The following is a 113282-nucleotide window of genomic DNA, read 5'->3' as shown; positions in this document are numbered from 1 at the left end:
TCGACACCGTGGCGCCGAAGATGCTCAAGGTGGATCACCCGAGCCCGTTCATGACCTTCACCTTCGAGGTGAACGAGGAGTGGAAGGAGCGCGTCGGCGAAGTGGTGCACGAGGACGGCACCTCGCGCGCCCAGGTGCTGGAGCGCCAGTACAACCCGCGCTGGTACGACCTGATGCTGGAGCTGGAGAAGCTCACCGGCAACGGCGTGTCGCTGAACACCTCGCTCAACCGCCGCGGTGAACCGATGATCTGCTCGCCGACCGATGCGCTGAACATGTTCTACGGCTCCGACCTGCAGTACCTGATCATGGAAGACATTCTCGTGGTCAAGGATGGCAAGGATTGGTATGACCACGTCTGACCAGGCACATGGCGAGACCGAGCGTTGGGTGCTGCAGTTTTGTCACGGCTATGACGGCCCCTTCCTGGATTGCGCACGGCAATACGCCGTGCTGTTCAAGGGCACGCCCTACAAGGTCTGCACGGTTTACCTGACGGGTAAACCGAGTGCCGAGGTCGAGCGCGGCTCGGCCTCCGACGAGGTAATTTTCCTCGACTACTCCAGCGCTCAGGTGCGCGGCCTCAAGCTGGGGGCGATCCGCGATTTCCGGCGGATCGCTGCTTCGCGCGACTTCGCCCTGTGCATCGCCCACCGCTTCAAGCCGATCTACGTAGCACTACTCGGCAGCAGCCTGCCGGTGATCGGCGTGCACCACGCCTTCGGTGACTACAAGCGTCGTTCCCGACAGCTGTTCGGCAACTTCTTTCGCAAGCGCCTGGCGCTGCTCGGTGTGTCCAACGCCGTACGCGACGACATGCGCGCCTGCCTGCCCGATTGGCCGGCCGAACGCATCGAAACCCTCTATAACCGCATCGACGTCGAGGCCGTGCAGGCCGAGCAGGTATCCCGCGAAGTCGCGCGTGACTATCTGGGTCTGCCCCAGGATGCCTGGGTAGTCGGCAACGTCGGTCGTCTGCATCCGGATAAGGACCAGGCCACCCTGATCCGCGGCTTCGCTCTGGCCTTGCCGCAACTGCCGGCAGGCAGCCTGCTGGCGATCATGGGCAGCGGCCGCCTGGAGGCGCAGCTCAAGGCGCTGGCGGCTGAGCTGGGCGTCAGCGAGGCGGTGCGTTTTCTCGGCCAGGTGCCGAATGGTCGTCGTTATTTCAAGGCGTTCGACGTGTTCGTGTTGACCTCCGACCACGAGCCGTTCGGCATGGTGCTGCTGGAAGCGATGGCGGCCGGAGTGCCGGTGCTGGCGACCGATTGTGGCGGCGCTCCCGAGGTGGTGGGCGAGCCGCAAGCGCTGTTTGCACTGGGTGACGATGCAATGTTGGCATCTCGCCTGTCGGCTCTACCGACCACCGAGCGCAAAGGTGCCGAGCATGCGGTGAAGGACTGTTTCACGGACGCGGGTGCCCATGCTCGTTTCTGGTCGCTGGGCCTGATGCCATCGAGGAAGTCATGATGCCTGAGCGCGTATCCAGGCAACTGGTCTATCTGGTTTACGGAGGTAAGCCGGAATATCACCAGGAGGCCAAGTACAGCATCCTCTCGGCCCTGCATCATGTGCAGGGAGCCTGTCCTCGAATTCTGCTGTACACCGACGAGCCTGGGCAGTTCCAAGGTTGGCCGGTCGATTTGATTGCGCTCGATGCCGATACCTTGAAGGACTGGACAGGTCCGGCGAGCTATCTGCATCGCCGCAAGGCTGCTGCCATCCGCGATGCAATGCAGTATGCCGAGCAGAGTATCTTCATCGATACGGATACCTTCTTTCTGGACTCGCCAGTGAGGCTCTTCGAGCGACTGGCAAAAGCGCCCTGGCTCGTCGATGAAATCGAGGGTGTCTGGAAAGAATACAAGGGCGACGCCCTGCATGATGCTTTGGCACCCTATTTGGCAGAGCGGCATGGTGTCGATCAGCAGATGTTGTTGATCAATTCAGGAGTTCTGGGCTTCCAGAATGATGCTTCTGGTTTGATGGATGAGGTGCTGAGTCTCATCGATGTCATGCATCCGATGGTTCCCAAGATTCATATCATCGAGCAATTCGCCGTTGGCGTCGCGGCCAGGCACCTGGGGCGACCTGCGGAGTCTCGCGGGGTGATCAAGCATTATTTTTCGGGAAAGAATTATTGGCGTCACCTGGTGGCGGCGTTCTTCCAGCGTCATGGTGAGGCGTTTTCAGCACTTGCCGTGCAGGCGGTGCGTGAGATGCCAACTACAAAGCCCAGGCCTGCCTGGTGGCATCGTTTGAACTTTCGTTTGCGAACTCTGTTCCTGCCCTCTCGAGTCCGCTCTCATGCCAAGCTGGCTTACTACGCTGCGGTGATGCGCACCGATCCTTATGCTGAGGCCTGTGGCCGTGGGTATGCAGAGGAACTACGGCGCAAAGCTATGCCTAAAGGCGAAAGTCTCAATGGGCAGCCTTGGAGCAAGGTGCTGAGCGGGCCCCAGAAGGAGCATCTGGCCAGGCTGTTGGGTGAAGCTGTTTCAGGGAGCTCTCGTGATCTTTCCTAGTCGTGTTTTCGAGGTGTTCCGGTGAACGTGCTTTTTCTGGTCCAGGCCGAGCAGCGGGCAATACTGGATCGACTGTATGACGGTATCGCGCAAGCGTGCGATAGCTGTGACATCCGCTGGCTGAGCAGCGATGAGCAGGCCCATCTGCAGCGTTACTTCCATGAGCATGTGGACGTATCGCGTTACGACAGGATTCTGTTCTTTCTACGTTTCAAGAAAGAAATGCGGCAGTGGCGTTTTATTCGCACCCTGCCCAATCTGGTGATTCTGGAGCACGACGCCTACCAGAACTACATCCCCTGCAAGTACACCGGAAAGTTCAGTGCGCACTACCGGCGGATGCCTTGGGCGCGCATCATCAGTTCAGGCGCCCAGGTCAGTCAGCGCCTACGCGAGGAAGGATTTGACGCCTGTTTCGTGCCCAAGGGTTATGACCAGGCCCTGCTGTCCTACCAAGGCCGGGAGCGGGATATCGAACTGGCCTTTGTTGGCAGCACCAAGAGCGTGGCCTACAGTGGGCGCAAGGCGTTGCTCGAGGAGCTGGGGCAGCTGGAGAACCTGCTCGTGACCAAGACCAAGTCGGGGGCGGAGTATTGCGATACCCTGAACCGCATCCGCTTCTTCGTTAGCGCGGATGTTGGCATGGGCGAGTACATGATCAAGAACTTCGAGGCGATGGCCTGTGGTTGTGTGCTGCTGGCTTATGACCATGGTGAAGTGGAGAACTCGGCGCTGGGCTTCGTCGACATGCACAATCTGGTCCTGTATCGAAACGTCCCGGAGCTGCGCGAAAAACTTAACCTGCTGCGGCAGGATCCGCAGAGGGCTGCCGCTATCGCAGAGGCGGGGCGTCAGCTGGCCGAACAGCGCTATGGCTTTGGCGCTATCGGGCGCCAGATTGTCGAGACCATGCGTCCGCCGTTACGTCCCGCACGACAGGCATCCTGGCTGCAGCGACAACTGCGCAAGATCGGTGTTTACTACTGATGCAGACGCAGGTGGATGTCCTCAACATCATGTGGGGGGGCGGCTCGGCCTTCGCCTCCGTGCACAAGGTGCACCGTGACATCCTTCGACTCGTCGGGACCGGCATGGTTGTTAACAGCCTTTTGCTGCAAGGTGGAGAGGCTGAGCCGCTGGCGGAGGCCGGCGAGGTCTTCAGTCTGGGATTGTCTTCGACACGCATCAAGGGGCGCGGGCTTGCCGCGTTGAGACGCTGGTTCGATCGCCGCAGTCTGGCCAGGTGGCTGGCAGCGCGTCGGCCGCGGTTGGTGCTACTTGATGGCATCGGCGTGGCAGCCTACATCCTTCCGCTGCTGGCTGCGCTGAGCGAGGTGCGGATCATTGTGCTGTTTCATGGGCACAAGCGCCTCAAACCTGAGCACATCAGGCTGCTGCAACGCTTCCCTGCCGAGAGGCTGGAGCTGGTGGCGGTTTCCGAGACGCTGGCGGGCGATCTTGAGCGCCAGATCGGGCGCAAGGTCGTGGGCGCTCGCATCGCCCTGGAGCCGGTTGCTCTGGGCGCGGCCCTCAAGAGCAGGGAAGAGGCCAGGCGTATTCTCGGCCTATCGGTACCTGTGGAAGGGCGCGTCATCGGGGCTGTTGGCCGGTTGGTCAAAGAAAAGGGGTTCGGCCTGCTGATCGAGGCGGCATCAGGGTGGTTGAAGGCGCATCCCGCTGACCGGTTGGTCATAGTCGGCGAGGGCTCGGAACGGCAGGCGCTGTTGGCGTTGGCGCATAAACTCGGTATAGCTCATCAGGTGCATTTGCCAGGTCACGTGGCAGAGGCTCCTCGCCTTTACCGGGCCTTCGATTTGTTGTGTATCCCCTCGCGACAGGAAGGTTTGGGCCTGGTGTTGCCCGAAGCCGTGATCGCCGGCGTTCCGGTGCTGGCGACGGACCTGCCGGTTTTCCGCGAACAGCTGGCGGGCAGCTCTGGTTTGGTCGCCTTGGATCAAAAGGCCGCCTGGGTGGCAGCCTTGAATGAGCATCTGCAGAGTGATCCCCACGCATTGGCGCGAGTGCAGCGCGCGGGTCTGGATCCCGAAGGAGCCTGGTTGCGCTTCCGTGAGCGATACGGTGCGCTGTTGCGTTAGTCCTCCAAGACGGCCGATGTCAGGGCGGCCAGCGGGAACTGTTCGGCGAGGCCGAGATTTTCCAGCAGGCGCGCAAAGTGGGCGAGATTGCGCCGGGCTTTAGCTTTCGATAACGGCCGGCGCTGAAAGCTCAGGTCGGCGATGTCGATCAGGCCCAGCGAGCCTTCCGGCGTCAGCACGATATTGCCCAGGTGAAGCGAGCGGAAATAGATTCCACGGCGATGCAGCGTACGAATGAAGTCGGTCAGGATTGCCAAGTGTTTGGCGAACGCATCCGGTTCATCCAGATAGATGTCTTTAAGCGTTTTTCCCTGCAGCGGACTGTACAGCACCGCGCTGAGGGAAGAGTCTTCTAGCCGATACAGTTCCAGCGGTGTGAGAGTGGCAATGCCCAGTTCCTTCAGTCGCACGGCGTTGAGCCAGAATCGATCCGAATAGGGAACGAACAGCGCCGAAGAGATCAGACGCTTGCGTCTGAAGAGCTTGAGAAAGTTGCCATCGGCCAGTCTGTAAACTTTGGGGCCGAGGCTGTCCTCCTCCAGTACCTGCGCGCCGGCCGTCAGGGTGGCCAACATGTCATTGTTGAGTTTGGTTTTGATGGGCATGGGTCTTGAGGCGTGCATGTGGAGTCGGGTTGGCGAAGAGCATGCCGCCGAGCAAGCGGCGTTTTCGTCTTCGTCGAGTTTTCGTGCTCGCATCGGTCATTGGTGTTGCTTAGGCCACTGCAGACGAGCCCCGCTTGAGCGGCTGCTAAGCCGAGTTCCGAGAGGTGTCGCGCGGCGGGCCAGGGTTGACCATGGTGCGCAATTGGATCTTTGTGATTCCAGTCGTCCTGAAGAGCATCGATATAGAATATCAGGTCGACCGCGCATATGCCGGAGCGGAACAGCCTGCCAATGAACTGTAGAATACTCGCCTCTCATTACGGGCCGTCAGAATGTGGCCCATCTTATTGGAGCGAAGATGGTAGGGGTTCGTGTCGCAGGCGTGACCAGTGTTCTGTGTCTGGGTTATTTATGGTTCCTGATCGGCATCGTTTGGATCCCCACCAACAAGCTGTATCAGCAGGGGCTGGTAGTCTTGCTTTGGCTTCCAGCCCTCGCGGCTGCTGTGCTTTGGCGGGAACGTCTGACCGCAGCATGGCGATCTGAAAAGCTGCTCCTTTGGTTGGTCTTGCTGCTGTTGGTCTGGGCTGGGCTGAGCGTGACCTGGACGGAAGCCGGAGAGCCCTTAAGAGAGCTTAAACGCGTTCTTTATGTCGGCCTGTTTCTGGGCTCCTTCGTTTTGCTGGCACTGGAGAGGCCTGCTTTCGTGTGGAAAGGCTTGGGGCTGGCCTTCGTTCTCTTGGCGCTGTCCTGCCCCATCAGTATCTATCTGTTTTACGGGCTGGACACTCACCCCCTTCATGCGAGGCTCCGGGGGATAGGGCAGGCAGGTCATCCTATTCTGGGCGCCTACGTGATGGCGCTGGCGGTAGTGTGGGGGCTGCAGTGCCTACCTCGTATCGGCTGGCAGCGCATCGTATGGGGTGCTCTGCTCGCCATGCTCATGTTGTTTATCGCATTGGGGCAAAGCCGCGGGGCCATGCTGGCGCTGGGCCTGGCAGCCATTTCGATGCCTTTCTGGGGCGGCGGTCGGGGGGGGTGGCTGGTATTCCTTTCTGCATGCTTGATAGCCCTTGGAGGTTTTTTCTTTTTTGCTCCTTTCATCCTTGAGCGCGGCCTCTCCCACCGTCCGGACATCTTCTGGTCCAGCGTGGATATGATCTCGGCGAAGCCCTGGCTGGGTCTGGGTATAGGGGCGGATTACCGTGTAGTGACAGCCCACTTTCCCAGGGGAGCCGACCATTCCCATAATGTGTTCACCCACGCCGCGATTGAACTCGGGATGCCGGGGCTGGTGCTATGGGCTGCGTTGTGGCTAACGGCGTTCAAGGTGGCATGGGGGGCGCGTCATTCACGAGAGGGGCGCATTCTGCTAAGCAGTCTCCTGGTTTCGTTTGTTGCACAGCAGTTCGACGCTGCCAGCCTTTGGGGAAGCCCTAGAGCGGAGTGGTTCGTGACTTGGCTGCCGATAGGCCTTGCCATGGCGCTCGCCATTCAGCGTGGTCGATTAGATGTACATGGTGTGACCAGACGCCCCTGAACATTTTGCCGCGTCATCTCCAACGCAAGCGTATTGGGCGGGGCGAGGAAAACTTGTAAGGTTGCTGACGTGTGTAATAGGCACGTGCTGGTACAATCCGCCCCTTGCTAATCCTGCCAGTGCGTGAGGCGAGCCGAATGGGCAATTCCAACCAGCAATCCAGCATGAAGGTGTATCTGCGGTTGCTGCGCTACGTGGTCCCCTACTGGGGGCTGTTCACCATCAGCATCCTCGGCTTCCTGATCTTCGCTTCCACCCAGCCGATGCTGGGTTACATCCTCAAGTACTTCGTAGACGGCCTGTCCAACCCAGACGCCAGCTTGTTCGCAGGCGTGCCCTGGTTGCTAGAGCATGCGTCCTGGGTGGCACATCTCAAGCTGTTGCAGGCCGTGCCGTTGCTGATCGTGCTGATTGCCCTGTGGCAGGGCATCGGTTCCTTCCTAGGCAACTACTACTTGGCCAAGGTCTCCATGGGCTTGGTGCAGGACCTGCGCGTGGCGCTGTTCAACAACCTGTTGACCCTTCCCAATCGCTATTTCGACAACCACAACTCCGGGCACCTGATCTCGCGAATCACTTACAACGTGACCATGGTCACCGGCGCCGCCACCGATGCGATCAAGGTGGTGGTGCGTGAGGGCATGACGGTGCTTTTTCTGTTTGCCACGCTGCTGTGGATGAACTGGAAACTGACTCTAGTTATGGTGGCCATCCTACCGGTCATCGGCGTGATGGTAACCAGCACAAGCAAGAAGTTTCGTAAGCAAAGCAAGAAGATCCAGGCCAGCATGGGTGATGTGACCCACATTACTTCCGAGAGTATTCAGGGCTATCGGGTAGTGCGCAGCTTTGGTGGTGAGGACTATGAGAAGCAGCGTTTCCTCAATGCCAGTGAGCAGAACAAATTCAAGCAATTGAAAATGGTCAAGACCAATGCGGTGTACACCCCGAGCTTGCAGTTGGTGATCTACAGCGCCATGGCGGTGCTGATGTTCCTTGTGCTGCTGCTGCGAGGCGATGCGTCGGCGGGCGATCTGGTCGCTTACATCACACTGGCCGGTTTGCTGCCCAAACCGATCCGCCAGCTGTCGGAAGTCAGTTCGACCATTCAGAAAGGTGTCGCTGGCGCTGAGAGCATCTTCGAGCAGCTCGACGAGCAGCCCGAGATCGACACTGGCACGCTGGAGCGCGACTCGGTCAGCGGACGTCTGGAAGTGCGCAACCTCAATTTCGTCTACCCGGGCAGCGACAAGCCGGTGCTGCACGACATCAGCTTCACCGTGGAGCCCGGGCAGATGGTCGCGCTGGTCGGTCGGTCCGGCAGCGGCAAGTCGACACTGGCCAATCTGATCCCGCGTTTCTACCACCATGAGACCGGCCATATCCTGCTGGACGGCGCGGACGTCGAGTCCTACACGTTGCGCAACCTGCGCCGGCATATCGCCTTGGTGACGCAGCAGGTTACCCTGTTCAACGATACCGTGGCCAATAACATCGCCTACGGCGATCTGGCTGGCGCGCCGCTGGACAATATCCGCCGTGCAGCGCGCGACGCCTACGCCGACGAATTCATCGAACAAATGCCCGAGGGCTATCAGACTCTGGTCGGGGAAAACGGCGTGCTGCTGTCCGGTGGACAGCGACAGCGCCTGGCGATTGCTCGTGCACTACTCAAGAATGCCCCCGTGCTGATTCTTGACGAAGCGACTTCGGCACTGGATACCGAGTCCGAGCGGCATATCCAGGGGGCTCTGGACCATGTGATGCAGGGCCGCACCACGCTGGTCATCGCTCACCGCCTGAGCACAATCGAGAAGGCCGATCTGATCCTGGTGATGGAGCAGGGCCGCATCGTCGAGCGTGGCACCCATGCCGAGCTGCTGGCGGCGAACGGTGCCTACGCGAGGCTTCATGCGACGCAGTTTCAGGACGACGTATCGGACGAGCAGGGCGTCTGATGCTGCAGTTTCTGAAAACCTGGCGTGAGCGCGGCTGGTGCGAGATCGATGCCGACACCTATGCGCAGATCTGGCAGCGCTACGGCGGCAGCGTTGCCACTCACCCGGCCGTCGTCGAGCGCTTGGCCGGTCTTGCGGGTATTCCGGTGCGCTATCTGGCCTGGGAGCGGCAGGGCGAGTTGATCGCCGCGGTTCCCTGCTGGGGGCGCCATCTGGCGCTGTCCAAGGACGTATTGAAAAAGACCGGCAAGCGCGGGCTGTTCGATCTGGGCAATGCCGAGATCATTCTGCCCGTCGCTGAGCAGGCGGCGATTCCGGTCCGCCAGCGCATGCGCTACGTGTCAGAGCTCAATGCAGGCGCGATCAGCACCTTGCGCGAGCAACCGGAGGGTCTGGCGCTGGCGCGCGAACCGGAGGCGTACTCGAAGAAGTTTCGATACAACCAGCGCCGCGAACAGCGTTTGCTGGAAGAGGCGGGCGGTGCGCTTCGCCCCGTGCTCGATTTCTCTGCGGCGGAGCAGGCGACGATGTACGCCGAGTTGTTTCAACGGCGCTGGAATTTCGAGGCGCCGGGGAGGGCGCATCTGCACGAGGTGTTCGAGCTGCTGCGCGAGTTCATGACCGGCTCGGTGGTGCTTCTCGACGAGCAGCCGATCGCCATCCAGGTTCTCTATCGGGTCGAGTCGCCGAAGTGGGTGTCCGTCGAGTACATCAATGGCGGTGTCGACCCGGTGCAGCGGGACTTCAGCCCAGGCAGCGTGCTCAGCTTCGTCAACACCCAGACGGCCTGGGCCGAGGCGCGGGCGTTGGGCAAACCGCTGCGTTACTCCTTTGGCCGGGCGGATCGCGAGTACAAGGATCGCTGGTGCCACCGAGTTCCGGTCTATCAGGTGTGAGCCATGAGTGCACGCAAGCAGCAGTTGCTTAGACGCCACCGCAAGCACAAACGCATCGCCCTGCTGGTCGCGCTGGTCGCGCTGCTGCTGCTCGGCGCGCTGGTTGCTTGGTGGTTGGTTCCGCTCTTGCTGGTGTTGGGCTGGATCGCTCATGAGGCCTGGTTTGCCGACCACCTGTTCTACAGCCCTCAGGACGATTACGACTATGTATTCCCGGATGATGCCCAGCGTTATCCGGTGCGGATCGACGGCGGCCGAATCACGGCGCCGGAGCGCTTCGAAGCCGCGGATACGCTTATTCTCGAGATCGAGCTCAAGGCCAGCTGGCTGGGGCGGTGGCTTGATCCGCAGGTGTGGGTCGGTGACGACCGTCAGGATTTCGAGCGGGGCGTTGCCGGCCGGCGCTATCTCAACCTGTCCGGCCAGCATGGGCCGCTGAGTGGCGGTGTGCTGCGTGTCAGCGGGCGCTTCTGTCGCCTGTCCGGCGAGGCGACGCTCTTTGCGATGCGCAACCCGGATTATTCCGAGCGCCGCGTGCTGATCGTCGCCCCGCACGCCGACGATGCCGAGCTGGCCGCTTTCGGTCTGTACAGTCGGGCACGCGATGTGGCCATCGTGACCCTGACCCAGGGTGAGATCGAAGCCGACAGATACCGTCGGCTGGGTCTGGACGATGCATCTGCCGCCAGGCTCAAGGGGCGGTTGCGCACCTGGGATAGCCTGGCGGTGCCGTTGTGGGGCGGCGTGCCGCAGTCGCGGTGCGTCCAGCTGGGCTATTACTGCCTGCAGCTGCCCGCCATGGCTGCCGACCCGCAGACGCCGTTCGGTTCGCGCGAATCCGGTGAACAGGACGTGCGCAGCGTGCGCCGGCACAATCCGCTGCTGTTGCCCGCGGACGTGGACGGTGTGCCCAGTTGGGACAATCTGCAGGCCGATCTGCGGGTTCTGCTCACCCATTTTCGCCCTGAGGTGGTGGTCACACCGCACCCCGAACTGGATCCTCACGCTGACCATGTGGCTGCCACCCAGGCCTTGTATCAGGCCATGGAGGAGGGCGACTGGCTGCCGGAAACACTGCTGTTGTACGCCAACCACCTGCACGATAATGACCGCTGGCCGATGGGTCCGGCTGATGGCGGCGTGGCTTTGCCGCCCGCCATCGAGCCGCTGCCGGCCGATCGCCTATGGAGCCCGACGCTGGATTCCGAGGCTCGGCTGAACAAGGCCATGGCGCTGGCGATGCAACACGATCTGCAGGGTCCTTTGCCGCTCAAGAAGCGCCTGCGCCGCCTGATCCAGGCCGCCCTCGCCGGTCGCCGCTGGCCGTCCACCGGCGATGACGAGTTTTTCCGCAAGGCAGTGCGCAGACACGAGCTATTCTGGGTGCGCAAGCTTTAGCAGCGTTGACACACTGGCCGGATCAGCACGGCCCGCATGTTATGATCGCCGCCGTTTTCTGTCAGTCATCGGAGCCCCAATGAAGCTGTCCATGCCCCGTTTCGACCAAGCCGCCGTTCTGGTGGTCGGTGACGTCATGCTCGATCGTTACTGGCATGGCGGTACGTCGCGGATCTCGCCCGAGGCACCGGTGCCGGTGGTGAAGGTCGAGCAGATCGAAGATCGCCCAGGCGGTGCGGCCAACGTCGCGCTGAACATCGCGGCGTTGGGGTCTGCCGCGGCGCTGGTGGGTGTGACCGGCGAGGACGAGGCGCGTCAGAGCCTGGCTGACAGCCTCGCGGCTGCCGGTGTGCAGGCGCATTTCCAGTGCATCGATGACCAGCCCACCATCGTCAAGCTGCGGGTGATGAGTCGCCATCAGCAACTGCTGCGCATGGATTTCGAGGAGCCGTTCAACACCGATCCGGCCGCGTTGCTGGCCGAAGTGGAAGGGCTGCTGGCCGGGGTCAAGGTGCTGGTACTGTCGGACTACGGCAAGGGCGCGCTGAAGAACCATCAGGCGCTGATCCAGGCGGCGCGGCAGCGTGGCATTCCGGTGCTGGCCGATCCCAAGGGCAAGGATTTCGACATCTACCGCGGTGCCACGCTGATCACGCCGAACCTGGGCGAATTCGAGGCGATCGTCGGGCATTGTGCCGACGAGGCCGAGTTGGTCAGCAAGGGGGCCGAGCTGATGAGCCGGCTCGAGCTGGATGCGTTGCTGGTCACCCGTGGCGAGCACGGCATGACCCTGCTGCGCCCTGATCACGCACCGCTGCACCTGCCGGCCCGTGCCCGCGAGGTGTTCGATGTCACCGGTGCCGGCGATACCGTCATCTCGACGCTGGCCGCTGCGATTGCGGCTGGCGAGGAACTGCCACAGGCCGTGGCACTGGCCAACCTGGCCGCCGGTATCGTGGTCGGCAAGCTGGGCACCGCCTGCATCAGCGCGCCGGAGCTGCGCCGCGCGGTGCAACGCGAGGAAGGCTCCGAGCGTGGCGTGATGACCGTCGAACAGCTGCTCACCGCAGTCGAGGATGCCCGCGCCGAGGGCGAGAAAATCGTCTTCACCAATGGCTGTTTCGACATCCTGCACGCCGGTCATGTGACCTACCTCGAGCAGGCCCGCGCCCAGGGCGACCGGCTGGTGGTGGCGGTGAACGATGATGGCTCGGTGAGCCGCCTCAAAGGCCCGGGCCGGCCGATCAACTCGGTGGATCGACGCATGGCGGTGCTGGCCGGTCTGGAAGCGGTGGATTGGGTGGTGTGCTTCGCCGAGGACACGCCGGAAACCCTGCTGGCCCAGGTCCGTCCCGATGTGCTGGTCAAGGGCGGCGACTATGGCGTCGATCAGGTCGTCGGTGCCGATCTGGTCAAGTCCTACGGCGGTGTGGTGAAGGTGCTGGGGCTGGTGGAAAACAGCTCGACCACCGCCATCGTCGAGAAGATTCGCAGCCGCTGAGTCCTTTGGATACGCCTATCGCGTATCGCGTCAGTAGGTGGATAGCCGCTTTGCGCGGCTACCCACTACGCGTTAACGGGCGGCTGCCATCGGCCGTGCCGCCCACCAATCCCGCCAGCGAACGCGCTCGTCGCGCACTACCCAGCCTTCCTGCGGCGCAAAGCTTTCCGATAGCCACAGGCCGCGAGTGTTCACCGGGCTGAATTGGCCATTGCGCAGTTGCAACAGCTGATCCTGCGGCTGGCCCTGCTGCAGCGGTATCAGGTAGATGTCGGGCCGGCTGCGCTCCAGGCGCGCAACCAGTTGTCCGTCTTCCAGGCGCTCGTCGACGTGGAACAGGCTCAGCTGACGCGCCTCTTTCGGTAGTTCCATGCGCATGTCATAGACCAGCTGCAACGATGCGGTCGGCAGGTGCACATAGGCGCGAGGACGCTCCATCAGCACCATGTTGCCGCACTGTACCGGGCGCGTGGCGCCGGATTGCGAGGCGAGCTTGAAGTGCACCGCATCGCGGTAGTGCAGGCTGGCCTGGTACGGCGTGGGCAGCCAGGTATCGCCGAAACGCCCGGCGAGCCAGCCTTCAGGAGTTTCCAGCAGGCATTCTTCGGCAATTTCCTGGATGGCGGTAAGCAGCGGCAGGTTCAGCTCATGGGCCGGGATGTAGCCGGAGATCAGCTTGAGTACAACGTCGCCGCGGTCCGGCCGCTGCTGACGGACCAGTACCCAGTATTCGCGGCCCTGCCAGCTCATGGTCAGACGCACCGAGACGCCGAGATTGGCCAGTTCAATGGCAAAACGGCCCGGATCGGACACCTCCACCGGGCGGCGGCGCTCGATCACTTCGCTGAAGTTCAACGGCCGGCCCAGACTCTGGTAGCTCAGGTTGTCCTGGCTGGCCTCGACGTAGAGAGGCAGAGTCTTGAATGCGGCAGGGCTCTTGCGCACCAGAACTCTTGGCATTCGGTTTCTCCTTGCGGCGAAGAAAGTAACCGCGCGGCATCAGCGCAATGCGCTTCCGCGCAGCGGATGAACGTTGCCGCCAGGACCGTTTCAGTTGCCGGTCAGAACGGCAGCAGCAGTCCGTACGTTAGCCGTCAAATGCTGCGGATTGATAGTGCCGATGATCGCGCCGCTGACACCTGGGTGACCGAACAGCAGCTCGAAACTGCGGCGGACCGGGTCGTCGCCTGGCTTGAGGCAGGCATGACCGCTGGCCAGGGCTTTCTTGATCAGGATGCCCTTGCCGTGTGCAGCAGCGTAGTCGAGGACCGGTAGTTCGGCCTGCTCGTTGAGGTTGTAGGTCACCATCGCGCAGTCGCCCTGCTGCAGCGCAAGCAGCCCACCATCGACCGTCTTGCCGGACAGGCCGAAGGCGAGGATCTTGCCCTCGCGCTTGAGTTCGGCCAGGGCCTGGTAGACCTCGGTGTGCTGCAGGATATCGAGGTCGTTGCCGTCCGAGTGCACCAGCACCAACTCGATGCGGTCGGTACGCAGGCGCTTGAGGCTGCGCTCCACCGAGAAGCGCGTGTGGGTGGCAGAAAAGTCGAAGCGCGACTGGCCGTTCTCGAACTCCTCGCCAACCTTGCTGACGATCACCCAGTCCTCGCGCTGGCCTGCCAGCAACGGGCCGAGCCGTTCTTCGCTGACCCCGTAGGCCGGCGCGGTGTCGATCAGGTTGATACCCAGTTCGCGGGCCAAGGTCAGCAGCTGGCGGGCCTGGTCATCGTCGGGGATGGCGAAGCCGCTGGGGTACTTCACGCCCTGGTCGCGACCCAGCTTGACCGTGCCCAGACCCAACGGCGAAATGCGCAGGCCGGTGCTGCCCAGCGGGCGGTGCAGGTCATGCAGCGTTGCGTTCATGGCAGCAGGCCCTCCCAGAACGGGCCGGTCAGCGGTGGTCGCGGCAGTTCCGGTAACGCAGGATGTTGGCCTGGGCGAATGCCGTCACGGGCGAGGGCGGCTTCGACGCGGTCGGAAAAGTCGGGGGACAGGGCCAGCTTGGTCGGCCAACCGACCAGCAGCCGGCCCTGCTCGGCAAGGAAGGCGTTGTCCGGACGGGCGAGCGCCGATTGCGCAGGCTCGGCGCGGTCGATACGCAGCGTGGCCCACTGCGCGGAGGACAGGTCGATCCAGGGCACCAGTTCGGCCAGTTCCTTTTTCGCGACCGCGATCTGAGCGGCTTCGTCGCGTGCCACGCCATCGGCTTCGGCCAGGTCGCCGCCGAGATACCAGACCCACTCGCCGTCCGCTGTCGGATGGCTGGTGACCGTGATCCGCGGTTTGGTGCCGCCGCCCAGGCAATGGGCATAGAGCGGCTTGAGCGTGGGCGCCTTGACGATGACCATGTGCAGCGGACGGCGCTGCATGGCCGGTTGTTGCAGGCCGAGCGACGCGAGCAGCTCGGCAGTCCCGCCACCAGCGCTGAACACGATGCGCTGGGCGCGGATCTCGCGACCATCGACGCGCAACCCGACCAGCTCGTTGTCGTCGAGCAGTGGTTCGATCTGCTGGCAGGCCAGCAGGCTGTCACCAGCCAGCTCGGCCAGGCGGGCGATCAGGCTGGGCACGTCCAGCACCAGCTCGCTGAGCCGATAGACCTTGCCCTTGAAGCGTGGATGCTGCAGCGCAGGCGGCAGCTCATCGCCCTTGACCTGGCCGACCCGCGAGCGCACCGCCTTGCTGGCGAAGAAGCTGGTGAGGTTGCCGGCCAGGGTGCCTGGCGACCACAGGTAGTGCGCATCGGACAACAGACGCACGCCGCTGAGGTCCAGCTCGCCCTTGCCTTCGAGCGCTTCGCGCCAGCGCCGCGGCATGTCCGCAATCGCCTCGGAGGCACCGGTGAGCGCACCGCTCAGCGCGTACTTGGTGCCGCCATGGATGATGCCCTGGGACTTCACGCTCTGCCCGCCGCCCAGTGCTCCCTTGTCGGCCAGCAGGGTGGCAAAACCCAGTCGGCGCAGGCGCGCGTTCAGCCAAAGGCCGGCGACGCCGCCGCCAACGATCAGGACGTCGGTGCTGAGGGATTCGGGCATGTGCAGACCTCATTGGGTAAACGGTCGCGCAGTATAACTGCAGTCCGCCGGCAGCTTAGTGGCCTGCGCTGCGGGAGAACAACTGGATGACCACCACACCGGCGATGATCAGCCCCATGCCCAGTACCGCCGGCAGGTCCAGGTACTGACGATAGAGCAGCGCCGCGGCGACGCTGACCAGCACGATGCCGAGCCCGGCCCAGATGGCATAGGCGATGCCCACCGGGATGGTCCGCACCACCAGCGCGAGCATCCAGAACGACAGGCTGTAGCCGGTCACCACCAGGAGCAGTGGCAGCGGGCGACTGAAGCCGGCCAGCGCCTTCATCGAGGTGGTGGCGACCACCTCGGCGCAGATGGCGATGGCCAGGTAAACGTAGCCGGACATGGCGAGATCCTGATTATGGGCGGGCAACTTCGTTCGGTTCCGACCTCGCCAACAAGTTCGCCGGCAGGGCGGTTATGGCTCGCGAGCAGGCAGCTTGCTAAGCTCCGCGCCCATGAATCGCACCCTCTATACCCTGTTGTTTCACCTCGCCCTGCCGCTGGTGTTCCTGCGCCTGCTGTGGCGCGCCTGGCGCGCCCCGGCCTACTCCCGTCGTATCGGCGAGCGTTTCGCCTTCGGTTTGCCGCGGTTGCGTCCGGGTGGCATCTGGGTGCATGCGGTCTCGGTGGGCGAAAGCATCGCCGCGGCGCCGATGGTCCGTGAGCTGATGGCACGCTACCCGCACCTGCCGATCACCATCACCTGCATGACCCCGACCGGCTCCGAGCGCATCCAGGCGCTGTTCGGAGACAGCGTGCAGCATTGCTACCTGCCCTATGACCTGCCCTGGACCGCGGCGCGCTTTCTTGATCGCCTGCAGCCGAAGCTGGCAGTGGTGATGGAGACCGAGCTCTGGCCCAACCATATCCATCAGTGCGCCCGGCGCGGCATACCCGTGGCGCTGGCCAACGCGCGGCTGTCCGAACGTTCGGCCCGCGGCTACGCGCGCTTCGCCCGGCTGACCGCGCCAATGCTGGCCGAGCTGAGCCTGATCGCCGTGCAGACAGAGGCTGAAGCCGAGCGTTTTCGCCAGCTCGGCGCACGCCACGAATGCGTCGAAGTGACTGGCTCGATCAAGTTCGACCTGACCATCGACCCGGCACTGCTGGCGCGGGCGACCGATTTGCGCGATCAATGGGCGGCGCGGGATCGGCCGCTGTGGATCGCCGCCAGCACCCATGCCGGCGAGGACGAAATCATCCTGGCCGCGCACCGACGCTTGCTGGAGCGGTTCCCGCAGGCCCAGCTGCTGCTGGTACCACGGCATCCGGAGCGCTTCATCTCGGTGTATGAACTGGCGTGCAAGGAAGGCTTTGCCGCGGTGCGCCGCTCGACGGGCGAGGCTGTTGGCGCCGGCACGCAGGTGCTGGTCGGCGACACCATGGGCGAGCTGCTGTTTCTCTATGCCCTGGCCGACGTGGCCTTCGTCGGTGGCAGCCTGGTGCCCAACGGCGGGCACAACCTGCTGGAGCCTGCAGCGTTGGGCAAGCCGGTGCTCAGTGGCCCGCATCTGTTCAACTTTCTCGAAATCTCCGCGCAACTGCGCGATGCCGGCGCCCTGCGCGAAGTACAGGATGCCGGTCAGCTGGCTGATGCTGTCGGTGAGATCTGGCGTGATCCGGCTGCCGCGCAACGGATGCGTGACGCCGGGCTGGGCGTGCTCAAGGCCAATCAGGGGGCCTTGCAGCGTCTGCTGACGGGGCTGGCGAGGCTGCTCGGCTAGCAGGTGCGTCTGGCCTTGCGTGGAACAAAACGGGTCGATTGCCGGCGCGGGCGATAGCCGCCATCCAGGTGTAAGAACCCGGTGGGCTAAAACCCACCCTACCGACTAAGCGTTCGGGTCGTAGGGTGGGCTTTAGCCCACCAAGCCACGGTTCAAGCGAGCCCCCTGCTCAATAATCCACCCGTACCGGCTGACCGATGGTCTGTGGCAGATCCGGCGGCAGGAAGTCGGTGTCCGGGTTGTAATCGGGTTTCAGGTAGGCCGCCAGCTGCTGCAGGTCGTCCGGGTTCAGCGTGCCGGCCGCCTGCTTCAGGCGCAGGTTGTCGAGAATGTAGTCGTAGCGGGCATTGTTGTAGTCGCGCACGGCGGCATACAGGCGCCGCTGGGTGTCGAGCACATCGACGATGTTGCGGGTGCCGACCTGATAGCCGATCTCGGTGGCTTCCAGCGCACTCTGGTTGGAGATGATCGACTGCCGGCGGGCCAGAACCTGTTCGATATCGGTGTTGACCGCACGGTGCAGGTTGCGCGTGGCTTCCACCACCTGGCGGCGCAGGCTTTCGCGCTGCTGCTCACTCTGACTCAACTGGTAATAGGCCTCGCGGCTCTGCGACGTGGTCAGCCCGCCGCTGTAGAGCGGGATGTTCAGCTGCAGGCCGATGCTGCGCTGCTCGACGTCGCCGGTGTAGCGCGGCATGTCGAAGCCCGGGATGCTCTGGCTGTTGCTGAAGCCCAAGGCGTCGTTGTCGCCCTTGCGGTAGGAGGCCACGGCGTCGAGCGTCGGCGCATGGCCGGCGCGGCGCTGGCGCAGGGTCTCCTCGGCGGCGGTCACGGCGTAATTGACCGCCAGCAGATTGAGGTTCTGCCGCGTCGCCGTATCGACCCAGGCCTTGGCCTCGTTTGGCACTGGCGCCAGGACCGGCAAGGTGTGGCGGATGCCTTCCAGCGCCAGGAATTCGCGGTTGGTCAGGGTGTACAGTGCCTGGAAGGCATCCTCGACCTGGCGCTGGGCGATGGAGCGATTGGCGCGTGCGGTATCGAAACCGGCCTGGGCCTCGAGTACATCGGTCTTGTCGGAAAGGCCGACCTCGAAGCGTTCGTTGGCCTGATCGAGCTGGCGCTTGAACGCGGCTTCCTCGGCTTTGACCGCCGCCAGGTTGTCCTGCGCGCGCAGTACGGCGAAGTAGGCCTGGGCGCTCTGCAGGATCAGGTCCTGCTCGGCGATGGAGTATTCGATTGCGGCCTGCTCGCTCACGGCTTCCGCGGCCTTGAGCTGGAACCAGCGGTCGGCACGGAAGATCGGCTGGCTCAGCGTCGCCTGATAGACGGTACCGCTGCGCGACAGCGAGGTGGAGCCCATGCTGGTATCGACGTCCGTTTCGGTGTCACTCAGCTCGGCACCGGCGCTGAGATTGGGCAGCAGGCCGGCGCGGGCCTGCGGCACGACTTCCTGGCGCGCGCGAAACTGCGCGCGCGCTGCAGCCAGGTCGGCGTTGTTGTTGACGGCTTGCTGATAGACGCTGACCAGATCGGTCTTGCTGGCGAGGGGGATGGTCTCCTGCGCCCAGGCCCCTCCGGCAGTGAGGGTGGCCACGGCGAGAGCCAGGGGGAGTCTGCGCAGCATGTTGGGTCCATCCTGAATAGAGCTGATGGGCAAGGCTAAGCGGCAGCTGTCAGAGGGTCAAGGCGCGCGTGCGCCTGCTGTGTGGTGCCCGTGGCGGCCCGGTCAAATGACCGAACGGTCGACTAGTTTCGCCATTGCCATGGTGTTCGCCCAAGGTCTTGATTAGACTCGACGGCGTTCTTGTCGGGGTGCCTTGAAGCGAAGGCTGAGATCGGAAAGTTCCGGATCCCGTTGAACCTGATCAGGTTAAGGCCTGCGTAGGGAACAAGATGTCCTCGTCTAGAACGTGACGAGTCTCTCCACCGCAGTTGCGGTGCCCGACGCCCTTGATCCGCCGTGTTGCTCAGGTTCGCTCCGACACATCCCAGGAGAAGCCGATGAGCGTGCAAAGCAACAAGAACCTGAGTGAATCCGCCCAGGTCGACCAGCAGTCCATTCAACCCTTCCCGCGTTCGCAGAAAATCTATGTGCAGGGTTCACGTCCGGACATCCGCGTACCCATGCGCGAGATCAGCCTGGACGTGACACCCACCGACTTCGGCGGCGAGATCAACGCGCCGGTCACCGTCTACGACACCTCCGGCCCTTACACCGACCCGAACGTCACCATCGACGTGCGCAAGGGCCTGGCCGACGTGCGCAGTGCCTGGATCGAGGACCGCGGCGACACCGAGAAGCTGCCGGGGTTGTCCTCCGAGTTCGGCCAGCGCCGCCTCAACGATGCCGAACTATCCGCCATGCGCTTCGCCCATGTGCGCAACCCGCGCCGCGCCAAGGCCGGGCACAACGTGAGCCAGATGCACTATGCGAAGAAGGGCATCATCACTCCGGAGATGGAGTACGTCGCCATCCGCGAGAACATGAAGCTCGCCGAGGCGCGCGAAGCCGGCCTGCTGGCCGAGCAGCATGCCGGGCAGAGCTTCGGCGCCGCGATTCCCAAGGAGATCACCCCCGAATTCGTCCGCTCGGAAGTCGCGCGCGGCCGCGCCATCATCCCGGCCAACATCAACCACACCGAGCTGGAGCCGATGATCATCGGCCGCAACTTCCTGGTGAAGATCAACGGCAACATCGGCAACTCGGCGCTGGGCTCCTCCATCGAGGAAGAAGTGGCCAAGCTGACCTGGGGCATTCGCTGGGGCTCGGACACCGTGATGGACCTGTCCACCGGCAAGCACATCCACGAGACCCGCGAGTGGATCATCCGCAACTCGCCGGTACCGATCGGCACCGTGCCGATCTACCAGGCGCTGGAGAAGGTCAATGGCATCGCCGAGGATCTGACCTGGGAGCTGTTCCGCGACACGCTGATCGAGCAGGCCGAGCAGGGCGTGGACTACTTCACCATCCACGCCGGCGTGCTGCTGCGCTACGTGCCGCTGACTGCCAAGCGCGTGACCGGCATCGTCAGCCGCGGCGGCTCGATCATGGCCAAGTGGTGCCTGGCGCATCACCAGGAGAATTTCCTCTATACCCACTTCGAGGAGATCTGCGAAATCATGAAGGCCTACGACGTCAGCTTCAGCCTCGGCGACGGCCTGCGTCCGGGCTCGATTGCCGACGCCAACGACGCCGCGCAGTTCGGCGAGCTGGAGACCCTCGGCGAACTGACCAAGATCGCCTGGAAGCACGACGTGCAATGCATGATCGAAGGCCCCGGCCATGTGCCGATGCACATGATCAAGGAGAACATGGACAAGCAGCTCGAATGCTGCGACGAGGCGCCGTTCTACACCCTCGGCCCGTTGACCACCGACATCGCCCCGGGCTACGACCACATCACCAGCGGCATCGGTGCGGCGATGATTGGATGGTTCGGCTGCGCCATGCTCTGCTACGTGACGCCGAAGGAGCACCTCGGCCTGCCGAACAAGGATGACGTGAAGACCGGCATCATCACTTACAAGATCGCCGCGCACGCGGCGGATCTGGCCAAGGGCCATCCGGGTGCGCAGATTCGCGACAACGCCCTGTCCAAGGCGCGCTTCGAGTTCCGCTGGGAAGACCAGTTCAACCTCGGCCTGGACCCGGACACCTCGCGTGCCTTCCACGACGAGACGCTGCCGAAGGAATCGGCGAAGGTGGCGCATTTCTGCTCCATGTGCGGACCGAAGTTCTGCTCCATGAAGATCACCCAGGAGGTGCGCGAGTACGCTGCCGAGCACGGCCTGACCGACGAGCAGAAGGCCATCGAGGCGGGTTTCGCCGAGCAGTCCTCGCGCTTCAAGGACGAGGGTTCGGTGATCTACAAGCAGGTGTGACCGGCGGGGTGTGATCGGCGAGGTGTGACCGACTGCCTGTAGGCGAGTCGAAGCGGGCCGGCGGATGCCGGCCCGCTTCGTATCCTCAGAGATATTCGGCTTTCAGAATGCCCTTGAGCTGTTCGTGGGGAATGAACAGCTCCGGGTGACCGCTGGAGTAGGGCGCGATGCTGTAGACGTCGTACTTGAGCAACACGCTGTCCTTCAGCAGCGCAATATTCGGCGTCTGCTGGAAGGGCCAGAAGTCGACGAACTCGGCGTCCTGATCGTGTTCGTTCTCCACCAGCCAACGCTGGTGCGCCTGGCGTGCGACGCGCCAGAAGTTACCTTCCTGCCCCGGAATCAGCAGGTCTTCCAGGCGCAGCTCGCGGTTCTGCTCGCGATCGTAGTTGATGAAGCCACGCCCGGGCATGCCGTGGGCGCCGCCGACATACAGGTAGCTGGAGAACTCGACCACCAGGATGTCGCCGTGCTGCTCGCGCAGCTTGGCCTGCAGGTAGCTGCTCCAGCCCGGCTCGGCGGTGCTCAGAAAGCGCTGCTGGTAATCCTCTAGCGACGCGGGCAGACGGTCATCCGGGCCGTTGATGGTCATCCGCCGCAGCCGTGCATCGATCAGGCGGTCGAGTACAGGTTCGTCGGCAAAGGTCAGGGTATCGATGTTCACCAGTGGGCAGCTGTCGCCCTCGCAGCCTTGGGGGCGATGCTCGGTGACGATTTGACGGACTTCGACGGGGCGTTCGGCGACCAGGTGCTGGCAGCCGCCGAGCAGCAGGAAAAGGCTGCCCAGCAGGATGAGGTGGCGGATGGATGCGATTGAATACATGGTTGGTCCAGGGATGACAGTGCGCTTTCGATCGCCGCGCTTGCGCGAAGTTCGTGCGCTGGCGCAGTGGAGCGTTCTTCGGTTACGGCGGTCTGCAAAGGGCTGCGTCAGAGACGATGCCGCGTTAGGATGGCCACAAAGCCGCTCACGACGTGACGGTTGCAGTCATTCGCCGCCGGCAAGGCGCGAATCAAACCGATATGAGTGGTACCCATGAGCGAGACCTTCAAACCCGGTCCGGATGATGTCCAGATCCTCCGTCGAGAGCAATGCTTCAGCGGTTTCTATCGGCTGGAGCGCGTCCACCTGCGCCACCGTCAGTTCAGTGGTGCCATGGGCGCCGAGTTGAGCCGCGAACTGTTCGTGCGCCACGATGCCGTATGCGTGCTGCCCTACGATCCGCTGCGCGACCGTGTGGTGCTGATCGAGCAGTTTCGTGTCGGGGCGCTGGGCAAGGTCGACAATCCCTGGCTGATCGAACTGGTCGCCGGGCTGATCGACAAAGACGAGGCGCCGGATCAAGTCGCCCGTCGCGAGGCGGTGGAAGAGGCCGGGCTGGAGCTGGGCGAGTTGTGGCCGATTACGCGTTACTTTCCATCGCCGGGCGGCAGCGACGAGCGCGTACACCTCTATATAGGCCGCTGCGACAGCGAAGGGGTCGATGGTGTGTTCGGGCTGGCCGAAGAGGGCGAGGACATCCGTGTGCATGTCTGGTCGTTGCAAGAGGCACTGCGCGCCATTTCCGACGGTCGAATCGACAACGCGGCCAGCATCATTGCACTGCAGTGGCTGGCCTTGAATCGAGAGCAGGTGCGGGGGGCGTGGACATGAGAAAGACGCGCGAGCGATACCGAGTCGATCTGCTCGAACTGCAGGCGGCCTGCGAAGCCAACTATCTGCGTCTGATGCGTCTGTTGCCGGGCATGCGCAGCGGCTGCGAAGCGCGGCGCATCGCTATCAGCCAGGGTGACCTGCTGCTTGGCGTACTGGTACTCGAAGTGCTGGAGAGCTGCCCTTACACCACCACCGTGCGGGTGAGCCAGGAGCACTGCCTGACCTGGTTGCCTGTGCCGAAGATGGAAGTGCGCGTCTATCACGATGCACGCATGGCCGAAGTGGTTCGTGCCGAGAATGCCCGGCGCTTCCGCGGCATCTATCACTACCCCAACGCGCAGATGCACCAGCCTGATGAGAAGAACCAGCTCAATCTCTTTCTCGGCGAGTGGCTGGGGCACTGCCTGGCCTGTGGCCATGAGCTGGAGCCCGTGCTCTGAAGCCGTTGATCGATTGACGAAGCAGGCACACGGGCATCGCAACGCGGTTCTGTGACCCAGGCCCACAACCCGAGGTTTACCCTCCGGATGGGCTCCTACCATAATTCCGTTGCGATTTCGCTCAAGGAGAAGGGCCTTGCCTGGTGCGCCCCTGACTGCTGTTGAAGATTCGGTTCTGCTGGTGCAGCTCACCGATAGCCACCTGTTTGCCGAAGCGGACGGCAAGCTGCTGGGCATGAATACCTGTGACAGTCTGAAGCGGGTGGTCGAGCTGGCCATCGAAGAGCAGCCGCGCATCGACCTGATCCTGGCTACCGGTGATCTGTCCCAGGACGGCTCGGTGGCGTCCTACCAGCGCTTCCGCCAGTTGGCCGGGCGCATCGAGGCGCCAGCGCGCTGGTGTCCCGGCAACCATGACGATCTCGGCGCCATGCGCGAGGCCACCCGTGGCAGTGAGCTGATGGAGCCGGTGCTTGAGATCGGTGGCTGGCGCGTCGTGATGCTCGACACCCTGGTTGCAGGCTCGGTGTATGGCATGCTGCGCGGCGATCAACTCGAGCTGCTGCATCGCGCCCTGGGCGAGGCGCCCGAGCGGCATCACCTGGTTTGTTTGCATCACCATCCCGTATCCATTGGCAGCCGCTGGATGGACAGCATCGGGCTGCGCAATCCCGAGGCGCTGTTCGAGGTGCTGGACCGCCACGACAACGTGCGTGCGCTGCTTTGGGGCCACATCCATCAGGCGTTCGATCAGTCGCGCAATGGGGTTCGGCTGCTAGCCACGCCGTCGACGGGCGTGCAGTTCACGCCGCAGAGCGAGGACTTCCAGGTCGATAGCGCGGCACCGGGTTATCGCTGGCTCCGTCTGTATGCCGACGGGAGACTGGAAACGGCTGTGTCGCGGGTCAGCGGCATCGCCTTCGAAGTGGATTACAGCGTCAAGGGCTATTGAGCGTACAGCAGCTCGCGCTGCATAACGTTTGGTCGGCGGATCGGTTCGGGGCAGGCGTAAGTGGCGTTCGTCCCGGGCGGTTCGCTTGCAGTCGGCGGTATGCGCCTTGTAGCCTTGCGGTTTTTCAACGAACTGTATTCATGTCCAGTTACCCGCCCTCGATACTCTATCTCCATGGCCTCAACAGTTCGCCGCTTTCGCAGAAGGCGAGCCAGCTGTCCGCTGCGTTGGACCAGCTTGGCCTTGCCGATCGGCTGCGGGTGCCGGCGCTGCATCACCACCCGCGCCAGGCCATCGCCCAGCTCGAAGCCTGCATCGCCGAGCTCGGCCGGCCGTTGCTGGTCGGCAGCTCGCTCGGCGGCTACTATGCGACCCACCTCGCCGAGCGCCATGGCCTCAAGGCGCTGCTCATCAATCCGGCGGTGATGCCGCATCGCCGCTTCGACGGTTATCTCGGGCCGCAGACCAATCTCTACAGTGGGGAAGTCTGGGACCTGACCGAGGACCATGTGGCCGCACTGGCGGAGCTGGAGACCTCGTCTCCCGAGGACGCCGAGCGCTATCAGGTATGGCTGCAGACGGGCGATGAGACGCTGGATTACCGTGACGCGGCGCAGTTCTACCGTGGCTGTGCGCTGCGTATCCAGGCGGGTGGCGACCACGGTTTCCAGGGGTTCGAGGAGCGCCTGCCGGCATTGCTGGCCTTCGCCGGTTTCGACCCGCAGCTTTGGTTGGGGCGGCTCTGACAGCGTGTCGCGGCGGCAACGGTAGCGCGAGTGCGCACTGGCGATACCGCATGACTCGCCGATTATTCGTGGCTCGCATGGGCCGATTGTTCAGAACATAAGGACAGTGCCAGACAGATGTCTTATACCGCAGAAGCCATCGAGGTTCTTTCCGGCCTCGATCCGGTGCGCAAGCGCCCCGGCATGTACACCGACACCTCGCGGCCCAACCACCTGGCCCAGGAAGTCATCGACAACAGCGTCGACGAAGCCCTCGCCGGCCACGCCCGCTCGGTCCAGGTGATCCTGCATCAAGACAATTCGCTGGAAGTGATCGACGACGGCCGTGGCATGCCGGTGGACATTCACCCGGAAGAGGGCGTGCCGGGCGTCGAGCTGATCCTCACCAAGCTGCACGCGGGCGGTAAGTTCTCCAACAAGAACTATCAGTTCTCCGGTGGTCTGCACGGCGTCGGCATCTCGGTGGTCAACGCGTTGTCGACGCGGGTCGAAGTGACCGTCAAGCGCGACGGCAACGAGTACCGCATGAGCTTCGCCGATGGCTTCAAGGCCACCGACCTGGAGGTCATCGGCAGCGTCGGCAAGCGCAACACCGGTACCAGCGTGCGCTTCTGGGCCGATCCGAAATACTTCGATTCCCCCAAATTCTCCATCAGCCGGCTCAAGCATGTACTCAAGGCCAAGGCTGTCCTCTGTCCGGGGCTGAGCGTCAGCTTCGAGGACAAGGCCAGCGGTGAGAAGGTGGAGTGGCATTACGAGGATGGTCTTCGTTCGTACTTGGTGGACTCGGTCAGCGAGTATCTGCGCCTGCCGGACGAACCCTTTGTCGGCGCCCTGGCCGGCAATACCGAGGCGGTGGACTGGGCGCTGCTGTGGCTGCCGGAAGGTGGCGAGAGCGTTCAGGAGAGCTACGTCAACCTGATTCCCACGGCTCAGGGCGGTACCCATGTCAATGGCCTGCGCCAAGGCCTGCTGGACGCCATGCGCGAGTTCTGCGAGTTCCGCAACCTGCTGCCGCGTGGGCTGAAGCTGGCGCCGGAAGACATCTGGGAGCGCATCGCCTTCGTCCTCTCGATGAAAATGCAGGAGCCGCAGTTCTCCGGGCAGACCAAGGAACGCCTGTCGTCCCGCGAGGCCGCCGCCTTCGTCTCCGGCGTGGTCAAGGATGCCTTCAGCCTCTGGCTCAACGCCCATCCGGAGCTGGGCATGCAGCTGGCGGAACTGGCGATCAGCAACGCCGGGCGCCGGCTCAAGGCCGGCAAGAAGGTCGAGCGCAAGAAGATCACCCAAGGCCCGGCGCTGCCCGGCAAGCTGGCCGACTGCGCCGGGCAGGACCCGATGCGCGCCGAGCTGTTCCTAGTCGAAGGCGACTCGGCCGGCGGCTCCGCCAAGCAGGCACGGGACAAGGAGTTCCAGGCGATCATGCCGCTGCGCGGCAAGATCCTGAACACCTGGGAAGTCGACGGCGGCGAGGTGCTCGCCAGCCAGGAGGTGCACGACATAGCCGTGGCCATCGGCGTCGACCCGGGCGCCACCGATCTGGCCCAGCTGCGCTACGGCAAGATCTGCATCCTCGCCGATGCCGACTCCGACGGCCTGCATATCGCCACGTTGCTCTGCGCCCTGTTCGTTCAGCATTTCCGCCCTTTGGTCGAGGCCGGCCATGTCTATGTCGCCATGCCGCCGCTGTACCGCATCGACCTGGGCAAGGACATCTTCTATGCGCTCGACGAGGCCGAGCGCGACGGCATTCTCGAGCGGCTGGTGGCCGAGAAACGCCGCGGCAAACCTCAGGTGACGCGCTTCAAGGGCCTTGGTGAAATGAACCCGCCGCAGCTGCGGGAAACCACCATGGACCCCAATACTCGCCGCCTGGTACAGCTGACCCTGGATGATTTCGAGGGTACCCGCGAAATCATGGACATGCTGCTGGCGAAGAAGCGCGCCGGCGATCGCAAGAGCTGGCTCGAGTCCAAGGGCAACCTGGCGGAGGTGCTGGTTTGATCCGTCGCTGGCTAGCGCTGCTGAGTCTGGCGTCGGCACCGCTCTGGGCCAACGAGCCGGCGCCCGAGCTGAAGCTGTTGAGCGAGCATCCGGTGGCGGGTATGAGCGGTGGCAACCTGTCCGGAATAGCCTGGTGTGGCGATGCGCTGTGGGCCGTTTCCGACCGCGAGGATGACGTTCTCTATCGTCTGGATACCAGCGTATCGCCCTGGCAGGCGGAGCCTGAGCGCTTCGAAGCCGGCCCTCCGCCGGATAGCGGTTTGCCTTGGGGCATGCGCATGCGCACCTGGCTCAGTGGCCACGTACGCGGTGGTCACCTGGATTTCGAAGGGCTGAGCTGCGACAGCCTGGGCAATCGCTATCTGGTCAGCGAGGCGCATGCCGCCGTGCTGCGGGTGAGCCCGGCGGGCACGGCGGAGTGGCTGCGCCTGCCCGAATCGCTGGTGCGCCAGGCGCGGGCCAGCGGCATGCTCTGGCATTTCAATGCATTGTTCGAGGGCATCGCCGTCGATCCGAAGGCAGAGCGCCTCTGGCTCGCCGCCGAGCGTGAGCGCCGAGGGCTGCTGGTACTACATCGCCAGCAGAGCAGTTGGCAATGCACGGGCGGCTGCGTGCTGATGGCCGAGGGTGGCGATCAGCCGCCGCCCCCTGCATTGGGCGATGCACCACTGCCGAAAAGCTTCTCGGCGGTGGCGTTCTTCGGCGACAAGGTCTTCGTGCTGGAACCCTCGGCCTACCGCGTCTGCCGTCGCAGCCTCACCACTGGTGCGGTCGAGCGCTGCTGGTCATTTGCCGAGGAGGCGTTGACCGAGGAGCGCCGTTACGCAGAGCCCTACGGTAATGCCGAAGCGCTGTGGATCGACGAAGAGGGCGCCTGGATTGGCGTCGACAACAACGGCAAGGCTCGCGGTGACGGCGAGAAGCGTCCCATTGTCTGGCGATTCTCCGCGCCGAAAGGCGGCTGGGGTGCGAAGCCTTGAGCCAGACGGCCGGGCGTCGTGCCGGGCGGGTGATGCTGGTGCTCGCCTGGGGTATCGGGCTGTTCCTGGCCACACGCTTCTTTGCCGCCTGGGAGGCAGATCGCGTCAACCCCAACCGCCAACCGGTATCCCAGCTGGAGGGCGAGCAGGTCGAGGTGCAGCTGGCTGGCAACGTCCAGGGACATTTCGTTGCCAGCGGCAAGATCAACGGCGAGGCGGTCATCTTTCTGCTCGACACGGGCGCCACCGATGTCGCGGTGCCGGCCGAGCTGGCCGAACGGCTGGGGCTGGAGCGTGGCGCACCGGTGATGCTGCACACCGCCAATGGCCAGACCACCGGCTATCGCACCGTGCTGCCAAGTCTCGAACTTGGCGAAATCAGGCTGCGCGATGTGCGCGCCATCGTCGCCCCCGGCTTTCGCAGCGAACAGGTTCTGCTCGGCATGAGCGCCCTGAAACAACTTGAATTCACCCAGCGCGCCGGCACCCTGGTGCTGCGCCAGCATGTAACGGATCGACCATGAGCGAATCCCTCGACCTGAGCCTCGATGGCGTGGAGCGGCGCTCCCTCGCCGACTTCACCGAGCAGGCGTACCTCAATTACTCCATGTACGTGATCATGGATCGCGCGCTGCCGCATATCGGCGATGGCTTGAAGCCGGTGCAGCGGCGCATCGTCTATGCCATGAGCGAGCTCGGCCTGAATGCCGACGCCAAGCACAAGAAGTCGGCGCGCACGGTCGGTGACGTGCTCGGCAAGTTCCATCCGCACGGCGACAGCGCCTGCTACGAGGCCATGGTGCTGATGGCGCAGCCGTTCAGCTATCGCTACACGCTGGTCGACGGTCAGGGCAACTGGGGTGCGCCGGACGATCCCAAGTCCTTCGCCGCCATGCGCTACACCGAGGCGCGCCTGTCACGCTATTCCGAGGTGCTGCTGTCCGAGCTGGGGCAGGGCACGGTGGACTGGGTACCGAACTTCGACGGCACCCTCGACGAACCGGCGACCCTGCCGGCGCGGCTGCCCAACCTGCTGCTCAACGGCACCACCGGCATCGCCGTGGGCATGGCCACCGACGTGCCGCCGCACAACCTGCGTGAAGTCGCCGCCGCCTGCGTGCGTCTGCTCGACGAGCCGAATGCCAGCGTCGAGCAGCTCTGCGAGCATGTGCAGGGGCCGGATTTCCCGACCGAGGCGGAGATCGTCACGCCGCGCGCGGACCTGCTGAAAATCTACGAAACCGGCCGCGGCTCCGTGCGCATGCGTGCCGTCTACCGGGTCGAAGACGGCGACGTGGTGGTCACCGCGCTGCCGCACCAGGTGTCCGGCTCCAAGGTGCTCGAGCAGATCGCCGGGCAGATGCAGGCCAAGAAGCTGCCGATGGTGGCCGACCTGCGTGATGAATCGGACCACGAAAACCCCTGCCGCATCGTCATCATCCCGCGCTCCAATCGGGTCGATGTCGAGGCGCTGATGCAGCACCTGTTCGCCACCACCGATCTGGAGTCCAGTTACCGGGTCAACACCAACGTCATCGGCCTCGATGGGCGTCCACAGGTGAAAAACCTGCGCACCCTGCTCAGCGAGTGGCTGACCTACCGCATCGGTACCGTGCGCCGTCGTCTGCAGTTCCGCCTGGACAAGGTCGAGAAGCGTCTGCACCTGTTGGAAGGCCTCTTGGTGGCGTTCCTCAATCTGGATGAGGTGATCCACATCATCCGGACCGAGGATCAGCCCAAGCCGGTGCTGATGGCGCGTTTCGAATTGTCCGAACTGCAGGCCGACTACATCCTCGATACCCGCCTGCGCCAGCTGGCGCGCCTGGAAGAGATGAAGATCCGCGGCGAGCAGGACGAGCTGGCCAAGGAACGCGAGAAACTGCTGGCGCTGCTGGGCAGCGAAAGCAAGCTGAAGAAGCTGGTGCGCAAGGAACTGATCGAGGACGCGGAAACCTACGGCGATGACCGTCGCTCGCCGATCGTCGAGCGTGCCGAGGCCCGTGCGCTGTCGGAAAACGAGCTGCTGCCGTCCGAGCCGGTCACCGTGGTGATCTCCGACAAGGGCTGGGCGCGCTGCGCCAAGGGCCACGATGTCGATGCCGGCGGACTGTCCTACAAGGCCGGGGATGGCTTCAAGGCGGCTGCGGCCGGGCGCTCGAATCAATATGCGGTGTTCATCGACTCCACTGGACGCAGCTATTCGCTGGCGGCGCACTCGTTGCCTTCGGCACGTGGCCAGGGCGAGCCGCTCACCGGCCGGCTGACCCCGCCGCCAGGCGCCAGCTTCGAATGCGTGCTGTTGCCCGACGACGAGGCGCTCTATGTGATCGCCTCGGATGCCGGCTATGGCTTTGTCGTCAAGGGCGAGGACCTGCAGGCCAAGAACAAGGCTGGCAAGGCACTGCTCTCGCTGCCGACCGGCGCCCGCGTCGTCGCCCCGCGCCCCCTGGCCAATCGCGAGGAGGACTGGCTGGCTGCCGTGACGACCGAAGGCCGTCTGCTGGTGTTCCCGGTGCGCGATCTGCCTCAGCTGGGCAAGGGCAAGGGCAACAAGATCATTGGCATTCCTGGCGAGCGGGTGGCCAGTCGCGAGGAGTATCTGGTCGATCTGGCGGTATTGCCCGCCGGCGCGACGTTGCTGTTGCAGGCCGGTAAGCGCACGCTGTCGCTCAAGGCCGAAGACCTCGAGCATTACAAGGGCGAGCGCGGGCGGCGCGGCAACAAGCTGCCACGCGGCTTCCAGCGTGTCGAAGGGCTGCAGGTTGAGGTCTGACCAGCGCATTGGCGCTGGAATCGACGGCCGCTTTCACGGAAGATAGCGGCCTTTCCAGCCTGCGGCATGTCGCCGGTGCTTTTCTTCCGCGTCGCTTATTCGTTTTCCGGCGCGCTACATATGCACGAGGCATTGCTGGCCGTAGGGCCGCAGGCGGCCAGAAGAATTTTGGTGTTATGACGGTAATGAAGAACTTGCTGCGTGTTCCGACTGTTTTGTTGCTGGCCAGCATTGGCTTGACTGGCTGCACCGGGCTCAAGCCGGCGCCGATGTATCGGCTCGACAGCGGTACGACCGAGGTGCCTGAAAGAACCGATGGAGCGTCCGTGCTGCTGGCGCCGGTGGCGTTGGCCGACTACCTGCAGCGCGATGCTCTGCTGCAGCGCCTGGCCGATGGCAGCCTGGCTGCCGATGATCAGCAGGCACGCTGGGCGGGCAGCCTGAAGGGTGATATCGAGCAGCTGTTGCTGCGTCAGCTGGCCTGGCGCCTAGACACCCAGAGCCTCGTGCTCGGCCCGGCTGAAGAGGGGTTCGCGGCGGAGGTACAGATCGAGCTGTCGATCTCGCGTCTGGATTCCGGTCCGCAGTACCCGGCGGTGCTCGAGGCGCAGTGGCGGCTCAGGGACAAGGCGGGCAAGCATCTGGGCACTCGCCTGGTGCGGCTGCAGGAGGAGCATCAGGGCACGGCAACAGACCAGGTACGTGCGCAGAGTCAGTTGCTTCAGCGACTGAGCGAGATGTTGGCGCAGGCGGTTGAGCCGACCCTAGTGGCGAAGATGGCGCCCAAGCCTGCGCCAGCCAAGCCGCCGGTCAAATCTGCCGAAGCGCCGGCACCGCGGATCCCGGCCGCCGAACCTATCCGCACCGACATGGAAGTGTTTCGCTTCTGACCCTGTTGCGGCGGCTGTTGCAGCCCGTGCTATGACAAAGCCCGGCCAGCGATCTGGTCGGGCTTTTTCGTTCTCTCGGGCTGGTTGCCTCTGCGGGCATGCTCGCCGCGCGACTCGCTTGAAAGCGATCGTATGGCTTGCGTCAGTGAATGCGGCTGCGTAGCTCGTGCATGCGCGTGAGCTGACGCTCCAGCAATGACGGGTACGGGTCGAGCAGGCGCTCGACGCAGCAGGCGCCTTCCGGGCTGGCGATGGGGCGGATGCGGGCACGTTGCTGGATCAGGCGGTCGTCGCTGATGCTGCGCTCGACCAGCAGCAGATTACGGCTGTGCAGCGACATCTCCAGTGCAGCCTGTGCCGCTTCGCTGAGCAGCAGGTCACCCTGGCCGAGATCGAACAGGTTGTCGCCCTGGGTCAGGCCCAGTTGCAGCTGCAGGGTGATACCACTGTCGGCGAGGTCGATCTGCAGGGCATGGCCAAGCGCGCGCATCAGCTCGCCGCAGCAGATGGCATGGGTGAGGTAATTCTGCTCGTCGTCCTGACTATGGAACAGCATCAGACTGCTGCCGTCGTTGAGCGTATGCAGCTCGGCCTGGTAGAGCGTCGCCGCCTGCTGGAGGCAATCACGGTAGCGTTGCAGCAGTTCGGTCAGGCGCTCGCGCGGCAGGCGGCGCAGCTGATCCTGATTGCCGAGCTGGATGGCCAGCACGGCGCTGCGCGTCGAGCGTGGCGCGGCCGTCGGCTGCGGAGCCCGGCTGGCGGGAGCGGGGCTGTCGAATGGCGGTTCGTCGTCCGCTATCTCCAGATCGTCGTCGCTGTTTGCCGACAGCCGCACCTGACGCTGCGGCTGGTCTTCGTCCAGGTCGGCCTCGAAGCGCTCGGGGCGAGACAGGCTCGGGCTGTCTTGGGCGGAGCGATCTGCGTCCTGCTCGAAATAGTCCTCGTCCAGTGCATCGCTGAGGTCAAGCTCCGGCTCTGGCTTCTCCGGTACCAGACGCGCCTGCAGTTGCCGGGCGAGATCGCCGATTTCGTCCTGCCGCCCGGCGCCCGGTGCCGGATCGTCCGGGTCGCGCAGCCAGAGGCGCATCTGCATCAGCGGCGTGGATAGCTGGCGGCCGAGGCGCATGCTCAGGGTCAGGGTCAGCGCCAGCAGAATCAGGCTGAGCAGGCCCATGCTTTGCAGGCTGATGGTCATCGGCTGCTGGAACTGCTGCATGTCGAGGCTGACACGCAGGTGCCCGGCGATCACCTCCTGAAAGCTGATCGGCGTCGAGTAGAGGCCATTGTCGTCCCCTAGCAAGCCCTGCTGTGGGCGCGTGCCGGACTCGGCCAGCACGCGATTGTCCACGCTGTAGATCGCCGCATGGGCGACCAGCGGGTTCTTCACCAGATTGCTCAGCAGCACGTTGAGGCTGAGGATGTCGTTGGCCACCAGCAGGTCGGTGGCCGACGCCGCCGTCTGTGTCACCAGACTCTGGCCGAGGGCATCGGCCTGCTGTTCCATGGCGTGCTTGAACTGCATGCCGATCACCCAGGCATAGATGATCAGCGCCAGCGCCACCAGCAGCAGCGTGTGGCTGGCGATACGCAGCACCAGTGGCACGCGATGCTGGCGCACTGCGCGGTAGAGCATGAGAAAGAAGTTGTCGGGCTTTACGGATGCGGGCCGGTTCACAGAGCGCGGCTCTTCTCGTCGGGAAATTGCCGAGCAGTATACGGAAAGCACGGTGGGCGCTGAAGGTCTGCAGCTATCAGCTGACGAATTGCGTGGGAGCGTCTAGCTAAAGAGGACGCGGCACGCAGGGCTTGCAGGCGAAGTCGTAGGACGCTGTCCTGGCGCACGGCGAGCTGATGTAGAATGCCGGCCTTCATTGCCTGTCATGGGAGCTGCGCCTTGCGCGAAATCGTCCTGATCAACATCACCGGTGAAGACCGTCCGGGCCTGACCGCGGCCATCACCGGCGTGCTCGCCCAGGGAGGCGTGAACATTCTCGACATCGGCCAGGCAGTGATCCATGACACCCTGTCGTTCGGCATCCTGATCGAGATACCCGACAATGAGCGTGCCTCGTCAGTGCTCAAGGACGTGCTGTTCATGGGCTACAAGCACGACCAGCAGGTGCGCTTCACGCCTGTCTCCGAGGCCGATTATCAGCACTGGGTGGCCGGCCAGGGCAAGGCTCGGCACATCGTCACGCTGCTGACTCGCAAGGTCACCGCCGAGCAGCTGCAGCGGGTCAGTTCGATCACCGCCAAGTATGGCCTCAACATCGATCACATCGATCGTCTGTCCGGACGCATGCCGCTGGACATGCCCGAAGAACAAGGTAAGGGCTGCATCGAGTTTTCGGTGCGTGGCGAGCCTGCCGACACCGCCGCATTGCGCGCCGAGTTTCTCAGCGTGGCTCAGGAGCTGAACGTCGACATCGCCTTCCAGCGCGACTCGGTCTACCGGCGCAACCGCCGCCTGGCCGTGTTCGACATGGATTCGACGCTGATCGAGGCTGAGGTCATCGACGAGCTGGCCAAGGCCGCTGGCGTCGGTGAACAGGTGTCCGAGATCACCGAGCGCGCCATGCGCGGCGAACTGGACTTTCGCGCCAGCTTCAAGGAGCGCCTGGCGCTGCTCGAGGGGCTGTCAGAGAACGTCCTCGCCGATATCGGCGCCAGCCTGCGGCTGACCGAGGGTGCCGAGGTGCTGTTCGCCGAGCTCAAGCGTCTGGGCTACAAGACCGCGATTCTGTCCGGCGGCTTCAGCTACTTCGCCAAGCAGCTGCAGGCCAAGCTGGGCATCGACTACGTATTCGCCAACGAATTGCAGATCGAGAATGGCAAAGTCACCGGCGTGGCGGTCGAGCCCATCGTCGATGCCCAGCGCAAGGCCGATCTGTTGCGTCAGCTGGCCGAGCAGGAAGGGTTGTGTCTGGAGCAGACCATTGCCGTTGGCGATGGCGCCAACGATCTGCCGATGCTCGGTCTGGCCGGCCTCGGCGTCGCCTTCCGCGCCAAGCCGCTGGTCAAGCAGTCGGCCAAGCAGGCGATCTCCACGCTGGGGCTGGACGGCATCCTCTATCTGCTGGGCTTCCGCGATCGCGAAGGCTCCGAGTGACGGCGACGGGCTGATACTGCGGCATCAGCCCGTCGCCGTCAGGCCTCAGGGCTTGATCGCTACCTTCAGCACCCCGTCGCGCTGGTTGGCGAAGAGATCGTAGGCGTCATTGATATCGGCCAGCGCATACTGATGGGTCACCAGCGGGCCGAGATCGACTCGCCCTGAAGCCACCACGTTGAGCAGCCGGCGCATGCGCTCCTTGCCGCCGGGGCAGAGCGAGGTGACGATCTTGTTGTCGCCCAGGCCGGCGTGGAAGGCGCCGAGCGGAATGGTCAGGTCACTGGAATAGACGCCGAGGCTGGACAGCGTGCCGCCCGGCTTGAGTACTCGCAACGCGCTCTCGAATGTCGATTGCAGGCCCAGCGCCTCGATGGAAGCGTCGACGCCGCGGCCGCCGGTCAGCTTGAGCACCTCGTCCACCACGTCGACATTGCGGAAGTTGAGCGTCACATCCGCACCCATCTTGCGCGCGATATCCAGCCGCGCATCGACGCCGTCCACTGCGATGATGGTGCCAGCGCCACGCAGTCTGGCTCCGGCAGTAGCACACAGGCCGATGGGGCCTTGGGCGAAGATCACCACGATGTCGCCGATCTTGATGTTGGCGGCCTCGGCGCCGGCGAACCCGGTGGACATGATGTCCGGACACATCAACACCTGCTCGTCGGTCAGGCCGTCCGGCACCGGCGCCAGGTTGGCCTGGGCGTCGGGCACCAGCACGTATTCGGCCTGGGTGCCGTCGATGGTGTTGCCGAAACGCCAGCCGCCCATGGGCTTGTAACCGTGGCACGAGCAGCCGCCATCCTGCGACGGCAGGCCGTCCTGGCAGGCGTAGGAGGTGAAGCTCGGGCAGATGGCGCCGGCGATCACGCGCTGGCCCTCCTGGTAGCCCCTGACATTGCTGCCCAGCTTTTCGATGACGCCCACCGGCTCGTGGCCAATGGTCAGTCCTGGGGCAACCGGGTACTCGCCCTTGAGAATGTGAACATCGGTGCCACAGATGGTTGTCGTGGTGATCCGCAACAGCGCATCGTTCGGGCCGATCTCGGGTATGGGTTTGTCCTGCAGTTCGATGCGCCCGGGTTCGACGAACACGGCGGCTTTCATCATGGCCATGGCACGACTCCTCCTGAAAGTGAAGACGTCCGGACACTCTAGCCCAACGTTGCGGCCAGCGGATGACCACGATCAACTCAGGGCGAGTTGGCAGGAGGAGTCTGTCTTGGCCGCTGGGCCAGCCGGGCTCACTCCTCGTCGGAGGAGAAGTCGTAGTCCATCGACTGGCTGGGGCCCTGCAGGTAATGCCCCTGGATATAGCTGACGCCGGCCTGCCAGAGCGTGGCGAGTACCGTGGCGCTTTCGACGAAAGGCACGATGCTCTGCTTGCGCTGCTCGTGCAGCTCGGCCAGCAGCGTCTTGAGCGCTTCCTGATTTTCCTGGCGGCTCAGATCCTGGGTATAGGAGCCGTCGACCTTGATGAACTCGGCATCCAGGTGCTTGAGCGTGTTGAAGGGGTTCAGCACGCAGCCGAACTGGGCCAGGGCAATTCGGCAACCGAGGCCGCTCAGGCCCTGTGCTAATGCCTTGGCTGGTTTGAGATAGGTGACGGCATCGGCTTCGCCGAACTCGAAGGCCAGTGAGTCGCCGGGCAGGCGCGAGGCCTTGAGTACGACGCCGAGCCAGGGCAGCAGACTGGCGTCCTGGATGCTGGCCGCGGACAGGTGCAGGAACAAGCGGGTGCTATGGCCCTTGGCGCGATGTTCGGCGAGCAGCTTGATGGAATTGAGAATGACCCAGCGGTCGATCTTGCTGGCCAGGCCGGCCTCGCTGGCGGCGCTGAGAAACTCGTTGGGCGGTACCTCCGCGCCTTGGGGGTCGAGCAGTCGCAGCAGGACTTCGTAATGCTCGAAGTTGTCGCCGCGCAGGCTGATGATCGGCTGGAACAGCAGCCGGAAGCTGTTGTTCTCCAGTGCCTGCTTGAGCATGGCGGCGATATCGCCGCGGTTCGCCGCGGCGGCCAGCTCGTCGGCGGGGTTATAGATCTTCAGCGCATTGCCGTCGCTCAGCTCATCGGCGCAGCGGTGCGCGCGCTCGATGGCGTCCTGGGCCTTGGCGGTCTTTTCGTCGAGGCCGGCGACACCGATGCTGAGGGTGACCTGCACCGTGCGCCCGCCTACATCGAGCAGATGCCCTTCGACCTTGCCAAGCAGCGCACGCAGTTCCGCTTCGGCCTGCTGCGGTATGACGCCGGGTTGCAGCACGGTGAACACATCATCGGCGAAGCGCGCCAGCTGGGTGTCGCTCGGGAAGTGCCCGCGCAGCAGGGTGGCCAGCTGGCTGAGCAGCTGGTCGGAGTCGGTCAGGCCGATATCGGCCTGCAATGCAGCGAAACGGTCGATGCGGATGTATGCCAGGGTCGCGCTCTGGCCTGCGTTGACCGCGCGCTCGACCGCGGTATCCATGACTTCGACAAAGCTGTTGCGGTTGAGCAGGCCGGTCACTGGATCCTGGCTGCTGATCTCGCGGAGCTTCTGCAGTTCGGCGCTGTCGCTCTCGGCGCGGATCACCACCTGGATGCAAGGCTCGCCGTCATAGGCGGCTGGCGAGAAGCTCATGCGCATCTTCAGCGCTTCGCCGTCGGCGCGAACCCCGCCGCAGGCCAATTCGGCGCTGCCTTCGAGGGTCTGGTAGTTTTTCAGGAAGGTCTTGAACCGGCTCTGGTCGGCACCGCCGATCAGGTCGATCATCGGCATGCCTTCCAGATCCTCGACGTCGTCGTAGCCGAACAGCTCGAGGTAGGCACGGTTGGCATAGATATGCATGCCGTCGTGAACGTAGGCGATGGCGTCGACGGAGCTGTCGAGCAGCAGCTGGCAACGTTTCTCCGCCTCGCGCAGCGCGACTTCGGCCGAGCGTCGGGCGCGTCGCTCCTCGAGGTTGGCCAGTTCGCGGTTGGCTACCAGCAGCAGCCATTCATCCTCGCCCTGTGGCAACGCGTCCTGGGCGCCGAGCATCAGCGCATCGGTGATCGCTTCGGCGTCGTTGCCGGCGGTCAGCTGGATGATCGGGATGTCCTTGGCTTGCCGGCGAATAGCGCTGATCGCCTCGCTGGGGTCGAGATTCTCGCTCTGCGGCGCACTGATCAGCAGATCCCAGATTTGTGTCAGGGCTTCGGCCAGATCGTCGCTGGAGGTGAGTCGATGCACCCGGGTCGCCTGTCCGGCATTGCGGAAGAGGCTGACCAGGCGCTCGGCTTCGTTCTGCGAGTCTTCAAGAATCAGCAGGCGGATGGTTTTCTTTTGCAGGGCCATGGCAACAGCTTAAGTGCGCGCCGGTGCGGCGCGGGCAGGCAAGAATGCGAGAATCGGCAATCTACAGCGACTTCCAGAGTGAGTCAAAATCTTCATCCCCGCCGCTCGTGTGGGCTTTCCAGCCTGTGAACGAGGTCTCTCGCTCCGGTGCCAGCTGGCCAAGTGAGCGATACTCGAACTGGTTGTAGTTTCCGCTGCTGCCACGGCGTCGGTGCAGAATGGCGCGCTGTTCCTCGCCGTTGTGATTGATCAGGACCTTGTGCCCCTCCTGGAAGGGCAGGCGTGGCGCAATCAGCATCGCTGGCTGGGAGATGGCGCCGATCTCGGGCAACAGCAGGGCACGAAGGTACTCGCTGCCCTGATCGACCTTGCGCAGCAGGCGCAGGCCGCAGGGTTGGGCCTGCGGTGCGATCAGCTGGACCCCCATCTGCGTGACGCCCCCGCGGACTTGGCGAATCCAGCGCACCACGGCGATGCTCCAGCTCTGCCCGTCACCTTCGCGCAGCCCCAGCAACTCGCCAGTCTGCAGCAGGCCGGGGACTTCGCCTTCCCAGGCCAGGCAGTAGCCGCCCGGGCTGTGATCGACCAGCTGGACCTGATGAATCGGGTGGCTTTCGCATGTTGTCGATCTGCTTGTCGGGACCGGATCGGTGTTGTTTGCGCGAGCCGCTAGAGTGGGAGTGGCGCGTACGCGGGTAGGGCTGATGAACTCGATATGATCCTGGTCCGGCGGCAGCTCGGTAGCGGTGCTCTGGGCGTCGAAAGCGCTGGCCCAGACATCTGTTGCGCCATTGTGCAGCTTGAATACCGCGCGGTTCGATGCGTCGGGCTGCTCCAGCACCTCATTGAAGGATCGTTGGCCGGCTAGCTGAAAATGCAGCGCGGTCATGCCGATGCACAGGCTGAGTACACCCTGTGCCGGGGTGCGCTGGAAGGTGCGTTCGGAAATCGCGCCCCAGGCCGAGCTCAGATGGCGCAGCAGATCGTCATCGAGACCGTTGGCCGCCGGGAGGTTGGTCAGCTGGCGGTTTTCCGCAGCCAGGCGCAGGTGTTCCTCGATCAGGTCGACCAGTGGACGGGTATCGATACCGAGCAGATGCAGCTGTTGTGCATCTGGCAACAACGAGCGATAGCGTGGTGGGCCGTCTACCGTCGGGGAAAACAGGAACAGGCTGCTGGCCAGGCTGCCGGCCTGGATCAATGGCAGCGCGCTCCAGGCTTCGAGCGCCGCGGCCAGCTTGATGATGTTTTGCTGACGCATCTGGTTGCAGCGCGCACAGCCGAGCAGCAGCGCGGCGATATAGCTCTGCTCGGTGCTCAGGCCGGGGCCGTGCTGCGCCAGCGGATCGCGGACCAGGAGACGCTCGACGCCGTGTTCGACCGCCAATTGATAGAGCTGATGCATCTCCAGCCAGAGACCGGGTGCGGGCGGCCCGTAGAGTTGAGTCGAGCGCACGAGCAGCGCGCCCAGGCTGTGAACGGCACGCTGCAGTGCGACGGAAAACAGCTGGTGGCGGTCGCGGTTGGGTTGGGAGACCACGCGAACGACGATCAGCTTGTAGCCGACCGCCAGGTGGTTCTGCAGTGCCTGGCAAAGGCCGGCGACCTTGCGCGGGCGCTCGGCCAGCACGATTGGCTGGTTGACGTAGTGCTTTTCCAGCTGCCGGCAAACGAAGTGCACGTCCGGGCGCAGCAGCTCGAGTATCTGCAGCCTGGTTTCGGACCCAATGCGAAGCTGGTTGAGCTCGATCAGGGCCTGATACAGCTGACGTGCGGTCTCACCGATGTTGGCTTTGGGCAGCCCGGCGAGCCAGGCGGATACGCCGCGCACGCTGGCATCGCAGAAGGACAGGCTCTGCCGAGTCGGTGCGGGTGCGCGCAACAGCAGATGATGGCTCTGTCTATCCAACGATGGCTCCGCAGCGATTTAAGGCATGAGTAATGAGAACTCTATCAATATCTGCCGCAGCGGGCAGAACTGAATAATGGCCTGGTGATATTAGCCGACATTCGGTAGCAGCTGCCGGCCGAACGTCGGCTGAGGCCGTTAGAGCTGGTCGAGCGGCTCGGCGACCACTGCGCTCGATTCCGCCTGCCCCAGGGCCTGGCCCATGCACACGGGACTTAGCGGGCCGAGCTGCTCGGCCCAGCGGACACGGTCCGGACCGAACAGCAGGATGACGGTCGAACCAAGCTTGAAGCGCCCCATTTCCGTACCCTTTTCCAGGTGGATCGGCGCGCGCGCGGCTTCGTCGTAACGGAAGGTCCGGAGGCTGCGCTTGGGCGGCGTGACCAGTCCGGCCCAGACCGTTTCGATGCTGGCAACGATCATCGCGCCGACCAGCACCATCGCCATCGGCCCATGCTCGGTATCGAACAGGCAGACCACCCGCTCGTTGCGCGCGAACAGCTCCGGTACCCCCTGGGCGGTAACGGTGTTCACGGAGAAAATCCGTCCCGGTACATAGACCATCTCGCGCAGCGTGCCGCTGACCGGCATATGCACACGGTGATAATCCTTGGGCGACAGGTACACGGTAGCGAATGCGCCGCCCATGAACGGCGCCGCGCGCTCATGATCGCCGCCGAGCAACTCCATGGCGCTGAAGCTGTGCCCCTTGGCCTGGAAGATGCGCCCCTGCTCGATGCGGCCTAGCTGGCTGATGGCCCCGTCGCAGGGGTTGAGGATGGCGCCAGGCGTGGTGTCCAGCGGGCGCGCGTCGTCTTTCAACGCGCGGGTGAAAAAGGCGTTGAAATGTTCGTAGGCCGTAGGTTCTTCCGTCTGGGCCTCGCGCATGTCGACCTGGAAATGGCGGACGAACCACTTGATGAAGGTGTTCTTCACCCAGGGCAGCCGGCATTCGGCCAGGCAGCCGGCCAGTCGTGAGATCAGGTGATGCGGCAGCAGATACTGGCTGGCGACGAACAGGCGTTCTTTCATGTTGGTCCTTTTCATTGCTGCACCGGGGTGTCAGGCAGGTTGCCCCATTCGGCCCAGGAGCCGGCGTAGCCTTTGACGCGCGGATAGCCCAGCGCCTTGGCTATCAGGTAGGTGAGGCCTGAGCGATGGTGGGTTTGACAATGGGTGATGATTTCCTTCTCCGGCACGATCCCGAGTGCCCGCAGGTGCTCGGCGATGTCCTCGCGGATGCGCAGCGAACGTGCTGGGTCCATGGCGGCGGTCCACTCGAAGTTGACCGCCCCGGGGATGTGGCCACCGCGGGCGGCGAACAGCTTTTCGCCGCGGTATTCAGCCGGTGAGCGAGCGTCCCATATAGCCAGATCGTCCGCGCCGAGGCGGCTCTCGATGTAGGTGCGGGTGGCGGTGGGTGCTTCGTCGAGCGTCAGGCTCGGGTGGCCGGCGGCGGCCGCGGGTACCTGCTGGGTGAGTGACCGACCCTCGGCCAGCCAAGCGTGCAGGCCGCCGTTGAGGTAGTGGTAGTGGTGATGGCCGATCACATCCAGCAGCCAGACGAAGCGCCCGGCCCAGCCGCCGCCCTCGTCGTCGTAGACCACATAGACCGCGTCGGGGCGATGTCCCAGTGCGCCGAACAGCTGCTGCAGCTGCGCGATGTCGGGAAGCAGGCCGGGCGCTGGCGGTTGGCCGAGCTGGGTCTGCTTGGGGTCGACGAAGCGAGCACCCAGCAGATGGCCTTCGGCATAGCGAGCGGCGCTCGTCAGATCGACCAAAATCAGTTCCGGCGCATCGAGGCGAGCGGCCAGATCGGCAGGCTCGATCACCAGCGGCAGGTGGGAAAAGACGGACACGGCGGGCCTCGACTCAGTCATGGAAGGGACGAAGTCTAGCGAAAAAGATCAGCCCCCGCGCCTGCTGAAGTTGCTCAGTGCGCGCTCGATGCACTGGGATGTTTTAACGAATGTTTGCAGTACCGCGTCCGACATGGGCGCGCCGTTCTGATCGGCAACGATGAGCATCAGCACTCGCCCGTCGACTCCCAGCGAGCGCAACAGCAGGTGCTCGCCGGCGAACAGTTTCTTGAGCGTGCCGGGCAGGAGGGCCGAGAACTGCGCCATGTTGGATGGTTGCAGTCGCAGCTGGGCAGGTTTTTCCAGCAGGCGCCGAACAATCTGGCTCTGCTCCGGAGCGAGCGTCAGGCGCGCGGCATCGGCAGGCAGGCCGTTGCCCTGCTGGCTGAGCAGGCGATTCTGCTTGCGGTCGACCAGCATCACCAGTGAGCGCTGAAGGCCGGCGCAGTTCAGTGCGCGGCTGGCTGTGGCAGTCAGTTGCAGGATGTTGCTGAACGGTGAGGGATCGCCCAGCAGGCGGCGACATTGGTCGCGCCACTCTGCCAGGTCGGCCGCGCTCGGGGTCGGTGCTTCGCGCAGGGTCTGGAAGCGGCTGCCGGTTGGCCACAGCAGGCCCTGGGCCGGGTGCCAGAGGTCGGTCGGGCCGAACTCGCGGGCACTGATGACCGCTTGCTGGTGCACCATTTGTTGCATCTCGTCCAGTGGCACCTGCAGGTACAGTCCGGCCAGCCGCTGCCAGCGCAGGCTGTGCACGCCGCTCCAGCTGTGGTGTGCCGATAGCGCCAAGCCGTTGGCCAGCACGATGGTGTTGCTCGGCAATGTAAGCCAGCGGCGTAGCTCGGGGTCGGCGTCGAGCATCTGCTGCTGGTGCAGCGGGTGTTCGTTGTCGTGGGCGATATGTAGGGCCCTGATCAGCCGGCGCCGATCGGCACCGAGCAGGCGATAGCCCTGAGCGATCCAGTCGGGTAGACGCCAATGCTCGGCAAGCCTGAGGCACAGCTCCAGCAGGGAAACGCCGAGCAGTTCGCGCTCGACGCGGCTGGCTGGTTCGCCCTTGACCAATACCCGCTGTTCCCAGCTTTCCAGCAGATGCGGATAGGTGCCGATCAGTGCCCAGGCCGGCGCCAGAAACAGCAGGCTGCCCCAGTGGATGTCCTGCCACAGCCGGGCCAGGCGGGCGGCGAACAGCCCGTTGGCCTGCTGGCTGGCATGGCGACTGATCAGCACCAGTTGCCGCAGCGGTCGCGGCATGTCGGCCGCCTCCATCGCCGGAATGCGCGCCAGCAATGCTTCGGCGCGCTGCACGCCGATGCGGCTGAGTGCGACCTCCAGGCTTTCGGCCGGCTGGCCATCGCCGATGCCGCGGTTGGCCTCCTGAATGAAGCGCAGCGCCAGCACCGGGCTGTCCTGGATGAGCTCGGCGATCTGCCGCATCGACTTGCTGCTGTCGCGCAACGCCAGGCGAACCCGTTCATGAACGGCAGCAAAGGCAGGCAGGGGAGCATCGTCGAGTGCCTTGATCCAGGCGGGCAGGGTGCGTGGTAGCGGGGGCGTGGTGGTCATGGCCGAACTAGCTTTTCATCGGGATGGCCTTTAGTCTGGCGCAAAAGTTCCGATAACCAGAACAATTCTTCCAACATTCCTTTTGCAAGGTCGTCTGGTAACGACTCGGGGCGCTGTTTTGCCCTGATCCGGACGGCTCGTAACCAGGTTTCAGACGTACCTCCTATGGTCAAGATAATCGGCATCATCGTGGTGTTCGCCAGTGTGCTGGGCGGATTCGTGCTTTCGGGCGGCAAGATCGGCGCACTGATCCATCCATTCGAGGTGATGATCATTGGCGGCGCCGCCCTGGGCGGCTTCCTGCAGGCCAACCCCGGCAGTACCACCAAGATCGTTTTCAAGAAGTCGCTGAAGATGTTCAGCACGCGCTTCACCCATACCTATTATCTGGAAGTGCTCAGCCTGCTCTATTCGATCCTGAACAAGAGCCGCCGCGAGGGCATGATGGCCATCGAGGCCGATCTTGAGGATCCGGCTGCCAGTCCATTGTTCAGCAAGTACCCCGGCTTCCTGCAGGACGAGCGGATGACCGCCTTCACCTGCGATTATCTGCGCATCATGTCCTCCGGCAACATGGCGCCGCACGAACTCGAAGGCTTGTTCGACATGGAGCTCAACAGCCTGAAGGAAGAACTCGAGCACCCATCTCACGCCGTCAGCAAGGTCGCTGATGGTTTGCCGGCGATGGGTATCGTCGCGGCGGTACTGGGTATCGTGATCACCATGTCGATCCTCGCCGAGGCGGATAACGCCATGATCGGCTACAAGGTCGGCTCGGCACTGGTCGGTACCTTCCTTGGCATTCTTGCTTCCTACGGATTCTTTGGGCCGCTGGCCGCGGCGTTGGAGCACGACGCCAAGGAAGAGCTCAACGTCTACGAGGCAATCAAGGCGACATTGGTCGCCTCGGCCTCGGGTATGCCGCCGACGCTGGCCGTCGAGTTCGGCCGCAAGGTTCTCTATCCGGCGCACCGCCCGAGCTTCGCCGAGCTCGAGCAAGCCATGCGTGGCAGCTAAAGGTTCGCCATGGACAATACCCAACCGATCATCGTCAAGCGGGTCAATAAGGTCGCGGGCGGTCATCACGGTGGCGCCTGGAAGATCGCTTTCGCCGACTTCGCCACGGCGATGATGGCGTTCTTCCTGGTGATGTGGCTGATGAGTTCAGCCACGCCGGAACAGAAGAAGCTCATCTCCGGCTACTTTCAGGACCCCATCGGGTTCACCGAAAGCGCCAGCCCGCATGTGATCGACCTGGGCGGCACGCCGACGCCGTCACCGGATCGCACCCTCAACCCCGAGCTGGAGCCGGCGCAGAGCGAGGCGCAGATCGACGCGCAGCAGGCCGAGACCTTCGCCGAGCAGATCGAGCGCGAGCGGCTGGAGCTGCTGCTTCAGGAACTGCAGAACAAGGTTGACGAGAACCCCGAACTGCAGAAGTTCAAGGATCAGATCCTCTTCGAGATTACCCAGGACGGTTTGCGCATCCAGATCATGGATGCCGAGAACCGGCCGATGTTCGCCCTCGGCAGTGCCCAGCTGCAGCCTTACTTCGAGGACATCCTGCTGGCGCTGGTGGACACCATCGCCGCCGTGCCGAACAAGATCAGCATCAGCGGACACACCGACGCCAAGCCGTTTTCCGGGCGCGGCGATTTCGGCAACTGGGAGCTATCGGCCAGCCGCGCCAATGCCGCGCGCCGCACGCTCGTAGCAGGTGGGTATCCCGAGGAGCAGATTGCGCGGGTGGTGGGCTATGCCTCATCGGCACTGTTCGATCGCAAGGATCCGTTCAACCCGGTGAACCGTCGCATCGACATCCTGGTGCTGACGAAGAAAGCGCAGCGTTCGATCGAGGGCGAGCAGCCCGGCGCGCAGCCCGACGATGAGGGCGGTGCGGCGCCTGCCCAGTCTTCGCCCGGCGCGACGGCACCCGTCGAGGAGCCGTTGCAGCCCGAACAGCTGCGCGAGCGGTTGAATATCTTCGAAGACGGAGTGCTGAAGTTCAGCGAGCCCGGTGCGCGCTGATCAGCCCGTTTATCAGTAGTCCGATTCCGGCAGGCTGCTGAGAATATGTCGATAGCTGGCCATGCGCTGCGGCTGGATACGCCCCTCCTCCAGTGCCTTGAGCAGCGCGCAGTCCGGTTCGCGATCGTGCTTGCAGTCGCGGAAACGGCAGTGCCCGAGTAGATCCTGGAATTCGATGAAGCCTGCCTCCACATCGGCGCGGCTGACGTGGCCGAGGCCGAATTCGCGAATGCCGGGTGAGTCGATCAGCTCGCCGCCGCCGGGGAAGTGGAACAGCCGCGCGGTGGTGGTGGTATGCGTACCCTTGCCGGTCATTTCCGACAGCGCGCCGACACGGGTATCGACGCCCGGCAGCAGGCTGTTGACCAGCGACGACTTGCCAACTCCGGACTGCCCGACGAACACGCTGACGTGACCGTCGAGGCGCGCCTTCAGCTCGTCCATGCCGGCGCCGCCATGGGCCGAGACCTCCAGCAGCGGATAATCCAGCTGGCGATACACGTCCAGCAGGCGGTTCAGTGCTGCCTCGTTCTGCTCGTCGATCAGGTCGGCCTTGTTTAGCAGCAGCAGCGGCGCGATGCCAGCGTGCTCGGCTGCGATCAGATAGCGATCGATCAGATTGGCGTGCGGCTCGGGGAGCGGTGCGAAGACGATGACGATCAGGTCGACATTGGCCGCCACCGGCTTGAGCTGGCCACGCATGTCCGGCCGGCACAGCTCCGAATGTCGCGGCAGCTGCGCGACGATGACGCCGATGCCCTGGTTGCCCGGGCGCCAGACCACGCGGTCGCCGGTGACCAGTGCCGGCAGGTTGGCCCGCAGGTGACAGCGGAACACCTGGCCGCTGTGTTCGCCCTCCAGTGCCTCGACCTCGACCTGTACGCCGAAATGCGCGATGACCAGCCCGGTCTGTTCCGGGCCGAGGTCGCCGCCTTCCAGCTCCTCGAGGGCACGGCTCTCACGGCGTGCGGCACGGGCGGCGCGCTCTTCCTGGATCTTCTCGATGCGCCAGCTCTGCCGGCGGTTGAGTTGGCGTTTGGCCATGGGTGGGGGTTGTCTCGCAGTTTTGGTGGGCGAGTCTAGCATGCCGGCTGGCTGCGGCCTGTATGGCGCGTCGGCAGACGGTTAGACTGACCGGCCCTGGTTCGACGATCGCTGATCATGTCCGCCACCACGCTTACCCGCTTGCCTGTTCTGCGCGCGCTGCTGGCCCAGTTGCTGGCGCTGTTACTCGTCTGGCTACTGGCGTTCGGCTTGGCCTGGGGCTTTGCCGTGCGCCCGGGGCTGCTCCCCACCGCGCTCGCGCAGGGCGCTCTGGCCGCACTGATCGGGGCGCGACTCGGCCTGTCGGTCTGGTGGCTGCCGATCAACCTGCTCTTCGTGCCTGGTCTGCTGCTGTCCGGCGACCTGAATGTGCCGGCATGGGCGCCGCTGAGCGGCCTCGCGCTGCTCTTGCTGCTCAACTGGAACGCCTTCGGTGAGCGGGTGCCGCTCTACCTGACCGGCTCGCAGACCGAGCGCCGGTTGCGGGCGCGGCTGGCGGTGCTGCCGAACGATTTTCGTCTGATCGATCTGGGCAGTGGGCTGGCCGGTACCCTGGTGCGGCTGGCACGGGCATATCCGGCGGCGCGCTTCGTCGGAGTGGAAACCGCACCGCTGACCTTCGTCCTGTCCTGGCTGCGCTGTCTGTCACGGCGCAACTGCCAGGTCCAGCCGCTCAGCCTGTGGCGCGTCGATCTCGGCGAGTACGATGTTGTCTACTGCTTCCTTTCACCCGCGCCCATGGCGGCGCTGTGGGAAAAGGCGCAAGCGGAAATGCGCCCCGGCGCGATGCTGATCAGCAACAGTTTCGCGGTTCCCGGTGTCGAGCCGGCTGAAGTGCTGCCGATCGGCGACTGGCGCGGCTCACGCTTGCTGATCTGGTACCCGGCCGGCCCACCTGACGGCGCCGGCGCGAGCGGCTAAACTGCGCCGCACAGCCAAGGAGCCCCTCATGCAGAACCCGCAGAACCTGATCTGGATCGACCTGGAAATGACCGGTCTGGATCCGGACAACGACGTCATCATCGAGATGGCCACCATCGTCACCGACAGCCAGCTCAACGTGCTGGCCGAGGGACCGGTCATCGCCGTGCACCAGAGCGACGAAGTCCTCGCCGGCATGGATGAGTGGAACACCCGCCAGCACGGCGGTTCGGGGCTGACCCAGCGTGTGCGCGAGAGCCGGATTTCCACGGCGGAGGCCGAGCGCATGACCCTGGAGTTCCTCGAGCAGTGGGTGCCCAAGGGCAAGTCGCCGATCTGTGGCAACAGCATCTGCCAGGACCGTCGTTTCCTCTACCGACAGATGCCGACGCTGGAAGCCTATTTCCACTACCGCAACCTGGATGTCTCGACGCTCAAGGAGCTGGCGGCACGCTGGGCGCCACAAATCATGGAAGGTTTCAAGAAGGGTGGTACTCACCTGGCGCTGGACGACATCCGCGATTCCATCGCCGAGCTGCGGCATTACCGCGAGCACTTCATCAAGGTTTGAGCGGCCACTAAGGCTCGCGCAGGTTCGCAGGGTGGATCGCGCGGCACCGATCCGCCCGGCCGGGCGAGCCGGAAGTAAACAGCGACATCCACGCTACGCCTGCGAGCCGGCAGCAAGCCGGCCCTCGCGACGATCACGGCCAGAAGTCCGGCCGAAAGTTACTTGCCCAATTTGCGCAGTTCGTCCGACTCGACGATGCGCAGGCCGTCGCCTTCTTCCAGCGCCAGGCGCCAGAGCGCTCGCGCCAGCGTGCAGGCCTCGATTCCGTGGTACTTGCCTGGAAGCAGCTGCGACAGCGGCGCGGCGATGCGCTCGCTCAGGCGCGACTCCAGGCGTGGGCCGATGAGTTGCGAAGGGCGCGCGATGGTCAGTTGCGGCCAGTCCTGCTGCTGTAGTGCGGCCTCGGTCTCGCCCTTTACCTTGAGATAGAAGATCGAGCTGTCCGTGCTGGCGCCCAGTGAGCTGATCACCAGCAGATGGCGGGCGCCCATTTCCTTGGCGCGGCGGGCGAATGCCAGCACCAGGTCATGATCAATGGCACGGAAGGCTTCCTGGGTGCCGGCCTGCTTGAGTGTGCTGCCCAGGCAGCAGAAGGCCGTGTCGATTGCGCCGCTCAGAGTTGGCAGCACTGTTAGCAGCTCGCCGACCGGGTTTTCCAGGCGTGGGTGCGCGGCCAGCGGCTTGCGCGTCGGCGCCAGCACGCGTTCTACGGTGGGTTCGTTGAGCAGTCGATCGAGCAGGTGCTCGCCAGTGAGTCCGGTGGCGCCGGCAAGCAGAATGCGCTGTGGCGTCAAATACATGGTTGTGCTCCTGTGGCGATCATTGGGCGGCACGTCGTTGCTGCAGTTCCTGCCAGCGCTGGACGACCGGTTCCGGTGCCCATAATTGCGGTTCCGATGCCTGATAGTCGTCGGCCTGCTCGCGTTCGGCAACCTTTGCCGCCGCCAGCGTGAAGGCCTGCACGATATCGTCGGTTTCCTGCAATGCTTCGGCGAACAGCGCGCGGCCGAAGTAGGTAAAGTCGCTCTGCTCGGAGCAGCCGAACGACACCCGGTCGGCACGCGCGGCAGTCATGATCAGCGTCTGCTGGTTCTTCAGCGGCTCGATGAAACCACCGGAGTAGCAGGCGGATATCACCACCACCGCCTTGCGCCCGGCCAGCGGCGTGAGCAGCCCGGCAAGGTCGTCGGCGGGCAAGTCGTCCAGGCTCAGACGCGGCTGGCTCAACACCAGTTCGTGCTCGGCCGAGCCGTGGCTGGTGAAGTAGAGGAAGATCAGGTCTTCCTCGCCGCTGCGCTCGGCCAGGGCACGGATGGCCCGCGCCAGGTTCTCCCGGGTCGCCAGCGGGCGGTCGGCCAGGTGGTCGCGATGGTTGACCAGGCTGAGCTGGCCCCGGGCCTCGAAGCGCTCGGCGAGCAGCCGCTGCACGTAATCCGCTTCGCGCATGAACACGCTCTGGCGACCGTCGCCGGCGAACGTCAGCGTATAGAGTTCGGTCGCCGGGGTGGATGGCGGCAGTGCCTCGATGGCGCTGTCGAGCAGGTCACCCTGCTCCAGCAGGGCGATCTCCAACGGATCGGGCAGGGCGTGGCCCTGTTCGTCGCGGATGCGCCGGCCGTTGTGCCAGGTGCCGCGAAGTTCGCGGCCTACGGCATCGGTCAGCGCACCCTCGCCGGCGAAGCGTCCCTGGCGGAAGCCGCCGGTGTAGAAGCTGCCATCGGCACGGTCGAGCCGGCCCTGGCCGTGGTAGCGCCAGCCGCGGAACTGGCCGACGTAACGGCTGCCATCGCTGGCGAGGTGGCTGCCGGTGCCACTCAGTTCGCCATGGACGAAGGTACCGCTCCAGACGTTGCCGTCGCTGTCCTCGTAGCGGCCCTGGCCATGGAACTGGTCATTCTCGAACTGGCCGCTGTAGCGTTCGCCCTGGCCGGTTACGTAGCTGCCTTCGCCGTTCAGGCTGCCGGCGCTGAAATCGCCGCTGAGCTGGCCATCGACGTCGCTGCGGGTGCCAGGACCATCCGGCTGGCCTTGGCTGAACTGGCCCTGATGGACGTAGCCATCGGCATACTCGAGCTTGCCCTGGCCGTGGTAGAGGTTATTGCGGAACTCGCCTTCGTAGACCGTGCCGTCCTGGCTGAAACGGCCGTGGCCGTGCATGCGACCGGCCTGGAATTCGCCTTCGTAGACGCCGCCCTCGGCGTAGCTGAAGCGGCCGAGGCCGTCGAACAGGCCATGCTTGAACTCGCCCTCGTAGCGATCGCCGGTGGCGCCGTTCCAGGTACCGAAGCCATGCCACTGGCCGTCCTTGAACTCGCCGAAGTAGTAGCTGCCGTTCGGGTAATCGATACGTCCGCTGCCCTGCAGCAGGCCGTCGACGATCTCGCCGCGGTAGCGGCCGCCGTCCGGCAGCACTCCATCGGCAGGGGTTAGAGGCTCGCCCTCGCCGCAGGCGGTGAGCAGACCGAGTAACAGGAAGGGAAGAAGACGCAGCATGCGGACATCCGCTCAGGCAGGACGTCCGCAGTATGCCGCAAACCGGGCGGGCTGCGACAATCGCGCAGGGTTGCCGCTCAGAGGACGCACAGAGCCAGGGTTTCGGCGATGTAGGCCGGTTTCTCCGAGCCTTCGATCTCCATCACCGCGCGCGCCTTGAGCAGCCACTGACCGGGATTCTTCTCGTGGGCATCGATCAGCGTCAGCCCCAGCCGCACCCGCGAGCCGACGCGTACCGGCTGGATGAAGCGCAGGCTGTCCAGGCCATAGTTGACGCCCATCCGCGTGCCCTCCGGAACCACCATCAGGTCACCGGAGAGCATCGGCAGCAGCGACAGTGAGAGGAAGCCGTGGGCGATGGTGCCGCCGAATGGGGTCTGCGCGGCCTTCTCGGCGTCGACATGGATGAACTGGTGGTCACCGGTGCAGTCGGCAAACTGATCGACACGCTGCTGGTCGATGGTCAGCCAGTCGGAGTGACCGAGTTCCTTGCCGATGAAGTCCTTCAGTTGTGCGACGGGTACCTGTGGCATGAATCCTCCGGGTTGTTCTTGTGATTGCAGGATGAGCGGCCAGGGGCAGTGGGCGACTGCACCGGGGCTAGATCAGCACGTGCGCCAGCCACTGCAAACCAGCATCGGCAGCGCGAATGGCCCGTCATAGCGCCGCGCAGGCAGCTGGCAGCATTGGCCCTTATACTGTCCGCATTTTGCAGGAGGCTCCCATGCTGCTCAGAGGCCTGACCTGGCTGGTCGCATTCCAGCTGCTTGGCACCGTGCTGAACGTGCTGTTTCTGCCCATGCTGCCAGGCCCGATCATTGGGATGGTGCTGTTGTTCGCTGGTCTGCTGGCGCGTGGCAGGGCAAGCGAATCGCTTCAGCTGGCGGCGAGTAGCCTGCTGCGCTATCTGCCGCTTCTGCTGGTGCCCCCGGCAGTGGGTGTGATGGCCTATACCGAGGCGATCCTGGACGATTTCTGGGCCATCATCGGCGTGCTGGTGATTTCGCTGGTGATCTCGCTGGTCTTCACCGGTTGGCTGATGCAGGCGCTGATCCGGCGCAAGCAGCGCCGTCAGGAGGGGGCATGATCGAGTTGCATTGGTATGCGGCCTGGCAGGCGCTGATCCACCATCCGCTGTTCGGCGTGGGCATCACCCTGGCGGCGTTCCAGCTGGCATTTGCCGCCTACGAGAAGACTCGCTGGGTGTTTCTACAGCCGGTGCTGGTGTCGATGGCGCTGGTGGTCGGCATCCTCTTGGCATGCGGTATCGCCTACGAGGAGTACCGCATCAGCGCCCAGTGGCTGACCATCCTGCTGGGGCCGGCCACCGTGGCCCTGGCCGTGCCGCTTTACCTCAACCTGCGGCGCATCCGCGAGCTGTTCGGGCCGATCGTGGTCACCCTGCTGGTCGCCGGCATATTCGCCACGGCGCTGGGCATGGCCCTGGCCTGGGCGTTCGGCGCCGACGAGATGATCCTCATGACCCTTGCGCCGAAATCCGTGACCTCGCCGATCGCCATGCTGGTTGCCGAACAGATCGGTGGCGTGGTGGCCCTGGCCGCGGTGTTCGTGATGATCACCGGTGTGCTCGGCGCGATTATCGGTCCGGAACTGTTGCGCCGGTTTGGCGTTCAGCATCCTGCAGCCCGCGGCATCGCGCTGGGGCTGACCGCTCACGCCGTGGGCACGGCGCAGGCGCTGCAGGAAAGCGACGAGTGCGGTGCTTTCGCGGCGCTGGCCATGAGTCTGATGGGGGTGCTGACCGCGGTGCTGTTGCCGCTGGTGGTCGCCCTGCTGCTGTGATGGAGTCCGCATGAGATTGCCGCTGTTCCCGCTGGATACCGTGCTGTTTCCCGGTTGTGCGCTCGAATTACAGATATTCGAGGCGCGCTATCTGGACATGGTCAGCCAGTGCTTAAAGGCTGGTCATGGCTTTGGCGTGGTGCACATTCTGGATGGTCGTGAAGTCGGCGCGGCGCCAACGGCCTTCGCCAGCATCGGCTGCGAGGCGCATATTCGGGACTGGCAGCAGTTGTCCAATGGCCTGTTGGGCATACGCGTGGAAGGCGGGCGACGCTTCGATGTTCAGTCGTCCGAAGTGCAGGACGACCAGCTGACCGTCGCCCAGATCGCCTGGCGCGCTGAGCCCGCCCTGCAACCGCTGAACGAGCGGCACGCCGACCTGCTGGTACTGCTCGAGGCGCTCGGTCAGCATCCGATGGTCAAGACGCTGGGGCTCGGCGGCCCCGTCGACGATCAGGCCACCCTGGCCAATCAGCTGGCTTACCTGCTGCCATTCGAGGCCACGCAGAAAATCGAGTTGCTGGGACTGGACAAGCCGGAGCTCCAGCTGGAGCAGATTCAGAGCCTGCTCGAGCAATTGCAGGACGGGGCTTAGGCCTGACGCCCCGAGTGTTGGGCGACTTGACCTGGAGCCGCACCGGCCAATTGGTGTCGCTAGAAAAGGTCGGCTTTGTCAGTGCGGCTTTTGTGCCAACGACACCGTAAAGATCCCCCAATCGTCTATGCGCTGGGTGATTTTAACCAGGCCTGCCGCTGCTACCAATTGGTCCATCTCTGCTTGGGTACGCCGCCGCATCACCCATGCCTGTCCACCTCGGTGACTGGTCAGCACTCGGGCGATGAGATTCAGCTGTGGGTGCCAGGGTTGTCCTGTGTAAACGATGTAACCGCCCGGTTGCAGTGCTTCGGCGATGCCGGCCAAAGAGCGGCTGATCATCTGATTGTCGCCGAACAACTCGTAGAGTCCCGATACCACTACAAGCGTTGGGCGCGGCGAGAGTGAGGCCAGACTGGCCTGATCGAATGCGTCAGCCTTGATGAACCGAGCGACGTCTTCGAAACCCTTTGCCTGGATCAGGGCGCTACCATCGCGTACGTTGATGTCGCTGTAATCGCGTAGAACAATCGAAGCAGGGCGCTCTTCGAGACTCTGTACTGCCTCAAGAATGTAGCGACCGTGGCCGGCAGCGATGTCTACGATATGTACTGGCTGATCGGTGCTTCGCAGCCGACTTATCGCTCCGCGTAACAGCTCTTCTACATGCGCTTTTCTCGGGCGTATTGCTCGCCAGCCTATGGAATTCAAATAGAGCTGGTCGATCTTTTGCCCTAGCAGGGTCAGGCCTGCTGGTTCGTTTCTGTAGGCATAATCGAGCGTGCTGCCGGAATCGAAACCGGTCTCGAAGCCGAGCTTCATTCCATGGGAAAGCCGGGCACCAAGGCGCATTCCTGCACGCATGGCGCGCCAGTAACATTCTTGTATTGAGTTTGGGGCAACAGGGGCGGCCAGTGCTTCTGCTTCTGCTCGCATCGGGCCTATTCGGTCCGCATCTAAGAGCGATGGAGGTGCCGTTGGCGTTTCAAAGTTGTGAAGAATGAAGCGACGGGCCTGGCTTACTGCCCGTTCACGATCTCGCTCACCAAGCGTGTCGTGAAAGAAGCCGGGGAGAAGGTGTTTTTCTTTCCGTAAGCAGCCGAGTCTTTCGAAAAACATCACCTGCGGTTTGCGCTCGACGACGAAGTCTGCGCCTGAGATGAGGAGCTGCGTCGGGATTTGGATCGCCTGCGCATCTGCAACCACGCGTCGCGCCGCTTCATGCAGTCCAAGGAGCATGTTGACGGAAATGGCCTTGGTAATAAGCGGGTCCTGCTGATAGCTCTGAATCCGCGCGGGATCGTGAGTCAGGAAGCGTGCCTTGACGTAGCTGTCAACGAAGAAGTTGCCGCGAAATGCTCGTATCAGCCTCAAAGCCGCCCGTGCGAACGGTACGTACAGCTTCACGCTGAACGCCGGTGAGGCCAGTATCAGCGCGCGAACTTTGGGCGCATAGTCGTGGGCCCATGTCGCAACGACAACCGCCCCTACGCTTTGCGCAACAATGGCTAAGTCCTTCTCGTCGAAGTTGTGGGTCGAGCCGATGTGTTCAATGAACGTTTGCACATCTCGCACGCTCGTCACGAAGCTCGGGCTGTCTCCGCGAGCGCCAGGCGACAGACCGTGCCCGCGCGCATCCCAGGCAAAGAAATCACAGTCAGGAAGGTCGAGTTCATCAACGAGGTGGGCCAGTCGACCCGAATGCTCATGTCCTCGATGGAACATTACGACGGCCCGCCTTTTCGTTGTCTCTACCGGCAAGAGCGCGGGCCAATGGCGGTAGGAGAGTGCTACGGCATCGTGGCTGCTGAATGTTAGAAGGTGTGACTCTCGCATCGGTCTGATCCTAGTTCCCTGGACACTTATTGAGTTATCCGAAACTCAACGTTGGAAGGTTGCTCGCGCTAGATGCGCACCTAACCACCGGTGGTGTGATATGCGCAACGACACGTCACACATTCTTGGCTCGTGCCCAGAAAATAGCGGATCACACCTTCGCTAGATGCTCACTGATACCGATACATTTGCATCGCGGCCGGCAGCGCCCACACGCTGAACGCGCCGATCAGTCCCAGGCAGGCGGGCAGGATCAGCCACCATACCTTGGCTGGTAGTGCTGCCATCGGGGCGCGCCATTGCACCAGGGTCAGGCTGAGCGCGCAGATGCTCGCCGCGAGCAGTGCACCGGCGGTGACGTCGGTCATCCAGTGCACCCCCAGGTAGACCCGTGACAGCGCGATCGCCGTGGCCGGCAGGCTGGCCAGCACCAGCCAGGCCAGGCGTAGGCGCGGTGGTTGGTCGCGACCGGCGAGTACGCCGAGGGTGAGAAAGAAGGCAAACGCGGCCGAGCTGTGGCCACTGGGAAAGCTGTAGCTGCTCAGCGGCTCCATCAAGACCTCTGGTCGAACGCGGGCGAAGGAGGCCTTGAGCGCACCGTTGGCCGTGGCCGTGCCCAGCAGCGTGAGGATGGAAAAGATTGCTGCACGCCACTGGCGCAGCATCAGGAGCAGCACGCACAGCAAGACGCCGGCCCCGAGCTGGGTGTGGAAGTCGCCTAAGCGGGTGATGACCACCATGATGCGATCGAGCACGCTGCTGCGCTCGCTCTGGATTACCGCGAGCAGTCCTTCGTCGAGCTCCTTGAAATGTGGCCAGCCGAAAAACAGCCCGAGCAGGATCGCTATGCTGACTGCTGCCGACAGGGCACTGACCCAGCGCAGCTGGCGCAGGCTGCCGTACGCGGTACTGGCGGCCAGAACCAGCAGGCCGCCTGCGACGATCGCCGCCTCGCTCCAGAAACCTTCCTGCAACGGCAGGCGCATGGCCGCGCCAGCGCTCCAGCCGGGCAGCAGATAGGCCATCGACCAGCCAGCGGCGGCGCACAGGCTGACCAGCAAGAAGCGGCCGAAGGGCATGTCGAGCATGCCAGCGGTCATCGGTAGCATCGGTCGCAGCGGCCCGATGAAGCGGCCGACCAGCAGGCTGGCAACGCCGTAGCGCTGGAAGTAATGCTCGGCGCGCAGCAGCCACTCGGGATGGTTGCGCAGGCCGGGCAGGCGACGTATGCCCTGATGGTATCGACGGCCCAGGCCATACGAGAGCAGGTCGCCGATCAGGCCGCCAATGAAACCCAGCAGCAGGGTTTCGCCGAGCGTGAGGACGCCGTTACCAGCCAGCAGGGCGATGGAAAAGGTCAGTACGGTACCCGGGATCAGCAAGCCGACGACTGCCAGGCTCTCCATGCAGGCAACGAGCAGCAGTGCCAGGCCCAGCCAGTGCGGGTGGCTTGCCAGCCATTGAGTAAGGGGGTCGAGCCACTGGCCCATGCATGCTTCCTTGGATCGGGGTCGCCTTTCGACCTGACGAAAGGGCGGCGGGTTTCCTGTGCGCCGATAATACCCCGCTGGTGTCATGCAGAGCGGGCGCGATCGGAGCCCTTTCGCCCCGTCGTCGCTGTGCGTAGGCTGCCGGGACGGCTATAATCAGCCGCTTTCCCTTCAGTCAGGCCAGCTAGATCCATGACCGAGTCCGTACTCGACTACATGACCCGCCTGGGCCGCGCCGCGCGCGAGGCCTCGCGAGTGCTTGCGCGTGCCAGCACAGCGCAGAAGAATCGTGCCCTGCAGGCCGCCGCCGCGGCGCTCGACGCTGCCCGCGACGAGCTGGTGCGGGCCAATGAACTGGACCTGGCCGGCGGCCGTGCCAACGGCCTCGATGCAGCCATGCTCGATCGCCTGGCACTGACGCCCAAGGTCATCGACGGCATGATCGAGGGCCTGCGCCAGGTCGCCACGCTACCGGACCCGATCGGCGCGATCCGTGACATGCGCTACATGCCGTCCGGCATCCAGGTCGGCAAGATGCGCGTACCGCTGGGCGTGGTGGGCATCATCTACGAATCGCGGCCCAACGTGACCATCGACGCCGCCAGCCTGTGCCTGAAGTCGGGCAATGCGACCATCCTGCGTGGCGGCTCCGAGGCGATCCATTCCAATCAGGCGATTGCCCGTTGCATCCAGCTCGGCCTCGCCGAAGCCGGCCTGCCGGCTGCTGCCGTGCAGGTGGTGGACACCACTGACCGCGCCGCGGTGGGCGCCCTGATCAGCATGCCGGAATATGTCGACGTGATCGTGCCGCGTGGTGGCAAAGGTCTGATCGAACGCATCAGTCGTGACGCCCGGGTGCCGGTGATCAAGCACCTGGACGGCATCTGCCACGTCTATGTCGACGTCGCGGCGGATGTGGACAAGGCCATCCGCATCGCCGACAACGCCAAGACCCAGCGCTTCGCGCCGTGCAACACCATGGAAACGCTGCTGGTGCACCAGGGCATTGCCGAGCAAGTGCTGCCGCCCCTGGCCGCCATTTATCGCGACAAGGGCGTTGAGCTGCGTGGCTGCCCGCGCACGCGAGCGCTACTCGGCAGTGATGTGCTGCAGGCCAGCGAAGAAGACTGGTCCACTGAGTACAACGCGCCGATCCTGTCGGTCCGCATCCTCGACTCGCTGGACGAGGCGATCGAACACATCAATCGTTACGGCTCGCAGCACACCGATGCGATCGTCACGGAGAACTTCACCGACGCCCGTCGCTTCCTCACCGAGGTCGATTCGGCATCGGTGATGATCAACGCCTCGACCCGCTTCGCCGATGGCTTCGAGTACGGGCTGGGGGCGGAGATCGGTATCTCCACCGACAAGCTGCACGCGCGCGGTCCGGTCGGCCTGGAAGGGTTGACCAGCGAGAAGTACGTGGTCTTCGGCGACGGTCACGTCCGTACCTGATGAATCACGCAGGCGGCGCCCGGCGCATCGGCATTCTCGGTGGCACCTTCGATCCGGTGCACATCGGCCACCTGCGCGGCGCGCTCGAAGTGGCCGAGATGTTCGGGCTCGACGAGCTGCGGTTGATACCCAATGCGCGGCCGCCGCACCGCGATACGCCCAATTGCTCGGCACAGGATCGCCTGGCGATGGTCCGCCTGGCGGTGCAGGACCTGCCGCCGCTGTGTGTGGATGCACGGGAGCTGGAGCGCGAAAGACCGTCCTACACCATCGATACGCTGATTTCCTTGCGTGCCGAGCTCGGTGCCGACGACCAGCTGCTGCTGGTGGTGGGCTGGGACGCCTTCTGTGGTCTGCCCACCTGGCATCGCTGGGAGGAGCTGCTCGATTACAGCCATATCCTCGTGCTGCAGCGGCCGGATGCCGGCACCGAGGCGCCGCAGGCACTGCGTGATCTGCTCGCGGCGCGCAGCGTGACCGATCCGCAGGCGCTGTGCGGTGGGGCAGGGCAGATCGCTTTCGTCTGGCAGACGCCGCTGGAAGTATCGGCCACACAGATTCGCCAATTGTTGGCCAGCGGCAAGTCGGTCCGATTCCTGGTTCCCGATGCCGTACTGGCTTATATCAACGCGCACGGACTGTACCGGGCGTCGAACTGAGGTTGTTTTCACGTTATGCAAACTGAAGCTTTGGTCCAGCTGGCGGTCGCCGCGCTGGAAGATCTGAAAGGCCAGGACATCACCACTATCGATGTTCGCGGCAAGACCAGTGTCACCGATTACATGATCATCGCCAGCGGCAGCTCCAGCCGGCACGTCAAGTCGCTGGCCGAGAACGTTCTGGAGAAGGCCAAGGAGCAGGGCGTACGCCCGCTCGGCAGCGAAGGTCTGGATGGCGGCGAATGGGCGCTGCTCGACCTGGGCGATGTGGTGGTGCATGTGATGCAGGTGCCGACCCGCCAGTTCTACGACCTCGAGCGCCTGTGGCAGGGCGCCGAGCAGAGCCGCGCGCAGCACGCCCACGACGCGGAGTAAGCTGTGCGGATCAAGCTGGTCGCGGTCGGCTCGAAGATGCCGCGCTGGGTCGAGGACGGTTGGCAGGAATACGCCAAGCGCCTGCCCGCCGAGCTGCCGCTGGAGCTGCACGAGATTCCGCTCAACACTCGTGGCAAGAACGCTGATGTGGCGCGGTTGATCCGCCAGGAAGGCGAGGCCATGCTGGGCAAGGTGCAGCCGGGCGAGCGCATCGTCACGCTCGAGGTGCACGGCAAGCCCTGGAGCACCGAGCAGCTGGCCGCCGAGCTGGAACGCTGGCGGCTCGATGCGCGCAACGTCAATCTCATGGTTGGCGGCCCGGAGGGACTGGCACCCGAGGTCTGTGCACGCAGCGAGCAGCGCTGGTCGCTTTCGCCGCTGACCCTGCCGCATCCGCTGGTGCGTATTCTCATTGGCGAGCAGATCTATCGCGCCTGGACCTTGCTGTCCGGTCATCCCTATCACAAGTAGTACGCGAACACTTCCGATATGCCGCAACCGATTCAGCTCAAGGATCACGAAAAGGACGCCGTGCTGGTACGCCGACGCGTGATCGTGGGGCTTGCCGTCGTGCTGCTGCTGATCGGCGTGCTGGTGGCGCGCATGTACTACCTGCAGGTGGTGCAGTTCGAGCATCACTCGACGCTGTCGGAGAACAACCGCGTCCACGTTCAGCCGATCCCGCCCAACCGCGGGCTGATCTTCGATCGCCAGGGACGGGTCATCGCCGACAACCGGCCGAGTTTCAGCCTGACCGTGACCCGCGAACGTGCCGGCGACTGGCGGGTCGTGCTCGACTCGGTGGTGGAGATTCTCGAACTGGGCGAGGAAGAGCGCGGATTGTTCGAGAAGCGCGTGCTGCAGGGGCGGCGGCCGTTCGAGCCGGTGCCGATCATGTATGAACTGTCCGAGGAACAGATCGCCCGTATCGCGGTGAATCAGTTCCGTCTACCCGGCGTCGAGGTCGCGGCGCAGCTGGTGCGTCATTACCCGCAAGGGCCGCATTTCGCGCATTCGGTCGGCTACGTCGGGCGGATCAATGAACAGGAGCTCAAGCAGCTCGATCCGGTCAACTACAGCGGTACGCACCACGTCGGCAAGACCGGAATCGAGAAGTTCTACGAGGACGAGCTGCACGGCCAGGTCGGTTACGAGGAGGTCGAGACCAACGCCCGTGGGCGGGTCCTGCGCGTGCTCAAGCGAACCGATCCGATCCCGGGCAAGGACATCACCCTGTCGCTTGACCTGGATCTGCAGGAGGCGGCCGAGGCGGCCCTGGGCGGGCGCCGTGGCGCCATCGTCGCGCTGCTGCCGGACACTGGCGAGGTGGTCGCCATGGTCAGTCAGCCGAGCTTCGACCCCAACCTGTTCGTCACGGGAATCAGCTTCAAGGACTACGGCGAGCTGCGCGACTCGATCGACCGGCCACTGTACAACCGCGTGCTGCGCGGCCTGTACCCGCCGGGCTCGACGATCAAGCCGATGATGGCGGTCGCCGGGCTCGATGCCGGGGTGATCACGCCGACCAGCAGGGTGTTCGATCCGGGCTTCTTCCAGCTGCCCAACGTCAAGCACAAGTACCGCAACTGGAATCGCAGTGGCGACGGCTGGGTCGATCTCGATCTGGCCATTGCCCGTTCCAATGACACCTACTTCTACGACATGGCGCACAAGCTGGGCGTCGACCGCATGCACGATTACATGACTCGATTCGGCCTGGGTCAGCGGGTATCGCTGGACATGTACGAAGAGACCGCAGGCCTGATGCCCTCGCGCGACTGGAAGCGGGCGCGCTACCGGCAGCCCTGGTATCCCGGCGAGACGGTCATTCTCGGCATCGGTCAGGGCTACATGCAGGCCACGCCACTGCAGCTGGCCCAGGCCACGGCGCTGGTGGCCACGCGCGGTAAATGGATTCGTCCGCATTTGGCGCGCAGCATCGGTGGCAAGGCGCCGGTGGACCCGGAACCGATTCCGGACATCCAACTGCGCGATCCGCGGTTCTGGGATTATGCGACCCACGGCATGGAGCAGGTGCTGCATGGCGCGCGCGGTACGGCGCGCAAGGTCGGAGACGATTCGATCTATCGCATCGCTGGCAAGAGCGGCACCGCCCAGGTCGTGGCGATTCGCCAGGGCGAGAAGTACGACAGCGCCAAACTGGCCGAGCGCCACCGCGACCATGCGCTGTTCGTCGCGTTCGCGCCGGTGCACGACCCGCAGATTGCCGTGGCGGTGATGGTGGAAAATGGAGAGTCCGGTTCCGGTGTTGCCGCGCCAGTGGCCAAGCAGGTCATGGATGCCTGGCTGCTGGACGAAGAGGGCAAGCTCAAGCCCGAGTTCGCACCGCCGCTGACTGCCGAAGGGAAGAAGCCATGAGCGGCAATTTCGACCGCACCCTGTCCCGCGAGGATGTATTGCGCCGCCGCGCCAGCCTGCTGCAGCGCCTGCACATCGACGGGCTACTGCTGGTGCTGCTCTTGATACTGGCCGCCGGTAGCCTGTTCATCCTTTATTCGGCCAGTGGCAAGAACTGGGATCTGGTGATCAAGCAGGCGACGTCCTTCGGTCTCGGCCTCGGTGCCATGCTGGTGATTGCACAGTTCGAGCCGCGTTTCATGGCGCGCTGGGTACCGCTGGGCTATCTGGGCGTGGTGGCGCTGCTGGTCGCGGTCGAGGTGGTCGGGCACACGGCGATGGGCGCCACGCGCTGGATCAACATTCCGGGGGTGATTCGCTTCCAACCGTCGGAGTTCATGAAGATCATCATGCCGATGACGATCGCCTGGTACCTTTCGACCCGCAGCCTGCCGCCAAGTCTCAAGCATACGGCAATCAGCCTGTCGCTGATCTTCGTGCCGTTCGTGCTGATCCTCAAGCAGCCTGACTTGGGCACCTCGCTACTGATTCTGGCGTCCGGCGCGTTCGTGCTGTTCATCGCCGGTCTGCGCTGGCGCTGGATCATCGGTGCGGTGGCGGCGGTCGTGCCCATCGCCGTAGCGATGTGGTACTTCGTCCTGCACAACTATCAGAAGCAGCGCGTACTGACCTTTCTCGATCCGGAAAGCGATCCGCTGGGCACGGGGTGGAACATCATTCAGTCGAAGGCCGCGATTGGCTCGGGCGGTGTGTTCGGCAAGGGCTGGCTGGCCGGGACGCAGTCGCACCTGGATTTTTTGCCGGAAAGCCACACTGACTTTATCATCGCCGTGCTTGCCGAAGAGTTCGGCCTGGTCGGTGTCTGCTTGCTCCTGCTGGTCTATCTGCTATTGATCACGCGTGGGCTGGTGATCACGGTGCAGGCGCAAACATTGTTCGGAAAGCTGCTGGCTGGCGCCTTGACGATGACATTCTTCGTTTACGTTTTCGTCAATATCGGTATGGTCAGTGGGCTGTTGCCCGTGGTGGGGGTGCCGTTGCCCTTCATCAGTTACGGTGGAACTTCATTGGTGACCCTGCTGTCAGGGTTCGGGGTTTTGATGTCGATCCACACCCATCGCAAGTGGATCGCACAGGTTTGACGAGAGTGAATTTGTTGACTTCATTACGGCGTGGTTGGGTGGTGCGAATGCTGGGGGGCGTGGGCTTGGCTGGTGCCGTGCTGGGAAGCCTGCCGCTACAGGCCGCTGACTACGTCGGTCCCCACGTGGACGAGTTTGTCGCTGAAATGACGCGCGACTACGGATTCGCCAGCGAGCAGCTGCACGAGCTGTTCGCAAAGGCCGAACGTAAGCAGGCCATTCTCGATGCGATTTCGCGGCCAGCCGAACGAGTCAAGCCGTGGAAGGAATACCGGCCGATCTTCCTCACCGACTCGCGTGTCGCCCAGGGCGTCGACTTCTGGCGCGAGAACGAGGCGGCGCTGGCCCGTGCCGAAGCCGAATACGGCGTGCCGGCCGAGATTATCGTGGCGATCATCGGCGTGGAAACCTTCTACGGGCGCAACACCGGCAGCCATCGCGTGATCGATGCACTGTCGACGCTGGGTTTCGACTATCCGCCGCGGCAGCCTTTCTTCCGCCAGCAGCTCAAGGAGTTTCTGCTGCTGACTCGCGAGGAGCAGGTCGACCCGCTGACGCTCAAAGGATCTTACGCCGGAGCCATGGGCCTGCCACAGTTCATGCCAAGCAGCTTCCGCGCCTACGCGGTGGACTTCGACAGTGACGGTCATATCGACATCTGGAACAACCCCACCGACGCCATCGGCAGTGCCGCCAGCTACTTCAAACAGCATGGCTGGGCTGCCGGCGAACCGGTGGTGGCGCGGGCCAAGGTCTCCGGCGAGCGTGTCGAGGAAGGCCTGACCGTTGGCCTCGAATCACAGAAGAACGCCGGCGAGATGCGCGCCCTGGGTTGGCAGTTCGACAAATCTGTGGCCAACGAGACCGCCGTCACAGCGTTCCGTCTGGAAGGTGCCGATGGCGATGAATACTGGCTGGGCCTGCCGAACTTCTACGTGATCACCCGCTATAACCGCAGCGTGATGTACGCCATGGCCGTGCATCAGCTGTCCCAGCAGCTGGCTGAAGCGCGAGGCGATCAATGAGCCTTCTCTGGACAAGAGTGTTTGCCCTGAGCATGACGGCAGCACTGCTGGCGAGCTGCTCGTCGACTCCTGCACCGAGCACTACGCCGAGCAAGGGCAGCGGCATCAGCGGTCCAGGTGATTACGCTCGTCCGCACAAGGATGGCGCGCCCTGGTGGGACGTGGACGTCTCGCAGATTCCGGACGCGGTGCCGATGCCGCATTACGGGCCATACAAGGCCAACCCGTATACGGTGCTCGGCAAGACCTATTTCCCCATCAGCGACGGACGCCGTTATTCGGCGACCGGGACGGCGTCCTGGTACGGCACCAAGTTTCACGGGCAGCCCACCGCCAATGGCGAGAAGTATGACCTGTACGGCATGAGCGCAGCGCACAAGACACTGCCATTGCCGACCTATGTAAAGGTCACCAACCTGGAAAACGGACGCACCGTGACGCTGCGCGTCAACGACCGGGGGCCGTTCTACTCGGACAGAATCATCGACCTGTCGTTTGCCGCTGCAAAAAAGCTCGGCTACGCCGAACGTGGCACCGCCAAGGTCAAGGTCGAGGGGATCGATCCGCAACAGTGGTGGGCCGAGCAGGGCCGACCGGTGCCCAGCATGATGGCGCAACCGCAGGTTGCCGCGGCCAAGCCGGCCAGCAACATGGCGCAACCGATCGAGCAGTACACCCCGCCGCCGCAGCAGCACGCCGCGGCGACGGTGCCGCTGGAAATCGAAGCAAAAAAAAACGCTTCGCCCGCAGCCTCTGGCCTGTTTCTCCAGGTTGGCGCCTTCGCCAATCCGGATGCGGCGCAGCTGCTCAAGGACAAGCTGAGCGGCGTGGTGTCTGCACCGGTGTTCATCAGCTCGGTGGTACACAACCAGCAGACCTTGCACCGGGTGCGGCTGGGACCCATCGACACGCCGGATGAGGCCTTGCAGCTCGAGCAGAGCGTACGCTTGGCCAATCTCGGACAGCCGCGCCGCGTCGCGGTCGACTGAGCCTTTTGCAATTCTTGCCTTGTTTTACCTGACTAACTTGAGATTCGGATGAACATCACCAGCCTTGTGCAACGCTCCCTAGTCCTGATTCTGCTGGCGGTCGCTCCGACCGTCTGGGCGGCGCAGATCCTGCCGTCGCCGCCACAGCTGGCGGCCAAGTCCTACATGCTGATGGATGCGGCCAGTGGTGAGGTGCTGGTCGAGCACAACGGTGACGAGCGCCTGCCTCCCGCCAGCCTGACCAAGCTGATGACCGCCTACATCGCCACCCTGGAAATACAGAAGGGCCAGATCAGCGATAGCGACATGGTCACTGTCAGCGAGAAGGCCTGGCGTACCGGTGGCTCCCGGATGTTCATCCAGGTCAATACCCAGGTTTCGGTGGATGATCTGTTGCACGGCATCATCATTCAGTCTGGCAACGATGCCAGCGTGGCAATGGCCGAGCATATCGCCGGTAGCGAAGAGGCTTTCGCTGACCTGATGAACGCGACGGCTCAGCGCCTGGGCATGACCAATAGTCATTTCATGAACGCCACCGGTCTGCCGGATCCGGAGCACTACTCCTCGGCGAACGACATGGCCAAGCTGGCCCGCGCGATCATCTACGAGGATCCGGCGCACTACGCCATCTATGCGCAGAAGGAGTTCCTCTGGAACAACATCAAGCAGCCCAACCGCAACCTGCTGCTGTGGCGCGACAAGACCGTCGACGGTCTGAAGACCGGTCATACCGAGGAGGCTGGCTACTGCCTGGTGGCCTCTGCGGTGCGTGACAACATGCGTCTGATCTCGGTGGTGTTCGGCACCGACAGCGAGCAGGCGCGTGCCGCGGAAACGCAAAAACTGCTGACGTACGGCTTCCGCTTCTTCGAGACCCGCACCTTCTACCAGAAGGGCGCCGAGCTGGCCGAAGCCCAGGTCTGGAAGGGGCAGCAGAGCAAGCTCAAGGCCGGCCTGGCCCAGGACCTGACCATGACGCTGCCGCGCGGCCAAGTGGAGAAGCTGCAAGCCGTCATGAGCTTCAACGGTACGCTGACCGCGCCAATCCAGCAGGGCGATGTCGTTGGCAAGGTCGAGGTCAAGTTGGATGACAAGGTTGTGCGTAGCACCGACCTGGTGGCGCTGGAAACGGTTGAAGAGGGTGGGCTGTTCCGCCGTTTTTGGGATAGCATTCGCCTGTTCTTCTACAGCCTGTTCAACTGACCACGCTCGCGTGCGCCGCGGCTGATCCCGCCGCGGCGCACGTGCGGATCACGAGTCCGTTACGCCATGACCGATAATCAAGATGTCGCTGCACCCAAGATCGACTTTCCCTGCGAGCGCTACCCGATCAAGGTGATCGGCGACGCGGGCGAAGGCTTCCGTGAGGTGGTGATCGAAGTCATCCAGCGCCACGCGCCTGGCTTCGACGAGACCACCGTGGTCACCCGTGACAGCCGCAACGGACGCTTTCTTTCGCTGCAGGTGCTGATCACCGCCACTGGCGTCGAACAGCTGCAGGCGATCCATGTCGACCTGCGGGCCACTGGTCGTGTCCACATGGTGCTGTGATGACCCACGAAGTGGGTGTGCGTGAGCTCGGCCTGATCGAGTATCGGGCTGCCTGGCAGGCCATGCAGCATTTCACCAATACGCGCGATGCCGCCAGTGGCGACGAAATCTGGCTGCTGCAGCACCCGCCCGTGTTCACTCAGGGCCAGGCCGGCAAGGCCGAACATCTGCTGTTCCCCGGCGATATTCCGGTGGTGCAGGTGGATCGCGGCGGTCAGGTGACCTATCACGGGCCCGGCCAGCTGGTCGGCTACCTGCTGCTGGATGTACGCAGACTCGGTATCGGTGTACGGGAGCTGGTCAGTCGCATCGAGCAGAGTCTGATCGATCTGCTCGCCGGCTATGGTGTCGAGGCGGCTGCCAAAGCGGATGCACCGGGCGTTTATGTCGACGGTGCAAAGATCGCGTCTCTGGGCCTGCGCATTCGCAATGGCCGTTCCTTCCACGGCCTGGCGCTGAACGTGGACATGGATCTCGAACCTTTCCGGCGCATCAACCCCTGCGGTTATGCAGGGCTGCCCATGACCCAGTTGCGTGACCTGATCGGGCCGATCGATATCTCTGAAGTGGCCGATCGACTGCGTGATCATCTGGTCCGGCAGCTCGGATACGCGCAACAGAAGACCCTCGCGGGCGGAATCGAAGCTTATGAGTAGTGTAGAAACGGCAGGCAAGCGCCCGGCCAAGGTAGAGGCTGGCGTCAAACTGCGCGGTGCCGAGAAGGTCGCGCGGATTCCGGTGAAGATCATCCCCACCGATGAACTGCCGAAGAAGCCCGATTGGATCCGCGTGCGCATCCCGGTATCGCCGGAGGTCGACCAGATCAAGCAGACCTTGCGCAAGCACAAGCTGCACAGCGTCTGTGAGGAGGCGTCCTGCCCGAACCTGGGCGAGTGCTTCTCCAGCGGCACCGCGACCTTCATGATCATGGGCGACATCTGCACCCGTCGCTGCCCATTTTGCGACGTCGGCCATGGCCGGCCGAACGCTCTGGACCCGGACGAACCGAAGAACCTGGCCCAGGCCATCGCCGACATGCGCCTGAAGTACGTGGTGATCACCTCGGTGGACCGCGACGACCTGCGCGACGGCGGTGCCCAGCATTTCGCCGACTGCTTGCGCGAGATTCGCAAGCTGTCGCCGTCGATCCAGCTCGAGACCTTAGTGCCGGACTATCGCGGACGCATGGAGATCGCCCTGGATATCACCGCCAGCGAGCCGCCGGATGTGTTCAACCACAATCTCGAAACCGTGCCGCGCCTGTACAAGTCCTCGCGGCCGGGGTCGGATTTCGAGTGGTCGCTGGACCTGTTAGAGAAGTTCAAGCAGCGCGTGCCGGGCGTGCCGACCAAGTCGGGACTGATGCTCGGTCTTGGCGAGACCGATGAAGAGGTGATCGAGGTCATGCAGCGTATGCGTGAGCACGACATCGACATGCTGACCCTCGGCCAGTACCTGCAGCCGTCACGCAATCACCTGCCGGTGCAGCGTTTCGTCCATCCGAACACTTTCGCCTGGTTCGCCGAGGAAGGCATGAAGATGGGCTTCAAGAACATCGCGTCCGGCCCGCTGGTGCGTTCCTCGTACCATGCCGATCAGCAAGCCCACGGCGCCAAGCGCGACTGATCCGTACCGGCGTTCTGCCGTTGAAAAGGAAGCCGCGAAGGTAATCGAGATTGCCTCCGCGGCTTTTTTTCTGCCCGCACACTGGAGTCGGCGAAGGCTGCAGCCGAAGCGTTGGCAGGAAAATTGCGGCATTTCACCGCATTAGACTTTGGTCTATAGTGGCCCGGTTTACACCACGAGGCCAACCGAGGGCCACAGCAGATGAACGAACCCCAGTTGAAGAACCTGCTTGATGATCTGGATGCCGCCAAGGTCGAGTGCGACGCGATGAGCCGTCTGGTGGTGACGCGTCTGGCCAAGCAGCACATTCCATATCGTGCAATGTTGGGGCAGGTGGAGTTGGACGGTAAGGTGCTGTCGCCACACTTCTGGGTCGAGGCTGATGGCTGTGTGATCGATTACCGAGCGCGCCAGCGGCTGGGTGGCGATCAGCGTGTGCCCCATGGCGTCGTTCCGCGCGAGGCTGTCCAGGCGCACTATCAGGGGCAGCAAGTGGTCATCGATCCGCTACCAGACTACCTCTACGAGGTGGCGGTCAAGCACTGAGACGCGACCTGCCATAATCAAAAAGCCCGGTCATCATGCCGGGCTTTTTTTGTTTGCCGAGTTTTCGCCCCGCTCGGAGCACAGGCTGCGCTCAAGGCTGAGCGCGAAGGCGACCGAGCAGCTCCTGAGTGGGATGGCCGTCGGCCGGCCAACCCAGCTGCTGCTGGAAGCCGCGAATGGCCTTGCGTGTATTGGCGCCGATGATGCCGTCCGGCGTGCCCGGGTCGAAGCCTTGGGCGACCAGGCGCTCCTGCAGCTCCAGGCGTTCCGAGCGGCTGAGCGGTTGCTCACCACGTGGCCAGCTGCCGGCAACCTGGCCCTTGCCCTGAAAGTTCTCAGACAGCAGACCGATGGCCAGCGCATAGGCCGAGGAATTGTTGTAGCGCAGGATCGCGCGGAAGTTGTCCATGATCAGGAACGCGGGGCCGCGGTGGCCGGCAGGCAGCAGCAGACTGGCATTGGCCTCGTCCACTCCTTGGGGTAGTCCGCGCAGGGCGAGGCGACGCCATTCGGCCAGCGGCTTGCGAATCTCGCTATCGGCCAGGGCATAGTCGAAGCCACTGGGCAGCTGCACCTCGAAACCCCAGGGCTGACCTTGCTTCCAACCGGAGGCCTGCAGGTAGTGCGCAGCGGATGCCAGGGCGTCGGCCGAGCTGTTCCAGATATCGCGCTTGCCGTCACCGTCGAAGTCCACCGCATGGGTGTTGTAGGTGGTCGGGATGAATTGCGTCTGGCCCATGGCGCCAGCCCAGGAACCGCGCATCTGCTGCGGCGACACGTCGCCGTGCTGGAGGATTTCCAACGCGGCGATCAGCTGGCTCTTGGCAAAGGCCGGACGGCGTCCTTCATGGGCGAGGGTGGCCAGCGAGCGGATCACCGACTTGTCGCCCATGATCTGGCCGAAACTGCTCTCCAGCCCCCAGACGGCAACCAAGGTCTCGCGATCGACGCCGTAGCGGGCTTCGATGCGGTCCAGGGTCGCGGCGTGCTGGTTTAGCAGGCGTTGTCCGCTGCGGACTCGCTGGGCTGAAATCGCGCTTTCCAGATATTGCCAGACGGGGCGCGTGAATTCCGGCTGGCTGCGATCAGCTTCGATCACCGCAGGATCGGGCTGCACGCCGGCGAAGGCGCGGTCGAAGGTCGTGGCGGAGATGCCCGCTTCCAGGGCTTCGGCACGGAATTGCTCGCGCCACTGGCTGAAGCTGAGATGAGTGGCTTCTGCTGGCGCGTCGACGACGGGCTTGTCGCTACGCTGGACAGAGGGCGCGGGTGCGTTGCTGACAAGGGAGGACTGCGCAAGGGGTTCGGCGGCACAGGCGACCACCAGGCTCATCGCCGAGGCGGCGACCAGCGTTCGCAGCAGCAGAACGGGAACGAAGGTGTAAAACATGCACCACTCTCGAAAGGTGTCGTCGGCCGCAGACATTATCACGCTTTCGGGGTGTTGGGTTTTCAGGCCGCCAGAAGGACCGAAGCCTCCCAGTTGGTGGACTGGGAGGCTTCGCGGCGGTAGCTGCCTTTGCCTTTCTTTGGCGTTTCCTGGCGCTGGCGGAACAGCGGTTGCGCGACCAGGCGTTTGGCCTTGTTCGTTCTTTTCTTGCGTGTGCTCATGATGTATCCCTCAGTAGCCCGATAGCGGGCAGGGGCATCATAGGGGTTGTACAAAAAATGTCCAGCAAACTGGCGTTGTCAGCTTGCGCCCAGCCGGCGGCCGCTCAGCTGTAGGCAGATATTGGCCAACCCGATCCAGGGGTCGCCGTCGGCCTGGCCTTTGATCTGCTCGTCGATGCGCTGTGCAGCCATCAGCAAGCGGCTCCAGCCGGCGGCGTCGTGCCGTTGCAGTGCCTTGGAGACCAGCGGGCGTCGTTTGTCCCAGACCGGCGGACGTGCCTGGCTGAAGGCGCGCTCGAGCGGAACGCCCTGGCCGTACTGCTGGGCGATGTTGGCCAGTAGGCGCAGCTCGCGCGCCAAGGCCCAGAGGACCACCGGCGCTTCCACGCCCTCGCCACGCAGGCCTTCGAGCATGTGCAGCGCGTGGGCGGCCTGGCCGTGGAGTGCCGCGTCGATCAGACCGAAGACGTCGTAGCGGGCGCTGTCGGCGACGGCTGCTTGCACAGTGTCGGCACTGATCTGGCCGGCGTCGGCCAGCAGTTTCAGCTTTTCGATCTCCTGCGCGGCGGCGAGCAGATTACCCTCGACCCGTGCCGCGATCAGCTCGACGGCTTCCTGATCGGCGGACAGGCCGGCCTGGGCCAGCCGCTGGCGGATCCATTGCGGTAGCTGCGCGGCGTCTACCGGCCAGATCTGCAGAAACTGCACGTCCTTGCCGTCGATCAGCGCCTTGGCCCACTTTGTCTTCTGCGTGCTGCCATCAAGCTTGGGCAGGCTGATCAACAGCACCGTGTCTTCGGCCGGGCGCGCCAGGTAGTCCAGCAACGCCGCAGCGCCCTTGTCCCCCGGCTTGCCATTGGGAATGCGCAGTTCGATCAGACGTTTCTCCGCGAACAGCGACAGGCTGGCGCCGGCCTCGATGAGCTGGCCCCAGTCGAAGCCGGTCTCGACGTGGAAGACCTGACGCTCACTGAAACCCTGCGCGCGGGTTGCCGCGCGAATCGCATCGCAGGCTTCCTGACACAACAGGTGCTCGTCACCGCAGACCACGTAGACGGGCGCAAGGGTGCCTTGCAGATGCTTGCCGAGTTGAGCGGGAGAGAGCTTCATGGGTGCGGAAACGGGGGCGCGAGGCCCCCGTGCAGACTCAGCGGACGGGTAGCTGGATGGGCGACTGCTGCGGTTGCGCATCCTGGGCGCGGCGGGCGGCTTCGACGGCCTCCGCTTCGGCACGGGCCTTGGCTTCGGCCTCCTGCTGCAGGCGGTCGAGCTGTGCCGGGGTGATGCGTTGGATGCGCAGAACGAGCTGCTGAAGCAGCTCGCGACGCATTTCCTGGCGCAGCTGGTCGCCTTCCTGGGACGAGCCGATCAGGTTGTTGCTGTCGTGCACGTAGACCTTCTGCACCTCGATGCTGTCTTCGAGCAGCAGCAGGTTCCGCGGGCCACGGAATTCGTAATCAAGTGTGCTGGTCAGCTCGTACTCGGCGCTGCGTGCCGAGCTGGTGTAGCTGGCGGTGCGCTGGCGGGTCTGCTCGCGGGCGAGGTTGAGGCTGTACTTGGCGCCCGGGTAAACCCGCACGTCGTTGCTTTCGAGCAGCGCTTCGAGCTGCTGGACCGTCTCGCCATAGCTGTTGCGGGCCTGCAGATCGATCTCCTTGAGGCCGAACTCCACATCACCGGTGCCGCGCAGCTGGAAACCGCAGGCGCTCAGCAGCAATGTCAGACCCAGCACCACCAGATTCCGTTTGTTCATCTTGTTATCCCCTTGCAGGCCCGGCGCAGGCGCCGGGACCGAATCAGTTAGCGACGATGTTGACCAGCTTGCCCGGCACCACGATGACCTTGCGGATGGTCAGGCCTTCGGTGAAGCGCAGCACGTTCTCGTTGCCGCGCGCGGCGGTCTCCACCTCTTCGCGGCTGGCGCTGGCCGGTACTTCGATCTGGCCACGCAGCTTGCCGTTGACCTGAACCACCAGGGTCAGGCTGTCCTGCACGAGGGCGGATTCGTCGACCTTCGGCCATTGCGCATCGATGATCGCGCCGCTCTTGCCCAGCTGCTGCCAGAGTTCGTGAGAGATGTGCGGGGTGATCGGGGCCAGCAGCAGGGCGACCGTTTCCAGGCCTTCCTGCAGCAGGGCACGGTCCTGCTCGCTGGCGGTCGGCGCCTTCTCCAGCACGTTCATCAGCGTCATCACCTGGGCAATGGCGGTGTTGAACTTGTGGTGCTGGCCGACATCAGTGCTGGCCTGCTTGATCGCCAGGTGAATCGCGCGGCGCACGGCCTTCTGCTCGTCGTTCAGCGCGGCCAGATCGAGCGTACCCGGCAGCCCGGCGCTGACATGCGCATGGGCCAGACGCCAGACGCGGCGCAGGAAGCGGCTGGCGCCCTCGACGCCGGAGTCGGACCATTCCAGGCTCATGTCCGGCGGCGAGGCGAACATCATGAACAGGCGGCAGGTGTCGGCGCCGTAGGCATCGATCATCGCCTGCGGGTCGACGCCGTTGTTCTTCGACTTGGACATCTTCTCGGTGCCGCCGATTTCCACCGGCTGCCCGTCGGTCTTCAGCCTGGCACCGATGACCTTGGCCTTGGCGTCGCGCTCGACCTCGACGTCGGCCGGGTTGAACCAGTCTTTGCCGCCGTTTTCCAGGGTGCGGTAGTAGGTCTCGGCGACCACCATGCCCTGGGTCAGCAGATTCTTGAACGGCTCATTCGATGACACCAGCCCTTCGTCGCGCATCAGCTTGTGGAAGAAGCGCGCGTACAGCAGGTGCAGGATGGCGTGTTCGATGCCGCCGATATACTGGTCCACCGGCAGCCAGTGGTTGGCCGCTTGCGGGTCGACCATGCCCTGGTCGTAGTTCGGGCTGGCGTAGCGGGCGAAGTACCAGGACGACTCGACGAAGGTGTCCATGGTGTCGGTTTCGCGCTTGGCCGGGGCGCCGCATTTCGGGCAGGTGCATTCGTAGAACTCGGGCATCCTGGCCAGCGGCGAGCCGGCGCCATCCGGCACCACGTCTTCGGGCAACACCACCGGCAGCTGGTCTTCCGGCACCGGCACGTCGCCACAGCTGTCGCAATGGATGATCGGGATCGGGCAGCCCCAGTAGCGCTGGCGGCTGATGCCCCAGTCGCGCAGGCGGAACTGGGTGCGCGCCTGGCCGAGCCCTTTCTTCTGCAGCGCCACTTCGATGGCGTCGAAGGCGCCTTCGAAATCCAGGCCGTCATAGATGCCGGAGTTGATCAGCTGGCCGTGCTCGCCGTAGGCGTCCTGCCAGGGGGCGGGTGTCTCGTCGCCGGCACTGGTGCGTACCACCGGCTTGATCGGCAGGCCGTACTTGCTGGCGAATTCGAAGTCGCGCTCGTCATGCGCCGGCACGGCCATGACTGCGCCCTCGCCGTAGTTCATCAGCACGTAGTTGGCGACCCATACCGGCAGCAGCTCCCCGGTCAGCGGATGCTGCACGCGCAGGGAGGTGGCCAGGCCTTTCTTCTCCTGGGTGGCGATGTCGGCCTCGGCGACACCCCCGCGCTTGCACTCGTCGATGAAGGCTTGCAGCTCGGGGTTGTTCTGCGCGGCGAGAGTGGCCAGCGGATGTTCCGCTGCAACGGCCACGTAGGTCGCACCCATCAGCGTATCGGGGCGGGTGGTGAAGACCTTCATCACGCCTTCGCTGCCGATGCTGGCGACATCGTAGGGGAAGCTGATCTCCATGCCGCGCGACTTGCCGATCCAGTTGCGCTGCATGGTCTTGACCTGCTCCGGCCAGCCGTCCAGTTCGTCCAGGCTTTCCAGCAGCTCGTCCGCGTAGGCGGTGATCTTGAAGTAGTACATCGGGATTTCGCGCTTCTCGATCAGCGCGCCCGAACGCCAGCCGCGGCCGTCGATGACCTGCTCGTTGGCCAGCACGGTCTGGTCCACCGGGTCCCAGTTCACGGTGCCGTTCTTGCGATAGATCACGCCCTTTTCGTACAGGCGGGTGAACAGCCACTGCTCCCAACGGTAATAGTCGGGCTTGCAGGTGGTGACTTCACGGGTCCAGTCGACCGCCAGGCCCAGGCTTTTCAGCTGGGCCTTCATGTAGGCGATGTTCTCGTAAGTCCACTTCGCCGGCGCCACCTGATTTTTCATCGCGGCGTTCTCGGCCGGCATGCCGAAGGCGTCCCAGCCCATGGGCTGCAGGACGTTCTTGCCCTGCATGCGCTGGTAGCGGGCGATCACGTCGCCAATGGTGTAGTTGCGCACGTGGCCCATGTGCAGCTTGCCGCTGGGGTAGGGGAACATCGACAGGCAATAGAAGGTGTCCTTGCCGGGCTGTTCGCTCACTTCAAAGGATTTCTGCGAATCCCAGTGGGATTGCGCGGCGGCTTCGATCTCGCGGGGCTGATACTGTTCGTGCATGGCTACTGGCGTTGGATAGGGGCTGGCTCTCCGCGAATGCGCTGGCGCAGGCTCGGCTGGCAGGTCGGAACGACCTTGTGCAAACGCGACCCGGCGGGTGGCGGACGGAGGCATGGAAGCGCCGTAGCATACATGACCCCCCGCAGCCTAGGGAAACCCGATTTGCCGTCAGCGCCGAGGGTTCCGTCCGTCGCGTCCGGCTTGAGCGAGCCAGGCTGAGCTACGCTTGATCCAGGGGCGGGACAAACGCGAGGTATGTCCAATGGAAAGAGAGTCGCAATCAGAGGACAGCAGTCTGTATGCGCGGGTGCTGCAGCGCTTGAGTTCGGCGCTGCAGGAGGCAGAGCGTGGCGAATCAGGTGCCGCTGGCGAACTGGAGGTCGGCGGGTTGACGCCGGCGGAATTCGAGTTGATTCGCGCCTATCTGCAACGTGATTCCCAATGGCTTTCCGGCTGGCATGCGGCTGCCGAGGAACAGGCTCATCTCACGCGCCAGGCGATGCGGCCAGCCGTGCGTGGTGGCGGGCGGCAGCGCCATGGCGCACGCCTCAGGCATGCGCCGCTGCACCTGCAGCAGAGCCTCAGTTGCGCGCTTTGCAATACCAAGGTGACCTGGCCGGAAGGTGCCGGGCCTGCGACATGTCCGGCCTGCGGCTCGCAGCTGCTACGTGCACGGCAACGCCTGCAGACTTACCCGCGCCACTGAGCGCCCCCTGCGCCGACAAATCTGCCGACAGCCGCTAGAGTGTCGACCTTTGCCGGAGAGCTGGGATGCCCATTCGTTATTTCTTCAAGCAACTGCTGTTGCCGCCGGGGGGGCTGCTGCTCCTGTTGCTGCTGGGCTGGTGGCTGCGCCGACGCGCGCCGAGGCTGGCGGCGCTGTGTTTCGTCACCGGCTTCGGTGGGCTCTGGCTGATGAGCCTGCCGATCGTCGTCGAATGGACGGCGCGCGCGGTGGAGCGCGAGCCGGCACTGGTGGAGGCACGCTGGTCGCAACTGAGCGGGCAAGCCGGGGCCATTGTGGTGCTGGGCGCGGGCCGGGAGCAGAACGATCCGGCCTGGGGCGGCGATCAGCCCGGTTACGTAGCGCTGGAGCGCCTGCGCTATGCCGCGCGCGTCGCCAAGGCATCTGGCCTGCCGATTCTCACCAGCGGGGGCCTGCACTATGGCCAGCCGCCCAGCGAAGCTATGCTTGGCGCCGAGGTGTTGCAGCGCGATCTAGGCGTCGCCACCCGCTGGCTGGAGGAGCGCAGCCGTACGACCTGGGAGAACGCCGTGCTCAGTGCCGAGCTGCTGCGCTCGGCTGGCATCGAGCGGGTGGTGCTGGTCACCTCGGCCGCGCACATGCCTCGTTCGCGTTGGTGCTTCGAGCAGAACGGCATCGAAGTGATTGCCGCGCCAGTGGGCTTCATGGGCGTGCCCAACGGCCGCCCTTTGAACGGCTGGCTGCCGGAGGCCAAGGCTTACTGGCAGAACGGCATGCTGCTCAATGAAATCGTCGGCATGGCGGTGTACCCGCTGGTTTATCGCTCGGCGAACGATTGAGCGGAACGCTTTCATTCGTAGGGGCTTAGGGTGCCCCTATGCGGACTTGCGTCTGACCAGCGCGCAGCCGAGCAGCAACGCGCATGCCGCGATCAGCGGCCAGGAGCGCCAGCGCAGGTAGGGCGTCAGGCCCTGCATCGGCGTGACCTCGCCATACAGCACAGCCTGTTCGAACTGCGGAACCTGCTCGGTGATGCGCCCATAGGGGTCGATCAGCACGGTGATGCCGTTGTTGGTTGCGCGGATCATCCAGCGTCCGGCCTCCAGGGCGCGCATCTGCGCCATCTGCAGGTGCTGCAGTGGGCCGATGGAGCGGCCGAACCAGGCGTCGTTGCTCACCGTCAGTAGCAGGTCGCTTTGCGCCGCGAGGCCCGCGGCGAACTCCGGATAGACCACCTCATAGCAGATGTAGGGCGCGATCTGCAGGCCTCTGGCCTGTAGCAGCGGCTGGCCGGGTTCGCCGCGGGCGAAATCGGACATCGGCAGGTCGAAGAAGGCGATCAGCCCGCGCAACAGTTCCTGCAGCGGCACATACTCGCCGAACGGCACCAGCTTCTGCTTGAGGTAGGTACCGGCACCCTCGCCAGCGGTGGTCAGGCCGTTGTAGTAGCGCAGCTCACCCTCTGCGTTGGGCTGCCGCACCGGCACACCGGTGATCAGCGCTGATCCGCGCTGCTTGGCGAAGCCCGCCATCATTGTCAGGTAGCCTTCGGCGTGTTCCTTGAGGATAGGCACGGCGGTTTCCGGCCAGACGATCAGGTCCGCCGGACGGCTGCGAAAGGTCATGTCGCGATACAGCAGCAGCTGCATCTCGAGCTTCTTCGGGTCCCACTTCATGCTCTGCTCGACGTTGCCTTGTACCGCAACCACGCTCAAGGGCTCGCCCTTGTCTTGGGTCCAGGCGTGATCCTTGAGCGCCAGGCCGGTCAGCCAGGGGGCGATCAGCAACAGGACGCCAGCCAGCAGGCGCGGCTTGTCGGCACGCAGTCGCGGCAGCGCGACCAGTAGGGTGGCGCTCAGGGCGATGGCGAAGCTCAGCAGCCAGACGCCACCCACCGGCGCCAGCCCGGATAGCGGGCCGTCGAGCTGGCTATAGCCGATATAGAGCCAGGGAAAGCCGGTGAGCAGCCAGCCACGCAGGGCGTCGAAGGCCAGCCAGAGCGCGGCGAAGGCCAGCGCGTCACCGAGCGCGGAATGGCGATTGCGCAGCAGCCGCACCCAAAGCCAGCCGAGCAGGGCGAAGAACAGCGCCAGGCCGGCGACGAAGCCGAGCGTGAGCAGGCCGGCCAGTGGCGGCGAGGCCGCACCGAAATCATGGATGCTGACATAGACCCAGCTGACGCCCGAGGCGAACAGGCCAAAGCCGTAGCACCAGCCGCGTTGCGCCGCCTGCTTTGGCCCGGTTTCGCGCAGGCCGAGGTAGAGCAGCGCGACCGACAACAGGGCCAGTGGCCAGATGTCGAAGGGCGCCAGGGAGAGGGTGGTCAGCGTGCCGGCCAGCAGGGCCAGCAGATTGCCCGGCCAGCCGGGGCGGGTGAACCAGTGCATGGGGTTTCCTTGCGCGGGGATTGCGGCGCAGGCTACGGGCAACGTCGCGATCGGGCAAGCTGCCGGCGGCTCGCCGCCCGTAGGCGGGCGGCAAGTCGCAGGTCATGCGCTTTCCAGGCGACTCAGGCGCAGCATGTGCACGCGGCGGCTGTCGGCGTTCAATACGCGAACGCGGAAGCCGTCGATCTCGGTCACCTCGTTGCGCTTGGGCAGATGGCCGAAGGTGCTCATCACCAGGCCGGCGACAGTATCGAACTCATCGTCGGGGAAGGCGCTGCCGAAGTACTCATTGAAGCTGTCGATCGGTGTCAGCGCCTTGACCAGGAAGTCGCCACTGGGCAGCGGGCGAATATAGCTGTCTTCCTCGACGTCGTGCTCGTCCTCGATGTCGCCGACGATCTGCTCGAGCACGTCCTCAATGGTCACCAGGCCGGCCACGCCGCCGTACTCGTCGATGACGATGGCCATGTGATTGTGGTTGGCGCGGAACTCGCGCAGCAGCACATTGAGACGCTTGGATTCGGGCACGAAGGTGGCCGGGCGCAGCAGGTCCTTGATGTCGAAGTTGTGATGCTCATCCTTGAGAATCAGCGGCAGCAGATCCTTGGCCAGCAGCACGCCGATCACCTCGTCGAGGCTCTCGCCGACCACCGGGTAGCGCGAATGCGCGGCGGCGATGATGGCGGGCAGAAATTCGCGTGGCGACTGGTCGGCCTTGATGCTGATCACCTGCGAGCGCGGCACCATGATGTCGCGTACCTGCAGGTCGGCGACCTGGATGGCGCCTTCGACGATGGCCAGCGCCTCGTTGTCGAGCAGCTTGTTCTGGTGGGCTTCGCGCAGGATCTCCAGCAGCTCCTGGCGATTCTTGGGTTCATGGGCAAAAGCCTGGGTGATTCTTTCCAGCCAGGTCTTCTGCCCGCTGATCGATCGATCTTCGCTCATGTCGTTTGACTCAAGAGTCCTTGCAAATGCCCGTTTCGGGCGAATCTTCAGCATAGGGGTCGGGATGCCCCAGTTCAGCCAGCAGCTGGCGCTCCAGCGCTTCCATTTCCTCGGCTTCGGCATCCTCGATGTGATCGTAGCCGAGCAGGTGCAGGCAGCCGTGGATGACCAGGTGTGCCCAGTGCGCCTCGAGGGCCTTGCCCTGTTCCGCCGCCTCGCGCTCGACCACCGGCACGCAGATCACCAGGTCGCCGAGCAGCGGAATGTCGAGAAATTCGTCCGGCACGTCGGCGGGGAACGACAGCACGTTGGTGGCGTAGTCCTTCTGCCGCCAGGTGCGGTTCAGCTCGCGGCCTTCGGCTTCGTCGACCAGGCGAATGGTCAGTTCGGAATCGCCGCTGCGCTGGCGCAACGCCAGTTCGCACCAGCGCTGCAGGTCTGCCGCAGCGGGCGTGGCGCCATCGCTGGCGCATTGCAGGTCAAGCTCAATCATCGGCGGCGTCCTGCGCGGCGCGCTTGCTGGCCGGCGACTGACGATCCTCGAACGACTCGTACGCCTCGACGATGCGCTGCACCAGCGGGTGGCGCACCACGTCCTTGGGCTTGAAGTGGGTGAAGCTGATGCCGTTGACGTCCTTGAGCACCTCGATGACGTGCGCCAGGCCGCTCTTGGTGCCACGCGGCAGGTCGACCTGGGTGATGTCGCCGGTGATCACGGCGGTGGAGCCGAAGCCGATCCGGGTCAGGAACATCTTCATCTGTTCCTGAGTGGTGTTCTGGCTTTCATCGAGGATGATGAAGCTGTTGTTCAGCGTGCGCCCGCGCATGTAGGCCAGCGGGGCGATCTCGATCACCTGTTTCTCGATCAGTCGCGCCACGTGCTCGAAGCCAAGCATTTCGTAGAGCGCGTCATAGAGTGGGCGCAGATAGGGGTCGATCTTCTGCGCCAGGTCACCGGGCAGGAAGCCGAGCTTCTCTCCGGCTTCCACCGCCGGACGCACCAAGAGGATGCGGCGCACCTGCTCGCGTTCCAGTGCGTCCACCGCGCAGGCCACCGCCAGGTAGGTCTTGCCGGTACCGGCCGGGCCAACACCGAAGTTGATGTCGTTGTCGAGAATGGCCTTTACATAGCGCTGCTGGTTGGCACCGCGCGGGCGGATCATGCCCTTCTTGGTGCGCAGCGCCACGCCCTGGTGGGCGTTCGGGTTGGCCAGTTCTTCCATGCCGGATTCCTGCAGGTACAGGTGCACCATGTCCGGGGACAGCTCGGTGGTCTTGGTCTCGCGGTACAGGCGGCGCAGGAGATTCTCGGCGGATTTGGCCACGTTACTCGGGCCGACCAGTTCGAACTGATTGCCGCGGTTGCGGATTTCCAGCTCCAGGCGTTGTTCGATCAGACGCAGATGCTCGTCGAACTGGCCGCAGAGATTGGCGAAGCGACGGGCTTCAAAGGGTTCGAGGGTGAAACGATGCGGTTCTATGGGTGCGTTCAAGGGCTTTTATATGTGGCCGATATCGGCGAAATGATGAAAGAAGAATAGCGCTGCGGGCGCGAAGCGAAAAGCGCAGTCGCGGCCCCGATGCACTCACATGGGGGCCGCATTCCGGCTTCTCAAGCTAGCAAGGTGCCACGCAGCGAGTGTGGCAGCGCGTCATCGATATGTACGTCGACGAACTGGCCGATCAGTCGCGGGTTGTCGCAGCGGAAATTGACGATGCGATTGTGCTCGGTACGGCCCTGCAGCATGCCCGGGTCCTTCTTCGAATAGTCGCTGACGAGGATGCGCTGGGTGGTGCCGACCATTCGTCGGCTGTTCTCGAAACCCTGCTGATTGATGCGCTGCTGCAGGATGGCCAGACGCTGCTTCTTGACCTCCTCCGGCGTGTCGTCGGCGAGGTCCGCTGCCGGGGTGCCGGGGCGTGCGCTGTAGACGAAGGAGTAGGAGAAGTCGAAGCCGACGTCCTCGATCAGCTTCATGGTCTGCTCGAAGTCCTTATCGGTCTCGCCGGGGAAGCCAACGATGAAATCCGAGCTGATCAGGATATCCGGCACGGCGGCCTTGAGCCGACGGATGCGCGACTTGTACTCGAGCGCGGTGTGGTTGCGCTTCATCGCCGCAAGGATTCGGTCGGAGCCGGCCTGCACCGGAAGGTGCAGGTATTTCACCAGCTGCGGGATGTCCGCATGGGCCTGAATGATAGCGTCGGAGAACTCCAGCGGGTGGCTGGTGGTGTAACGGATGCGACCGATACCTTCGATCGCCGCTACCGCGTGCAGCAGGTCGGCGAAGTCGTGGCCGTCGTGGCGATAGCCGTTGACGTTCTGCCCCAGCAGGGTGACTTCCTTCACGCCGTTCTCGGCCAGGTGCACGATTTCCGCCAGCACATCGGCCAGCGGCCGGCTGACTTCCTCGCCGCGGGTGTAGGGCACCACGCAGAAGGTGCAGTACTTGCTGCAGCCTTCCATGACCGAGACGAAGGCGCTGGGGCCGTCGACGCGGGGTTCGGGCAGGCGGTCGAATTTCTCGATCTCGGGGAAGGAAATGTCCACCTGCGGCGTCTTGGTTGTGCGCGCGGCGTCGATCATTTCCGGCAGGCGGTGCAGCGTCTGCGGGCCGAAGACCACATCGACGTAAGGCGCGCGGTCGCGGATCGCCGCGCCTTCCTGGCTGGCGACGCAGCCACCGACGCCGATAACCAGTTGCGGATTGTCCTGTTTCAGTTCGCGCCAGCGGCCCAGCTGCGAAAAGACCTTTTCCTGGGCCTTTTCGCGGATCGAGCAGGTATTGAGAAGAATCACGTCGGCTTCTGCCGGATTCTCGGTGATCTCCATGGCCTGGTGTTCGCCCAGCAGATCCACCATGCGCGAGCTGTCGTACTCGTTCATCTGGCAGCCGTGGGTTTCGATGAAAAGCTTGCGGGTCATGTTACGGGCCGGCGTTGTGCAAAAAATGACCGGCGATTATATGCCCATGGCCGGGCAGGGGAAAGCGCGGACGGATGCCGCAGGGGTGCACCGGTTTCTCAGGGGATCTGTGGGGCGTCGGCGGCCTGCAACTGCATCAGGTAGTCGCGGAAGATCTGGCCGAGCACCTGGCTGGCAATCTCCAGCTCATCCCGGCGCATCTGCGCGGAGACGCGGTCGGCGGTATCCAGCGCTTCGTCTTCGCCGTTGACCGCGGCCATCTTCAGCACAATATAGGCCTGCACATTGTTGGCCTTGACGCCTTCGCCGCGGAAGAACATCACGCCGAGGCGGTGCTGCGCCGCCGCATGGCCGCGCAGCGATGCCTGTTCGAACCAGTACAGCGCCTTGGCCAGATCGCGTGGCGCACGTTTGCCGTCGTAGTGGAATTCGCCCAGCTCGTAGGCGGCCTGCACGTCGCCATCGCTGGCTGCCTGCTGGCAGCTGCGCAGCGCTTCAGGCAGTTCCTCGGGCAGCGTATCGAGGGCACAACGGGCGGTCGCCGGGATCAGCAGGGTGTTCCCGCCAGCCAAAGCCGTGAGAGGCGAGAGAAGCAGCAGACAGCCCAAAGACAGGATGCGGCCGGTGCGGATCATGAAAATCTGGCGCCTCGAGGAGCAGGGCGATAATGAAAGGCTGGAACGAGCCAGCCGTCACATTATGGATAAGCTGCTGTCTGCTTACAAAGCCTTTAACGGCCTGCCATCGGCTTTTTATGCGGCCGTTGGCTGTTGCTCGCGCGCGCTGCCCGGCAACCGCAGCAGCAGGACTGCCAGCAGCGGACTGGCGATCGCCAGCAGCAACGGCTGTGCCCCGGCGAACGGGTTGCCGATCGCCATGCTGCCAGGCAACGGCAGCATGAGCAGCAACAGCACGCCTGCCGCGATACCGGCGCCACTCGGCAGACGGTCCGGCCATTGCAGCACGGCGGCATAGATCACCAGCAACGCGCTGGCGAGCAGCAGGCCGAGCGCATAGGGCTCGCTCCAGCCGAGCTGTCGTGCCAGTTCGAAGAACACGCACAGGCCCAGCACCACGCGGCCCCAGTTCGGACGGCTCCAGGCCCAGCGTCGCGCCAGGGTCAGTGCGGCCAGGGCGAGCAGGGGCAAACCGAGTAGCAGGCTGGCGCGTTCCAGCCACTGCTGGGCCTCGGCCATTCCGCCGGCGAGGCCGGTCGCCCCGCTGGCCGCGGCAAGGATGAAGGCGAGCATCGCGCTGAACAGCGCCGGTTGATCCGCTTCGCCGTAACGGCGCCGGGCGCGACCGACAAGGATCGCGCTGGTGGCCGCGGCAACTGTCAGTAGCAGGGCCTGCAGCAGTTCCATCGGCGTATTCACTTGAGCTTGGCGAAGGCGCGCTCGGCGGCGTCGAGGGTGACGGCCAGCTCCTTATCGCCGTGGGCGATGGAGGTGAAACCGGCCTCGAACGCGCTCGGCGCCAGGTACACACCGCCCTCGAGCATCAGGTGGAAGAAGCGCTTGAAGCGATCGGCGTCGCTGGCCATGACGTCGGCAAAGGTCACGATGTCGTCGGCGCCGCTGAAATACAAGCCGAACATGCCGCCGACCTGAGTGGTGACGAAGGGGATGCCGGCGGCATCGGCGCGATCCTGCAGACCCTGCAGCATGCGGCTGGTATAGGCGCTCAGGGCATCATGGAAGCCGGGGCGGCTGATCAGCTCGAGGGTGGTCAGGCCGGCGGCCATGGCCAGTGGGTTGCCCGATAGCGTGCCAGCCTGGTAGACCGGGCCGAGCGGGGCGATGCGTTCCATGATGGCGCGCTTGCCGCCGAAGCAGCCGACCGGCATGCCCCCGCCGATGATCTTGCCGAAGGTCGACAGGTCCGGCGTCACGCCGTAGTAGGCCTGGGCGCCGCCGAGGGCGACGCGGAAGCCGGTCATCACCTCGTCGAAGATCAGCACCACGCCGTGCGCGTCGCACAGGCGGCGCAGGCCTTCGAGGAAGCCCGGCGCCGGCGGCACGCAGTTCATGTTGCCGGCCACCGGCTCGACGATGATGCAGGCGACCTGCTCGCCCTTTTCCTTCAGCGTGGCTTCGACTTCGGCGAGGTCGTTGTAGGCCAGCGTCAGGGTGTGCTTGGCGAAGTCCGCCGGCACGCCCGCTGAGCTGGGTACGCCCTGGGTCAGGGCGCCAGAACCGGCTTTCACCAGCAGGCTGTCGGAGTGGCCGTGGTAGCAGCCTTCGAACTTGATGATGGCGTCGCGCCCGGTGTAGCCGCGGGCCAGGCGGATCGCACTCATGGTCGCTTCGGTGCCAGAGCTGACCATGCGCACCATCTCCATGGACGGCACCAGGCGGCAGACCAGTTCGGCCATCTCGGTTTCCATGGCGGTCGGCGCGCCGTAGGAAAGCCCGTGCTCGAGCTGGCGGCGTACGGCATTGAGCACCTGCGGGTGGCTGTGGCCGAGGATCATCGGGCCCCAGGAGCCGACGTAGTCGACGTAGCGCTTGTCGTCCTCATCGATGACATAGGCGCCTTCGGCGTGCTTGAGGAACAGCGGGGTGCCGCCTACGCTGCGGAACGCACGAACCGGCGAGTTGACGCCGCCGGGGATGTGGGTCTGGGCGCTGGCGAAGAGGATTTCGGAACGGGACATGCGGGCCTCGCAAAACAGGGGCGGACGGCGTTAGCGGCCCGCCGTGGCGGAATCAGGGCGTGTTGAACTGTTGGCTGAAGGCCTGGGCGCGGCGCTCGACCTCGGCGGCACTGTCGGCGGCGAACAGGGCGTGGATCACGGCGATCATGTGCACGCCGGCAGCGATCAGTGACGGCGCGGTCTCCAGCGTGATGCCACCGATAGCGACGATGGGCAGGCCGATACGGGCGCGAGCTTCACGCAGCAGGTCTTGATTGGCTGCCGGTGCGCCGGGTTTGGTGTGGGACTGGAAGAAACGGCCGAAGGCAACGTAGCTGGCACCCTCGCGAGCGGCCTGCTCGGCCAGCGGCAGTTGCGCATGGCAGGTGGCGCCGATGATCGCCTGACGCCCGAGCAGGGCCCGCGCGGCGGCCAGCGAACCATCTTCCTGGCCCAGGTGCAGGCCGACGCCCAGGCGCGCAGCCAGTTCGGCATCGTCGTTGATGATCAGCTGTGCGCCGTGGCGGGCGCAGAGTTCCTGCAGCGCATCGGCCTCGCGCAGCCGCCGCGCTTCGTCGCCGGTCTTGTCGCGGTACTGCAGCAGACGGGCGCCGCCCTTCAGTGCGGCTTCGACATAGGGCAGCAGGCGACCATCGGCCAGCAATGTGCTGTCGGTAATGGCGTACAGGCCGCGCAGGCGGGACGCTTCCTTCATGCGCTGCTCTCCAGTCAGGCCAGGTCCAGGGGCAGGCGGCGCGGCACGTACTGGCCGTGCCCGGGGGCCTCGGCATCGCGCAGCGTGCGCCAGGTGTAGTCGAGTGCCGAGCGGACCGCGCTGGTCAGTTCCTCGCCCAGTGCCAGACGGCCGGCCAAGGCGCTGGCCAGGGTGCAGCCGGAGCCGTGATAGCTGCCCGGCAGGCGCGCGCAAGTGAAGTCGTGACGGCTGCCGTCGCGGCAATACAGACGGTTGTGCACTTCGCTTTCATCGCCGTGACCGCCGGTGATCAGCAGGTGACGGATATGCGGCAGCAGGCGTTCGGCGCACTCGTCGGCACTGCCCTCCGGCAGTTCGGCCAGGATGCGCGCTTCCGGCAGGTTCGGCGTGGCGATTGTGGATGCTGGGAACAGCCGCTCGCGCATGGCGTAGCCGACATCGTCCTTGCCCAGTGCACCGCCGCCGCCAGCGCGCAGCACCGGGTCGCAGATCAGCGGCACACCGGGCAACTTGGTCATGATCTCGAGCACCGTCTCGACCATCTCCACCGAGCCGAGCATGCCCAGCTTGACGGCGGCGATGGGCAGGTCAGCGATCACCGCGTTGGCCTGGGCGAGTACCCATTCGCGGTCGAGCACGCGGAAGTCGGTGACGTTGACGGTGTCCTGCACGGTGAGCGCGGTGACGGTCGGCGCGGCGTGGCAGGCCTGCGCCAGCAGGGCTTCGATGTCAGCCTGCAGGCCGGCGCCGCCACTGGGATCGTGGCCGGACAGACAGAGGACGACGGGACGGGAAGTGAAGTTTTTCATGGCGTGCGAGCTTATCACCAAACAGGGGCGGCGGGACGCGGCAGTTGCAGGTCGAACGGTCATCCGGCGGTGTCTGCCGGCCATCGGAACGATCGCGACGCTGCACGTCCGCTTTTCCGGCTGGCCCAACTGCTGTGGTAGATTGCTGGCACTTTGATTACGGTCTGGGTGGCGGAGTTCATGGGACATGAGCTCGTTTTCGACACTCGGCCAGCACGAGGCATCATGCGGCACGTCTTCCTGTTCATTCTGGCCTTCCTGCCCGTCCTGGCCGTTGCCGTCGAACTCGACGAAACCACTCGCCATCTGCCGCTCGGGCGGCACATGCAGGTGTTCGAGGATCCGCACGGCCAGATGCGGATCGAGGATGTCGCCGCGCCGGCTTTCGAGGAGCGTTTCCAGGCGCATCGCAACGATGTGCTGAACGCCGGCTATTCGCGCTCCGTGCACTGGGTGCGCGTCGATCTGCACTATCGATCGCAGTCATCGCCAGACGCGCGGCGCTGGTTGCTGGAGGTGGCCTATCCACCACTCGACAGCCTGCAGTTGTATCTGCCGGACGCTTCCGGCTCTTACCGCCTGGCTCGCGACACGGGCGACATCCAGCCCTGGGCCAGCCGCGAGATCGGCCAGGGCAATTACCTGTTCGAACTCGAGTTGCCGGCCAACCAGACGCAGCGCCTGTATTTGCGCGTGCAGAGCGAGGGGTCGGTCCAGGTCCCGCTGAGTCTCTGGTCGCACCACGCCTATCTCGAGGCGCAGCCCGGGCGACTCTATGTGCTTGGCATGATCTACGGTGTGCTGCTGGCGATGCTGGTTTACAACCTGTTCATCTATGTCAGCATCCGCGACCCCAGCTATCTGTATTACATCCTCTACATCGCCGCGTTCGGCCTTTATCAGGTCTCGGTGAACGGCGCGGGCGTGCAGTTTCTCTGGCCTGATCACCTTTGGTGGACCAACGCCGCGACGCCGCTGCTGATCGGTGCGACCGGCTTGTTCGGCTCGCTGTTCACCCGCAGCTTCCTGCGCACGGCCGAGCACAGTCGCTGGATCGACCGGCTGCTGCGGCTGATGATCGCCTTCTCGCTGGCCGTGATGGCGCTGGCGCTGACCATGGATTACGGCGTATCGCTGCGCCTGGCCACTGCCTTGGCACTGCTGTTCACCCTGGCGGTTTTCGCCGCGGGCATCCTTGCCTGGCTGCGTGGCATGCGGGTGGCGCGTTACTTCATCATCGCCTGGAGTGCGCTGCTCATTGGCGGACAGATCAACACCCTGATGGTGCTTGGGCACCTGCCGCACAACTTCCTGACGATGTACGCCAGCCAGCTGGGGGCCGCGCTGGAGGTGGTGCTGCTTTCGATGGCGCTGGCCGATCGCATCAACGCGTTGAAGGACGAGCGGGCCATGATCCTGGAAAGCGCTCGGGCCGAGCTGGAGCAGCTGAACCGGGAACTGGCCGAGAGCAACCGGCTCAAGGACGAATTCCTCTCCAACATCAGCCACGAGCTGCGTACCCCGATGATGGGCGTGATGGGCGCGCTCGAGCTGCTGCCTACGTCAGAGTCGGCTGACGAGCTGCAGCAGTACCAGCACATTGCTACCGGCTCGGCGCGCGACATGATGCGTCTGGTCAACAACATCCTGGCGCTGAGCGAGCTGCGTGCAGGCAAGTTGCGGCCCCGTATCGGAGAGTTCCGCCTGCGCCAGATGGCCGAGCGCTTGCACCAGCAATTCGCTCCCGCGGCGCAGGAAAAGGGCCTGGAGTTCGAGCTGGAGGTCGCCGCCAACCTGCCGGACCGCGTCTTCGGCGACGGCGAAAAGCTCGAACAAAGCCTGACCCACCTGCTCGACAACGCGCTCAAGTTCACGTCGCGCGGCCATATCACGCTGCGCTTCGGTGGCGAACCAGGGGAGCATCACCTGCTGCTGCGGGCCGAGATCATCGACACGGGCATCGGCTTCAGCGACGCCGATGAGGCGTTCCTCTACCACCAGTTCCGCCAGGTGGATGGTTCCATGACCCGGCGTTATGGCGGCCTCGGCATCGGCCTGGCGATCAGTCGCGGTCTGCTGGAGGTGATCGGCGGGCAGCTCGATCAGCAGTCGCGCCCCGGCCTGGGCAGCCGTTTCCGCATCAGCGTTCGCCTGGCACTCATCGATCCGCACCAGGCGATTGCCTGACGCGCGGACCTTTTGGCCGATACCTCGCTTCAACCGTCGCGTCAGCACATGCTTCACTGCCTGTGCGTCGCCGGTTGCCGGCTACGCTTGCTGGCAACCGCCGCATCGGTCAAGAAGGAGGACGCCTGGATGAATCCGCAAAGCTGCGCCGAAACCCACGAGGTCACCAACCAGGTGCCGCCCCTCGACGGCGCCAACCTCTACCGTCTCGACCTGCCGCTGCAGCAATGGGTGCAGCGCTACCATGCCGGCTGGGCGGCGGAACGTCTGGACGCCTACGGTGCGCTTGCCGGCGGCCCGTTGATGCAGGCCGGTTTTCTCGCCAACGAGAACAAGCCGGTGTTCAAGAGCCATGACCGCTATGGTCATCGCATCGATCTGGTGGAGTTTCACCCGGCCTACCATGAGTTGATGCGCAGCGCCGTCGAGCACGGTATTCCGTCCCTGCCCTGGACCGATCCGCAGCCCGGCGCGCAGGTGGCGCGCGCCGCCCTGATGTACCTGCACAACCAGGCCGAAGCCGGCAGCAGTTGCCCGCTGACGATGACCTACGCCAGCGTGCCGGCGCTGCGCCTGCAGCCAGACCTTGCCGAGCGCTGGCTGCCGAAGATCCTCGCTACCGAGTACGACCCGCGCAACCTGCCGATGGAGCAGAAGGCCGGCGTCACCATCGGCATGGCGATGACCGAGAAACAGGGCGGCACCGATGTGCGCGCCAACACGACCCGCGCCTATCCGGTCGGTGCCGGCGGGCCGGGGCAGGCCTACGAACTGACCGGGCACAAGTGGTTCTGCTCGGCGCCGATGTGCGATGCCTTCCTCACCCTGGCGCAGACCGACAAGGGGCTGTCCTGCTTCCTGCTGCCGCGGCATCGGCCGGACGGAACGCGCAACCAGTTCTACATCCAGCGCCTGAAGAACAAGCTAGGTAACTGGGCCAACGCCTCCAGCGAGGTCGAGTACCGTGGCGCGCTGGCCTGGATGGTAGGCGAAGAGGGCCGCGGCGTGCCGACCATCATCGAAATGGTCTCCTCGACCCGTTTCGATTGCATGATCGGTTCCAGCTCGCTGATGCGTCAGGCACTGACCCAGGCCCTGCATCACTGCGCGCACCGCCAGGTCGGCGGCCGGGTCCTGCTCGAGCAGCCGCTGATGCAGAACGTGCTGGCCGATCTCGCCCTGGAAAGCGAGGCGGCGCTGGCGCTGACCCTGCGCATGGGCCGCGCCCAGGACAATCGCCACGACGAGCACGAAGACAAGTTCGCCCGGCTGGTCACCGCCGTCGGCAAATACTGGATCTGCAAGCGCGCACCGACCATGATCGCCGAGGCCAGCGAATGCCTGGGTGGCGCTGGTTATGTCGAGGAAACCATCCTGCCGCGGCTGTACCGCGAGGCGCCGGTGAATTCCATCTGGGAAGGTTCCGGCAACGTGCAGTGCCTCGACGTCTTGCGCGCGCTATCGAAGGAGCCGGGCGTGCTGGAGGTGCTGTTCGCCGAACTAGGCGACGGCCACGGTGATGCACGGCTGAAGGCGCATATCCAGCGTTTGAAGGCGGCCTTCGGCGACACCGGGGACATCCAGTACCGCGCCCGTCAGCTCACCGAGGACGTTGCCGTTGGCCTGCAGGCCAAGCTGCTGCTCGAAGCCGGCAACGCGGCCGTATCCGATGCCTTCATCGCCAGCCGCCTTGAAGCGCACGGGCGAGTGTACGGGACGTTGCCGCGCGGGCTGGACATCGACGCAGTGCTGGCCCGGAGCGCTCCGCAGCTGTGATGCGGGACGTGGGACTCTGCCGTTGTAAACGCCCGACCGGGTGCAGCATGAGACGAAGACTTGCTCGGGAAGTGACGGCGGTGTCCGGTTCGTTTCCAGATTTGACAGAGGTCCGGCGGCGCTTTGAGCGCGGTGACAGGCCGGGCGCCCCGATTCCACGGCGTACGGCGGCGGGCGAATGCTGCACAGTCGGCCGCTCGTGGTTGCGCTGGGCGCGGATACCGGCTATGACCTCTCCTGTGCGGCGGCCTGCTAGTACCTTTGTATAACAGCCAAAAGAGCTGGTGCTCCTAGAATGGGGCGAGCGACTACGTTACGGGGTTGCAAGTGCCGCATGATTTTTGAGGTTCGATATTGAGCGGCAAAAGACATGGGCGCTTGGTCTCCGGACATCAAGTGGCCGTCTCCCTGCCTCGTCAGGCCTGGTGAGTTTCTTTGCAGAGCCTTCACGGACGAGCATTCGATGAGTTTCTGAGGTGAGTTCATGGCAACCGATCTAAACAAGTACATCCGCAACGCAGCGTTTCTCGACAAGGTCGTCTCGGCAGAAGAAGCCGCGTCGTGGATCGAGGACGGCATGACGCTGGGCATGAGCGGCTTCACCCTGTTCGGGGAGCCGAAGGTGTTCCCGAAGGCACTGTCCGAGCGCGGCCAGCGCGAGAAATTCAAGGTCAACCTGTTCACCGGCGCGTCCATGGGACCGGCGGCAGACCAGTCGATGGCCGAAGCCGGCATCATCAACAAGCGCATCCCGTATCAGGGCAACCCGGTACAGCGCAAGAAGATCAACGCCGGCGAGGTGCTCTACATCGACCAGCACCTGTCGCACACCGCCGAGCTGCTGCGTCAGGGCGTGCTGCCGCAGGTCGACTACGCCATCATCGAGGCGGCGGCCATCACCGAGGACGGCCAGATCATCCCGACCGGTTCGGTCGGTAACTCGCCGATCTTCGTGCAGAACGCCAAGCACGTGATCATCGAGCTGAACACTTCTGCTCCGCGCGAGTACGAAGGCATGCACGACATCTACATCCCCGGCCCGGCCGGCGAGGATTCGCGCAAGGACATCCCGGTCTACAACGTCAGCAAGCGCATCGGATCGATCGGTATCCCGGTCGATCCGGCCAAGGTGCGCGGCATCGTGCTGTCCAGCGAGCCGGACATTCCTTCCCCGCTGTTCGAGCCGAACGCCGAAACCCAGAAGATCGCTGACAACCTGCTGGACTTCCTGCGTGAAGAAGTGCGGCTGGGGCGCCTGACCAACAGCCTGGCTCCATTGCAGTCCGGTGTGGGCTCGGTGGCCAACGCGGTGCTGGCGGGCATGAAGACTTCGGAGTTCAAGGACCTGACTGTCGCTTCCGAAGTGCTGCAGGACGGCGTTTTCGACCTGATCGACGCCGGCGTGGTGAAGTTCGCCGCCGCCACCGCCTTCTCCCTGTCGAAGAAGCGCGTGGACAACCTGGCCTCCGACCTCGCCAAGTACGCCGGCAAGGTGGTGTTCCGTCCGCAGGAGATCTCCAACCATCCGGAAGTGATCCGCCGACTGGGGATCATCTCCTTCAATACTGCGCTGGAAGCCGACATCTACGGCAACGTGAACTCCACGCACGTCAACGGCACCCACATGATGAATGGTATCGGCGGCTCGGGTGACTTCGCCCGCAACGCACGTATCAGCATCTTCGTGACGACCTCGACGGCGAAGGACGGCAAGATCTCCTCCATCGTGCCGTTCGTCACCCATGTGGATCACACCAACCACGACGTCGACGTGATCATCACCGAGCAGGGCTATGCCGATCTGCGCGGGCTGGCGCCCGTCGAGGCGGCGGCGCGAATCATCAACAACTGCATGCACCCGGATTACCGGGCCCAGGCGCTCGCCTACCTCGAAGAGGCGAAGCAGCGTGGCGGCCACACCCCGCACGTGCTGGAAAAAGCCTTCTCCTGGCACGCCAACTTCGCCAAGAACGGCACCATGCTGCTGGACAAGTAATCGGTAGGAGTCTGTGCGGCTGATGCAGCAATGCATCGGCGGCGGGCTCGAAGCGGTGCCCAAATCCGACGTCAGGCTCTGGCGTCGGATTTTTTTTCGGCCATGACGGCGCGCATTTGCAGCGCGCCGACGTCTCGGATGCGGCTCCATCCGCTCGGCTGCGTATACATCCGTCACCAAATACGGCCAAGATAGGCCGATGTGTTAAGCCAGGATGAGCCATGACTTCCAACGAATCCAGATCCTTCACCGTCGCCACCTGCGCTGAGGAGGCGGTCGACAAGCTGGCCGAGCTGCACGCGCAGGCCACCGCAGCGCTCAACCAGGCGCTCAAGCGCTACGTGGCCAGCCGCACCGAGCCGAGCCTGCAGGAGCGCAGCCTGTTCCGCTATCCGCAGCTGCGCCTGACCTATGAATGCCACGGCGAAGTGCCGGCCTCGACCCGCGCCTACGCCAAGGTGCAGGCACCTGGCGTATACAGCGTCACGGTGACCCATCCGGCAGCGTTCCGCGCCTACCTGCTCGACCAGTTGAAGCCGCTGATCCAGGACTTCAACGTCACCGTTGAGGTCGGCATGAGCGACCGCAACATTCCCTATCCCTATGTCATCGAGCAGGGCGACGAGCTGGCCGGCAGCGGCGTGACCGCTGCTGAGCTGGCGCGGGTATTCCCCAGTACCGATCTGTCCGCCGCGACCGACGACATCGCCGACGGGCTCTACGACTGGGAGAACGCCGATCCTTATCCGCTGGCGCTGTTCGACGGCGCGCGGGTGGACTTCTCGCTGCGCCGGCTGGTGCACTACACCGGCAGCGACTGGCGCCATGTGCAGCCCTGGATCCTGCTGACCAACTACCACCGCTACGTCGACCAATTCATTCGCCACGGCCTGGACATGCTGCGTGACGACACCCGTTTCACCCGCATGGTGCTGCCGGGCAATGTGATCATCGAGCGTGGCATGGAGGAGGGCGAGGCGCAGGCGATCATCGGCGGCGTGCTCTGGCATCGCTACCAGATGCCGGCTTATCACCTGATCGCCGACGATGGCCATGGCATCACCCTGGTCAACATCGGCGTCGGCCCGTCCAACGCCAAGAACATCACCGATCACCTGGCCGTGCTGCGACCGCATTGCTGGCTGATGATCGGCCACTGCGGCGGGTTGCGGCAGTCGCAGTCCATCGGCGACTACGTGCTGGCTCACGCCTACATGCGCCGCGACGGCATCCTCGATCGGGTGTTGCCGCCGCACATCCCGCTGCCGGCCCTGGCCGAGGTGCAGCAGGCGCTGCAGGAATCGGCCGCGACGGTAACCGGCGAGCAGGGCGAAGCGTTGAAGAAGCGCCTGCGGACCGGCACCGTGCTGACCTATGACGACCGCAACTGGGAGCTGCGCTGGGCGCAGGAGCGACCGCTGATCAACCTGTCGCGGGCCGTTGCGGTGGACATGGAGAGCGGCACGATCGCTGCTCAAGGCTATCGTCTGCGGGTGCCGTACGGCACGCTGCTCTGTGTGTCGGACAAACCGCTGCACAGCGAGATCAAGCTGCCCGGCTCGGCCAACGCGTTCTACGAGCGGGCCGTTACCCAGCACCTGAAGATCGGCATCACCGCACTCGAACTGCTGCGCAACCAGCTCAACTCGCTGCACTCGCGCAAGCTGCGCAGTTTCGACGAGCCGCCGTTCCGCTGACGCCGGCGCTTTCGCGGGAATGAGCAATACTCATAGCGTTCATTCCCGCGAGCACCGGAGGTCAACATGGAACAGTCGATCCACGCCTTCCACAACCTGTTCGAGCAGTTGGGCCTGCCCAACGACGATGTCTCGATCAGGCGATTCATCGAAACCCATTCGCCGCTGGCAGACGATGTCTATCTGGCCGACGCGTCGTTCTGGACGCCGGCCCAGGCGGCTTTCCTGCGCGAGGAGATTCTCGAGGATGCCGACTGGGCCGAGGTGGTCGATCGCCTCAATGTCGCGCTGCGGCGGCGCTATCACTGAGGCATGGCTGGTTCTCAGCCGGCCAGCAGCCAGGCGCCGGTGACTGCCGAGGCGGCACCAGCGATGCGTACCAGCGGTGCGGCGGCCTGCGGCAGCAAGCGAACCAGTGCGTAACCGGCGGCATGCAGAGCGGCGGTGGCAACAACGAAACCGGCGGCATACCCCCATGGGCTGGACAGCTCCGGCAGTTCCAGTCCGTGGGCGACCCCGTGGCTGGCGGCGAACAGCGCGGTCAGCCCCACCGCGATGGCCACCGGCGGGCGAATTGCCAGGGCTACCAGCAGGCCGAGGGCCAGAACCGAGCCGGCAATACCGGTTTCCATCAGCGGCATTTCGATTCCGGCGAAACCGGCCAGGCCGCCGAGCAGCATGGTGGCGACGAAGGTCAGCGGCAGCGCCCAGCGCGCCTTGCCGTTCTGCTGGGCCGCCCAGAGTCCGACGGCAACCATCGCCAACAGGTGGTCGAAACCGAAGATCGGGTGGGCGATACCGGACAGCACGCCGGCATGGTCATGCCCGGGGTGTGCCAGTGCCAGTGCCGGGCTGAGCAGCAGGAGGGTGGCGAGCAGTGGTTTGCGCAGGTTCATAAAGACTCCTTGGGTGAGCGGACGGACGTCAGGCGGCGCTGAGCATTCCCTGTTTTTCGATGAAGGCGATGATTTCCTCGAGACCCTGGCCGACCTTCTGGTTGCTGAAGACGAACGGCCGCTCGCCGCGCATCTTGCGGGCATCGCGATCCATCACCTCCAGCGAGGCGCCGACCATGGATGCCAGGTCGATCTTGTTGATCACCAGCAGGTCGGACTTGCAGATGCCCGGGCCGCCCTTGCGCGGCAGCTTGTCGCCAGCGGAGACGTCGATCACGTAGATGGTCAGGTCCGACAGCTCCGGGCTGAAAGTCGCCGAGAGGTTGTCGCCGCCGGACTCGACGATGATCAGGTCCAGGCCGGGAAAGCGCCGGTTGAGCTGCTCGACCGCTTCGAGGTTGATCGAGGCGTCCTCGCGGATCGCCGTGTGGGGGCAGCCGCCAGTCTCCACACCGATGATCCGCTCCGGCGCCAGGGCCTCGTTACGCACGAGGAACTGTGCGTCTTCCTGGGTGTAGATGTCGTTGGTCACCACGGCGAGGTTGTAGCGGTCGCGCAGGGCCTGGCACAGGGCGAGGGTCAGGGCGGTCTTGCCGGAGCCGACCGGCCCGCCAATGCCGACGCGCAGGGGTTGGGTGTTCATGGGTGGTCTCCTCTGGAAGGCAGTGAGGCTGCCTCGGGGTTGATGCGAAGGGCGTGCCGCTGCCGATTGGGGCAGGGGGGAATAGAAATCGTTGGGTGATCGATGGTGGCGTACGCAGTGTTGTCAGGCGCCGCGCTTTCCTCGGCTGGGACTACTGGTTGCGCCTTGCACGGCGCGTCACTTTCTCTTGTCTCGCCAAGAGAAAGTAACCAAAGAGAAGGCGACCCCGACATCCGGACTGGGCGTCCCCGGTTTGCTGCGCAAAACTCCCCTCCCTCCGGCATTACTCCGGGGGATGTGGTCCGAGCCGGTTGGAAGTTTCTAAACGGGTCCGTAGGGTGGGTAACGCGAAGCTTACCCACCGGTTTGAAAAGTAATACGCCATGGCTCGGCGAGAGCGTGCTTGTAGCCTGCGGTGGAAAATGCTGCGCAGTTTTCCACCCTACATCGCGGGCGAGAGATAGCGGCAGGGCTGTCTGTAGGTCGCTGGCGTTACCCTCAGCTTGTTTTTTCTTATACGGACGATCAGGCGACATCAATTGCCCCTTCAGGAGGGTGAACGGAGTCGTTGTGGAGAGGGGCGAGCGGCATGGATGCCGCAAGAGCCGTAAAGGGCCATGGATGGCCCTTGTACGGCGACCCTCGGAGCGGCGGCGGAGAGAACGAACCCTTCGCGAAGCGAAGGGCCGAATGCAGGGGCAAGCGTTTTTGCTTACTTTTTTCGCGACTGAAAAAAGTGAGTCGCCCAACAGGGCGAAACCTAAGGTCAGTGCCCATAACGACGCCGCGCCGTCGAGGGAAGCTGCTCCCGCCACCACCTGTGCACCGCCTCGGCCTGCTCCTGTGCAGCTGCGCCCGTAGCACGGGGCTCGCGCCAGTTCTCTCATGACCTAAACAACCGACTGTACTGCCGCTCATGCGCCATGCTGGTCAGCACCAGCCCGAACGGCGCGCTGCCCCAGGCCGCTTCCGGCAGCTGACTGGCTTCCCGTTGCGCCTGGTTCAGGACCGGCAACAACTGCGAGGTCAACCGCTGCGCCGCCTGCTGCCCCAGCGGCAGCGTCTTCATCAGCACCGCCAGCTGGTTTTCCAGCCAGCCCCACAACCAGGCGGCGACGGCATCGGCGGGCATGATTTGCCAGGCGCGGGCGGCCAGTGCCCAGGCGAGAGCCAGGCCGGGCTCGCCGGCGGCCGCGAGGCAGTTGCGGGCCGGCTGGTCGAGTTCCGGCAGGCCGTCGAGCAGCTGCGCGAGGGAATAGCCCATCTGCCGGCTTTCCAGCTGCAGCTCGCGGGTTTCGCGGCTGGCGCGGTGTTCGGCAGCCAGTTGCAACAGGCGCGGCCAGTCATCCCGCTCGGCGGCTTCGCAATGGGCCAGCAGCAGCGGAGCCTCGAAGCGGGCGAGGTTGAGCAGCAATTGATCCTCCAGCCAACGCCGGGCGCTGAGCGGGTCGCTCACCTGACCGTTCTCCACCGCCATCTCCAGCCCTTGGGAATAGCTGTAGCCGCCGATCGGCAGCTGCGGGCTGGCCAGGCGGAGCAGCGCCCAGGCCGAGCCGGGAGCAGCGGTCGCGTTCACGGGCGCACGCCGAACTGGTGCAGTCGCGGTGCGTAGCTGAACTCCGCTTCGCCGGCGTGGGAATGGTGATGGCCGCCACCGTAGGCGCCGTGTTCCGGCTGGAAGGGCGCCTCGATGTGTTCGACCTCGGCGCCCAGCTGCAACAGCATGTCCTTGAGCACGTAGTCGTCGAGCAGGCGCAGCCAGCCATCGCCTACTTGCAGGGCGACATGACGGTTGCCCAGGTGATAGGCCGCGCGGGTCAGCTCGAAGGCGCTGGTGCAGGTGACGTGCAGCAGTTGTTCGGGGCGTGCGCGTACGCGCACGACTCGGCCATCACCGGCGAGCAGGCATTCGCCATCGTGCAGCGGCGGCTGGCCGCGTTCGAGAAACAGGCCGACGTCTTCGCCGCTGGTACTGAAGCAGCGCAGGCGACTCTTGCTGCGCGCGTCGTAGGTCAGTTCGAGTTCGGCCTGCCACTCGGGGCGGGCGTCGATGCGTTGGCGAATCACCAGCATGTGCAGAGTTCCGGTCGGATCGTTTCCGGAACAAGAGCAAGTGGCTTGCCAACCGAGCCCATGTATCGCGATCACGGCGGCTGTCGGGCCTGCGTGCCTGATAATGGGGCTTTGGACGCACCGTCACGGTGCGCGTGTTGGGGGCGGGTCTGGTGCGTGCGCCTTACTGGTGCAGATCGCGCACCATGTACACCGCCGGGATCTGGTAACTGGCCAGGTTGCCGGCTTGCGGCGGGTCGAGTTCGTCGTGGGCTTCGTAGCCCAGGCGCGACCAGAAGCCGGTGGAATCCTGCACCGACACCAGTGCCGAATAGCGCAGCTGTGCGGTGCCGGCCTGTTGCAGGTTGTGCCGCACCAGTGCCGGGCCGATGCCGCGGCCTGCGGCTCGTCCGGCCACGGCGAGGTCATGCAGGTAGAGGCAATCGGCTTCGCCGTCGGTGCAGAACTCCCCGTCCAGCGGGGTCACTTTGCCCAGGCGCGAGTGGTAGGCGAACAGGTAGGCGCATACGCCCTCGTCATCCTCGGCCACCCACGCCAGCTGTGGAAATGCCGCCAGACGTGAACGGATCACCGCCTCGTCTTCGAGGACCTCGGCGGCATAGGATTCTTCCTGGATCGCCAGGACGGCAGGGATATCGCGCTCCTGCATCGCTCTCAACTGGTACATCACGACTACACTCGGACGCCGCGAGACGCCGCGCGGCTCGGCAAAAAGCCGGCGATCATACGCGAAATGCCGGCGCTCCGCTTGCCGCCGGGCGGCGCATCCGCAGCTCCGCTGCCACCCACAGCCGGACAGTCGCGCCGCGTCCAGGCTCAAGTGAAAGGTTTCAGCTGATTGGTGCAGCGGTGCGACAAGATGACAGGCATAATGGTTAGCCTGCTAACAAGTGGCTGAGGCCTGCGTTGAACGATCACCACCACCCGCTCTACGGCGTCTTGCTGATATTGCTGTCGGGTCTGTTGCTGGCCAGCCATGACGGGCTGGCCAAACACCTCTCGGAAATCTACCCGGTGTTTCTGGTCATCTGGGCTCGTTATGTCGCGCAGACGGTGCTGATGACCGCGCTGTTCGTGCCGCGCATGGGCCAGCGCGTGTTTCGCACCCTGCGGCCGTGGCCACAACTGCTGCGCGGCCTGAGCCTGGTCAGCGTCAGCCTGCTGTTCATCAACGGCCTGCATTTCATCCCGCTGGCCGAAGCCACCGCGGTGATCTTTCTGACCCCGGTGCTGGTAACCATCGCCTCGGCGCTGCTGGGCGAGCGGGTCAGTCGCAGCCAGTGGCTGGCCGTGGCCTTTGGTCTGCTCGGGGTGGTGATCATCGTGCGCCCCGGTTCGGCGCTGTTCACCCCGGCGGTGCTGTTGCCCTTCGGCGCGGCGCTGTCGTTCACCGTATACCAGCTGGTGACCCGGCGTCTGGCCGGCACCGATCACCCGGTGACCAGCAACTACCTGACCAGCCTGGTCGGTTGCGTGACCCTGAGCGTGCTGGTGGTCTTCAACTGGCGCACGCCAACGCTGCACGACGCGCTGCTGATGGGCGCGCTCGGTGGCATGGCGATGCTCGGCCACCTGCTGCTGACCAATGCCTTCCGCTTCGCCAGCGCGGCGACCCTGGCGCCGTTCACCTACGGCCAGATCGTCTTCGCCGGGGTGGTCGGCTATGTCGCCTTCGATCACGCGCCGGATGCCGGGGCGCTGATCGGCATGGCGGTGATCATCGCCAGCGGCCTGTGCATGGCTTATGTGCAGCGCCGCCAGCGGCCAGTCATGGGATAAAACAGCGAATGTGTCATTCGGCCGACCAGGCAGCTTCTCAACAACACTGAAATGAAAAGACAGGGCGAATCGACCCTTGCGTGCACCCACGGAGCCTATATGCCGCGACTCTCTCATCACGACCTGCGCCGCAACTTTCGCGAGCTGCTGAACGCCGACCGCTGTTTCCACACCGCCTCGGTGTTCGATCCGATGTCCGCGCGCATCGCCGCCGACCTCGGTTTCGAAGTGGGCATCCTCGGTGGCTCGGTGGCCTCGCTGCAGGTCCTCGCCGCGCCGGACTTCAACCTCATCACCTTGAGCGAATTCGTCGAGCAGGCCACGCGTATCTGCCGTGTCGCCCAGTTGCCGGTGCTGGCCGACGCCGACCATGGCTACGGCAACGCGCTGAACGTGATGCGCACCGTCTCCGAACTGGAGCGCGCCGGGATTTCCGCGTTGACCATCGAGGACACCCTGCTGCCGCCCAAATTCGGCCGCCGCTCCACCGACCTCATCGGCATGTTCGAGGCGGTCGGCAAGATACGCGCGGCGTTGGAGGCGCGGGTCGATCCGGAAATGGCCATCATCGGTCGCACCAATGCCGGCGTGATCGGCTTCGAGGAAGTCATCGCCCGCGCCCAGGCCTACGAAAAGGCCGGTGCCGATGCCATCTGCCTGGTCGGCATCGAAGATTTCGATCACCTGGAAAGCATCGCCAGCCAGCTGAGCAAGCCGCTGATGCTGGTCACCTACGGCAACCCCAACCTGCGCGACAACGCGCGGCTGGCGGCGCTCGGCGTGCGCATCGTGGTCAACGGTCACGCAGCCTACTTCGCGGCGATCAAGGCGACCTACGACTGCCTGCGCGAACAACGCCAGGTCGATGCGCTGGACCTGAACGCTTCGCAGCTGTCGGTCAAATACTCCACGGCCGATGAATACGTCGTCTGGGCCGAGGAGTACATGCAGGTCAAGGAATAGCCGCGCTCAGAACAGCTGCCGCTCGGCGCGGAAGGTCAGTAGCCCGTCGCAACGCGGGTTCTGTCCCGAGTAGGCGCTGCAGGCCTGGCCGCTCAGGCTGGAGTCGCTGTAGGACAGGTTCAGCTGCAGGCCCAGCCAGGGCCGCGAGAGGTCGAGTGACCAGTCGCTGAACATGTCCACGCTGCCACCACCGTCGAGATAATGCGGTGTGGCCAGCGCGTGGCTCGAGTACTTCACGCGGACGCCGACGGCGAATGGCGTCACCGTGCCCAGGTCCAGATAGAACGTGCTGTCGGTGCGCCCGGCGGCACTGTTAAGCGCCGCACCGAGGCGGCGATCGCCCAGCGTCAGGCCACCGTAGTATTCGTGTCGATCCCATTCGGGCAGTTCCGGAAAGCTGTAGCGCATCAGGCCGATCTCGTAGCCGAGTTGGTCATGATCGTTCTGCTGGGCGTAGCCGAGATAGGAGTTCACCTCGAGTTGCCTTCCCTCGACCAGGCCGACGCTGGGGGACCACTGCCCGACATACAGCCCGCTGGCATGGGTGAGATCGAGCCCGCCATGGAATGCATTGCCGGTACTCGGTTGCACCAGCCCCTGAGCCATGCTGCGGGCGGGCTCGGTGCCCAGCTTGAGATCGAAGGTGCCCAGGTCGCGTTCCAGCACCTGTGGTTCGCTGGCGCAGCCCGCCGCCAAGAGCAGGCTGGTTATGATCGGTAAGATGCGCTTCATGCTGGCTGCCCTGCCGGTTCGCAAATGCCCGAGGCACTAAAGCCGTCGGCGTGAACCGAGGCAGGATAGGTGACTGTGCCGCTCGGGTTGCGCCATCCGTCGATTGCCCGGCGTCATTCGATGGGCGGTACCACCCGGGGTGAGCATCCGGCGGCGCAGCGACTCCAACGCAGAACAGCATCGAGCCGATGCGGGAGGTGGAGCATGGCGACAGGTTGGGCAGGTGACGGTGCCGTCCAGGAGCAGATCGACAGCACGGTCGAAGACGCGGTGCAGCGTGCCCGAAGCAAGCTCGCCCGCGGCGAGAGCCTCAAGCATTGCGAAGAGTGCGGCGCGGCCATTCCCGAAGCACGGCGTCTAGCGGTACCCGGCGTCAGGCTGTGCATCAAGTGCCAGGCCGAGCAGGACAAGGAAGACGCCAGGTTCAGCGGCTATAACCGCCGTGGCAGCAAGGACAGCCAGCTGCGCTGATCAGGCGCGCTGCAGCGGCATGCGGAAGGTGAAGGTGGTACCGGCCTCGGCGCTGGAGGTTACCTGCATGCCGCCGCCATGGGCTTTGGCCACCTGGTCAACGATGAACAGCCCCAGTCCAAGCCCGTTGCGCGAGGTGTCGTCTTCCTGGGAATAGGCATGGAACAGTCGTCCCAGCCGTTGCGCCGGGATTGGCGTGCCGCGATTGTGCACCGCCAGCTGGAAGTGCTCGTCGATCACCTCGGCCTTCACGATCACCGGACCAGTGCTGGCGCCATGGTGCAGCGCGTTGGTGATCAGGTTGGCCAGCAGCTGGGCGATCCGGTCCGGGTCGCATTCGAACACCGGCAGCTCCGGCACCTGTTCGAGAATGACTCGGCGTGGATGGGCGGTGCGCAGTTCGGTGACCACCTGCATCAGCGTGAGATGCAGGTTGGCTGTGGCGGTCCAGTTCAGCGGTATGCCATTGCCCAGCTGGCCGCGGGCGAAATCCATCAGGTCATCGACCAAGCGCGAAGCGCGCTGGCTGGAGGTACGCACGTGTTCTGCAAGCTGTTGCGTGCCGCGTTCGGTAGAACGGCGGATCAACAGGTCGCTGGCCGCCTGGATGGAGGCGAGCGGGGTGCGCAGGTCGTGGCCGAGCAGGGCGATGAACTGCTCACGCTGATAGCCTGTGATGCGCTCGTCAGCCAGCGCCGCACGCGTCGCCTGCTGTTGCTCTTCGGCATCGATCTGCAGGGTCAGCAGGCGGGCAAAAGACTCGAACATCGCCCGCGTCGCCGGGCTGGAGAGGTCGCGGGGCTCCGGATCTAGTGCGCAGAGGGTGCCGAAGAAGCTGCCGTCGGCGCGCAGCACCGGCACCGAGATATAGCTTTCGAAGCCATACATCTGCGGTGTGTGGTGGTTGCAGTAATCGGGGTCGGCACTGACCTGGCTGATGATGATTGGCTGGTGCGAGGCGTGGATCTCGCTGCACAGCGTGGTCGTGATGTCCAGCTCGCCGCCGACCTTCAGGCCGAACTCGATGCGATCGAGCACGGCGCAGGCGGTCCAGTTCGACTCGGTGACGCGGGCGACCGCAGCGAAGCGCAGGCCGGTGGTTTCGCTGACCACCTGCAGGATGGCCGGGACGGCGCTGATGCGCTGGACGGTGAGCAGGTCGTCGAGGATGGATCGCACCATCTGCAGGCCCTGAGCGGCGAAAAAAAGGCCGGCCACTTTAACATGGTCGACCTCTTCTGCAGGCTGCGGTCAGCCGAGCGGAGCGGGTTGGGCCGCGCCGGCGAGCAGCGACTGGTTACGCATCAGCGCGTAGTGCAGCACCCCGCCGAACAGCGCGCCCAATAGCCAGGCGAAGCCGGACAGGCTCTCCAGGCCCGGCACCCACACCGAGGCCACCGAAAACACCGCGCTGACGCCAAAAGCGATCATCGCCTTGCGGTTCCAGCCGGCATTGAAGTGGTAGATCCCACTGCGCTCGGTGGAGAACAGCTGCTGCAGGTCCAGATGTTGACGGCGAACCAGGTAATAGTCGGCGACGATGATGCCATACAGCGGTGCCAGCACCGCGCCCAGGGTGTCGACGAACGCGGCGATGCCCACTTCGCTGATGAAGGCCACCCATAGCGCGCCGATGAAGAAGGCAATGCCTGCGGTGATGAAGCCGCCGGTACGGGCGCTGATCTTGGCTGGCGCCAGGTTGGCGATGTCGTAGGCCGGCGGGATGAAGTTGGCGACCAGGTTGATGCCGACCGTGGCGGCAAAGAAGGTGATGGCGGCCACCACTGTCAGGGTCACGTTGTCGATGCGCGCGACGATGTCGGTGGGGTTGGTCCGCGTTTCGCCGAACACCACCACGGTCCCGGCGGTGATCACCAGCGCGATCAGCGAGAAGATCGCCAGGCTCACCGGCAGACCGAGGAAGTTACCGATGCGCATCTGCCGTTCGCTCTTCACGAAACGGGCGAAGTCACCGTAGTTGATCACCACCGCGGCGAAGTAGGCGACCATTGTGCCGACCACCGCGGCGAACGCGGCGATCGGTCCGCCGGCGTGCTCTCCGCTGCCGCTGAAGATGTCGCCGAGGGCGCCGAGCAGGCTCGGGCCGGCCTGATACCAGATGGCGATCATCAGCACGATCATCACCAGGTACACCAGAGGCCCGGCCCAGTTGAGAAAGCGCGTTACCCAGTCGACGCCACGCACGAACAGCGCCACCTGGAACACGCAGACGATCACGTAGGCGGCCCAGTCGATGGCCGTCAGGCCGAGCAGCGTGGCGACCTGTGGCTCGCTGCCGAGCAGTGTCCGCAGCAACAGGGCCACCGCGGTCGAGGCGAAATAGGTCTGCACGCCGTACCAGAAGATCGCGACGATGCCGCGTACCACCGCCGGGAAATTCGCGCCGCGTACCCCCATGCTCGCCCGCGCCATCACCGGGAACGGAATACCGTACTTCACGCTGGGCTTGCCGGTGAGCTGCACCAGGCCCATGACGATGAAACCGGCCAGCACGATGCCCGCCAGGACCGCCCAGCCATTGAGGCCGTAGCTGATGAACAGCGTGGCTGCGAGGGTGTAGCCGAACAGGCTCTGGATGTCGTTGGACCACACATTGAAGATCTCGAACCAGCCCCATTTGCGCTCAGCCGGGGCAAGTGGCGCGAGATCGGCGTTGTACAGGCTGGGATCGATTTGCTTGATCTGGAAATCGTCATGGTTCATGGGAGGGGCGCTCTGAGCAAGACTGTGCATTTTTTTGTATGCAGTTCTTGTTCCGCGTAAGGCAGAGCTCGCGAATTGATCGGCTGTGGCGCAGCGCGTTGTGTCGCCAACCCCTGGATTCTAGGCGCTCTCAGACAGTTCGCCTGGATTTTTTGTATACAGAAAGGGTGGCGAGTTTAGACGGGTAGATTGCAAAGCCCTGTCTGCGGATGCGCCGCTCGAGAGCCTGAGGTGCGTGCAGTGCACCAGCAGGGTGCTTTCCGATGGCACATAAAAAAGCCAGGCCTGCGTGAGGCCTGGCTTTCCGACCGAATCGGCCGATGGACGCGATTACTGCTGGGTAACGATCGCGGTGTTGTTGCTGCCGGTCTGGCTGACGCTGGCGTAGTCGGCGAAGCCTGCCTGGGTCACGGTCGCGAAGTTGTCGGTGCCGCTCTGCAGCAGCATGGCCTGGCTGGAATCGCCGAACTGATCGACCAGCGCGAGGTTGCCGTCGCCCTGCTGTTCCAGGTCGACGGAGTTGCCGATTCCAGCCTGATCGATATCGGCCACGTTCATGTTGCCAGTCTGGATGAGATCGACGATGCCTTCCTGGCCGCTCTGGGAGATCAGCGCTTCGTTGCCTTCACCGAACTGATCGACAATGGTGCTGTTGTACGCGCCGTCCTGGATCAGCACCACATCGTTGCTCACGCCATCCTGGATCACGTCGGCGCTGTTGGCGAAGCCCGCCTGCTCGACGATCGTGCTGTTGTCCAGGTCGTACTGGCTGATGAACACCTCGCCCTCGACGCCGGTTTGAATCACATCGGCCTGGTGCAAGGCACCCTGCTGAGTCACCTCGGAAAAGTTGTCCTGGCCGAGTTGGGTGGTCGTGGCGCTGTTCTGCTGCGAAGCGCCGGTCTGATAAATGTACGAAGCCTGGCCGACGCCTTCCTGATAGACATCGGCGATCTGGTCAACACCGTTTTGTTCGATAACCGCTTCACTGCTGGCCGCAAAAGCCTGGGTGGCAGAGACGGCGAGGACAGCAGCGAAAAGCGCGTTGATTTTGAACATCGATTGTTTCTCCGTAGGATTCAGTCAATCGCGCCGCTGGTTTTTCAGCTGACGCGGTTACCCGAAATCGCCCGCTTTCCCCGAACGCGACGCCGGCAATGCCTCCGCCAGCCACGGTGGCCGGTGGTCGCTGCGCATCCATGCATCCCTGGGTAGAGCGTTGCGCTTGGGTTATCAGACGGTAAATGCATGCCTGACTTTCCCAATCCATCGAACGGTTGATTCACTCGCGAACCGACGAAGTGCAGCGCGCGCATCAACCTTGCGGCGATGGTCAAAACGCGCGCCGGGTCGAAGGCAAGCGGCCTTCCAGCCCTGGTGCGCTGCCGATCAGAAGCGGTCGATCAGAACAGACTGAACAGAACAGACTGATCAGAACAAGAAGTACCGCTGCGCCATCGGCAGCACCTCGGCCGGCTCGCACCAGAGCAGCTGGCCATCGGCGCGCACCTGATAGCTCTGCGGGTCGACCTGGATGTCCGGCGTGTAGTCGTTGTGGATCAGGTCCTTTTTCTGCACCTGACGACAGCCCCGGACCACGCCAATCTTCTTCTTCAGCCCCAACTGCTCGGGCACGCCGGCCTCGAAGGCGGCCTGGCTGATGAAGGTGAAGCTCGACGCGTGCAGCGAACCGCCGTAACTGGCGAACATCGGCCGGTAGTGCACCGGTTGCGGTGTCGGGATCGACGCATTGGCGTCGCCCATCAGGCTCGCGGCAATGGCGCCGCCCTTGAGGATCAGTGTCGGCTTCACGCCGAAGAAGGCCGGGCGCCAGAGCACCAGGTCGGCCCATTTGCCCACTTCGATCGAGCCCACCTCGTGGCTGACGCCGTGGGTGATCGCCGGGTTGATGGTGTACTTGGCGATGTAGCGTTTGGCGCGGAAGTTGTCGTTGCCCGCGCCGTCGCCGGGCAGGGCGCCGCGCTGCTTTTTCATCTTGTCGGCGGTCTGCCAGGTGCGGGTGATTACCTCGCCGACGCGGCCCATGGCCTGGCTGTCGGAGCTGATCATGGAGAACGCGCCGAGATCATGCAGGATGTCTTCGGCGGCGATGGTCTCGCGGCGGATGCGGCTCTCGGCGAAGGCGACGTCCTCGGCAATGCTCGGATCGAGGTGGTGGCAGACCATGAGCATGTCCAGGTGCTCGTCGATGGTGTTGCGGGTGAACGGCCGGGTCGGATTAGTGGAGCTGGGCAGCACGTTGGCGAAGCCGCAGGCCTTGATGATGTCGGGCGCGTGGCCGCCACCAGCACCTTCGGTGTGGTAGGTGTGGATGGTGCGGCCCTTGAACGCGCCGAGGGTGGTCTCGACGAAGCCCGATTCGTTAAGGGTGTCGGTGTGGATGGCCACCTGCACGTCGTACTGGTCGGCGACCGACAGGCAGTTGTCGATGGCCGCCGGCGTAGTGCCCCAGTCCTCATGCAGCTTGAGGCCGATGGCTCCGGCCTTGACCTGCTCGATCAATGGCTCGGGCAGCGAGGCGTTGCCCTTGCCGGTGAAGCCGATGTTCATCGGGAAGGCGTCGGCGGCCTTGAGCATCATCGCCATGTGCCAGGGGCCGGGCGTCACCGTGGTGGCGTTGGTGCCGGTAGCAGGCCCGGTGCCGCCACCGATCATGGTGGTCACGCCGCTCATCAGCGCCTCTTCGATCTGCTGCGGGCAGATGAAGTGAATGTGCGAGTCGATGCCGCCGGCGGTGAGGATCATGCCTTCGCCGGCGATCACCTCGGTGCTGGCGCCGATGGCGATGGTCACATCGGGCTGAATGTCCGGGTTGCCGGCCTTGCCGATGGCGGCAATGCGACCGTCCTTGAGACCTACGTCGGCCTTGACGATGCCCCAGTGGTCGAGGATCAGCGCGTTGGTGATCAGGGTATCGACCACCTCGGCGGCGCACAGCTGGCTCTGGCCCATGCCGTCGCGGATGACCTTGCCGCCGCCGAACTTCACCTCTTCGCCATAGGTGGTGAAGTCTTTTTCGACTTCGATCCACAGGTCGGTATCGGCCAGGCGCACCTTGTCGCCGACGGTGGGGCCGAACATGTCGGCGTAGGCTTGGCGGGAAATCTTCATTGCATCTCATCCTGTCCGTAGGGTGGACAACGCGAAGCTTGTCCACCGGCAATCTGGGTGGTGGAAAAGCCTTCGGCGTTTTCCACCCTACGAAGCTTGCTTGTCGCTTGCGGCTGCGCTCTAGAGCGCGCCCATCACCCGCCCGGCGAAGCCGAACACCCGGCGCTCGCCGGCCAGCTCGACCAATTCCACCTCGCGGCTCTGGCCCGGTTCGAAGCGCACCGCGGTGCCGGCCGGGATGTTCAGGCGCATGCCGCGCGAGGCGGCGCGGTCGAAGGTGAGCGCGTCGTTGGTTTCGAAGAAGTGGTAGTGCGAGCCGACCTGGATCGGCCGATCGCCGCTGTTGGCCACATTGAGCGTGACGGTGCGGCGGCCGGCGTTGAGCTCGATGTCGCCGTCCTGGATCTGGTATTCGCCGGGAATCATGGATTGGAGCTCCTGTTCAGGGTCAGTTGCATCATGGTCAGGTCCAGCCAGCGGCCGAACTTGCAGCCGACCTGGCGCATCTGGCCGACATGGATGAAGCCCAGTTGCTGGTGCATGTGCACCGAGGCACGGTTCTCGCTTTCGATGAAGGCGACCATCACGTGCTTTTCCAGCTGGCGGGCGCGCTCGATCAGCGCCTTCATCAGGCTGCGGCCGATGCCGCTGCCGCGGTGGTCGGGGCTGACGTAGACCGAGTTCTCCACGGTATGACGAAAGCCGTCGTGGGGGCGCCAGGGGCCGAAGGAGGCATAGCCGGCCACGCGGCCCAGCTCGTCGATGGCGACCAGTACGGGGTAGCCCTGCGCGTGACGCTCGGCCAGCCAGGCCTGGCGGTTGGCGAGGTCGACGCAGTGGTCGTTCCAGATCGCCGTGCTGTTCTGCACCGCATCGTTGTAGATCTGGAGGATGCCTTCAAGGTCGGTGTCCAGGGCGTCGCGTATCTGCACGTTGGTTTCCTTCAAGAACGGTTCAAGGTCGTGGGCAGTAGACATTGACCGATATTTCAGGCGATTGGTTGATGCACGGTGACCAGCTTGGTGCCATCCGGGAAGGTGGCCTCGACCTGGATCTCCGGAATCATCTCCGGCACGCCTTCCATCACCTGCTCGCGGCTGAGCAGGGTGGTGCCGTAGTGCATCAGCTCAGCGACCGTCTGGCCGTCGCGCGCGCCTTCGAGCAGCGCGGCGGAGATGTAGGCCATGGCCTCCGGGTAGTTGAGCTTCACACCGCGGGCCAGCCGGCGCTCGGCCACCAGGCCGGCGGTGAAGATCAGCAGCTTGTCCTTCTCTCTTGGTGACAGATCCATAACCGCTCCAGTCGTAGGGTGGATGTCGCTCTTCGTATCCACCGGCCGGTGGTCGAGACCACGCAGCGTTGTTCAGGGCGACGTGCACGCAGGCGCGCCGGCGTAGGGAGGGCAGCGGCGCAGCCGTGCCCACCCATCATTCAGGTACTCCAGATTCGCGGCGGTACCGCTTCGCGGCCCAGCAGTTCGGGGCGCAACAGCCGCCACAGGTCGATCAGCCAGGCGCGGGCGTGCAGCGCCTCGTCGGCCAGACAGCGCGCCACGATGAGCCCCGGCAGTTGCGTCAGGTCACCGCGCACGCGGCTGGGCAATTCACGGCAGCGCTCCAGCAGGTCCGCGTCGAGCTCTCCGCTGGCGATGAGGGTGGCGAACACCGAACGCCCGTCGAGGCCGATCGGTGAGTCGAGCAACGCATCGGCGCCGGCGATGCGCTGGCGCTCGTGCCAGATCAGCCGGTCGTCGCGACGGATATCCAGGCGCGCCTGGAAATGCCCGGCGTCGAAGCGCTCGCCTGCCGCCGGCCGGCCGAGGGCGACGATGTCCCAGTAGAACAGCCGGGCGTCGCCGTGCAGCTCGATGCGAGTGTTCAGCTCGGCCTGAGCCGCGGAATAGACGATGGTCTCCTGCGGCAGCCATTCCAGCGTGGCACCGGTTTGGACGCGCAGGCGCAGGTCCTGAAAGGCCGGGCTGGCGGCGCGATACCACTTGGCTGCACCAGGGCTGGTCAGCTGCGCCCAGGCACTGGCTGCAACCGTGGCGCTGATATCCAGCCGATCGCCACCGGCAATGCCGCCCGGTGGGTGCACGATGATGTGCTGACAGACCTCCGGCCCCTCGGGATAGAGATGCTTCTGCACCCGCAACGGCCCCGTGTGGCGACGCAGCACCGGCCGTGTTGCGCCGGCGCACGGCGCATAACCGAGCTCCAGCTCGGCATGCCAATGGGGGGTGAACAGCGGTGCAGGGGCGTTCATGGGTGCAGGCTTTTCGATCTGTCGGTCAGGAAAGCAGAGCAATCGCCATGCCCGTTATGCGCTGCATTGGTGCGCGGCCTGACAGATCGGCGCTATGGCGTTTTTTCGACGTGGATTCGCATCTTGGGCAGCGTCTCAGGTTGTTCTTTTTGTGCATCGGGCTGGTGCGTCGAGCGACAAATGCGCTGTTGTGGTGCGCTGGCCGGTCAGATCGCGACCAGTCCACGTACGCCTTCGGCTTCCATGGTTTCGCCGCGCCCCTGCTGAATGATCTCGCCGCGGCTCATCACCAGGTACTGGTCGGCCAGTTCGGCGGCGAAGTCGTAGAACTGCTCCACCAGGAGGATCGCCATGTCGCCGCGGGCCGCGAGTTTCTTGATCACCGCGCCGATCTCCTTGATCACCGAGGGCTGGATGCCTTCGGTGGGTTCGTCGAGGATCAACAGGCGCGGCTTGCTCGCCAGTGCGCGGCCGATGGCCAATTGTTGCTGCTGCCCGCCGGAAAGGTCGCCGCCGCGGCGATGCTTCATCTCCTTGAGCACCGGGAACAGCTCGTAGATGAACCCGGGGACTTCCCTGGCTTCCCTGGCGCTGAAGCGGGACAGGCCCATCAGCAGGTTTTCCTCGACGGTCAGGCGGCCGAAGATCTCGCGCCCCTGCGGCACATAGGCGATGCCGGCGTGCACGCGCTGGTGCGGCTTGAAGCCGGTGATCGGCTTGCCCTCCCAGTTCACCGCGCCTTCCTTGGCCGGGATCAGGCCCATCAGGCACTTGAGCAGGGTGGTCTTGCCGACGCCGTTGCGTCCGAGCAGGCAGGTGACTTCGCCGACCTTCGCCTCGAACGAGAGGCCGCGCAGGATATGGCTGCCGCCGTAGTACTGGTGCAGTTGCTGGACTTGCAGCATGTGCGACTCCTTCACTTGGTGGATAAGCCTCTGGCGTTATCCACCCTACGATTAGGTTTGCGTTGATGCGGGCATGGGCGTTTGGCGGGCGTAGGGTGAATGGCCGAAGCCATCCACTTTTTTGCTCACCGCCCCAGATACACCTCGATCACCCGCTCGTCCGCCTGCACCTGTTGCAGCGAACCCTCGGCCAGCACCTGGCCCTGGTGCAGCACGGTGACGTGGTCGGCGATGGTCTCGACGAAGCCCATGTCGTGCTCCACCACCATCAGCGAATGCTTGCGCGCCAAGGACTTGAACAGCTCGGCGGTGAATTCGGTCTCGGCATCGGTCATGCCGGCCACCGGCTCGTCGAGCAGCAAGAGCTGCGGCGACTGCATCAGCAGCATGCCGATCTCGAGGAACTGCTTCTGCCCGTGGGACAGCAGCCCGGCGGGGCGATGGCGAGACTGGCCAAGGCGGATGGTCTCCAGCACTTCGTCGATGCGGTCCTTCTGCTCGCCGGAAAGCCTGGCCCTGAGGCTCGCCCACACCGACTTGTCGGTCTTCTGCGCCAGCTCCAGGTTCTCGAACACCGAAAGCGCCTCGAACACCGTGGGCTTTTGGAACTTGCGGCCGATGCCGGCCTGGGCGATGTCCACCTCGCTCATGCGGGTCAGGTCCAGGGTTTCGCCGAACCAGGCGCTGCCGCTGGTGGGGCGCGTCTTGCCGGTGATGACGTCCATCATGGTGGTCTTGCCGGCGCCGTTGGGGCCGATGATGCAGCGCAGCTCGCCGACGCCGATGTACAGGCTGAGGTCTGTCAGCGCCTTGAAGCCGTCGAAGCTGACGTTGATGTCTTCCAGGCTGAGGATGGTGCCGTGGCGTACGTCCAGGCCCTTCTCGGCTACCCGGCCGAGGCCGATGGCATCGCGGGTCAGGCCACCGCCGGTGGGGTCGAAGCCGTCGATGACGGCGCTGCAGGGTACGGTTTTCATTCTTCGCCCCTCCGCTTGATGAGGCCGATGACGCCCTTGGGCAGGTACAGGGTAACGACGATGAACAGCGCACCGAGGGCGAACAGCCAGTATTCGGGGAAGGCCACGGTGAACCAGCTCTTCATGCCGTTGACGAGGCCGGCGCCGAGCAGCGGGCCGATCAGCGTGCCGCGTCCGCCGAGTGCGACCCAGACGGCCGCCTCGATGGATTGCGTCGGTGCCATCTCGCTGGGGTTGATGATCCCCACCTGCGGCACGTAGAGCGCACCGGCCAGTCCGCAGAGCACCGCTGACAGCGTCCAGATGAACAGCTTGTAGCCGCGCGGATCGTAGCCGCAGAACATCAGCCGGTTCTCGGCATCGCGCAGGGCGGTGAGCACCCGGCCGAACTTGCTGCGCGCCAGGCGGAAGCCCAGGTACAGGCTGCCGGCCAGGAGCGCCACGGTGGCGAGGAACAACGTGGCGCGGGTGGCAGGGGCCGAGATCGAGAAGCCGAGGATGGTCTTGAAATCGGTGAAGCCGTTGTTGCCGCCGAAGCCGGTCTCGTTGCGGAAGAACAGGAGCATGCCGGCGAAGGTCAGCGCCTGGGTCATGATCGAGAAGTACACGCCCTTGATCCGCGAGCGGAAGGCGAAGAAGCCGAAGACAAAGGCCAGCACGCCGGGCACCAGCACCACCAGGCACATGGCCCAGAGAAAGCTCGACGTGCCATACCAGTACCAGGGCAGCTCGTTCCAGGCGAGAAAGCTCATGAACGCCGGCAGGCCGTCACCGGCGCTCTGGCGCATCAGGTACATGCCCATGGCGTAACCGCCGAGGGCGAAGAACAGGCCGTGGCCGAGGGATAAGAGCCCCGCGTAACCCCAGACCAGATCCAGCGCCAGGGCGACGATGGCGTAGCAGAGGATCTTGCCCACCAGGGTCAGGGTGTAGGCCGAAACGTGCAGGGCATGCTCGGCCGGCAGCAGGTGCAGCAGCGGCATGGCGACGAGGACGGCCAGCGCCAGGCCGAGGGCGATGACCGTGGCTTTCGGCCCGGCTTTCTGCGCGGCGGTGAGGGTAAGTGGCTGGTTCAATCGATGACCCTCCCCTTGAGAGCGAAGAGCCCCTGAGGACGCTTCTGGATGAAGAGGATGATCAGCGCGAGGATGAGGATCTTGCCCAGCACGGCGCCGATCTGCGGTTCGAGGATCTTGTTGGCGATGCCGAGGCCGAAGGCGGCGAAGATGCTGCCGGCCAGCTGGCCGACACCGCCGAGCACCACCACCAGGAAGGAGTCGATGATGTAGCTCTGGCCGAGATCCGGGCCGACATTGCCGATCTGGCTCAGGGCCACGCCGCCGAGCCCGGCGATGCCGGAACCCAGCCCGAAGGCCATCATGTCGATGCGCCCGGTGGGCACGCCGCAGCAGGCGGCCATGTTGCGGTTCTGCGTTACCGCGCGCACGTTCAGGCCCAGGCGCGTCTTGTTCAGCAAGAGCCAGGTCAGGAGCACCACGAACAGCGCGAAGCCGATGATCACCATGCGGTTGTACGGCAGCACCAGGTTCGGCAGCACCTGCAGGCCACCGGAGAGCCAGGCCGGATTGGCGACCTCGACGTTCTGCGCGCCGAACAGCACCCGCACCAGCTGGATCAGGATCAGGCTGATGCCCCAGGTCGCCAGCAGGGTTTCCAGCGGGCGGCCGTAGAGATGGCGGATCACTGTGCGTTCCAGTGCCATGCCGATCGCGGCGGTGACGAAGAAGGCCACCGGCAACGCCACCAGCGGGTAGAAGGTGAGGGCTTCCGGGGCGAGCCGCGCCATCAGCACCTGCACCATGTAAGTGGTGTAGGCCCCAAGCATCAGCATCTCGCCGTGGGCCATGTTGATCACCCCGAGCAGGCCGAAGGTGATCGCCAGGCCGAGGGCGGCGAGCAGCAGGATCGAGCCCAGCGACAGGCCGCTGAAAGCCTGGCCGAGCAGCTCGCCGATCAGGAGCTTGCGCTTGACCTGGGCCAGGCTGGTCTCGGCGGCCTTGCGCACGTTGGCGTCGGTTTCCGCCTCGTCGGCCAGCAGGTTCTCCAGGCGCACCCGGGCCATGGGCGCGCCGGTTTCGCCGAGCAGGCGCACCGCGGCGAGGCGTACTGCCGGATCATTCGCGGTCAGCTGCAGGTTGGCCAGCGCCAGGGTCAGCGCTTCGCTGACGGCGGCATCGTCCTCGGCGTCCAGGCGCTGCTGGAGCAGCTCGAGCTGTTCCGGTTGGCCGCTGCGCTGCAGGCGCTTGGCCGCGGCGAGGCGCTGCGCGGGGTCTTCGGCGAACAGCTGGTGGCTCGCCAGAGCGGTGTTGAGCAGGCCGCGCAGGCGGTTGTTCAGGCGCAGCTTCTTCGGCGTGCCGACCGGCTCGGCATCACCTTCGAGGGCACGGTAGGCTCCGTTTTCCTCGATGAAGGGCGTCTTGTTCTGGTCGATGGCCACGCGATTGGCGCGCAGCGCTTCGATCAGCGGCAGCCGCTCAGGCGCGGGCGCGGCGGCCCAGCTTTCCAGCAGCCTGGCCTGTTTGGCCGGGCTGGCCTTGGCGTAGTCGGCCGCGTCTCCGGCCTGGGCTGCCCAGGGCAGAACCAGCAGGAGCAGCAGCAATAATCGGTGCAGGGCAGTGTTCATGCGTGAATTTCCCAGGGGGCGCCGCGGGCTCTCTTGATGGAGGTGGCGGCGATGGGCGGGCGGATGAGAACGTCTCGACTACGCGTCCCGATCCGCCCAACGAAAGCCGAGCGATCGTGGGGTGGATCGGGACGCGAAATCGGTGCGTCACCCATCCACCATGACGACCGCAGCGGTTAGTTGGACTTCACCGCGTAATCCGGCTTCTTGTCGTTGCCCGGGATGTAGGGGCTCCACGGCTGGGCGCGGACCGGGCTTTCGGTTTCCCAGACCACCGAGAACTGTCCGTCCTCCTGGACCTCGCCGATCATTACCGGCTTGTGCAGGTGATGGTTCTTCTCGTCCATGGT

Annotated in this window: 106 protein-coding genes and 1 riboswitch (2 of these 107 only partly in view); of the genes, 52 read left to right on the top strand and 54 right to left on the bottom strand. The window is 64.4% G+C overall.

What is annotated here, in order from left to right; genetic code table 11:
- The 5 genes in view from NAO55_RS09510 to NAO55_RS09490 are tightly spaced (at most 21 nt apart) and all read left to right on the top strand, a layout consistent with a single transcriptional unit that may run on beyond the window.
- On the top strand, positions 1-362 hold the end of the coding sequence (locus NAO55_RS09510) for a carbamoyltransferase family protein (RefSeq protein ID WP_102838809.1). 1393 nt of this gene lie to the left of the window's left edge; only the last 362 of its 1755 coding nucleotides appear in the window; its start codon lies off the left edge, out of view; the stop codon is at positions 360-362.
- Positions 349-1470, top strand: coding sequence for a glycosyltransferase (locus NAO55_RS09505; RefSeq protein WP_102838808.1), 1122 nt, complete (start codon positions 349-351; stop codon positions 1468-1470). The genes NAO55_RS09510 and NAO55_RS09505 overlap by 14 nt, the downstream gene beginning before the upstream one ends.
- Positions 1470-2525 carry a hypothetical protein gene (locus NAO55_RS09500; protein ID WP_079328206.1) on the top strand — a complete coding sequence of 352 codons (1056 nt, stop codon included), beginning with the start codon at positions 1470-1472 and terminating at the stop codon, positions 2523-2525. Before NAO55_RS09505 ends, NAO55_RS09500 begins: the two co-directional genes overlap by 1 nt.
- A 21-nt stretch (positions 2526-2546) precedes the next feature.
- Positions 2547-3512: a glycosyltransferase gene (locus NAO55_RS09495; protein ID WP_053527002.1), complete on the top strand. Its 966-nt coding sequence runs from the start codon at positions 2547-2549 to the stop codon at positions 3510-3512.
- The gene (locus NAO55_RS09490) at positions 3512-4621 is read left to right on the top strand and encodes a glycosyltransferase (protein WP_079328210.1); all 1110 of its coding nucleotides are present in this window, start codon (positions 3512-3514) and stop codon (positions 4619-4621) included. Before NAO55_RS09495 ends, NAO55_RS09490 begins: the two co-directional genes overlap by 1 nt.
- On the opposite strand, the gene NAO55_RS09485 is transcribed toward NAO55_RS09490, so the two are convergent.
- Complete coding sequence (locus NAO55_RS09485; protein WP_079328212.1) at positions 4618-5226, bottom strand: BUD32 family EKC/KEOPS complex subunit; 609 nt, start codon at positions 5224-5226, stop codon at positions 4618-4620. The genes NAO55_RS09490 and NAO55_RS09485 overlap by 4 nt on opposite strands.
- 358 nt (positions 5227-5584) lie before the next feature.
- Here NAO55_RS09485 and NAO55_RS09480 point away from each other — a divergent pair, with 358 nt between their 5' ends.
- From NAO55_RS09480 to hldE, 5 genes are all read left to right on the top strand, one after another.
- Positions 5585-6766 (top strand): O-antigen ligase family protein, encoded by a 1182-nt coding sequence (locus NAO55_RS09480; RefSeq protein WP_102838807.1) that lies wholly within the window; start codon positions 5585-5587, stop codon positions 6764-6766.
- A 137-nt stretch (positions 6767-6903) separates the two neighbouring features.
- Complete coding sequence (msbA, locus tag NAO55_RS09475) at positions 6904-8724, top strand: lipid A export permease/ATP-binding protein MsbA (RefSeq protein WP_102838806.1); 1821 nt, start codon at positions 6904-6906, stop codon at positions 8722-8724.
- Positions 8724-9620, top strand: coding sequence for a GNAT family N-acetyltransferase (locus NAO55_RS09470; protein WP_102838805.1), 897 nt, complete (start codon positions 8724-8726; stop codon positions 9618-9620). Before msbA ends, NAO55_RS09470 begins: the two co-directional genes overlap by 1 nt.
- Before the next feature lie 3 nt (positions 9621-9623).
- The gene (locus NAO55_RS09465; RefSeq protein WP_102838804.1) at positions 9624-11018 is read left to right on the top strand and encodes a PIG-L deacetylase family protein; all 1395 of its coding nucleotides are present in this window, start codon (positions 9624-9626) and stop codon (positions 11016-11018) included.
- Positions 11019-11097: 79 nt separating this feature from the next.
- The gene (gene hldE / locus NAO55_RS09460) at positions 11098-12519 is read left to right on the top strand and encodes a bifunctional D-glycero-beta-D-manno-heptose-7-phosphate kinase/D-glycero-beta-D-manno-heptose 1-phosphate adenylyltransferase HldE (protein ID WP_102838803.1); all 1422 of its coding nucleotides are present in this window, start codon (positions 11098-11100) and stop codon (positions 12517-12519) included.
- A gap of 72 nt (positions 12520-12591) precedes the next feature.
- Here the strand turns inward: hldE and NAO55_RS09455 are convergent, their stop codons facing one another.
- From NAO55_RS09455 to NAO55_RS09440, 4 genes are all read right to left on the bottom strand, one after another.
- On the bottom strand, positions 12592-13479 hold the full coding sequence (locus NAO55_RS09455; protein WP_102838802.1) for a metal ABC transporter ATPase: 888 nt from the start codon (positions 13477-13479) through the stop codon (positions 12592-12594).
- Between the two features lie 90 nt (positions 13480-13569).
- Positions 13570-14379, bottom strand: a complete 810-nt coding sequence (locus NAO55_RS09450; RefSeq protein ID WP_102838801.1) for an aldo/keto reductase — start codon at positions 14377-14379, stop codon at positions 13570-13572.
- Positions 14376-15551, bottom strand: a complete 1176-nt coding sequence (locus NAO55_RS09445) for an NAD(P)/FAD-dependent oxidoreductase (protein WP_102838800.1) — start codon at positions 15549-15551, stop codon at positions 14376-14378. Before NAO55_RS09445 ends, NAO55_RS09450 begins: the two co-directional genes overlap by 4 nt.
- 55 nt (positions 15552-15606) lie before the next feature.
- Positions 15607-15939, bottom strand: a complete 333-nt coding sequence (locus NAO55_RS09440; RefSeq protein ID WP_102838799.1) for a DMT family transporter — start codon at positions 15937-15939, stop codon at positions 15607-15609.
- A 112-nt stretch (positions 15940-16051) separates the two neighbouring features.
- Here NAO55_RS09440 and waaA point away from each other — a divergent pair, with 112 nt between their 5' ends.
- Positions 16052-17320, top strand: coding sequence for a lipid IV(A) 3-deoxy-D-manno-octulosonic acid transferase (gene waaA, locus NAO55_RS09435; RefSeq protein ID WP_102838798.1), 1269 nt, complete (start codon positions 16052-16054; stop codon positions 17318-17320).
- Positions 17321-17489: 169 nt separating this feature from the next.
- Here the strand turns inward: waaA and NAO55_RS09430 are convergent, their stop codons facing one another.
- On the bottom strand, positions 17490-18944 hold the full coding sequence (locus NAO55_RS09430; RefSeq protein WP_102838797.1) for a TolC family outer membrane protein: 1455 nt from the start codon (positions 18942-18944) through the stop codon (positions 17490-17492).
- Positions 18945-19118: 174 nt separating this feature from the next.
- Positions 19119-19225, top strand: a riboswitch (TPP riboswitch).
- Positions 19226-19321: 96 nt separating this feature from the next.
- Between NAO55_RS09430 and thiC the strand changes: the two genes are divergently transcribed.
- Complete coding sequence (gene thiC, locus NAO55_RS09425) at positions 19322-21205, top strand: phosphomethylpyrimidine synthase ThiC (RefSeq protein ID WP_102838796.1); 1884 nt, start codon at positions 19322-19324, stop codon at positions 21203-21205.
- Between the two features lie 85 nt (positions 21206-21290).
- Here the strand turns inward: thiC and NAO55_RS09420 are convergent, their stop codons facing one another.
- Positions 21291-22028, bottom strand: coding sequence for an RsiV family protein (locus tag NAO55_RS09420; protein WP_102838795.1), 738 nt, complete (start codon positions 22026-22028; stop codon positions 21291-21293).
- A gap of 213 nt (positions 22029-22241) precedes the next feature.
- Here NAO55_RS09420 and NAO55_RS09415 point away from each other — a divergent pair, with 213 nt between their 5' ends.
- The 9 genes from NAO55_RS09415 (at position 22242) to NAO55_RS09375 (ending at position 31647) form a co-directional block, all read left to right on the top strand.
- On the top strand, positions 22242-22859 hold the full coding sequence (locus NAO55_RS09415) for an NUDIX domain-containing protein (protein ID WP_102838794.1): 618 nt from the start codon (positions 22242-22244) through the stop codon (positions 22857-22859).
- Entirely contained in the window at positions 22856-23302 is a 447-nt protein-coding gene (locus tag NAO55_RS09410; protein WP_063540815.1) for a DUF1249 domain-containing protein, read from the top strand. Before NAO55_RS09415 ends, NAO55_RS09410 begins: the two co-directional genes overlap by 4 nt.
- Before the next feature lie 136 nt (positions 23303-23438).
- Positions 23439-24254 carry a 3',5'-cyclic-AMP phosphodiesterase gene (cpdA, locus tag NAO55_RS09405; RefSeq protein ID WP_102838793.1) on the top strand — a complete coding sequence of 272 codons (816 nt, stop codon included), beginning with the start codon at positions 23439-23441 and terminating at the stop codon, positions 24252-24254.
- A 140-nt stretch (positions 24255-24394) separates the two neighbouring features.
- Positions 24395-25000, top strand: a complete 606-nt coding sequence (locus NAO55_RS09400) for a YqiA/YcfP family alpha/beta fold hydrolase (RefSeq protein ID WP_102838792.1) — start codon at positions 24395-24397, stop codon at positions 24998-25000.
- Positions 25001-25117: 117 nt separating this feature from the next.
- Positions 25118-27004, top strand: coding sequence for a DNA topoisomerase IV subunit B (gene parE / locus NAO55_RS09395; protein ID WP_102838791.1), 1887 nt, complete (start codon positions 25118-25120; stop codon positions 27002-27004).
- Positions 27001-27984: an esterase-like activity of phytase family protein gene (locus NAO55_RS09390; RefSeq protein WP_102838790.1), complete on the top strand. Its 984-nt coding sequence runs from the start codon at positions 27001-27003 to the stop codon at positions 27982-27984. The genes parE and NAO55_RS09390 overlap by 4 nt, the downstream gene beginning before the upstream one ends.
- Positions 27981-28508: a retropepsin-like aspartic protease family protein gene (locus tag NAO55_RS09385; protein WP_102838789.1), complete on the top strand. Its 528-nt coding sequence runs from the start codon at positions 27981-27983 to the stop codon at positions 28506-28508. Before NAO55_RS09390 ends, NAO55_RS09385 begins: the two co-directional genes overlap by 4 nt.
- Positions 28505-30757, top strand: coding sequence for a DNA topoisomerase IV subunit A (parC, locus tag NAO55_RS09380; protein WP_102838788.1), 2253 nt, complete (start codon positions 28505-28507; stop codon positions 30755-30757). The genes NAO55_RS09385 and parC overlap by 4 nt, the downstream gene beginning before the upstream one ends.
- A 185-nt stretch (positions 30758-30942) precedes the next feature.
- On the top strand, positions 30943-31647 hold the full coding sequence (locus tag NAO55_RS09375) for a PqiC family protein (protein ID WP_102838787.1): 705 nt from the start codon (positions 30943-30945) through the stop codon (positions 31645-31647).
- 142 nt (positions 31648-31789) lie between these two features.
- Here the strand turns inward: NAO55_RS09375 and NAO55_RS09370 are convergent, their stop codons facing one another.
- A complete protein-coding gene (locus tag NAO55_RS09370; protein WP_102838786.1) occupies positions 31790-33322 on the bottom strand; it encodes an AhpA/YtjB family protein in 1533 nt (510 codons plus the stop codon).
- 219 nt (positions 33323-33541) lie between these two features.
- On the opposite strand from NAO55_RS09370, the gene serB reads away from it, so the two are divergent.
- Complete coding sequence (gene serB / locus NAO55_RS09365; protein ID WP_063540824.1) at positions 33542-34756, top strand: phosphoserine phosphatase SerB; 1215 nt, start codon at positions 33542-33544, stop codon at positions 34754-34756.
- A 45-nt stretch (positions 34757-34801) separates the two neighbouring features.
- Here serB and NAO55_RS09360 read toward each other — a convergent pair whose 3' ends face one another.
- The 6 genes from NAO55_RS09360 to NAO55_RS09335 all read right to left on the bottom strand — a co-directional run bounded on the left by NAO55_RS09360 (position 34802) and on the right by NAO55_RS09335 (position 43401).
- Positions 34802-35875 (bottom strand): NAD(P)-dependent alcohol dehydrogenase, encoded by a 1074-nt coding sequence (locus NAO55_RS09360; protein WP_063540825.1) that lies wholly within the window; start codon positions 35873-35875, stop codon positions 34802-34804.
- Positions 35876-36003: 128 nt separating this feature from the next.
- Positions 36004-38070 (bottom strand): EAL domain-containing response regulator, encoded by a 2067-nt coding sequence (locus NAO55_RS09355; protein ID WP_102838785.1) that lies wholly within the window; start codon positions 38068-38070, stop codon positions 36004-36006.
- A 61-nt stretch (positions 38071-38131) separates the two neighbouring features.
- Positions 38132-39979: a cyclic-di-GMP receptor FimW-related protein gene (locus NAO55_RS09350; RefSeq protein ID WP_102838784.1), complete on the bottom strand. Its 1848-nt coding sequence runs from the start codon at positions 39977-39979 to the stop codon at positions 38132-38134.
- Positions 39980-40117: 138 nt separating this feature from the next.
- Positions 40118-41011 (bottom strand): archaetidylserine decarboxylase, encoded by an 894-nt coding sequence (gene asd / locus NAO55_RS09345; RefSeq protein WP_102838783.1) that lies wholly within the window; start codon positions 41009-41011, stop codon positions 40118-40120.
- 11 nt (positions 41012-41022) lie between these two features.
- The gene (locus NAO55_RS09340; RefSeq protein ID WP_102838782.1) at positions 41023-41838 is read right to left on the bottom strand and encodes a rhodanese-like domain-containing protein; all 816 of its coding nucleotides are present in this window, start codon (positions 41836-41838) and stop codon (positions 41023-41025) included.
- Between the two features lie 48 nt (positions 41839-41886).
- Positions 41887-43401 carry an HDOD domain-containing protein gene (locus tag NAO55_RS09335; RefSeq protein WP_102838781.1) on the bottom strand — a complete coding sequence of 505 codons (1515 nt, stop codon included), beginning with the start codon at positions 43399-43401 and terminating at the stop codon, positions 41887-41889.
- A gap of 165 nt (positions 43402-43566) precedes the next feature.
- Between NAO55_RS09335 and motA the strand changes: the two genes are divergently transcribed.
- Entirely contained in the window at positions 43567-44418 is an 852-nt protein-coding gene (gene motA, locus NAO55_RS09330) for a flagellar motor stator protein MotA (RefSeq protein ID WP_102838780.1), read from the top strand.
- Positions 44419-44427: 9 nt separating this feature from the next.
- Positions 44428-45429 carry a flagellar motor protein MotB gene (gene motB / locus NAO55_RS09325; RefSeq protein WP_102838779.1) on the top strand — a complete coding sequence of 334 codons (1002 nt, stop codon included), beginning with the start codon at positions 44428-44430 and terminating at the stop codon, positions 45427-45429.
- A 12-nt stretch (positions 45430-45441) separates the two neighbouring features.
- Here the strand turns inward: motB and rsgA are convergent, their stop codons facing one another.
- Entirely contained in the window at positions 45442-46473 is a 1032-nt protein-coding gene (gene rsgA / locus NAO55_RS09320) for a small ribosomal subunit biogenesis GTPase RsgA (protein WP_102838778.1), read from the bottom strand.
- Positions 46474-46590: 117 nt separating this feature from the next.
- On the opposite strand from rsgA, the gene NAO55_RS09315 reads away from it, so the two are divergent.
- On the top strand, positions 46591-47394 hold the full coding sequence (locus tag NAO55_RS09315) for a class I SAM-dependent methyltransferase (protein ID WP_102838777.1): 804 nt from the start codon (positions 46591-46593) through the stop codon (positions 47392-47394).
- Between the two features lie 28 nt (positions 47395-47422).
- A complete protein-coding gene (gene orn / locus NAO55_RS09310) occupies positions 47423-47965 on the top strand; it encodes an oligoribonuclease (RefSeq protein WP_102838776.1) in 543 nt (180 codons plus the stop codon).
- A gap of 158 nt (positions 47966-48123) precedes the next feature.
- Here the strand turns inward: orn and NAO55_RS09305 are convergent, their stop codons facing one another.
- The 3 genes from NAO55_RS09305 to NAO55_RS09295 form a co-directional block, all read right to left on the bottom strand.
- A complete protein-coding gene (locus NAO55_RS09305) occupies positions 48124-48765 on the bottom strand; it encodes an oxidoreductase (RefSeq protein ID WP_063540836.1) in 642 nt (213 codons plus the stop codon).
- 19 nt (positions 48766-48784) lie between these two features.
- Positions 48785-50458, bottom strand: coding sequence for a C13 family peptidase (locus NAO55_RS09300; RefSeq protein ID WP_102838775.1), 1674 nt, complete (start codon positions 50456-50458; stop codon positions 48785-48787).
- 77 nt (positions 50459-50535) lie between these two features.
- Entirely contained in the window at positions 50536-50991 is a 456-nt protein-coding gene (locus tag NAO55_RS09295; protein WP_102838774.1) for a MaoC family dehydratase, read from the bottom strand.
- A gap of 191 nt (positions 50992-51182) precedes the next feature.
- Here NAO55_RS09295 and NAO55_RS09290 point away from each other — a divergent pair, with 191 nt between their 5' ends.
- From NAO55_RS09290 to NAO55_RS09280, 3 genes are read left to right on the top strand one after another with little or no spacing between them, the layout of a single operon-like run.
- The gene (locus NAO55_RS09290) at positions 51183-51545 is read left to right on the top strand and encodes a CidA/LrgA family protein (RefSeq protein ID WP_102838773.1); all 363 of its coding nucleotides are present in this window, start codon (positions 51183-51185) and stop codon (positions 51543-51545) included.
- Entirely contained in the window at positions 51542-52261 is a 720-nt protein-coding gene (locus tag NAO55_RS09285; protein WP_063540840.1) for an LrgB family protein, read from the top strand. Before NAO55_RS09290 ends, NAO55_RS09285 begins: the two co-directional genes overlap by 4 nt.
- Positions 52262-52271: 10 nt before the next feature.
- Entirely contained in the window at positions 52272-52856 is a 585-nt protein-coding gene (locus tag NAO55_RS09280) for an LON peptidase substrate-binding domain-containing protein (protein WP_102838772.1), read from the top strand.
- Positions 52857-52934: 78 nt separating this feature from the next.
- Here NAO55_RS09280 and NAO55_RS09275 read toward each other — a convergent pair whose 3' ends face one another.
- Both NAO55_RS09275 and NAO55_RS09270 read right to left on the bottom strand, forming a co-directional pair.
- Positions 52935-54692: a bifunctional alpha/beta hydrolase/class I SAM-dependent methyltransferase gene (locus tag NAO55_RS09275; RefSeq protein ID WP_102838771.1), complete on the bottom strand. Its 1758-nt coding sequence runs from the start codon at positions 54690-54692 to the stop codon at positions 52935-52937.
- Between the two features lie 170 nt (positions 54693-54862).
- Positions 54863-56182, bottom strand: a complete 1320-nt coding sequence (locus NAO55_RS09270; protein WP_102838770.1) for a bifunctional DedA family/phosphatase PAP2 family protein — start codon at positions 56180-56182, stop codon at positions 54863-54865.
- Positions 56183-56374: 192 nt separating this feature from the next.
- On the opposite strand from NAO55_RS09270, the gene NAO55_RS09265 reads away from it, so the two are divergent.
- The 13 genes from NAO55_RS09265 (at position 56375) to NAO55_RS09205 (ending at position 67935) form a co-directional block, all read left to right on the top strand.
- A complete protein-coding gene (locus NAO55_RS09265; protein ID WP_102838769.1) occupies positions 56375-57640 on the top strand; it encodes a glutamate-5-semialdehyde dehydrogenase in 1266 nt (421 codons plus the stop codon).
- Entirely contained in the window at positions 57640-58299 is a 660-nt protein-coding gene (gene nadD, locus NAO55_RS09260; protein WP_102838768.1) for a nicotinate-nucleotide adenylyltransferase, read from the top strand. The genes NAO55_RS09265 and nadD overlap by 1 nt, the downstream gene beginning before the upstream one ends.
- 15 nt (positions 58300-58314) lie before the next feature.
- Complete coding sequence (gene rsfS / locus NAO55_RS09255; protein WP_063540846.1) at positions 58315-58674, top strand: ribosome silencing factor; 360 nt, start codon at positions 58315-58317, stop codon at positions 58672-58674.
- Positions 58675-58677: 3 nt separating this feature from the next.
- Positions 58678-59145, top strand: a complete 468-nt coding sequence (gene rlmH / locus NAO55_RS09250; protein WP_102838767.1) for a 23S rRNA (pseudouridine(1915)-N(3))-methyltransferase RlmH — start codon at positions 58678-58680, stop codon at positions 59143-59145.
- 18 nt (positions 59146-59163) lie between these two features.
- On the top strand, positions 59164-61053 hold the full coding sequence (mrdA, locus tag NAO55_RS09245) for a penicillin-binding protein 2 (RefSeq protein ID WP_102838766.1): 1890 nt from the start codon (positions 59164-59166) through the stop codon (positions 61051-61053).
- Complete coding sequence (gene rodA, locus NAO55_RS09240) at positions 61050-62195, top strand: rod shape-determining protein RodA (RefSeq protein ID WP_102838765.1); 1146 nt, start codon at positions 61050-61052, stop codon at positions 62193-62195. Before mrdA ends, rodA begins: the two co-directional genes overlap by 4 nt.
- 47 nt (positions 62196-62242) lie before the next feature.
- Entirely contained in the window at positions 62243-63220 is a 978-nt protein-coding gene (gene mltB / locus NAO55_RS09235) for a lytic murein transglycosylase B (RefSeq protein ID WP_102838764.1), read from the top strand.
- Complete coding sequence (locus tag NAO55_RS09230; RefSeq protein ID WP_102838763.1) at positions 63217-64209, top strand: septal ring lytic transglycosylase RlpA family protein; 993 nt, start codon at positions 63217-63219, stop codon at positions 64207-64209. Before mltB ends, NAO55_RS09230 begins: the two co-directional genes overlap by 4 nt.
- A gap of 48 nt (positions 64210-64257) precedes the next feature.
- A complete protein-coding gene (locus NAO55_RS09225; RefSeq protein WP_102838762.1) occupies positions 64258-65415 on the top strand; it encodes a D-alanyl-D-alanine carboxypeptidase family protein in 1158 nt (385 codons plus the stop codon).
- A gap of 66 nt (positions 65416-65481) precedes the next feature.
- Positions 65482-65763 carry a DUF493 domain-containing protein gene (locus tag NAO55_RS09220; RefSeq protein WP_102838761.1) on the top strand — a complete coding sequence of 94 codons (282 nt, stop codon included), beginning with the start codon at positions 65482-65484 and terminating at the stop codon, positions 65761-65763.
- A complete protein-coding gene (gene lipB / locus NAO55_RS09215) occupies positions 65763-66419 on the top strand; it encodes a lipoyl(octanoyl) transferase LipB (RefSeq protein WP_063540853.1) in 657 nt (218 codons plus the stop codon). The genes NAO55_RS09220 and lipB overlap by 1 nt, the downstream gene beginning before the upstream one ends.
- On the top strand, positions 66412-67389 hold the full coding sequence (lipA, locus tag NAO55_RS09210; protein WP_102838760.1) for a lipoyl synthase: 978 nt from the start codon (positions 66412-66414) through the stop codon (positions 67387-67389). The genes lipB and lipA overlap by 8 nt, the downstream gene beginning before the upstream one ends.
- 201 nt (positions 67390-67590) lie before the next feature.
- Positions 67591-67935, top strand: coding sequence for a hypothetical protein (locus NAO55_RS09205; protein ID WP_063540855.1), 345 nt, complete (start codon positions 67591-67593; stop codon positions 67933-67935).
- Positions 67936-68026: 91 nt separating this feature from the next.
- On the opposite strand, the gene NAO55_RS09200 is transcribed toward NAO55_RS09205, so the two are convergent.
- The 5 genes from NAO55_RS09200 to leuS form a co-directional block, all read right to left on the bottom strand.
- The gene (locus tag NAO55_RS09200; RefSeq protein ID WP_102838759.1) at positions 68027-69325 is read right to left on the bottom strand and encodes a lytic murein transglycosylase; all 1299 of its coding nucleotides are present in this window, start codon (positions 69323-69325) and stop codon (positions 68027-68029) included.
- Between the two features lie 62 nt (positions 69326-69387).
- Entirely contained in the window at positions 69388-69546 is a 159-nt protein-coding gene (gene arfA / locus NAO55_RS09195) for an alternative ribosome rescue factor ArfA (protein ID WP_102838758.1), read from the bottom strand.
- 78 nt (positions 69547-69624) lie between these two features.
- Positions 69625-70656, bottom strand: coding sequence for a DNA polymerase III subunit delta (holA, locus tag NAO55_RS09190; RefSeq protein WP_102838757.1), 1032 nt, complete (start codon positions 70654-70656; stop codon positions 69625-69627).
- A gap of 37 nt (positions 70657-70693) precedes the next feature.
- Positions 70694-71299 (bottom strand): LPS-assembly lipoprotein LptE, encoded by a 606-nt coding sequence (locus tag NAO55_RS09185; RefSeq protein WP_102838756.1) that lies wholly within the window; start codon positions 71297-71299, stop codon positions 70694-70696.
- Positions 71300-71342: 43 nt separating this feature from the next.
- A complete protein-coding gene (gene leuS, locus NAO55_RS09180) occupies positions 71343-73949 on the bottom strand; it encodes a leucine--tRNA ligase (protein ID WP_102838755.1) in 2607 nt (868 codons plus the stop codon).
- A gap of 262 nt (positions 73950-74211) precedes the next feature.
- On the opposite strand from leuS, the gene NAO55_RS09175 reads away from it, so the two are divergent.
- Both NAO55_RS09175 and NAO55_RS09170 read left to right on the top strand, forming a co-directional pair.
- Complete coding sequence (locus NAO55_RS09175) at positions 74212-74655, top strand: hypothetical protein (RefSeq protein WP_125867077.1); 444 nt, start codon at positions 74212-74214, stop codon at positions 74653-74655.
- Between the two features lie 65 nt (positions 74656-74720).
- Complete coding sequence (locus NAO55_RS09170; RefSeq protein WP_102838754.1) at positions 74721-75494, top strand: YdcF family protein; 774 nt, start codon at positions 74721-74723, stop codon at positions 75492-75494.
- 36 nt (positions 75495-75530) lie between these two features.
- Here NAO55_RS09170 and lnt read toward each other — a convergent pair whose 3' ends face one another.
- From lnt to NAO55_RS09120, 10 genes are all read right to left on the bottom strand, one after another.
- Complete coding sequence (gene lnt, locus NAO55_RS09165; protein WP_102838753.1) at positions 75531-77042, bottom strand: apolipoprotein N-acyltransferase; 1512 nt, start codon at positions 77040-77042, stop codon at positions 75531-75533.
- Positions 77043-77144: 102 nt separating this feature from the next.
- Positions 77145-77987: a CorC family transporter gene (locus tag NAO55_RS09160; protein WP_063540862.1), complete on the bottom strand. Its 843-nt coding sequence runs from the start codon at positions 77985-77987 to the stop codon at positions 77145-77147.
- A 10-nt stretch (positions 77988-77997) separates the two neighbouring features.
- Positions 77998-78480, bottom strand: a complete 483-nt coding sequence (ybeY, locus tag NAO55_RS09155) for an rRNA maturation RNase YbeY (RefSeq protein WP_102838752.1) — start codon at positions 78478-78480, stop codon at positions 77998-78000.
- Positions 78473-79480 (bottom strand): PhoH family protein, encoded by a 1008-nt coding sequence (locus NAO55_RS09150; RefSeq protein ID WP_102838751.1) that lies wholly within the window; start codon positions 79478-79480, stop codon positions 78473-78475. The genes ybeY and NAO55_RS09150 overlap by 8 nt, the downstream gene beginning before the upstream one ends.
- A 119-nt stretch (positions 79481-79599) precedes the next feature.
- Entirely contained in the window at positions 79600-80913 is a 1314-nt protein-coding gene (miaB, locus tag NAO55_RS09145) for a tRNA (N6-isopentenyl adenosine(37)-C2)-methylthiotransferase MiaB (protein WP_063540865.1), read from the bottom strand.
- A gap of 98 nt (positions 80914-81011) precedes the next feature.
- On the bottom strand, positions 81012-81548 hold the full coding sequence (locus NAO55_RS09140) for a tetratricopeptide repeat protein (protein ID WP_063540866.1): 537 nt from the start codon (positions 81546-81548) through the stop codon (positions 81012-81014).
- Between the two features lie 117 nt (positions 81549-81665).
- Positions 81666-82277: a hypothetical protein gene (locus NAO55_RS09135; protein ID WP_102838750.1), complete on the bottom strand. Its 612-nt coding sequence runs from the start codon at positions 82275-82277 to the stop codon at positions 81666-81668.
- A gap of 8 nt (positions 82278-82285) precedes the next feature.
- Positions 82286-83569: a glutamate-1-semialdehyde 2,1-aminomutase gene (hemL, locus tag NAO55_RS09130; RefSeq protein ID WP_102838749.1), complete on the bottom strand. Its 1284-nt coding sequence runs from the start codon at positions 83567-83569 to the stop codon at positions 82286-82288.
- 52 nt (positions 83570-83621) lie between these two features.
- Positions 83622-84263 carry a thiamine phosphate synthase gene (gene thiE, locus NAO55_RS09125; RefSeq protein WP_102838748.1) on the bottom strand — a complete coding sequence of 214 codons (642 nt, stop codon included), beginning with the start codon at positions 84261-84263 and terminating at the stop codon, positions 83622-83624.
- 14 nt (positions 84264-84277) lie between these two features.
- A complete protein-coding gene (locus NAO55_RS09120; protein WP_102838747.1) occupies positions 84278-85072 on the bottom strand; it encodes a hydroxymethylpyrimidine/phosphomethylpyrimidine kinase in 795 nt (264 codons plus the stop codon).
- Between the two features lie 225 nt (positions 85073-85297).
- Here NAO55_RS09120 and NAO55_RS09115 point away from each other — a divergent pair, with 225 nt between their 5' ends.
- From NAO55_RS09115 to NAO55_RS09095, 5 genes are all read left to right on the top strand, one after another.
- A complete protein-coding gene (locus NAO55_RS09115) occupies positions 85298-87259 on the top strand; it encodes a sensor histidine kinase (protein WP_102838746.1) in 1962 nt (653 codons plus the stop codon).
- 129 nt (positions 87260-87388) lie between these two features.
- On the top strand, positions 87389-89035 hold the full coding sequence (locus tag NAO55_RS09110; RefSeq protein ID WP_102838745.1) for an acyl-CoA dehydrogenase family protein: 1647 nt from the start codon (positions 87389-87391) through the stop codon (positions 89033-89035).
- Between the two features lie 484 nt (positions 89036-89519).
- Entirely contained in the window at positions 89520-91031 is a 1512-nt protein-coding gene (gene scpC, locus NAO55_RS09105) for a succinyl-CoA:acetate CoA-transferase ScpC (RefSeq protein WP_102838744.1), read from the top strand.
- Positions 91032-91252: 221 nt separating this feature from the next.
- The gene (gene amn / locus NAO55_RS09100; RefSeq protein ID WP_102838743.1) at positions 91253-92728 is read left to right on the top strand and encodes an AMP nucleosidase; all 1476 of its coding nucleotides are present in this window, start codon (positions 91253-91255) and stop codon (positions 92726-92728) included.
- 66 nt (positions 92729-92794) lie between these two features.
- On the top strand, positions 92795-93037 hold the full coding sequence (locus NAO55_RS09095; RefSeq protein ID WP_063540874.1) for a DUF2789 domain-containing protein: 243 nt from the start codon (positions 92795-92797) through the stop codon (positions 93035-93037).
- 14 nt (positions 93038-93051) lie between these two features.
- On the opposite strand, the gene NAO55_RS09090 is transcribed toward NAO55_RS09095, so the two are convergent.
- The 5 genes from NAO55_RS09090 to NAO55_RS09070 all read right to left on the bottom strand — a co-directional run bounded on the left by NAO55_RS09090 (position 93052) and on the right by NAO55_RS09070 (position 96989).
- A complete protein-coding gene (locus tag NAO55_RS09090; RefSeq protein ID WP_102838742.1) occupies positions 93052-93624 on the bottom strand; it encodes a HupE/UreJ family protein in 573 nt (190 codons plus the stop codon).
- A gap of 28 nt (positions 93625-93652) precedes the next feature.
- Complete coding sequence (ureG, locus tag NAO55_RS09085) at positions 93653-94267, bottom strand: urease accessory protein UreG (RefSeq protein ID WP_102838741.1); 615 nt, start codon at positions 94265-94267, stop codon at positions 93653-93655.
- Between the two features lie 883 nt (positions 94268-95150).
- Positions 95151-95843, bottom strand: coding sequence for an urease accessory protein UreF (locus tag NAO55_RS09080; RefSeq protein WP_063540876.1), 693 nt, complete (start codon positions 95841-95843; stop codon positions 95151-95153).
- Positions 95840-96340: an urease accessory protein UreE gene (gene ureE, locus NAO55_RS09075; RefSeq protein ID WP_063540877.1), complete on the bottom strand. Its 501-nt coding sequence runs from the start codon at positions 96338-96340 to the stop codon at positions 95840-95842. Before ureE ends, NAO55_RS09080 begins: the two co-directional genes overlap by 4 nt.
- A 163-nt stretch (positions 96341-96503) precedes the next feature.
- Positions 96504-96989, bottom strand: coding sequence for a GNAT family N-acetyltransferase (locus NAO55_RS09070; RefSeq protein WP_063540878.1), 486 nt, complete (start codon positions 96987-96989; stop codon positions 96504-96506).
- Between the two features lie 257 nt (positions 96990-97246).
- Here NAO55_RS09070 and NAO55_RS09065 point away from each other — a divergent pair, with 257 nt between their 5' ends.
- Together NAO55_RS09065 and NAO55_RS09060 are read left to right on the top strand one after the other, a co-directional pair.
- The gene (locus tag NAO55_RS09065; RefSeq protein ID WP_102838740.1) at positions 97247-98119 is read left to right on the top strand and encodes a DMT family transporter; all 873 of its coding nucleotides are present in this window, start codon (positions 97247-97249) and stop codon (positions 98117-98119) included.
- Between the two features lie 99 nt (positions 98120-98218).
- Complete coding sequence (locus tag NAO55_RS09060) at positions 98219-99082, top strand: isocitrate lyase/PEP mutase family protein (RefSeq protein ID WP_003301755.1); 864 nt, start codon at positions 98219-98221, stop codon at positions 99080-99082.
- Between the two features lie 6 nt (positions 99083-99088).
- On the opposite strand, the gene NAO55_RS09055 is transcribed toward NAO55_RS09060, so the two are convergent.
- A complete protein-coding gene (locus NAO55_RS09055) occupies positions 99089-99814 on the bottom strand; it encodes a TorF family putative porin (RefSeq protein WP_102838739.1) in 726 nt (241 codons plus the stop codon).
- A 204-nt stretch (positions 99815-100018) separates the two neighbouring features.
- Between NAO55_RS09055 and NAO55_RS09050 the strand changes: the two genes are divergently transcribed.
- A complete protein-coding gene (locus NAO55_RS09050) occupies positions 100019-100285 on the top strand; it encodes a DksA/TraR family C4-type zinc finger protein (protein ID WP_102838738.1) in 267 nt (88 codons plus the stop codon).
- Here NAO55_RS09050 and NAO55_RS09045 read toward each other — a convergent pair whose 3' ends face one another.
- The 13 genes from NAO55_RS09045 to urtA form a co-directional block, all read right to left on the bottom strand.
- On the bottom strand, positions 100286-101467 hold the full coding sequence (locus NAO55_RS09045) for a GAF domain-containing sensor histidine kinase (RefSeq protein WP_102839654.1): 1182 nt from the start codon (positions 101465-101467) through the stop codon (positions 100286-100288). It abuts the gene before it with no gap.
- Between the two features lie 69 nt (positions 101468-101536).
- The gene (locus NAO55_RS09040) at positions 101537-103009 is read right to left on the bottom strand and encodes an NCS1 family nucleobase:cation symporter-1 (protein WP_102838737.1); all 1473 of its coding nucleotides are present in this window, start codon (positions 103007-103009) and stop codon (positions 101537-101539) included.
- Between the two features lie 330 nt (positions 103010-103339).
- Positions 103340-104068, bottom strand: coding sequence for a hypothetical protein (locus NAO55_RS09035; RefSeq protein WP_102838736.1), 729 nt, complete (start codon positions 104066-104068; stop codon positions 103340-103342).
- A gap of 372 nt (positions 104069-104440) precedes the next feature.
- The gene (gene ureC, locus NAO55_RS09030) at positions 104441-106141 is read right to left on the bottom strand and encodes an urease subunit alpha (RefSeq protein WP_102838735.1); all 1701 of its coding nucleotides are present in this window, start codon (positions 106139-106141) and stop codon (positions 104441-104443) included.
- 120 nt (positions 106142-106261) lie between these two features.
- Positions 106262-106567 (bottom strand): urease subunit beta, encoded by a 306-nt coding sequence (locus NAO55_RS09025; protein WP_068506161.1) that lies wholly within the window; start codon positions 106565-106567, stop codon positions 106262-106264.
- Positions 106564-107118, bottom strand: a complete 555-nt coding sequence (locus NAO55_RS09020; RefSeq protein ID WP_102838734.1) for a GNAT family N-acetyltransferase — start codon at positions 107116-107118, stop codon at positions 106564-106566. Before NAO55_RS09020 ends, NAO55_RS09025 begins: the two co-directional genes overlap by 4 nt.
- A gap of 11 nt (positions 107119-107129) precedes the next feature.
- A complete protein-coding gene (gene ureA / locus NAO55_RS09015; protein ID WP_003283033.1) occupies positions 107130-107432 on the bottom strand; it encodes an urease subunit gamma in 303 nt (100 codons plus the stop codon).
- Positions 107433-107572: 140 nt separating this feature from the next.
- Positions 107573-108406, bottom strand: coding sequence for an urease accessory protein UreD (locus NAO55_RS09010; protein ID WP_102838733.1), 834 nt, complete (start codon positions 108404-108406; stop codon positions 107573-107575).
- 206 nt (positions 108407-108612) lie between these two features.
- Positions 108613-109311, bottom strand: coding sequence for an urea ABC transporter ATP-binding subunit UrtE (gene urtE, locus NAO55_RS09005; RefSeq protein ID WP_102838732.1), 699 nt, complete (start codon positions 109309-109311; stop codon positions 108613-108615).
- Between the two features lie 125 nt (positions 109312-109436).
- Positions 109437-110288, bottom strand: coding sequence for an urea ABC transporter ATP-binding protein UrtD (gene urtD, locus NAO55_RS09000; protein WP_003283036.1), 852 nt, complete (start codon positions 110286-110288; stop codon positions 109437-109439).
- Positions 110285-111364, bottom strand: coding sequence for an urea ABC transporter permease subunit UrtC (gene urtC / locus NAO55_RS08995; protein WP_003283037.1), 1080 nt, complete (start codon positions 111362-111364; stop codon positions 110285-110287). The genes urtD and urtC overlap by 4 nt, the downstream gene beginning before the upstream one ends.
- Positions 111361-112932, bottom strand: a complete 1572-nt coding sequence (urtB, locus tag NAO55_RS08990; protein WP_102838731.1) for an urea ABC transporter permease subunit UrtB — start codon at positions 112930-112932, stop codon at positions 111361-111363. The genes urtC and urtB overlap by 4 nt, the downstream gene beginning before the upstream one ends.
- Before the next feature lie 176 nt (positions 112933-113108).
- Positions 113109-113282, bottom strand: the end of a protein-coding gene (urtA, locus tag NAO55_RS08985; RefSeq protein ID WP_041108008.1) for an urea ABC transporter substrate-binding protein. 1095 nt of this gene lie beyond the right edge of the window; only the last 174 of its 1269 coding nucleotides appear in the window; its start codon lies beyond the right edge, outside the window — the gene reads right to left on this strand; its stop codon occupies positions 113109-113111.

It is taken from the genome of Stutzerimonas frequens (assembly GCF_024448335.1).
GTDB lineage: Bacteria > Pseudomonadota > Gammaproteobacteria > Pseudomonadales > Pseudomonadaceae > Stutzerimonas > Stutzerimonas frequens.
Note: the sequence above shows the minus strand (reverse complement) of the source record. Positions and strands in the feature narration are given on the sequence as shown.

Bases quoted from the DNA above. Each gene is read 5' to 3' on its own strand.
- NAO55_RS09505 (WP_102838808.1), top strand. From the start codon at position 349: ATGACCACGTCTGACCAGGCACATGGCGAGACCGAGCGTTGGGTGCTG.
- NAO55_RS09500 (WP_079328206.1), top strand. From the start codon at position 1,470: ATGCCTGAGCGCGTATCCAGGCAACTGGTCTATCTGGTTTACGGAGGT.
- NAO55_RS09490 (WP_079328210.1), top strand. From the start codon at position 3,512: ATGCAGACGCAGGTGGATGTCCTCAACATCATGTGGGGGGGCGGCTCG.
- NAO55_RS09485 (WP_079328212.1), bottom strand. From the start codon at position 5,226: ATGCCCATCAAAACCAAACTCAACAATGACATGTTGGCCACCCTGACG.
- NAO55_RS09480 (WP_102838807.1), top strand. From the start codon at position 5,585: ATGGTAGGGGTTCGTGTCGCAGGCGTGACCAGTGTTCTGTGTCTGGGT.
- msbA (WP_102838806.1), top strand. From the start codon at position 6,904: ATGGGCAATTCCAACCAGCAATCCAGCATGAAGGTGTATCTGCGGTTG.
- NAO55_RS09470 (WP_102838805.1), top strand. From the start codon at position 8,724: ATGCTGCAGTTTCTGAAAACCTGGCGTGAGCGCGGCTGGTGCGAGATC.
- NAO55_RS09465 (WP_102838804.1), top strand. From the start codon at position 9,624: ATGAGTGCACGCAAGCAGCAGTTGCTTAGACGCCACCGCAAGCACAAA.
- hldE (WP_102838803.1), top strand. From the start codon at position 11,098: ATGAAGCTGTCCATGCCCCGTTTCGACCAAGCCGCCGTTCTGGTGGTC.
- NAO55_RS09455 (WP_102838802.1), bottom strand. From the start codon at position 13,479: ATGCCAAGAGTTCTGGTGCGCAAGAGCCCTGCCGCATTCAAGACTCTG.
- NAO55_RS09450 (WP_102838801.1), bottom strand. From the start codon at position 14,379: ATGAACGCAACGCTGCATGACCTGCACCGCCCGCTGGGCAGCACCGGC.
- NAO55_RS09445 (WP_102838800.1), bottom strand. From the start codon at position 15,551: ATGCCCGAATCCCTCAGCACCGACGTCCTGATCGTTGGCGGCGGCGTC.
- NAO55_RS09440 (WP_102838799.1), bottom strand. From the start codon at position 15,939: ATGTCCGGCTACGTTTACCTGGCCATCGCCATCTGCGCCGAGGTGGTC.
- waaA (WP_102838798.1), top strand. From the start codon at position 16,052: ATGAATCGCACCCTCTATACCCTGTTGTTTCACCTCGCCCTGCCGCTG.
- NAO55_RS09430 (WP_102838797.1), bottom strand. From the start codon at position 18,944: ATGCTGCGCAGACTCCCCCTGGCTCTCGCCGTGGCCACCCTCACTGCC.
- thiC (WP_102838796.1), top strand. From the start codon at position 19,322: ATGAGCGTGCAAAGCAACAAGAACCTGAGTGAATCCGCCCAGGTCGAC.
- NAO55_RS09420 (WP_102838795.1), bottom strand. From the start codon at position 22,028: ATGTATTCAATCGCATCCATCCGCCACCTCATCCTGCTGGGCAGCCTT.
- NAO55_RS09415 (WP_102838794.1), top strand. From the start codon at position 22,242: ATGAGCGAGACCTTCAAACCCGGTCCGGATGATGTCCAGATCCTCCGT.
- NAO55_RS09410 (WP_063540815.1), top strand. From the start codon at position 22,856: ATGAGAAAGACGCGCGAGCGATACCGAGTCGATCTGCTCGAACTGCAG.
- NAO55_RS09400 (WP_102838792.1), top strand. From the start codon at position 24,395: ATGTCCAGTTACCCGCCCTCGATACTCTATCTCCATGGCCTCAACAGT.
- parE (WP_102838791.1), top strand. From the start codon at position 25,118: ATGTCTTATACCGCAGAAGCCATCGAGGTTCTTTCCGGCCTCGATCCG.
- parC (WP_102838788.1), top strand. From the start codon at position 28,505: ATGAGCGAATCCCTCGACCTGAGCCTCGATGGCGTGGAGCGGCGCTCC.
- NAO55_RS09375 (WP_102838787.1), top strand. From the start codon at position 30,943: ATGAAGAACTTGCTGCGTGTTCCGACTGTTTTGTTGCTGGCCAGCATT.
- NAO55_RS09360 (WP_063540825.1), bottom strand. From the start codon at position 35,875: ATGGCCATGATGAAAGCCGCCGTGTTCGTCGAACCCGGGCGCATCGAA.
- NAO55_RS09355 (WP_102838785.1), bottom strand. From the start codon at position 38,070: ATGGCCCTGCAAAAGAAAACCATCCGCCTGCTGATTCTTGAAGACTCG.
- asd (WP_102838783.1), bottom strand. From the start codon at position 41,011: ATGAAAGAACGCCTGTTCGTCGCCAGCCAGTATCTGCTGCCGCATCAC.
- NAO55_RS09335 (WP_102838781.1), bottom strand. From the start codon at position 43,401: ATGACCACCACGCCCCCGCTACCACGCACCCTGCCCGCCTGGATCAAG.
- motA (WP_102838780.1), top strand. From the start codon at position 43,567: ATGGTCAAGATAATCGGCATCATCGTGGTGTTCGCCAGTGTGCTGGGC.
- motB (WP_102838779.1), top strand. From the start codon at position 44,428: ATGGACAATACCCAACCGATCATCGTCAAGCGGGTCAATAAGGTCGCG.
- rsgA (WP_102838778.1), bottom strand. From the start codon at position 46,473: ATGGCCAAACGCCAACTCAACCGCCGGCAGAGCTGGCGCATCGAGAAG.
- NAO55_RS09315 (WP_102838777.1), top strand. From the start codon at position 46,591: ATGTCCGCCACCACGCTTACCCGCTTGCCTGTTCTGCGCGCGCTGCTG.
- orn (WP_102838776.1), top strand. From the start codon at position 47,423: ATGCAGAACCCGCAGAACCTGATCTGGATCGACCTGGAAATGACCGGT.
- NAO55_RS09305 (WP_063540836.1), bottom strand. From the start codon at position 48,765: ATGTATTTGACGCCACAGCGCATTCTGCTTGCCGGCGCCACCGGACTC.
- NAO55_RS09300 (WP_102838775.1), bottom strand. From the start codon at position 50,458: ATGCTGCGTCTTCTTCCCTTCCTGTTACTCGGTCTGCTCACCGCCTGC.
- NAO55_RS09295 (WP_102838774.1), bottom strand. From the start codon at position 50,991: ATGCCACAGGTACCCGTCGCACAACTGAAGGACTTCATCGGCAAGGAA.
- NAO55_RS09290 (WP_102838773.1), top strand. From the start codon at position 51,183: ATGCTGCTCAGAGGCCTGACCTGGCTGGTCGCATTCCAGCTGCTTGGC.
- NAO55_RS09285 (WP_063540840.1), top strand. From the start codon at position 51,542: ATGATCGAGTTGCATTGGTATGCGGCCTGGCAGGCGCTGATCCACCAT.
- NAO55_RS09280 (WP_102838772.1), top strand. From the start codon at position 52,272: ATGAGATTGCCGCTGTTCCCGCTGGATACCGTGCTGTTTCCCGGTTGT.
- NAO55_RS09275 (WP_102838771.1), bottom strand. From the start codon at position 54,692: ATGCGAGAGTCACACCTTCTAACATTCAGCAGCCACGATGCCGTAGCA.
- NAO55_RS09270 (WP_102838770.1), bottom strand. From the start codon at position 56,182: ATGGGCCAGTGGCTCGACCCCCTTACTCAATGGCTGGCAAGCCACCCG.
- NAO55_RS09265 (WP_102838769.1), top strand. From the start codon at position 56,375: ATGACCGAGTCCGTACTCGACTACATGACCCGCCTGGGCCGCGCCGCG.
- nadD (WP_102838768.1), top strand. From the start codon at position 57,640: ATGAATCACGCAGGCGGCGCCCGGCGCATCGGCATTCTCGGTGGCACC.
- rsfS (WP_063540846.1), top strand. From the start codon at position 58,315: ATGCAAACTGAAGCTTTGGTCCAGCTGGCGGTCGCCGCGCTGGAAGAT.
- mrdA (WP_102838766.1), top strand. From the start codon at position 59,164: ATGCCGCAACCGATTCAGCTCAAGGATCACGAAAAGGACGCCGTGCTG.
- rodA (WP_102838765.1), top strand. From the start codon at position 61,050: ATGAGCGGCAATTTCGACCGCACCCTGTCCCGCGAGGATGTATTGCGC.
- mltB (WP_102838764.1), top strand. From the start codon at position 62,243: ATGCTGGGGGGCGTGGGCTTGGCTGGTGCCGTGCTGGGAAGCCTGCCG.
- NAO55_RS09230 (WP_102838763.1), top strand. From the start codon at position 63,217: ATGAGCCTTCTCTGGACAAGAGTGTTTGCCCTGAGCATGACGGCAGCA.
- NAO55_RS09225 (WP_102838762.1), top strand. From the start codon at position 64,258: ATGAACATCACCAGCCTTGTGCAACGCTCCCTAGTCCTGATTCTGCTG.
- NAO55_RS09220 (WP_102838761.1), top strand. From the start codon at position 65,482: ATGACCGATAATCAAGATGTCGCTGCACCCAAGATCGACTTTCCCTGC.
- lipB (WP_063540853.1), top strand. From the start codon at position 65,763: ATGACCCACGAAGTGGGTGTGCGTGAGCTCGGCCTGATCGAGTATCGG.
- lipA (WP_102838760.1), top strand. From the start codon at position 66,412: ATGAGTAGTGTAGAAACGGCAGGCAAGCGCCCGGCCAAGGTAGAGGCT.
- NAO55_RS09205 (WP_063540855.1), top strand. From the start codon at position 67,591: ATGAACGAACCCCAGTTGAAGAACCTGCTTGATGATCTGGATGCCGCC.
- NAO55_RS09200 (WP_102838759.1), bottom strand. From the start codon at position 69,325: ATGTTTTACACCTTCGTTCCCGTTCTGCTGCTGCGAACGCTGGTCGCC.
- arfA (WP_102838758.1), bottom strand. From the start codon at position 69,546: ATGAGCACACGCAAGAAAAGAACGAACAAGGCCAAACGCCTGGTCGCG.
- holA (WP_102838757.1), bottom strand. From the start codon at position 70,656: ATGAAGCTCTCTCCCGCTCAACTCGGCAAGCATCTGCAAGGCACCCTT.
- NAO55_RS09185 (WP_102838756.1), bottom strand. From the start codon at position 71,299: ATGAACAAACGGAATCTGGTGGTGCTGGGTCTGACATTGCTGCTGAGC.
- leuS (WP_102838755.1), bottom strand. From the start codon at position 73,949: ATGCACGAACAGTATCAGCCCCGCGAGATCGAAGCCGCCGCGCAATCC.
- NAO55_RS09175 (WP_125867077.1), top strand. From the start codon at position 74,212: ATGGAAAGAGAGTCGCAATCAGAGGACAGCAGTCTGTATGCGCGGGTG.
- NAO55_RS09170 (WP_102838754.1), top strand. From the start codon at position 74,721: ATGCCCATTCGTTATTTCTTCAAGCAACTGCTGTTGCCGCCGGGGGGG.
- lnt (WP_102838753.1), bottom strand. From the start codon at position 77,042: ATGCACTGGTTCACCCGCCCCGGCTGGCCGGGCAATCTGCTGGCCCTG.
- NAO55_RS09160 (WP_063540862.1), bottom strand. From the start codon at position 77,987: ATGAGCGAAGATCGATCGATCAGCGGGCAGAAGACCTGGCTGGAAAGA.
- ybeY (WP_102838752.1), bottom strand. From the start codon at position 78,480: ATGATTGAGCTTGACCTGCAATGCGCCAGCGATGGCGCCACGCCCGCT.
- miaB (WP_063540865.1), bottom strand. From the start codon at position 80,913: ATGACCCGCAAGCTTTTCATCGAAACCCACGGCTGCCAGATGAACGAG.
- NAO55_RS09140 (WP_063540866.1), bottom strand. From the start codon at position 81,548: ATGATCCGCACCGGCCGCATCCTGTCTTTGGGCTGTCTGCTGCTTCTC.
- NAO55_RS09135 (WP_102838750.1), bottom strand. From the start codon at position 82,277: ATGGAACTGCTGCAGGCCCTGCTACTGACAGTTGCCGCGGCCACCAGC.
- hemL (WP_102838749.1), bottom strand. From the start codon at position 83,569: ATGTCCCGTTCCGAAATCCTCTTCGCCAGCGCCCAGACCCACATCCCC.
- thiE (WP_102838748.1), bottom strand. From the start codon at position 84,263: ATGAAGGAAGCGTCCCGCCTGCGCGGCCTGTACGCCATTACCGACAGC.
- NAO55_RS09120 (WP_102838747.1), bottom strand. From the start codon at position 85,072: ATGAAAAACTTCACTTCCCGTCCCGTCGTCCTCTGTCTGTCCGGCCAC.
- NAO55_RS09115 (WP_102838746.1), top strand. From the start codon at position 85,298: ATGCGGCACGTCTTCCTGTTCATTCTGGCCTTCCTGCCCGTCCTGGCC.
- NAO55_RS09110 (WP_102838745.1), top strand. From the start codon at position 87,389: ATGAATCCGCAAAGCTGCGCCGAAACCCACGAGGTCACCAACCAGGTG.
- scpC (WP_102838744.1), top strand. From the start codon at position 89,520: ATGGCAACCGATCTAAACAAGTACATCCGCAACGCAGCGTTTCTCGAC.
- amn (WP_102838743.1), top strand. From the start codon at position 91,253: ATGACTTCCAACGAATCCAGATCCTTCACCGTCGCCACCTGCGCTGAG.
- NAO55_RS09095 (WP_063540874.1), top strand. From the start codon at position 92,795: ATGGAACAGTCGATCCACGCCTTCCACAACCTGTTCGAGCAGTTGGGC.
- NAO55_RS09090 (WP_102838742.1), bottom strand. From the start codon at position 93,624: ATGAACCTGCGCAAACCACTGCTCGCCACCCTCCTGCTGCTCAGCCCG.
- ureG (WP_102838741.1), bottom strand. From the start codon at position 94,267: ATGAACACCCAACCCCTGCGCGTCGGCATTGGCGGGCCGGTCGGCTCC.
- ureE (WP_063540877.1), bottom strand. From the start codon at position 96,340: ATGCTGGTGATTCGCCAACGCATCGACGCCCGCCCCGAGTGGCAGGCC.
- NAO55_RS09070 (WP_063540878.1), bottom strand. From the start codon at position 96,989: ATGCAGGAGCGCGATATCCCTGCCGTCCTGGCGATCCAGGAAGAATCC.
- NAO55_RS09060 (WP_003301755.1), top strand. From the start codon at position 98,219: ATGCCGCGACTCTCTCATCACGACCTGCGCCGCAACTTTCGCGAGCTG.
- NAO55_RS09055 (WP_102838739.1), bottom strand. From the start codon at position 99,814: ATGAAGCGCATCTTACCGATCATAACCAGCCTGCTCTTGGCGGCGGGC.
- NAO55_RS09050 (WP_102838738.1), top strand. From the start codon at position 100,019: ATGGCGACAGGTTGGGCAGGTGACGGTGCCGTCCAGGAGCAGATCGAC.
- NAO55_RS09045 (WP_102839654.1), bottom strand. From the start codon at position 101,467: ATGGTGCGATCCATCCTCGACGACCTGCTCACCGTCCAGCGCATCAGC.
- NAO55_RS09040 (WP_102838737.1), bottom strand. From the start codon at position 103,009: ATGAACCATGACGATTTCCAGATCAAGCAAATCGATCCCAGCCTGTAC.
- NAO55_RS09035 (WP_102838736.1), bottom strand. From the start codon at position 104,068: ATGTTCAAAATCAACGCGCTTTTCGCTGCTGTCCTCGCCGTCTCTGCC.
- ureC (WP_102838735.1), bottom strand. From the start codon at position 106,141: ATGAAGATTTCCCGCCAAGCCTACGCCGACATGTTCGGCCCCACCGTC.
- NAO55_RS09025 (WP_068506161.1), bottom strand. From the start codon at position 106,567: ATGATTCCCGGCGAATACCAGATCCAGGACGGCGACATCGAGCTCAAC.
- NAO55_RS09020 (WP_102838734.1), bottom strand. From the start codon at position 107,118: ATGTCTACTGCCCACGACCTTGAACCGTTCTTGAAGGAAACCAACGTG.
- ureA (WP_003283033.1), bottom strand. From the start codon at position 107,432: ATGGATCTGTCACCAAGAGAGAAGGACAAGCTGCTGATCTTCACCGCC.
- NAO55_RS09010 (WP_102838733.1), bottom strand. From the start codon at position 108,406: ATGAACGCCCCTGCACCGCTGTTCACCCCCCATTGGCATGCCGAGCTG.
- urtE (WP_102838732.1), bottom strand. From the start codon at position 109,311: ATGCTGCAAGTCCAGCAACTGCACCAGTACTACGGCGGCAGCCATATC.
- urtD (WP_003283036.1), bottom strand. From the start codon at position 110,288: ATGAAAACCGTACCCTGCAGCGCCGTCATCGACGGCTTCGACCCCACC.
- urtB (WP_102838731.1), bottom strand. From the start codon at position 112,932: ATGAACACTGCCCTGCACCGATTATTGCTGCTGCTCCTGCTGGTTCTG.